The sequence below is a fragment of the Streptomyces sp. VTCC 41912 genome (genome assembly GCF_045799175.1).
GTDB classification, from domain to species: domain Bacteria; phylum Actinomycetota; class Actinomycetes; order Streptomycetales; family Streptomycetaceae; genus Streptomyces; species Streptomyces albulus_C.
This window is the reverse complement of record NZ_JBJMAB010000010.1, coordinates 57,672-171,839: the sequence shown is the minus strand read 5'-3', so window position 1 is coordinate 171,839 and position 114,168 is coordinate 57,672. Positions and strand designations below refer to the sequence as shown.

Genomic DNA, 114,168 nt, shown 5'->3' with positions numbered 1-114,168 from the left:
CGCGGCCGCCCAGCCTGGGGAGAGCGTCGCCTCCCTCATGGCGGCCCTGGACACCGGCGACCTTGCGGTGTGGGCCCCGGCGGAGGCGGCCGGTCTGGTCTCGCTGGTCGAGGACCGCCTCGTCTTCCGGCATCCGCTGGCACGGTCGGCCGCGTTCTCACGGCATCCGGCGGGTGAGCGGCAGCAGGCCCACCTGGACCTCGCCGCGGCCGTTGCGCGGCCGGAGGGCAGAGCACACCACCTGGCCGCGGCGGCGTTGTGCACCAGCGAGTCGGTGGCCGCCGCGCTTGAGGACTCCGCATGGCGGCACGGGGACACGGCGAGCACCGCGCGCGCCTTGGAGCAGGCGGCCCGGCTCAGCCCACAGCGGCGGGAACGCGCACGGCGTCTGGCCGAAGCCCTGGTGGCGGCGCAGGCGGTGGGGGATCCCGGCTGGGTGAAGGACCTGCACGGCCGGTTCGTCCAGAGCTCGAAAGACCCGGAACTGGTCTGCGTCGCCGCCGGTGCCCTGGCATCGGTCCTGTCGCTGGAGTCTTCCCAACGGGAAGCCTTCGCTCTGCTGGTCGACGCCTCGGAGCACTTTGCGCTGGTCGGCCGCCCCGTCGCGCTCGCGTTGACGGCGGTGGCGGCGGGCATCGCCGTCCAGTCCGGTCTGCCGGAACACCGAACCGGCCTGTCCATGCTGCTCGACCGTGTCCGGCAGCCCGACCAGGTCCGGGAGACCACCCCGGTCCGGGAGCCCCACCGTGCCGACGGGCCTCGGCCTCCGGCGACCGAGCCGTGTGGCCGCCTGGACGGGCCGGCCGTGCGACAGGCACTGGACGCGCTGGTCGCCGCGGTGGTCCGGCCACACGCCGCGACACGCTCGCCGGTGGGCCTGGCTCCGAAAGGCACGCCGCCGGACGGCCTGAGCGCCCTTGCCTGCCGGGCGGCCCTCCACTCGGCCGCCTACCTCGGGGACGAGGCGGACGTGGGTCTGGGCCAGTTCCGCGAGACCGATGCCCGACTCGGGGCGGTTCGGGCCTTCGGCGTGCGCGGCTGGACGGTCTCCGCCCTCGTGGACACCCTCGTGGGCATCGGGTGGTTCGCCGAGGCCGAGGCCCTGATCCGGGAGGCGACGGCCGAGGCCACCGTGCTGCGCCTGCCGCGCCTCCAGGCGGATCTCCAGGCACAGGACCTGGCCCTGCGGGCACTGCGCGGAACCGTGCCGCCGGAGCCCTGGTTCACCTCCTCGATCTGGCGCGCCGTCTGCCTGGACGAGAACCGAGCCACCCACGCCCGGCTGCTGCGCGCTCGGGGACTGGCCTCCATCACGCTGGGGCACTGGGACACCGGCTGGCGGCACCTGCGCGAGCTGTTCACCGACGACGGATCGCCGCTGCACCCCGTCCTGTCGCCCCGGAGCATCGCCGAACTCGCGGTCACGGCCCAACGCACCGGCCGGACCGACGAGATCGTTCCGGCTCTGACCCGGCTCCGCACGGAGCAGGGAGACCGCACGAGCACCAGGATGACGCTGCTCCTGCACCATGCCACCGCCCTGGTCGAACCGGACGAGAACGCCGAACGGCACTTCCACCTCGCCCTGGTCAACCACGAGGCGGAGCGGTGGCCGTGGGAACGCGCCCACGTCCGCCTCAACTACGGCATCTGGCTGCGGCGCTCCAGGCGGACACGCGAGGCGCGTCAGCAGCTGACCACCGTGCTGGAAACCGCCGAGCGCCTGGGCGCGGGCGCCCTCGCCACAGCCGCAGCCCGCGAACTGCGCGCCAGCGGAGCGGCTCCCACCCCCGACGCTTCAGGCATGCTGGAGCAACTGACCGGACAGCAGAGGCAGATCGTCCAGCTGGCCGCGCGCGGCCTGTCGAATCGGGAGATCGGTGAACAGCTCTTCCTCTCGCCGCGCACCGTGGGCTCCCACCTGTACAACGTCTACCCGAAGCTCGGTGTCAGCCGCCGCCAGCAACTGCGAGACCTCCTTGAGGACAGATGAGGTGGGGGCCGGGCGGTTCCGTACCGACCTGCCGACGAGCGGCGCGGCCCAGCCTGAGGAGAGCCGGTGATGCCGGGAGCGTCCGGTGACCCACCGGGCGGTGACTCCCACACCCCGGTCCTCCTCGACCCCCTGGTGCAGCGGCTCCTCACCGCGTCCGCCGCTCCCCCGTCCCTCGACGACCTCGGCCCGGAGGTCGCGCGGCAGGCGCTCAGGGAGAGCCAGGTGGACCGGTTCGAGGACCTCGACGTGGATGCCGTCTACCGCGTGGCATCCGTCGGCCCTTCCGGGCTGATCGGCTTCTGGACCGTCCGCCCGACCCGAGCGTCCGGCCCGCTCCCCACCCTGCTGTACCTGCACGGCGGCCGGTGGGCGCTCGGGGACGCGCAGACCCACGCCCGCGTCATCGGCGAGCTCGTCGACGGCACGGGCGCGTGCGCCGTCGTGCCCGAGTACAGCCGCACCCCGGAGGCCCGCTACCCCGTGGCACTGGAGGAGTGCTACGGACTGCTGGCCTGGGTGGTCAACCGGGCCGACGAACTCGGCCTGGACCCGGACCGGTTGGCGGTGGCGGGCGACTGCGCGGGGGCCACGCTGGCCGCCGCCGTGACCATGCTGGCGAAGTCCCGGGGCGGTCCGCGGCTCAGCGCGCAACTGCTCTACTACCCGCTCACCGACTCCCGCTGCGACAGCCCCTCACAACGGCAGTTCGCCACCGGATACCTGCTCACCCGCCGGGCGTTGCGCGCGTACTGGGCCCGCTACGTCACGGACCCCGACCTGCGGCAGGAGCCCACCGCGTCACCGCTGCGGGCGCTGACCGAGGACCTCGTGGGGCTGCCGCCGGCACTGGTCGTCACCGCCGAGGCCGACGTGGCCCGGGACGAGGGCGAGCAGTACGCGCGCAATCTGCGTACGGCCGGCGTCGAGGCGTCGGCCGTACGGTTCCTCGGCACGATCCACGACTTCGTGGCACTGCACGCCCTGCACGGCAGCGCACCCGCCCGGGCAGCCCTGGTGACCGGCCACGCCTTCCTGCGCGCCCGATTGCGCTGACGGGCGCGGAACGGGTCCGGTGACCAGTCGACCGACTGATGCGCCGATCGGCACCTTCACAGCATGCTCACAGCATGTCAACCGTGATCGGCCCCTACGAGGAGAGACGCCGGGCTCCGGCCGCCGACGCGAGCCGGGCCCGGGTGCTGAGCACGCGCTCGGTTCCGCCGCACCAGAGCCTGGACTTCTGGCACGACGCCGTGCTCGCGACGTTGGTGGGAATGGACATCGCCACCGACGGCCCCACCTACGACGCGACCCTGCGCACCGACCACGTGGGGGACCTGCGGATCACCACGGTGGAATGCGATCCGGGACGCGTCCACCGTTCGCCGCGCCTCATCGCCCGCGGCGACGGGCGGGACGTCTTCGTGGCGCTGCAGAGCACCGGTCGGGCCCAGGTCGAACAGGACGGTCGCACAACCGAGTTGAGGGCCGGCGACATCGGGTTCTTCGAGACCGTCCGGCCCTTCCGCACCGCCTTCCCCGAACGGTTCCAGTTGAGGATCTTCGCGGTCCCGCGGATCCTGCTCGGGCGGTCGGAGGCCGACGTCCGGCAGCTCACCGCGCGGGCCGTGCGCCCGAACGGCGGTCTGCCCGCCCTGCTCGCCCCGCTGCTGGATCGGTTGGCGGACACCTCCGAGGCGTACCGGACGCCGGTGGCCGAGCGACTGGCCGGGGGCGTCCTCGACCTGATGGCGGCCACGGCGGCGGACCTGCTGGGCGAGGACCCCGCCGTCCTGCCCGGTGCCGACCGGGTCCTGCTGTTGCGGATCAAGACCTTCATCCGCTGGCGGCTGTCGGACTCCGGCCTGACTCCCCGGGCCGTGGCCGAGGCACACGGCATCTCCGTGCGCTATCTGCACCGGCTGTTCGAGGCCGAGGACACCACCGTGTGCCAGTGGATTCGGCAGCTGCGGCTGCACGAGTGCCGCCGGGAACTCGTCGTGCAGGCACCGGGATCGGTCAGCCTGGGCCAGATCGCGAGACGCTGGGGTTTCAGCAGCCCAGCCCGGTTCAGCAGGGCGTTCCGCAGCGCCTTCGGCCTGTCTCCCACGGACTGGCTCGACCGGGAGCGCGCAAGCCGGGGGACGGGAGCAGCGGCGTGCTGACCGGATCGCTGACCACCCCCGGCCAAGGGGTGTCCTTCTCCACCCGTGGCCTGGCTCCAGGGGACCGCGCAGCCGCCTGGGAACGCGCGCTGTCACAGGTCTTCGCGGGAGTCGAGGTCGCTGTGGAGAGAGGCCGCCCATGGGCGGGCGAGCTGACCGCCGAGCGCCTGGGCGCGCTCCAGATCGCCACCGAGGAGTTCGGCCCGGGAACGATCCTGCGCAGCGCCCGCTCGGTGGCCGCCGACCCCAGCGCCCACATCCTGGTACGCCTGCAACTGGACGGCACCGCACTGCTGATGCAGGACGGCCGCACCGCCGAACTCCGGCCCGGCCGGCTGACGTTCCACGACGCACGGCGCCCGTACCGGATCGTGCTGCCCGCGCGGCAGCGGGCCCGGGTCCTCATGATGCCCCGCGCCCTGCTCCGGCTGGAGGAAAGGCAACTGTCCGCCCTGACGGCAACCGTGCCGGACGAGTCCGGGGCGGGGGCGGCAGCCTTGCTGCTGCCGCTGCTGCGCGGGCTCGTCGACGAGGTCATGCGAACCCCTGCGACCAGACGCGACCACCTCGCCCGCATCGCGGCGGAGATCCTGGCCACGCTGGCCCTGGAGCAGGCCAGCAGTCGAACGGCGCCGGCGCTGTGGGAGCGGATCACGGCGTCCGCCCAGGCCCGGTTGCAGGACCCCGGACTCACCCCGCAGGACCTCGCCGACCAGCACGGCATTTCCCTGCGCTACCTGCACCGCCTCTTCCAGCTCCAGGGCACCACCGTCAATGCCTGGGTCCGGACGCGACGGTTGGAGTCGGCGTGCGAGGAACTCGCCCGGACCGGCGCACCCCACAGGTCGATCGCGGTGGTGGCCGCCCGCTGGGGTTTCACCAACCCCTCCCACTTCAGCCGGACGTTCCGCGCCATGTACGGGATGTCGCCGGTGCAGTGGCGCGCTGCGCACCTGGGGACCCGACACCCGGCCGGACCCGTTCCCGGAAGGGCAAGACCCCGTGCACGGTCGGCCTGACCGCTCCCGCGCTCGGCGCCTAGCTTGCGCCGTAAGCGGTTCCGACGGAAAGGAACGGAAATGCAGCGCAAGGCGATGGCGCGGATGCTGCTCGCCCTCACGGTGGCACTGAGCGTGGTGGGATCCGGGCGCCGTCCTCGGCTCGGGACGCGGCAGCCGCCGCACCGGACTCGACCACGGCGGTGGGACCCCAGTACGACACCACGCACGTCTACGTCACCCCCGGAACGGTGGACGCGTTCGCCGCCAGCTGGACCGCGACCTTCGGCGGCACGCACATGGACAAGGTCCTGACGACCGTCACACCGACGCCCGGCAAGACCGAGTAGGAACTGGTGCCGTCGTACCAGCCCCTGAAGTCCGTGCCGGACAACCGCGTCTACCTGACGGCCGACTCGGTGAACCAGTTCCTCGGCTCCTATCTGCGGTTCACCGGGGGGCGGGTCGTCTCCGATCACCGGGCGGCCAACGGCGGTGACATCGGCCTGCCCGAGGAGACGTATCGCCGGATCGCCATCCGCTCCCCGTTGGCAACACGGTCGTGAGCGTCACCGACGGGCATCTCCCCTACCCGTTCGGGCGGGAGACCACCGGCTACGGGGTGACGGACCTCCCTGTGACGCTGCGGAAGGCCGAGGCGGCGGGGGCGAAGGTGCTGTGGGGCCCGTACACCGGCCACGGCCGCTCCAACGCCGTGGTGAGGTTCCCCGGCGGTTACGTGGCCGAACTGCATCAGAACGGCGATCACGGGTGACCGACGGCATGAGGTGATCTGCCGCAGACCGGACTCGCTCAGCCCGGTAACTCCCTTGGCGTCACGCGGACTTCGTGCACAGGGGCTCGGGTGCGCCAGTACGTTCTCCGCCGGTGGGTGGGCACCACGTGGGGCCCGGGTTCGCCCCCACGAGATCGGGGCGATGGGAAGGCTCGCCGGGCTTGCGCGTGCGCATGGCCCGGCGAGCCGGCCGCCACGTGGGCGGCCGGTTTCAGCCCCTGGCCGCCCAGGTGCGCCGCGCCCAGTCGGCGAAGCCGGTCCAGTGGATCTCCGGGTGGGCATCATGGAGTGCGGGGATGTCGACGCGATATCCAGGACCGTTCAGGAACGTCCACATCGCGTGCATGTCCGCATTGCCGATGGCCGCCAGCGGGACGTACTCGTGGCGGACCTCCCGCCCCAGTGCCTCGCCGAGCGCGGCCGCCATCTGTGCGGGGGTCGGTGCGTCGCTGGCCAATTCGATGCGCCGTCCGACGTACGGAGCCGGGGTGAGCAGCACTTCCGCCGCGAACGCGCCGAGGTCGGGGCGGGCGAGCTGCTGCAACGGCCGATCGGGCGGCAGCGGCAAGTCGAGGACGCCGTCGTGGATGCGTTCCGCTCCACCGAGTGCGTTGTCGAAGAAGTACGTCGGCCCCAGGATGGTGTACGGCACGTCGCCCGCGGCCAGTTCCGCCTCGATGCGCGCCTTGCTCTCGAAATGCGGTACCCCGCTGTCCTGGTCGGCCCCGGCGACCGAGCTGAACACGAGGTGCGGCACGCGCTCCCGCGCCGCGGCGGCGAGGATCGCCCGCCCCTGTTCCACCTCCGCCTCGACACCGGACTCGAAGGGCGTGGTGAACGCGAAGACGCCGGCCACCCCCTTCATGGCCGCGGCGAGCGACTCGGGATCGCTCAGGGAACCCGCGACCACCTCGACGCCCCGGTCTGCCAACTGCCGTGCGGCACCGCGGTTCGGGTCGCGGACCAGCGCCCTGATCCGGACCCCCGGACGAGCAGCGCGTCGGTCACGGCACCCCCCTGTCCGCCCGTCGCGGCAAGCACCAGGATCGGCTCCTGCACCATGTATGAACTCCCTTCCGTGCGGGGCATCGGATCTGCCGGTGGCCCCGACCGTAACCATCCGTCATGTATGACAGCTCAGGATGCAGACTCGCCCGGGACGGGCACTGGAGGCCATGACCCCGTGCGCGCACAGTCATGACGCTCGTGCGGCGGCTGCCCGAACTGCGCCTCGACCGCGGTCGACCCCCACAGGTCCGGCCGGGCCCGTGGCAGCCCGGTCCTCTCCTCCGAGGCGGACGACCGAGACGGGCGGCCGGTCGAGCAGAGCGAGGTCCTGGTCCTGTAGGGCGATCACCACCGAGGTCTCCGGCAACGCCCGGAACAGCGCGGTCAGCAGGGCCTCGGCGGTGGGTCGGTCCAGCCCGGCGGTGGGTTCGTCCAGCAGGAGCACCGGTGGGCGCCGCAGCACCGCGCGCGCGATCGCGAGGCGCCGCCGCTGCCCGTGGGACAGCAGACGCCCGCCGGGGCCCACGGGGGTGCCGAGTGACAGCGCGGCGAGACCCACCACCTCCAGTGCGGCCCGCAGCGTGGCGGCGTCGGCCGAGGGTGCGGGCTGCCGGAGGTTGGCCGCCACCGTGTCGTCGGCCAGCCAGTCGTCGGCCTCGACCAGGGTGACGGTCTCGGCGACCACCCGGGCCGGCAGCTCGTGCACGGGCGTGCCGTCGAGGACGACCGTGCCGCGCGGGGCCGGTATCCGCCCGGCGAGCTGTCCGAGCAGCGTCGACTTCCCGCTGCCGTTGGGGCCGGTGACCAGCAGCGGTCCGGACCCGGACAGAGTCGAGGTGAGGGCCGCCGACGAGCCGGGAAGCGGCAGTCCGACCGCTGCCAGGACGGGTGCGGTCGGCCGCCGCGGACTTGCGAGCGGCTCTTCGGCGGCCAGCGGCGCGAGGCGTCCGGCCGCGTCACCGGCCTCGCTCAGCAGGTTCACCAGCCGGGGCAGCCGCTCCAGCAGCTCCCACCCAGCGGCCATCAACAGCACCTCCCCCACCACCACGGCGACCGGTTGCCTCGGCGCCGCGCACAGAGCGGTCACCAGCACCGCTGCCTGGCCCACGGCGGCCAGCAGGCGCAGTCCCAGCCGGCCCAGGCGTTCGGCACGGGCGGCGGCCCACTCGGCGGATTCGACGGCCGCCATCGCGGTCGCCGCCGACTCTCGTGCCTGCGGTACGGCGTCCAGGCACCTCAGTTCGTCGAAGGCCGCCCGGCTGCCGAGCAGTACGGTACGGAGCGCGGACCTGGCGTCGGCGGCGGTGCGCAGGTGGGCTCGTGTCCGGCGGTGGGCCTGCCGGACGCAGGTCAGCCCGGCCGCCCAGACGACCAGCTCGGCCGTCCCCAGGAGCGGCGTCGCCCACAGCAGCAGGATCTCGACCAGGCACGCGGTGGTGACCGCCGCGGTGAGCGGTGCGCAGACGTTCGCGGGCAGACCCGCGACGGTTTCCACGTCCGAGGTGAGCCGGGTGAGCAGTGTCCCGTCGCGTTGCCCGCGCAGTTCACGGGGGGTGAGTCGGGCGGCGCCGCGGGCCAGCCGGGTGCGCAGCGCCACGGTGGTGGTGAGCAACGTCCGGTGGCTGACCAGGCGTTCGAGGTAGCGCAGTCCGGTGCGGGCCAGGGCCAGCGTCCGCACGGCCCCCGAGGGGTACATCCAGGACCAGGTGGTGTTGGTCTGGAGGGTGACCACGGCGCAGGTGGCCAGGAACCAGCCGGACACGCCGAGGAGTGCGGCACCGCCGAGTTCGGCCGCGACGGCCAGCAGCGTGCCGGTCAGCAGGGCCCGGCGCGGAGCTGCCGTGCGGAGCAGACGCCAGGCGCCGGTCCCGTTCATCGGACCCTCCCGTGGTGCAGGGTGATGACCTCGTCCGCCAGTGGCAGCAGCGCGGGGCTGTGAGTGGCGAGCAGGACCGTGCGGTCGCGGGCCAGTGTCCGCAGCGCGGACAGGACCCGCTGCTCCGCCGCCGGGTCGAGGTGTGCGGTGGGTTCGTCCAGGCACAACAGGGGCGCATCCCGCAACAGGGCCCGAACGAGAGCCAGTTGCTGGGACTGGCCGGAGGACAGTCCGGTGCCGCGTTCGCCGAGCGGGGTGTCCAGTCCCTGCGGGAGCGCTGTCATGAGGTCCTCGAAGCCGAGGGAGGCGGCGGCGTCCAGCAAGTCGTCGTCGCTCGCAGCGGGCCGGGCCAGGAGAAGGTTCTCGCGCAGGGTGCCGGGCAGCAGATGGGCCGGCTGGCCCACCCAGGAGACCCGGCCGGGATCGGCGGGGACGGCCCGGCCGTCGAGCACGTGCAGGGCGTGCCCCTCGGACGGGGCGGACAGGCCCGCCGCCACGGCCAGCAGGGTGGACTTGCCCGCCCCGCTCGGTCCGGTGACGGCGAGGCATCGGGCCGGTGGGAGCCGCACACTGATCCGGTCCAGGGCAGGCGCCACACGGCCCGGGTGACGCACCGTCACGGCGTCCAGGCACACCTCCGGAGGCGCCGAGCCACGGGCCGGCCGGAGCGGCGCGACGGACGGCAGGTCCCGCTCCGCGCGGGCGTCGAGGACGGTACCCAGCAGCTCGCAGGCGGCAGCGGCCTGGGCTCGAGCGTGGTAGCCGGCGGCGAGGTCCCGGGCCGGGGCGAAGTAGGCGGGTACCAGGACGAGGACGAACAGCGCGGCGGACAGGTCCATGCGGTCCGGGACGCCGGGCACATGGAGGTAGTCGAGCAGGACCAGGCCGCAGTAGGTCGCCACCACGGCGAGGGTGCCGGTGATGAGCAGCTCGACCCACGCGGTCGACAGAAAGGCGATCCGCAGCACCTTCTCGGTCCGCCGGGCGACCTCCCGGTCGTCCCGCTCCAGCACGCGGGCCGCCTCGTCGTGTGCGCCGAGCCCGACCAGGGTGGGCAGCCCGCGCAGGTGGTCCAGCAGCCGGGCCTGATGGGTGCGGATCCCGGTCAGCTGGGCGTGCACGGCGCTCTGCGCGCCCAGGCCGATGACCTTCAGGTTGACCGGCAGCAGCGGGGTGGCGGCGAGGACGAGCAGGGCGACGAACCAGCTGCGGCAGGCGAGGGCGGCCAGGACGAGGCCGCTGCCGAGCAGCATGGTCGTCCGTGCGGGCACGTACCCGGTGAGCCAGTCGGTCAGCTGGTCCACCTCGCCGTCGACGGCCCGGGCCGGTGCCGCCTCGCCCAGGTCGGGCGGGGCCGGGCCGCTGACGGGCAGCGCCGTCTCGATGATCCGGCGGCGCAGGGTCTCACGTACCTCCCGGGCGCCACGAGCGGCTGCCGTGTCGCCCGCGGCCAGCAGGACGGAGCGCAGGGCGACTCCGGCCGCGGTCAGCAGGACGGGCAGCGCCAAGGCCGCCACGGGCAACTCGCCGTGCAGGGCCGACAGGCCGCGTTGCGCGCCCCAGGCGAGCCCGCCCGCCCACAGCACCGTGCCCGCCTGGGCCGCGCCGCGCAGGATCCCCGCGCGGCGCAGCTCGGGCCGGCCGATCTCCGCCCAGCCCTTCAGCCTGGCGGCCGCCGGATCGTCGGCCCGGTCCGCGGCCAGTTCTTCCAGGAGCACGCTGGTGCCGCTCACGAGGCGGTCTCCGCTCCGGTGACCGCGTCGAAGTGTCCGGCGCGACCGTCACGGCGGTCGCCGACGATCCAGGCGGCCAGTGCGGTGCAGCCCAGCACCGTTACGCCGATCGGCCCGATCAGGTCGCAGACGCCGCCGAACACGTCCTGGGAGAGGGCGGTGGCCAGGATGCCGAGCACGCAGAGCAGGACGCGTCGCACGCTCGTCCGCAGCAGACCGGTGGACGTCGGCGCGGCCGGGAGCGAGCGGCTCCGGGTGGGCAACGGCGGTATCGGGGTTTCGGCCGGCTCGCGGTACTTGCCGCGGAAACTCCGCCACGCGTAGATGTTGTAGGCCAGGACGAACGGCATGCACAGGCCGACGCCGAGGACCAGGAAGAGCTGGGAGGAGTGCGGGCTCGACGCCTGATGGACCGTCAGGCCAGGCGGTACCACCACCGGCAGGGAGAGGACGGCGAGTCCCAGCAGCCCGCTTGCGGTCATGGTGGCCACGGCCGCGAACGGCCGCCAGTCAGGACGGCGACCGAAGCCGTGCCAGGCGACGGCACCGGCCACGGCGGCGACCCCCACGGCGAGCCAGAACAGGCCGGTCCGCACCGGCTGGCCCAGAGAGAACCGCTGCGGGTCGGCGCCCGGCAGCGACAGGCCGAGCACGAGTGCCATGACCACGGTGGCCAGCAGCAGGGACCGTCCGGTGCGTCGGACCCCCGGCCGTGACCACCCTTCGGTCTTGTCCTGCAACCAGGCGGCCCCGGCCAACAGGTAGACGACGACCAGGCCGAGAGCGCACAGAACTCCGTAGGGGCTGAACCAGTCGAAGGCCCCGCCGCGGAAGGCACCGCCGCGCTGGTGCGGGCCGGTGAGCACGGCGCCGAGGACGAGGCCCTGGCACACGGTGGTCGCGAGCGAGGCCCCGCCGAACAGCAGTGCCCAGCCCCGCCGGTAGCGGTCGGCCGCGCTCTGCATCTCCAGTCCCAGTCCGCGCAGGATGATCGAGACCAACATGACGGTCAGCGGCAGATAGGCGCCGGGCAGCACCACGGCGTAGGCACCGGGCAGACCGGCCCAAAGGACCACGCCGACCAGGATGAGCCAGCTCTCGTTGGCGTCCCAGGCAGTGGCGACGACCTCGCCGTACTGCCGTCGGCGCTCGGGGCCGGCCACCAGGCCGAGCATCCCCACACCGAGGTCGTAGCCGTCGAGGACCACGTACATGCCGAGCGAGAAGAGCACCAGGGCGTAGCTGGCGTACTCAAGCAACGAGGGCCTCCGGGGCATCGGGCGAGGCGGGTCCGGTGGGCAGTGCCTCGGGGCCGGCCTTGACGGTACGGACGATGTAGCGGGCCCAGACGGCCAGCAGGGTGACGTAGAGCAGGAGGAAGCCGGCGAGTGTGGCGGCGACTTCGGGTGTACTGAGGTGGGAGACCGCGTCCGCGGTGCGCAACTGGCCGTAGACGACCCAGGGTTGGCGGCCCGTCTCGGCGACGATCCAGCCGCCGGTGATGGCGATGATCCCGGCCGGGGTCATCCACACCATCCACCTCAGGAAGCGCGGCGAGTCGTACAGGCGTCGGCGCATCCGCAGGACGACGCCCGCGAAGGCCGTGCCGAACATGAGCAGCGCGGTGCCGTACATGGCGCGGAAGCCGTAGAAGGTGGTCCACATGTTGGGGCGTTCGTCGGGCGGGGTCCGCAGCAGTCCGGGCGTCGTCGTCCTGCCGCTGAGGTCCTGGGCGATGACGGAGCCGAGGTGGGGTATCCCGATGCGCAGTCGGTTCTCGCCCTTGTCGGTGTCGGGGACGACGAGCAGGTTGTAGCCGTTGTTGTCGCTCTTCCAGTTGCCCTCGAACGCCTCCAGCTTGGGCAGTTGGCGCTGTCCCATGAAGACGGCGGTGCCGTCGCCCACGTACAGCTGCACGGGCATCAGCACCCCCAGCACACCGAGGGCGATGGACAGGCAACGGCGCGCCATCGGCTGGGCGGCGGATCGTTTCTTCACCAGGTACCACGCGGAGATCCCGCCGACGAACCAGGCGGAGCTGATCAGCACGGCAAGCAGCATGTGCGGGAAGCGGTGGGCGAAGGCGGGGTTGAACAGGATGTCGATCCAGTCCTTCGCCTGGAACTGGCCGTTGACCTTCTCGTAGCCGACCGGGTCCTGCATCCAGCTGTTGGCCGACAGGATCCAGGTGGTGGACAACAGGGTTCCGAAGGCGACCATCCAGCTGGCCAGGGCCATGGTGCGCGGGCGGATCCGCCCGTCCCCGTAGAGCATCAGCCCGATGAAGCCCGCCTCCAGGAAGAAGGCCGTGATCACCTCCATGCCGATGGTGACCCCGATCACCGGGCCGACCGCATGGGCGTACGTCCCCCAGTTCAGGCCGAACTCGAAGGTCATCACCGTGCCCGCGGCCACGCCCAGCCCGAAGCCGACGACGAAGATCTTCTTCCAGAACCGGAAGATCTGGAGGTACAGCGGGTGTCCGGTGCGGACGTAGACCGTGTACACGACGGCCAGCAACACGGAGAGGCCCACGGTGAGCGCGGGAAAGGTCATGTGGAAGATCGCGGTGATCGCGAACTGCCAGCGGGACAGTTCGACGACGTCGGGTGAAGCCATGGACACTCCAGGGAGCAGCGGTTCGACGGGCGTCGGGCGCGAACCGGGAGTCCGGTCCGCGCCCGAGGCGGGGACGTGCCGCATGAACGGAAGGGGGCGCGGCACCCGGAGCGCGAAGCGGTCCAGACGGTGCGGGGGAAGCGCCCGGCGCCGCGCGCCTGCCCCGCCGCGCGGACGGTCAGGCGCGCACCAGAGGCGTGTCCACCAGGTGCTCAGCCAGGAACCAGGCTTGGAGCTCGCCGGTGCGGACGATCTGCGAGACCAGCAGGTCGTTGGTGCCGTCGTCGCCCAACTCGGCGGTGCGGGCGGCCGCGTCATGGGCATCCGTGAGGATGCTCTCGTGGGCCTGGAGCAGCCGCGAGAGCATGGCCGGCACCTCCTCCACGCCGTCCGGCGGGCGCGGAATCGAGGTGATCTCGGCGACGTGCCGGAGATCGCCCACGGCGACGCCACCCAGCGTCTGGACGCGCTCGGCGAGGGCGTCGACGAGTGCCAGCTGTTCTCCTGCGTGCTTGTCCAGGAGCAGGTGCAGCGGGTAGAAGGTCGCGCCCCGCATGCTCCAGTGGTGCTTCTTGTAGAGGCCGTAGAGGACCCGGGTGTTCGCCAGCACCTTGTTCAGGCGCTGCGAAGAGTACATCCGCGCCTCGTAGGACAGGGCGATGGGGAACTGCTTGACGGTCCCGAACTCCTGGATGACCGAGCCCTTCTGATGCAGCCACGGCTGGCTGCCCGTGGGCTTGGAGCTGGTGGTCATGACGTGCCTCCTGCGGTGTGGTGCTGACAACGTGCGCGGTTGACGCTAGGTGCCGGACCGGCGGCCGCGTTGCCTGCGAGTGCACGCGCAGGCGCTCGTCAGCGCACCGGATCCGGGCGGCGTCGGAGAAGGACGGCGAGCGCGCCATGGGGCAGCACCGCTGCGGGACCCTGGACTACGGCCAGAGCACCGGACTGACCACCTCCCCCCGACGAGGGGGAACGGTGAGGGTTTCCGCCCCCTCCGAGCTCGACGACGCTTTCGCCGACCAGGGCCTGACCTCCCGGCTGTTGCCGGAGGCGCTCACCAGGAGTCGGAGCCCGGGGCGCCGGTGTCCGCCTGATGCGGTACCGCAGGTCCGGACGTGGCGTCGAAGGCGTGGACCACCTCCGGGAGGGTCCCGGGCATGAGCAGTTCGCGTGCCTGCTCCTCGTGGCGGCGGTCCGTGGCCGTCAGCCGGACGTGGTGCTGGGCGAGGTGCTCGGCCCAGGAGGCGACCAGATAGCTCTCGACGAAGCGTTCCGGGGCGTTCCCGTCCTGGTAGAGGCCCCAGCTGAGGGCCCCGGTGCGGCGCCTGGACCGGCCCACACGGTGCATGCGGGCCGTGAACTCGGCCCGGTTCCCCGCGGGGATCCGGTAGACGACGGAGACCAGTACCGGACCGTCGGCCTCGCCCGGCTCGAACACCAGGGGAGGTACGGGCCAGTGGTCGGAGGGCGAGGGGTTGATCCCCTCTGCGTCGAGCAGCGGCCACCGCCGTACGGTGGCGGCGCCGAGCAGCAGCACGGCACCGGCGATCAGGAGACAGCAGCTGATCCCCAGCCAGTCGGCCAGCACTCCCCACAGGGGTGCCACCAGTGCCTGGCCGCCCTGGAAGACCAGCAGGTAGACGGCGAGCCCGCGGGCCCTGACCCAGCCCGGGAGCCGGGTTAGAACGGCCGCGTTGAGCGTGGACAGCACGGCGATCCAGGCCAGGCCCGCGGGCAGGAGTGCGGCCGTGACCACCCACGGTGCACGGACGGTGGCCAGTACCGCGAGCACCCCGGCGAACGCCACGGCACCCGCCGCGAGTGTGCCGTTGCCCCCCAGCACGCGACGCACATGGGGCAACGCGAAGGCTCCCGCCACCGCGCCAGTGCCCACCGCCGCCAGCAGCAGCCCGTATCCGCCCGAGCCGAGGCCCAACGAGCGGCTCGCGGTCAGGGGCAGCAGTGCCCACAGAGCCGCGCCACCGGGGACGAACAGGAGGGTCCGCAGCAGGACACGGCGTACCCCGGGCGCGTTCCACACGTAGCGGCGCCCGGCATGCAGGGCGGCCAGTAGCCGTTCGTTCCCCGCCGTCGCGGCTGCCATCGGCGGTCGCCGCCATACCAGGAGGACGGCCATGATGCCCAGGTAGGAGGCCGCGTTGAAGGCGAAGACCCAGCCCGCGCCCGCCGCCGCGACCACCGCCCCGCCGAGTGCCGGACCCACGGCACGGGCCACGTTCATGTTGACCGCGCCCAATGCCGCTGCCTGGCCGAGCCGTCGGCGCTCCACCAACTCCGGCTGGATCGCCTGCCAGGCCGGGCCCATCAGCGCGGCGCCGCACCCCAGGAAGAAGGTCAGGACGAGCAGCACCGTCGGCGACAGCGCGTCCGTGAACGCCAGCACGGCCAGCGCGCCGGACGCCACGAGCATCGCGAACTGCGCGGCCAGCAGCACCGAGCGCCGGTCGAACCGGTCGGCGATCACACCGGCGGGCAGGGCCAGCAGCACGACGGGAAGGCTGGCGGCGGTCTGCACGAGCGTCACCAGCGCGGCCCCGTCCCCGACCAGCAGCCACTGGGCACCCACCGTCTGCATCCAGCTGCCGATGTTGGAGACCAACTGGGCGATCCACAGCGCGCGGAAGACGCGGGCCGCGAGCGGCGCCCACGGGGAGTCTGCCTCTGCGGGCGCGGGTGGCGACGGTGCGCTCTTCATGTGCGTCCAGACCGGGTGTGTGGTGGCGTGGGCGGGTGCGAGCAATAGGGCCCGCCTCCGGTAGGTGCTTGACAGCGAGGGCGAAGGACGTGGCCCCGGAGCGCATCACTCCGCCCGACGCCCCTTGGGCCCGGCCCGACGGTTCTCAGGACGGTGGCCGGACCCAGGCGGCGTCGGCGCCGGAGAGCCGGTGCGTCACCGCGGAGGTGAGCGCCAGGAGCAGCAGCGCGAGGCCCAGGGCGAGCACGAGATGCCCGTGCAGGAGGAGTTCGGCGCCGACGAACGCGCCGAGCAACATGGCCAGCACGGACAGGATCCGCCGTCCCGGCCTCGGCGCCGCACCGCCGGCCGGGGTGGAGTCCGCGGCCAGTCCGGTGAGGGTCAGCGTCAGTACGGTCGTGGTGAGGTCGGGTACGCCGAGACGCCGGGCGACCGCGTTCTGCAACCCCATGCCCAGCCCCAGACACACGATCAGCGTGTACTGGACGCCGGTGGTGACCCGGCCGTCGTCGACCGCCGTGACGAGGACGGTGACGGCGACCAGGACCGTCTGCACGGCGGTTGCCGTCCGGAGCAGGTGCCCGCGGTGCGCGGCGAACCGGGTGCCGAGCCTGCCACCGCCCAACGCGCCGAGGAGGAACACCACCAGCGCGACGACGGAGGCGAACGCGGAGAGGTTCGGGGCGCCCGCCAGCGCGAACCCGAGGAACACCACGTTGCCCGTCATGTTGGCGACGAAGACGTGCCCGAGGGCCAGGTAACTCACCGCGTCGACCAGGCCGGTGACCACGGTCAGCGTCAGCAGCAGGGGAGGCAACGGGCCATGGCGATCGCCCCTGGGCGGCACCAGCGTGCGGGCCGCGTCAGTCAGCAGCTTACGCATGGTCTTTCCTTTCTGAGCTCTCCGATGCGACGGGCCCACGGTGCAGCACCAGGCGGGTCAGCAACCCGCTGGCGGGGCCGATCACGAGCGCGGCGAGGTCGACCCACATCGGCCACGGGGTGATGCCCAGCACGTGGTCGAGGGACCACCGGCCGGGCCCGGTGAGGGCCAGCGCCGCGGAGACCGCTACGAGGACCATCGGGTACTCGTAGCCGTCGTTCTGCACCCAGAGGCCCTTGGGCCACTTGACGGTTCCCGCGACCGTCATCACTCCCGCGGCCGCCACCACGGCCAGGGGCGTGAGCAGGCCCGCGGCCAGGAGCAGGCCGGCCCCGATCTGACTGGCGCCCGCGACGACGGCCGTCAGCCGGCCGCCGCGGAACCCGTCGGCACGGAACTCCTCGGTTCCGCCCGCCAAGCCGTGGCCCCCCAACCGGTGGCTCACCTTCTGCACTCCGTGGGCGGCGAGGAGGAGTCCCGCGACCAGCCGGAGGACCAGCAGTCCAGCATTCATCTCTTCCTACCTGCTCCTGACCTCGTTCTTCTCGCCGACGCGGTGGGGTCAGCCGACGGCGTCGGCGCCGATCACGGCCTGTGCGTAGACCAGACCGAGGCCGTAGGCACCGCCGTGCTGCTTGACGACCTCGGTCACCGGCACGTACGTCTCGGTGCGGGCCCAGTCACGCTGCAACTCCAGCAGGACCTGCAACCAGGTGACCGGGACGGCCCCGGCCTGGATCATGCGCTGCACGGCGTGTTCGTGCGCCTGCGGGCTGACACCGCCGGACGCGTCGGTGACCACGTAGACCTCGTAGCCCTGGGTGAGGGCGGAGAGCGCGGGCAGCACGACGCAGACCTCGGTCCACAGACCGGCTATGACGATCTTCTTCCGACCGGTCGCCTTGACGGCCTCGACGAACGCGGCATCCTCCCAGGCGTTCATCGAGGTGCGGTCGACGATCTCCTGGTCGGGGAAGACGTCCGCCAGCTGCGGCAGGATCGGACCGGAGAAGGACTCGGCGGCCACGGTGCTCAGGACGACCGGCACATCGAACGTCTTCGCGGCCTTGGCCAGGCCCACGGTGGAGTTGATGATCGCGGTGCGGTCACCGCTGCCGGTGCCGAAGAACATCTGCGGCTGGTGGTCCACGAACAGGACCGCACAGTTGTCAGGCGTCAGCAGGTCGGGACTGGGGGCCGCGGTGACCTTGGCGATGTCGGTCATGTGAGGGTGCCTTTCCATCAGTAGCGGCGCGGACGGATGCCCGCGCCGGGCGAGGAACCGTCCGGTGGACGGTTCGTCGAGTGGTGCCCCGGAACGGGTGGCTCGTGGCGCGGCCTTCCGGGAGCACTGACTAGAGGTCGAAGCAGGGATCGAAGGGCGTGCCGGCGACGTCCGGGAACAGGCCGCGCCGTACGCGCCACTCCCGATGCTGCTCCGACTCGGCCACGGCCTCGCCGAGCGACTCCGCCTGGCGCACGCCCGCGGGGTGGGGCTCGGACGCCTGGTAGCCGCCGAAGTGCGCCACCGGGCTCCATCCGGGGCTCACGGGCGGCAGTTCCTCGTCGAGGCCCTCGTACTCGCCCGCGGCGTACACGATCCGGCCGCCGGTGACCGTGAGCAGCGACTCGATGTGCGCGATCTCCGGCTCGGGAACGGTGAAGTAGTCGGCGGACAGCACCGCGAGGTCCGCGTAACACCCCGGACGCAGAACGCCCTTGACGCCCGCCTCGCCGGTCAGCTCGGCGCCCGCCCGGGTGAACATCCGGAGCGCCGTGTGCCGTTCGACCCGATTGCTCCGGGGGCGCAGCAGGAGGTCTCCGACGCTGCGACCGCTCACGAGCCAGTGCAGGGCCACCCAGGGGTTGTAGGTGGACACCCGGGTGGCGTCCGTGCCGGCGGCCACGGTCAGTCCGCGCTCCAACATCGCCCGGATCGGCGGGGCGTCGGCGGCCCGGCCCGGGCCGTAGCGGCGCAGGAACGCCTCGCCCTGGAACGACAGCCGGTTCTGGACGGACACGGCACCGCCGAGCGCGGCGACGCGGTCGAGGCTCTCCGGGGAGACGGTCTCGGCGTGGTCGAACAGCCACCGGTTCCCGGCCGGGAAAAGCCCCTCGGCTGCCAGCTTCTCGAAGACCGCGAGATCCCGGCGGATGGTCTCGTCGTAGGTGGCGTGCAGTCGGAACCCCCAGCCGTTCTCCATGAGGAGACGAACCGCCTTCTCGAATTCCGTCTCGTATGCGCCGAGTTCGGGACGCGGCTGGTTGAAGTTCTCGAAGTCCGCCGCGGCCCAGGTGAGGTTCTCGCCCGCGCCGTTGAGCCGCAGCCAGGCGTCCCCGTCCTCGGGACGGGCCATGTCGATCCAGCGGGCGAGATCGGCCACCTCCTGACCCGCGGTCTGCGGGAAGAGGTGATAGGCGATGCGAAGTGACAACTGGCCGGCTCTCGCCAGTTCGATGACGGTGCTGTAGTTGTCCGGGAAGTTCTGAAAGCCGCCGGCCGCGTCGATCGCCGAGGTCAGACCGAACCTGTTCAGTTCGCGCAGGAAGTGACGGGTGGAGACTTTCTGGTCCTGGCCCTCCAGCACCGGTGCCTTGGCCAGGGTCGAGTAGAGGACGAGGGCGCTGGGCGCCGCGAGCAGCAGGCCCGTGGGCTCCCCGTCCCGGCCGCGGACGATCTGTCCGCCTGGCGGATCGGGCGTTTCCTTGCCGAATCCGGCCGCCTTCACCGCAGCCCGGTTGAGGACGGCGGACTGGTACAGGTGCAGGACGAACACCGGGGTGTCGGGAGCGGCGGCGTTCAGCTCCGCGACGGTCGGCAGTCGTCGCTCGGCGAACTGCTCGGCCGACCAGCCTCCCACCACGCGCACCCACTGGCCCTTGGGGGTGCGTGCGGCCTGTTCCCGCAGCATGGCCAGGCCCCGGCGCAGCGTGCGAACACCGTCCCAGCGCAGTTCCAGCACGTAGTTGAGCCCGCCCCGAATGACGTGCAGATGGGCGTCGTTGAGCCCCGGGATCATCCGTCGGCCGAGTGCGTCCACCACCTTCGTGGCGGCTCCGATGTGCGGGGCGACGTCCTTGTCGTCACCGACGACCGTGATGACACCGTGCTTGACGGCGAGCGCCTCGGCCTGCGGGCGGTCCGGGTCCCCCGTGTGGATTCTCGCGTTGCGGACGACGAGTTCTGCGGCTTCGTCGGTGGCCTGGGGAACCAGTCCGCCGACCGGCATTGGAGACACGTGTGCAGGACCCCTTCCGGGACGGGCGACTTCGAGGTCCGCCGCGTGTGGACGCGGCGGACGGTAACGAGGTGACGGTTTGACCGTTCGCGGTCGAACGAGTGGGCGGGCCACGACCGCCGCGCCGTCACGCTAGGCGCCGTGCACGCCGTCGGGTGTCCTGTCAGCGCACTGGAACCCTGCTGACAGTGCACGGGACGCGCGGCGGGAGGTGCGGTCCGGGACCGCTGCGTCGACCGTTCGGGCAGCCGGGACCGTGTCATGCGCGTGCGTCATCTCGGCGGAGGTCGCTCTGTGAGGGTCGGTCGCTGACGGTGGACGAGGGTCCTGCAACCGGGAGCCGTCTCACGTGCGTCGCTGCGTCGCCCGGTGCACGCTGGTGGTGGAGAGGACTTCTGGCGTGGCCAACCTGCGTGCGCGACGGCAGAGCCTCCCCTCGCAGGGGCGTCCCTCGCTGATCGGCAGGCGGCAGCGGGAAGGAAGCGCGATGGAGATCGCAGGATCGACTGCCCTGGTCACGGGGGCCAATCGTGGCATCGGCTACGCGTTCGCCCGCGCGCTCATCGCGCGCGGATCGGTGAAGGTCTATGCCGGTGTCCGCGATCCGGCGAGCGTGGGCGACAGGGATCTGAGTCCGCTGCGTTTGGACGTCACCGTGAGGGAAGAGGTCGCCGCGGCGGCCGCGGCCGCCGATGACGTCACCATCGTGATCAACAACGCGGGCGTCGGAGGTTTCGACACCCAGTTGTGGACTGGCTCCTTCGACGGCGCGCGCGAGGCGATGGAGGTCAACTACTTCGGTACCTGGGCCGTGTCCCGTGCCTTCGCGCCCGTCCTGGCCCGTAATGGCGGCGGCGCACTGATCAACATGCTGTCGGCCGCCTCCTGGGCGTCCCGGGCGGACTATCCCGGGTATGCGGCCTCCAAGGCAGCCCAGTGGTCCTTGACGGGCGCACTGCGGGAAGGGCTGCGCGAGCAGGGAACTCTCGTGATCGGTGTCCACGCCGGGTTCGTGGAAACGGATCTCAGTTCCTTCACGGGCGCGCCGAAGATCGGTGCGGATGATGTTGCGGAGCAGACCATGGAGGCACTGGCGAACGACCGGGTCGAAGTCCTTGCCGACGAGCGGACTCGGCAGGTCAGACATGCTCTGTCGCAACCCCTCGAACAGTGAGGAGATGCCGCCTCTGCCCCACGGGGCTGCCTGCGGCGGATCACCGCCTGGCGCCCGCGGCAGCCTGGCGAGGTGCTGGATCGGCCCTCAGGACAACCTCGGCACGACCGCACCGCAGGAGGATTCGTGACTGTTGAACCGCCTGCGGGGTACGGCTCCCCCGGCCGGGCCCTGCACGGGCAGACCCTCGTCGCCATCGGCGGGAGCGCAGGTATCGGGCTGGCGACCGCACGGCTCGCCCGTAACCAGGGCGCCTCAGTCGTCCTGACCGGACGGGACCCGGCACGGCTGCGCGCCGCGGCCCAAGAGGCCGATGCGCTCAGCACCGCGGCCTTCGATGCCCATGACGCGGCGCAGCTGGAGCGGTTCTTCCAGCAACTGCCGGGGCCGATCGATCACGTGCTGGTCACCGCGGGTGGCCCGTCCTACGGGCGCCTGCTGGACATCGACGCCGAACAGGCACGCCGGGCGATCAGCGACCACATGGTGTTCGCGCTCGAGGTGGCGCGCCACTGCGCCGGCACGGTACGGCCGGGCGGCACGCTGCTGCTGATGGGCGGCACCGGGGCCCGCCGGATCCGGGCGGCTCTCGGTGTCGCCCCCGCGGTCACCGCCGCGTTGCCCGCGTTCACGGCCAGTCTGGCACTTGAGCTCGCGCCGGTCCGGGTGAACCTGATCGCCGCCGGCTTCGTGGACACACCGTTGTCGGCCCGGCTGCTCGGTGACGCACTCGACGCCCGCCGCGAGGAACTGCGCGCCACACTGCCGATCGGCCGCGTGGTCGTACCCGAGGACGTGGCGGCGCTCGCCGTGCACATCATGACCAACACCGCACTCACGGGAGCGACCTATGACGTCGACGGAGGCCAGCAGCTCGTCGGCTGAGCGCCGGTGGCGGTCAGCCGCCGGGCATCGCGGCGGCCCGCGATGGTGTGCTCCGGGCTTGGTCGCGGTACGGGGCGAGGGACGTGGTCAGCGCCGCCAGTGCTTCCTGGGGACCGTTGACGAACACGGGCGTCGGCCGCACGTCCGTCGTTTCCGCAGCGAGAGCAAGGACTACGCGGAGAGAGCACGAACTACGCGGAGAGAACGGAGATCGACCGCCTCCGACGGTACGCCGGTGAACACCCCTTCAGATAGCCGCCTTCATGCGCGAAAGAGAGGTCGTGCCATGGACGGAATCGCCGACATGGGGGGCACCCAGGGTTGGGGCCCCGTACATCCACCTCAGCGTGATGAACCCGTCTTCGCGGAGGACTGGCAGCGCAAGGCGTTCGCGCTGGCGATCCTCTCCAGCCGCGCCGCAAGCGGCGGCATCAACACGGACGCCTTTCGGCACGCACTGGAGCGCCTGGACCGAGCGCATTACCTCGACGACGGCTATTTCGGGCGCTGGCTCAACGCCGGCGAGCTGATGCTCACCGAGCGCGCCATCCTGGCGCCGGGCGCGGTCGAGGCACGGGCCCGCAACCTGAGCGGCGTACACGTCCCGGAGCCGCCCGTCACCGAGCCTGTGCTGCCGCACTACGCGCCCACGGCCGAGGGCTCGCTGCGTTCGCTGGACGCCGCCCCCGCTTTCGGTGTCGGCCAGCGCGTCCGCGCCAGGAACAGGTCCGTGCCCGGACACACCCGGCTGCCCGGCTATGTCCGGGGGCACGCCGGAGTGGTGGAGATCATCCAGCCCGCCCACGTCCTACCGGACACCAACGCTCACTTCATGGGCGAAAACCCGCAATACGTGTACTCGGTGCTGTTCGACTCGCACGAGCTGTGGGGCCCGGACGCCGAACCCTTCACCGTCACCGTGGACGTCTACGAGAGCTATCTGGAGACCACCGCATGACCACCACCGGCGGCTCCGACGAGAGCCCTTCCGTGGCGCTGCGCACCGAGGCGCTCGAACAACTCCTCACCGAGCGCGGCCTGATCGACCCGAAGGCCATGGACGCGATCATCACCCGCTATGAGACGAGCGTGGGCCCACTGAACGGTGCCAAGGTCGTCGCCAGGGCGTGGACGGATCCCGACTACCGGCGGCGTCTGCTCGAAGACGGCACCGCCGCCATCAAGGAACTGGGCTTCTCGGGACAACAGGGCGAGCACATCGTGGTGGTCGAGAACACTCCGACCGCCCACAACGTCGTCGTGTGCACGCTGTGCTCGTGCTACCCCTGGCCGGTCCTCGGCCTGCCGCCAAGCTGGTACAAGGACCCCGCCTACCGCGCGCGCGTGGTCAGGGAACCGCGCACGGTGCTGGCCGAAATGGGACTCGCACTCGACGACGACGTGCAGATCACCGTCCGGGACTCCACCAGCGAGGTGCGCTGGCTCGTACTGCCCGAACGTCCACCCGGCACCGAGCACCTCACGGAAGACGAACTCGTGCCACTCGTCACCAGGGATGCGATGGTCGGCGTGGCCAAGGTGGCGGCACCGTGAGCACGCCGCTGGACAGCGAGGGCCCGGCAGCACCTCCCCGCTCCAACGGTGAACTGGTGTTCGCCGAGCCGTGGGAAAGCCGCGCCTTCGGCATGGCCGTCACCCTGTACGAGGCGGGCGTCTTCGGCTGGCCGGAATTCCAGACCGCGCTGATCGCCCGGATCACCGCCTGGACAGCCGCGCGGGAGCACGACGAGCCGTACCCCTACTACCGACTATGGCTGGGCGCCCTGGAGGACGTACTCGCCGACCTCAGCGCCGTGTCCGAGGACGAAGTCATCGCACGCGCCCAGGCCATGGCTCAACGCTCCCCGGGGCACGACCACCGCGACCACGCGCGTTGACTCCGAGACGCCCCCAGGCCGATTCGGTGCCCCGCAACCGCTCTTCGCGGTAAGCCAAGGGGCGAGGTCGAGTGGCACGGGCGGCGACGGCGGGCCACGATTGACGCCAACGGGAAGTCGGCGTCGGGCGTCACCCGGAGGCCAGGTGCAGAGCAGGATGAGGTACCGGCACAGTGATCGACACGGACGAACCAGCCACGCGAAGAGCCGAGTTCGCCGACGGCGGATCATTCGCCGACCTCAAGCTCATGCCCAGCGGCAATCTGACGGTCATCGGATGCGTCGCCCCTCGTGCCGACCCGTCCGACGTGCTCAGGCTCAAGCTCGGCGAGGCATCGGTGATCCGCAACGTCGGAGGGCGGGTCACACCCGCGGCACTCCGGACGCTGGGGATGCTCTCGAAGGTCGTACAGGCCCGCACCGGCGGCCCCGGCCCGGCCGCCAACCACTGTCGTCGTCCCGCCCTCGCGAGTGGACGCATGACACCGCGCGGCGGCTGCGGCCGGCGCGACCACCGTGGCCTGCTGCTTGTACCGGGATCCACCGGTCGGATCGACGGGGAGGCGCTTGCCGGCATGTGCGACGCTCACGGGCGCTCGACCGCCGAGGCGGCGTGGTCGGCGCCTCGCGTCGCTCGGCTTCGGCGGAGCGGCCCAGGCACTGCTCGCGCAGCCTCGGCCGTGCGGGAGCCGCTAGGAGGCCGCCGGTACCGCCCGCTGGTTCGGCCCTTCGTAGGTTGCGAGCGGTCTGATCAGGGAGTTGTGGGCGAGTTGCTCCGTGATGTGTGCGGTCCAGCCGGTGATGCGGCTCATCACGAAGATCGGGGTGAAGGCGGGGATGTCGAAGCCCATCAGGTGGTAGGCCAGGCCCGCCGGGTAGTCGAGGTTGGGGTGGATGCCTTTGCGGGTGAGCATGGCGTGCCGCAGGGCGGCGTGCAGTGTGGCCTGGCGGGTGACCTCCGGGTCGGCGGCGCGGGCGACCAGGCGGTCCAGGGCGTTCTGCATGATCGGTACTCGGGAGTCGCCGTGCTTGTACACCCGGTGGCCGAAGCCCATGATCTTCCGGTTGGCGGCGAGTGCCCCGTCCAGCCATTCCTCGGCCCGCTGGGGGTCGCCGATCTCCTCCAGCATGTGCATCACGGCCTCGTTGGCCCCGCCGTGCAGCGGTCCTTTGAGCGCGCCGATCGCGGCGGTGACCGCGCTGTAGAGGTCGGAGAGCGTGGAGGTCACGACCCTGGCGGTGAACGTCGAGGCGTTGAAGCTGTGTTCGGCGTACAGCACGAGGGAGATCTCGAAGCAGCGGACCACCTCCGGGTCGGGCACGCGGCCGAAGCACATGTGGAAGAAGTTCTGCGCGTACCCGAGGTCGGCGTCCGGAGCGATCGGGGCGAGGCCGCGGCGACGGCGCTGGTCGGCGGCGACCACGGTGGGCAGTTTCGCGAACAGGGTCAGTGACTTGGCGCGGTTCGCGGCGGGGCTGCCGTCGTCCTCGGTGGGGTCCTCGGCGCCGAAGAAGCTGACGGCGGTGCGCAGGACGTCCATCGGGTGGCAGGTCTCGGGCAGCCGGGCGAGGAGTTCCAGGGTGGTGCGGTCCAGGGGGCGCAGGGCGCGTTCGCGGGCCTGGAAGTCCCGGAGCTGGGCCGTGTCCGGGAGTTCGCCGTACCAGAGCAGGTAGGCGACTTCTTCGAAGGAGCGGTGGGCGGCGAGGTCCTGGACGGGATAGCCGCGGTAGGTGAGGGAGTTGGTCTCCTGGATGACGGTGGAGATCTCGGTGGTGTCGACGACGACACCGGCGAGACCGCGGTGGATCTCGGGGGCGGTGGCGGGCATGGGTGCCTCCGGTGTGTCAGGTCCCGGGCGGGAGGGTGAAGTCGAAGACGGCCGAGTCGAAGGCCGTGTAGTCGGCGTAGCCGAGGAGTTCGTACAGGCGGGAGCGGGTCTGCATGCGGGGCAACAGGGATGCCTGGGTGCCTTCGGCGGCGAGGGTGCGCAGGCCGTCCTCCGCGGCGCCCATGGCCAGGCGCAGCAGCGTGACCGGGTACAGGGCGATGTTGTAGCCGAGGTTCTCCAGCGTGCGGGTGTCCAGCAGAGGGGTCTTGCCGAACTCGGTCAGGTTGGCCAGCAGGGGGACGTCGATGGCCGTGCGGAACGCCTCGTACTCGGACTCGTCGGCCAGGGCCTCGGGGAAGATCGCGTCGGCGCCGGCGTCGACGTACGCCTTGGCCCGATCGATCGCCGCGTCGAGCCCCTCGACCGACCGGGCGTCCGTACGGGCCATGAGCACGAAGTCCGGGTCGCGGCGGGCGTCGACGGCGGCCCGGATCCGGCGGGCCATCTCCTCGCGCGCCACGACGGTCTTGCCGTCGAGATGGCCGCAGCGCTTGGGGTTGACCTGGTCCTCCAGGTGCAGGCCGGCCAGGCCGGCGTCCTCCATCAGCTGCACGGTGCGGGCGGCGTTGAGCGGTTCGCCGAAGCCGGTGTCCGCGTCGATCAGGACGGGCAGGTCGGTGACGCGGGTGGTCTGCTGGGCGCGGGCGGCGATCTCGGTGGCGGTGGTCAGGCCGATGTCCGGCAGGCCGAGGTCGGCGGCGAGGACGGCACCGGAGAGGTAGGCGGCCTCGAAGCCGTGTTCCTGGATCAGCCGGGCGGAGAGCGGGTTGAGCGCGCCGGGCATGCGCAGCAGGCGACCGGAGGCGAGCTGCCGGCGGAAGGCGCGGCGGCGTTCGGCGGGCGTGGTCCGGGTGCGGAGCAGCATCAGAACAGGCCCTTCGGCAGGGTCGCGTCGTGGTCGCTCACGGTCTGCGTGTCGACAGTCGGGAACAACCCGTCGAGGTCGGCCGCGGTGAGTTCGGCGAGGTGTGCGGCCGCGGCGAGGAAGCGGTCCTGGTCGCCCGGGGCCACGGCGCCCTCGGTGAGGGTGCGGAACTTGGCCGCGTAGGCGGGGCGGTCGAAGGGCCGGGCACCGGCCGGGTGCGCGTCGGCGACCGCGAGCTCGTCCTCGATCACCGAACCGTCGTCGAGGGTGATGACCGCGCGGCCGCCGAAGGCGCGGCGGTCCGGGTCGGGGTCGTGGTAGCGGCGGGTCCACTCCGGGTCCTCGACCGTGGTGGTCTTCCGCCACAGCGCGACGGTCTCCGGCCGGGCGGCCCGCTCGGGGGCGTAGGAGCGCTCGTGGTGCCAGGCACCGTCCTCCAGCGCGACGGCGAGGATGTAGGGCACCGAGTGGTCGAGGGTCTCGCGACTGGCGGTGGGGTCGTACTTCTGCGGATCGTTCGCACCGGAACCGATGACGTGGTGGGTGTGGTGGCTGGTGTGCAGGACGACGGAGCGGACGTGCTCCAACGGGCCGGTCCGCGCCCGCAGTCGGCGCGCCAGGTCGATGACCGCCTGGGCCTGGTACTCGGCGGAGTGTTCCTTGGTGTAGGTGTCGAGGATCGCGCGGCGCGGCTCGCCGGGTCCGGGGAGCGTGACGGTGTAGTCGGCGTCGGGGCCGTCCAGCATCCAGGCGAGGAAGCCGTCCTCGCCCTCGTAGATCGGCGACGGGGACGTCTCGCCGCGCATCGCCCGGTCGACGGCCTCGACGGCGGCCTTGCCGGCGAAGGCCGGCGCGTACGCCTTCCAGCTGGAGATCTCGCCCTTGCGGGACTGCCGGGTGGCGGTCGTGGTGTGCACCGCCTGCTGGATGGCCTGGTACACCGTCTCGGTCGGCAGCCGCAGCAGCGCGCCCAGGCCGCCGGCGGTGGCCGCGCTCAGGTGGGCCACGTGGTCGATGCGGTGCGCGTGCAGGCAGATGCCCTTGACCAGGGCGACGTGGATCTCGTAGGCGGCGACGACGGCGCGCAGCAGGTCGGCGCCGGTGCGGCCGGTGTGCTGGGCGACGGCGAGCAGGGGCGGGATGTTGTCGCCGGGGTGGGAGTAGTCGGCGGCCAGGTAGGTGTCGTGGAAGTCGAGCTCGCGGACGGCGGTGCCGTTCGCCCAGGCGGCCCACTCCGGGGAGACCCTGGCGTGGGTGCCGAAGACGGAGGCGCCCGGGGCGGTCGCGCGGTGCGCGGTGGCCTGGGCGCGGGCGACGGCGACCGGGCGGCGCAGCAGGGACGCGACGGCCACCGAGGCGTTGTCGATCACCCGGTTGACGGCCATCGCGGCGCTGTCGGTGTCCAGCTCGTCGGTGGCGGTGGCGACGGCCGCGAGCTTCCAGGCGAGCTGGTCCTCGCGCGGGAGCCGGTCGGCACTGGGGTGGACACGGACGTGGTACTCGATCACGGGACTCCTCGCGGATACCGGGCGGGCAGGGCTGACACGATCGAGCCTGCCCGGCGGCCACGCGCGGGACCACCGCTCCAATCTGTGGAATCCGTACAGTGCGGAGCTGCGAATCCGCGAAAGGTGCGAATTCTGCGGATGCTAGGTTCGCACGTATCGCTGCTCCGGCACCGACGCCCGGCGGCTCGCGAACAGGAGGTGCGCCATGAGCCGACGATCGGCCGAGCGGAAGGTCTACGCGCACGCGAAGCTGCGCCGGCTGCGGCGCGAGCACGGGATGAACCAGGTCGAGATGGCCCGTGCGCTCGGCATCTCCACCAGCTACGCCAACCAGATCGAACAGAGCCAGCGCCCCCTCACGGCACCCGTGCTGCTGCGGATCGCGGAGGTCTTCGGTGTCGACGCGGAGTTCTTCTCCGACGCCGACGAGGACCGACTCACGGCGGACCTGCGCACCGCGCTCGCCGACGAGGCGTGCGGGGTGGAGCTGCCCCTCCCCGAGGAGATCGCCGAGGCCGCCCGCGACCACCCCGAGGTGGCCCGCGCCCTGGTCGCCCTGCACCACCGCTACCGCGACACGGCCGAACAGGCAGCCGCCCTCGCCTCGCCGGGCCCGGGTGGCAGTGCGCTGTTGCCGACCGGCGAACCGCACGACGAGGTACGGGACTTCTTCTACACCCACCACAACCACTTCGATCCGCTGGACACCGAGGCCGAACGGGTAGCGGGATTCCTTGAGTTGAGGCCGGGACGGGCCGCCGACGCACTCGACGCACGGCTGGCCGAGCGGCACGGCGTGAAGGTGGTCCAGGCGGCGCCGGGCCGCTCCGGAGACGCCCGGCGCTTCGATGCGACCGCCGGACTGCTGTTCCTGTCCCCCTGGCTCAGCGACGGCCAACGCGCCTTCCAACTCGCCACCCAGCTGGCCCTACTGGAGCACGCGCCGCTGCTGGACGAACTCGCCGAGGGCGCCAAGGAATTGACCACGCCGGAGTCCGTTGCCCTGGCCCGCATCGGCCTGGCGAACTACTTCGCGGGCGCCCTGCTCATGCCGTACACCGTCTTCCAGGCCACGGCCGACGAGGTGCGTTACGACGTCGAGCTGTTGTCCGCGCGCTTCGGCGTCGGATTCGAGACCGTCTGCCACCGGCTGAGCACCCTGCAACGCACCGGCCGCCGGGGCGTGCCGTTCTCCTTCCTCCGCGTCGACCGGGCCGGCAACATCTCCAAGCGCCAGTCCGCGACCGACTTCCACTTCTCCCGCCTCGGCGGCACCTGCCCGCTGTGGACGGTGTACGCAGCGTTCTCGGCACCGGGACGGATACTGACCCAGGTCGCCGAAATGCCGGACGGCAAAAGGTACTTCTGGATCGCCCGGACCGTCACCCGCGGCGGCCTCGGCCACCACGCCCCGCGCGCCGAGTACGCGGTCGCCCTCGGCTGCGAACTGCGCCACGCGCACCGGCTCGTCTACGCCGAGGGCATCGCCCTCGCCGATCCACGGGCCGCCACCCCGATCGGCCTGGGCTGCCGGATCTGCGAACGCCGGGACTGCGCCCAGCGGGCCCGCCCGCCGGCCGGCGGGCGCCTCGCCATCGACCCCGACCGGCGCACCTACGTGCCCTATCCGGTCGAAACCCGCACACCCTGACAGCGGCCGACAGGGCTCACAGGTGCAGGGGGAGATCCGGCGCCTCCACCGGCAGGCTGCCGCAGGCGTCAGGACCACTACCGCGGTCACCCGGCGGTCTCGTCGCTCTCGACCGGGTAGGGCACGAAGGTGCTGGCGTTCTGGTCGATGAGCAGCGGACGCCCCAGTGGCGGCACAGCTCGTTGGGAGCAGTCGAGGCGTTCGCAGGCGCGGCAGCCCATGCCGATGGGGGTGGCCGCGGAGGTGTTGTCGAGGTCGAGGCCCTCGGAGTAGACGAGCCGATGGGCGTGGCGGAGCTCGCAGCCGAGGCCGATGGCGTAGGTCTTGCCGGGCTCGCCCCAGCCGCCGCGGTGCCGGGTGACGGCCCGCGCGGTCCACAAGTAGCGCTGCCCGTCGGGCATTTCGGCGATCTGGACGTGGATGCGGCCGGGGGTGGCAAACGCCTCGTACACGTTCCACAGCGGACAGGTGCCACCGGCCCGGGAGAAGTGGAAGCCGGTCGCCGACTGGCGTTTGGACAGGTTGCCGGCCCGGTCGACACGGACGAAGGAGAACGGTACGCCGCGCAGTCGGGGGCGTTGGAGGGTGCTCAGTCGATGGCAGACGGTCTCGTAGCCGAGACCGAAGCGGTCGGTGAGACGCTCGATGTCGTAGCGCACTTCCTCGGCCGCAGCATGAAACGCGGAATAGGGCAGGACGAGGGCGGCGGCGTAGTAGTTGGCGATCCCGATACGAGCCAGTGCCCGGGTGGCCGATCCGGGTGGGAAGTCCTCGGTGGCCAGTCGGTCGAGATCCTCGCCGTGCTCCAGCAGTGCGAGCTGGGTCGCCATGCGGAACGCGCGCTGACCGGGCCGCAGTCGAGAGGACAGGTGAAGCGTGCGGCTCCTCTCGTCGTAGCGGTGCAGCCGCGCGCCGGGCTCGGCGGCCAGCTGCACACCGTGTGCCTCGGTGAGTCTTGCGGTGAGGGCACCGATCACCTCCCCCGGCCGGATGCCGATCTCACCGGCCAGGCGCTCGGCCGCGACGTCGATGTCGTGGAGGTAGTTCTGACGTCGGTAGAAGAAGTCGCGGATTTCCTCGTGGGGTGAGGAGGCGGTCCCCCGATCACGGTCCCGGCCGTCCGCCGCCCCGGCCAGGCGCTCGGACAACTGCTGGTTGCGGCGGCCGAGGTCGAGCAGGACCTTGGCGACGCCAGGCAGCCGGGTGGCCAGGTCACGGAGGTCCGCGGCGGAGATCCGGGCCTCGGTGATCTCCCCGGCGAGCGCTTCACGGAGGTCGGCCATCAAGCGTGTCGTGTCCCGCTCCGAGAAGAACCCCGGGTCGACGCCGAACGCCTCGGTCAGCCTGAGGAGAACGGGCACGGTGAGCGGCCGGGAATCGTGCTCCATCTGGTTCAGGTAGCTCGGGGAGATACCCAGCACACGCGCGAGATCCGCCTGGCTCATGCGGCGCTCCTCGCGCAGTCGCCGTAGTCGCGCGCCCGCGTACGTCTTGCTCACCGCGTGTCCTTTGCTGTCCGGGTCCTGGTCAGCGTACGGGACCGGCTCGACCCTGTGGCCTTTGCAAGGTTGGCAAAACGGCGAGCGAAGATTCGCAGAAGTTGGCAACCGTCCCTACTTGTTGGCACTCAGTGCCACTGCCAGAGTCTTCCTGCGGCCCGTTGGACCTGGACGGCCACCGCCTGTAACTGGGGCCCGATTCACGGCCCTGACGTCGGAGATCCCGGCCACGGCGGTGTCCAACACCGGCAACATTGCTCAGCTCCGCCATCCGGAAGGACAGCGGGCCGCACCCCAGCCCCAGGAATTACGACACGGCGTGCCACAACTGTGCCGCCCCGGCAGCAGTGTTGGCATCCCCCACGGACCGAGGAGACGGTGACAGTCATGGCAGAAGCGAGGACGCAGGCCATCGAGGAACTGGCCCGGCGCTGGGCCACCGACCCCCGGTGGCAGGGCATCGAGCGCACCTACGGCGCCGAGGACGTCGTCCGACTGGCCGGCAGCGTCCGCGAGGAGCACACGCTGGCCCGGCGCGGCGCCGAGCGGCTGTGGCGCCAACTCCACGAGCAGGACTACGTTCACGCCCTCGGCGCGCTCACCGGTGGTCAGGCGGTCCAGCAGGTCAAGGCCGGACTCCAGGCCATCTACCTCTCCGGCTGGCAGGTCGCCGCCGACGCCAACCAGGCCGGCCACACCTACCCCGACCAGAGTCTGTACCCGGCCAACTCCGTTCCGCAGGTGGTCCGTCGGATCAACAACGCGCTGCTGCGCGCCGACCAGATCGCCGCCGCCGAGAACGCCGGTGACACCACCGACTGGCTCGCCCCGATCGTCGCCGATGCGGAGGCCGGATTCGGCGGTCCGCTCAACGCCTTCGAGCTGACCAAGGCGATGATCGCGGCGGGCGCCGCCGGCATCCACTACGAGGACCAGCTCGCCTCGGAAAAGAAGTGCGGCCACCTCGGCGGGAAGGTGCTGGTGCCGACCTCCCAGCACATCCGCACCCTCAACGCGGCCCGGCTCGCGGCCGACATCGCCGACACCCCCACCCTCATCGTCGCGCGCACCGACGCCCTCGCGGCGAACCTGCTGACCAGCGACGTCGACGAGCGCGACGCTCGGTTCGTGACCGGCGAGCGCACGGCCGAGGGCTTCTACCGCGTGCAGAACGGCATGGCACCGGTCATCGCCCGCGGCCTGGCCTACGCCCCGTACGCCGACCTGATCTGGGTGGAGACCGGCACCCCGGACCTGGCACAGGCGCGGGAGTTCGCCGAGGCCATCCACGCCGAGCACCCCGACCAGATGCTCGCCTACAACTGCTCACCGTCCTTCAACTGGAAGGCCGCCCTGGACGACGACCAGATCGCCAAGTTCCAGCGCGAGTTGGGTGCGATGGGCTACAAGTTCCAGTTCATCACCCTGGCCGGCTTCCACTCCCTCAACCACGGCATGTTCGACCTCGCCCGCGGCTACGCCGAGCACGGGATGACCGCCTACGTCGACCTCCAGGAGAAGGAGTTCGCGGCTCAGGCGCAGGGCTTCACCGCGGTGAAGCACCAGCGTGAGGTCGGCACCGGCTACTTCGACCTGGTGTCCACCGCCGTCAACCCGACCTCCTCCACCACCGCCCTGGCCGGCTCCACGGAGGAAGAGCAGTTCCACTAGGCCGCCGGGCCGGACGCCCTCCCGCGTCCGGCCGGCCCTCGGCCGCGCGGAGGGCGGGCGACCGTCTCCGCCCCCTGCGCTCCTTTCCCCCAGGAGATCCCGATGTCCATCACCGCACTCACCCAGCAGGTTCGTGTCCTCGCTGCACTCGGCGAGCGGCACGACGAGATCCTCACCCCCGCCGCCCTGGCCTTCGTCGGCCGGCTGGCCGAGGTGTTCGAGCCGCGTCGGCGGGATCTGATGAAGGAACGCCGTCGGCAGGCGCTGCGGCTGGCATCGGGCTCTCCGCTCGACTTCCCCCTGGTCACCGCCGCCGTCCGCAACGATCCCTCCTGGCGGGTCGCGCCGCCCGCGCCCGGCCTGACCGACCGCCGTGTGGAGATCACCGGCCCACCGGACCTCCGGATGACCGTCAACGCCCTCAACTCCGGCGCGAAGGTGTGGATGGCGGACTTCGAGGACGCGACCGCACCCTCGTGGGACAACGTCATCGGCGGGCAGCTCAACCTGCTCGATGCCATCGAGCGCCGGATCGACTTCACCACCCCCGAGGGCAAGGAGTACCGGCTCGGCGAACGGCTCGCCACCCTCATGGTGCGCCCACGCGGCTGGCACCTGGACGAGGAGCACCTGGAATGCGCGGGCCGCCCGGTTCCCGCCGCGCTCGTCGACTTCGGCCTGTACTTCTTCCACTGCGCCCAGCGACAGCTCGACGCCGGTCACGGCCCGTACTTCTACCTTCCGAAACTGGAGAACCGCTACGAGGCCCGCCTCTGGAACGACGTCTTCGTCCTCGCCCAGGAGCTGCTCGGCATTCCCCGCGGCACCATCCGCGCCACCGTCCTCATCGAGACGATCACCGCCGCGTTCGAGATGGAGGAGATCCTCTACGAGCTGCGCGAGCACAGCGCCGGACTCAACGCCGGCCGCTGGGACTACCTTTTCAGCATGATCAAGACGTTCGGGCACCGCACGGACTTCCTCCTGCCCGACCGCGCCAAGGTCACGATGACCGCCCCGTTCCTGCGGGCCTACACCGAACTGCTCGTGCGCACCTGCCACCGGCGCGGGGCGCACGCCATCGGCGGCATGGCCGCGCAGGTGCCGAGCAAGGACCCGGCCGTGAACGAGGCCGCGCTCGCCAAGGTCCGCCTGGACAAGGAGCGGGAGACCGAGGACGGCTTCGACGGGTCCTGGGTGGCCCATCCCGCCCTCGTCCCCGTGTGCCGCGCGGTCTTCGACGGCGTCCTGGGCGACCGCCCCCACCAACTCGACCGCACCCGCGACGACGTCGACGTGACCTCGGCCGACCTGCTGTCGGTGCGGCGGATCAGCGGACCGCCGACCGCGGACGGGGTGCGCACCAACATCTCCGTCTCCTTGCGGTACTACGCGGCCTGGCTGCGCGGGCAGGGCGCGGTCGCGCTCGACGGGCTGATGGAGGACGCGGCCACCGCGGAGATCGCCCGCGTGCAGATCTGGCAGTGGCTCCGACACCGGGTCATCGACCGTCGGACCGTGGAAAGGGTCCTCGACGAGGAGACCGCCGCGCTCGGGGCCGAGTACCCGTGGGCGCCCGTCGACGACATTCGCGCGCTCTTCGAGCGGAACACGCTGACCGGCGAGCTACCGATGTTCTTCACCCCGGATGCCTACACCCGCCACCTCGTGCGGCGGACGGAGGTCCGGGCGTGAGCGCGGCCGTCGAACGCGTCGGCGTCGTCGGCGGCGGGCAGATGGGTGCCGGGATCGCCGAGGTGTGTGCGCGCGCCGGGCTGGACACCGTGGTCTGCGAGGCGAACGCGACCGCTGCGCGCACCGCCCGGGACCGGATCAGTGCCTCACTCGACCGGGCAGTGCGGCGCGGAAAGCTGCAACAGGCGGCGGCACGGGACGCGCTCGCCCGGATGGTGTTCACCAGCAGTCTGGACGATCTGGCCGACCGGCAGCTCGTCATCGAGGCGGTGGTCGAGAACCCGGACGCCAAAACCGAGGTGTTCGCCGCCCTCGACAAGATCGTCGAGGATCCGGCAGCCGTCCTGGCCACCAACACCTCCTCCCTCCCGATCATGCGGCTCGGCATGTCGACCCTCCGCGCGGACCGGGTTGTCGGCCTGCACTTCTTCAATCCGGTCCCCGTGATGCCGCTGGTCGAGGTGGTGTCCTCGCTGCACACCTCGGCCGAGACCACCGCCGCGGTCGAGGACTTCGCCACCCGCACGCTCGGCAGGACGGTCATCCGTTCCCAGGACCGCGCCGGCTTCGTCGTCAACGCCCTGCTGATCCCCTACCTCCTCTCCGCCATCCGCATGGCGGAATCCGGCTTCGCCACCGCCGCCGACATCGACACCGGCATGGAACTGGGCTGCGCCCACCCGATGGGACCGCTCGAACTCGCCGACCTGATCGGCCTGGACACCGTCGCCTCGATCGCGGAGTCCCTGTACGCCGAGTTCCGCGAACCCCTCTACGCCCCGCCGCCGCTGCTCCGGCGCATGGTGGAGGCAGGGCTTCTCGGCCGTAAGACAGGCCGGGGGTTCCACCCTTACGAGCAGGACTGATGACCTGATGGGACACGGGCTGAGGGGCCCGCACCGCCACCGGGGATGAGGGTCTTCGGTGAGCGGATCAGGGGAGGGGCGGGAAGCGCGCGTACCGGCGCTTCCCGCCCCTTCGGTGTTCCGCCCCCAGGTGTCCTGATTCACTTTGCGATTCCTGGACGGCCCTCGTCACGGCGTGGCGACAGCCCGTAGGGTGGCGGGAGCAGCTGGTTCACCCCGTCCGCCAGGCGGGGTGTCGCAAGAGGGAACCCGGTGGGAATCCGGGACTGCCCCGCAGCGGTGAGTGGGAACGACCGCCGTCATACGCACTGGGTCCGAGGTACCGGACCCGGGAAGCGACGGCCAGTAGGTGTCCTCCGAGAAGGAGGGCGTGCCCACGAGTCCGAAGACCTGCCAACTGCCCGCGCGCGGACCACTCCGTGCGCGGACACCCCGGTGACCTCGAGGGCGGGTCGGCGTACACACCAGACGGAACGACCGTGCCTTCGCCGCGCGGGGTCGCTGCCGTCCGGTTCGTCATTCCCTTCGCGCTCTCGTCCCGTCACCGGGACCCCAGGGATTCATCTCGCGAAGGAGATCTCCGTGACCAGCAAGTCCGCAGCCGCGGCAGCACGGGCCACCGTGTACGGCTACCCCCGCCAGGGTCAGCACCGGGAACTCAAGAAGGCCATCGAGGGCTACTGGAAGGGCCGCGTCACCGCCGACGCCCTCCGAGGCACCGCCGCCGAACTCCGCCGGAGCAACTGGCAGCAGCTCGCCGACGCCGGCATCCACGAGGTGCCGACCGGCGACTTCTCGTACTACGACCACGTCCTGGACACCACCGTCATGGTCGGCGCGATCCCCGAGCGGCACCGCGACGCCGTTGCGGCACACGCCCTGAACGGCTACTTCGCCATGGCCCGCGGCACCCAGGAGGTCGCGCCGCTGGAGATGACCAAGTGGTTCGACACGAACTACCACTACCTGGTCCCCGAACTGGGTCCCGACACCCACTTCACCGCGAACTCCGCGAAGCAGGTTGCCGAGCTCAAGGAAGCCCTCGCCCTCGGCCTGGCCGCCCGCCCGGTCCTGGTCGGCCCGGTCACCTACCTCCTGCTCGCCAAGCCCGCCCCGGGCGTAGCGGCGGACTTCGAGCCGCTGACCCTGCTGGACCGGCTCCTGCCCGTGTACGCCGAGGTCCTGGCCGACCTGCGCGCGGCCGGCGCCGAGTGGGTGCAGCTCGACGAGCCCGCACTGGTCCAGGACCGCACCCCGGCCGAGCTCGACGCCGCCGAGCGTGCCTATCGTGACCTCGGTGCCCTCACCGACCGGCCCAAGCTGCTCGTCGCCTCCTACTTCGACCGCCTCGGCGACGCCCTTCCGGTGCTCGCCAAGGCACCGGTCGAGGGGCTCGCCCTCGACTTCACCGAGGCGGCGGCCGCCAACCTGGAGGCCCTGGCCGCCGTTGGCGGGCTGCCCGGCAAGCGCCTGGTCGCCGGGGTCGTCAACGGCCGCAACATCTGGATCAACGACCTGCCCCAGTCCCTGTCCACCCTGGGCACCCTCCTCGGGCTCGCCGACCGGGTCGACGTGGCCGCCTCGTGCTCCCTGCTCCACGTCCCCCTCGACGCGTCCGTCGAGCGGGACATCGAGCCGCAGATCCTGCGCTGGCTGGCCTTCGCCAAGCAGAAGTCCGCCGAGATCGTCGCCCTCGCCAAGGGCCTCGCCCAGGGCACCGACGCCATCACCGGCGAACTCGCGGCCAACCGCGCCGCCCTCGCCTCCCGCGCGGGCTCGCCGATCACCCACGACCCGGCCGTACGGGCCCGGATCGCCGCCGTCACCGACGCCGACGCCCGCCGCTCCCAGCCGTACACCGAACGGGCCGCCGCCCAACGCGCCCACCTCGGGCTGCCGCTGCTGCCCACGACGACCATCGGTTCCTTCCCGCAGACCGACGAACTGCGCGCCGCCCGCGCCGACCTGCGTGCCGGCCGCATCGACACCGCCGGCTACGAGGAGCGCATCAAGGCCGAGATCCAGGAGGTCATCTCCTTCCAGGAGACGACCGGGATCGACGTGCTGGTGCACGGCGAGCCCGAACGCAACGACATGGTCCAGTACTTCGCCGAGCAGCTCACCGGCTACCTCGCCACCCAGCGCGGCTGGGTCCAGTCCTACGGCACCCGCTACGTCCGCCCGCCGATCCTGGCCGGCGACATCTCCCGCCCCGAGCCGATGACCGTCCGCTGGACCACGTACGCCCAGTCGCTGACCCGACGTCCCGTCAAGGGCATGCTCACCGGGCCCGTCACCATGCTCGCCTGGTCCTTCGTCCGCGACGACCAACCCCTCGGCGACACCGCCCGGCAGGTCGCACTCGCCCTGCGCGACGAGGTCGACGATCTCGAAGCGGCCGGGAGCTCGGTCATCCAGGTCGACGAGCCCGCGCTGCGCGAGACCCTGCCGCTGCGGGCCACCGACCGGGAGGCGTACCTCGCCTGGGCCACCGAGGCGTTCCGCCTGTCGACGGCGGGCGTGCGGCCGGACACCCAGATCCACACCCACATGTGCTACGCCGAGTTCGGCGACATCGTCCAGGCCATCGACGACCTCGACGCCGACGTCATCAGCCTGGAAGCCGCCCGCTCGCACATGCAGGTGGCCCGCGAACTCGCCGCCCACGGCTATCCGCGCGAGGCGGGGCCGGGGGTCTACGACATCCACTCCCCGCGCGTGCCGAGCGCCGAGGAGGCCGCCGAACTGCTGCGCACCGGACTGAAGGCGATCCCCGCCGAGCGACTGTGGGTCAACCCCGACTGCGGCCTGAAGACCCGCGGCTGGGCCGAGACCCGCGCCTCGCTGGAGAACCTGGTCGCCGCGGCGCGCACCGTGCGGGGTGAGCTGCCCGCCTCCTGATCCCGACCCCGGTGGGCCGGGACGCTGGTGGCGTCCCGGCCCACCGAACAGCACCGCCATGACCGAGGCACACGAGGGGGTCCCATCCTGCTTCCACCGGCATGCGCCGCCACCACGTGGGCCCGATGCCGTGACGATCAGTCCCGCCGGTCCCGTCAGTCCAGCTCGAAGTGACTGGGACGGCCGTCGCACTCGATCAGGCGGCCCAACTCGGCGGCCTTCGCCCGGGTCATGAGGGTCCAGGTGCCGTCGGTGCGGCGAAGGGCTGTCGAGTGCCAGGGGGTGGTCCAGGCATCGGGCGCGTCCAGCAGGCGGATGCCGAACTTGCGGGCGCCGACGGGCTGGGGGTGGATGGACAGGCGTACGGAGCGGGGGTGGTGGTCGGCGATCAGGTCGCCCCAGGCGCGGCTGCGCTGGATGACGCCGTACGCGCGCTGCCGGCACTCGCGCTGGAGGGCGGAGCGGGTGCCCGCGTGGTCGGCGGTGTCCTCGACGAGGAAGCGGGTGATGCCACGGTAGAGGGCGAGGGTGTTGTCGTCGGTGCGGACCTCGGCGCGCAGGGCGTCCAGTGTGGGGGCGTAGCTCTTGTGGAGGTGGGCGCGCTTGGTGTCGTGCGGGAGGTCGCCGAACACGTCGCGCAGGTCGAACACGGAGAGTCCGGTCAGGCCCGCGTGGCCTATGAGGGCGCGGAGTTCGTCGGCGTAGGCGTCGATGTGCTCGTCGGGGACGCGGACGAGGTCGCCGAAGGCGTGTCCGTCGGAGCAGACGACCATGCGGGCGCCGGGCGGGTGGATCCGCTCGATCTCGGTGCAGAGGGTGTTGAGGAAGCCGAGGGAGAGTCGTTCTCCCTGGTCGGGGAGGTGGCCGAGGACTTTGGCGGGGTTGGGGGACTTGCAGGGGAAGCCGGGCAGGGTGAACGTGACGGGGGCGTCGTCGCGTACGAAGTCGGCGATCTGGCGCAGTTGGTGCGGAAACCTCTCGGCGGGGGCGGGGCCCTGGTCGGTTGTCCGGTGGTGCGGTAGGAGCAGGTTCAGGATCGCGATGCTGCGTCTCGTGGAATGGGCGTCCGGCGCGGTTGTCGGCGGCATGTCGTTCCTCCGTGAGGCGTGCGGGCATGACGGCATGGCGCCGTGGCGAGGGGCGGCCAGGCGCGGTCAGGCGGATGGGGTGGCGGATCAGCCGGGTCCGGGGCGAGCGGTGTGGCCGGCCCCGGTCAGCCGAAAGCCGGCGTCACCGGCGTGTCGGAGGCGGTTCAACGGCGTCGGTCGTAGCCCACGGGCAGGTGGTTGGTGCCACGGCCGAGGACGGCGGGGATCCACTCGATGTCCTCGTCCCTGATGGCGAGGTGGAGGCCGGGGAGTCGGGTGAGCAGGGCGTCCAGGGCGACCTGGAGTTCGGTGCGGGCGAGGGCGGCGCCGGGACAGAAGTGGATGCCGTGGCCGAAGGCGAGGTGCGGGTTGGGGGTGCGGTCGAGGTCGAGGGTGTCGGGGTCGGGGAAGCGGCGCGGGTCGCGGTTGGCGGCGCACAGCGAGACGATCACGGAGTCGCCGGCCGGGATGTCGGTGCCGTGCAGGTTGTCGTCCTGGTCGAGGAAGCGCCAGGTGGTCAGTTCGAAGGCGCTGTCGTAGCGGAGGAGTTCCTCGACGGCGCGGGGCAGCAGGTCGGGTTCGTCGCGCAGGCGGGCGAGTTGGTCGGGGTGGCGGAAGAGGGCGATCAGTGCGGTGGTGATCTGGTTGGTGACCGGTTCCTGCCCGGCGACGAGGAGCTGGAAGATCATGGAGTCCAGTTCCTCCTGCGACAGTTCGCGACGGTCCCGGGCGACGACGAGGCGGCTGAGGAGGTCGTCGTCCCAGTGTTCGCGCTTGTGGGCGACGACCTCGGCGATGTAGTTCTGCAGGCCGTGCAGCCGGGCCTCGTAGAGCGGCCGTCCGGGGTCGGTGGGGCCGACGGGCTGGACGACCTTGCCCCAGTCGCGGTCGAAGCGGGCGGCCAGATGGTGCGGGAGGCCGATGACTTCGGCGAGGACCTGGAACGGGAAGTGTGCGGCGAAGCCTGCGACGAGGTCGGCGGGGCCGGATTCGGGGAGTGCGTCGACGAGGGCGTCGGCCAGTTCCTGGAAGCGGGGGCGCAGGCTCTCGATGCGGCGGGGTGTGAAGGCGTCGGTGACGAAGCGCCGCATGCGGGTGTGCCGGGGCGGGTCCTGGTGGAGGAGGTGGACCTGGAGCTGGGAGTGCTGGGGTTCGGGCATGATCGAGGCGCGGGCGCGCCAGCGGTCGTTGCCGCGGTCGTGGTTCTTGCCGAGGCGGTCGTCGTTGAGGGCGGCGTGGGCCGCGTCGTAGCCGGTGACGAGCCAGGCTTGTACACCGCTGGGGAAGAGCACGCGGTGGACGGGGCCGGCCTCGCGCATCCGCTCGTAGAGCGGGTAGGGGTTGCTCTTGTAGGGGCAGCCCGTCAGCGGGACCGGGTCGGGCAGCGGTTCGGGTCGGGGCTTCGGCTCAGCGGCCGGCAGGGGTGGCTCTTGGATGGTCATACGGGGGCTCCTCAGAGGGCGAGTTCGGGTCGGTGGTGGTCCAGCCACAGGGCCAGGTCGACGACCCGTTCGAGGCGGAGGCGGTGGCCCCACACCAGTTGGTCGGGCGGGGTGTCGAGGGCGGGCTTGAGGCGGGACTGGTCGGCCAGGGCACGGACCTGCTCGCTGGACAGGGCGTCGCGGGCCAGCTCCTGGAGGCCGCGGTTGTAGTCGGGGTGGTGGGTGGCCGGGTAGTGGTTCTTGGGCCGGTGCAGTACGGAGTCGGGCGCGAGTCCGGTGCCGGCGGCGCGCAGCAGGCTCTTCTCCCGGCCGTCGAAGCTCTGGTGCGCCCAGGGCGTGGCGAAGGCGTACTCGACGAGGCGGTGGTCGCAGTAGGGGACGCGGACCTCCAGGCCCTGGGCCATGCTCAACCGGTCCTTGCGGTGCAGGAGTTGGCGCAGCCAGCGGGTCAGGGACAGGTGCTGCATCTGGCGTTGGCGGTGCTCGACGGGGGTTTCGCCGTCCCGATGCGGTACGGCGGCCAGCGCGCTGCGATACGTGTCCTTGCGGAACTCCCCTATTCGCAGGTCGAGTTCGGCGTTGAGCGGCATCGCGGCGTCGTCGCCGTTGACGAGCAGCCACGGGAAGGTGTCCGCGGCCAGCGCCTTCGGATGGTGGAACCAGGGATAGCCGCCGAACACCTCGTCCGCCGCCTCACCGGAGAGGGCCACGGTGGAGTGCTTGCGGATCTCGCCGAACAGCAGGTACAGCGAGGTGTCCATGTCGCCCACGCCGATCGGCGAGTCCCTGGCCACCACGACCGCCTTCCGGTGCTCGGGGTCGAGCAGGGCGTGCGGGTCGAGGACGACGGTGCTGTGGTCGGTGCCGATGAACGCCCCGGCCTCGGTGGCGTACGGGGTGTCGTGGCCGGTGCGCAGCACGTCGCCGGTGAACTGCTCGGCCTGGTCGCTGTAGTCGACGGCGTGGGAGCGGATGCGGGCTTCCGGACCTTCCCGCAGCCGGAGTTCGTCGGCGAGCAGCGCGGTCAGGACGGTGGAGTCGATCCCGCCGGACAGCAGGCTGCACACCGGGACGTCGGCCTCCAGCTGGCTGCGGGCGGCCGAGCCGAGCAGTTCACGGACCCGCTCGACGGTGGTGTCCCGGTCGTCGTCGTGGACGTCGGCCTCCAGCTGCCAGTAGCGGCGTTCGCGGATGCCGTCCCGGTCCAGGACGAGCAGACCGCCGGGCTCCACCTCCCGTACGCCCGACCACACCGTGGGCCCGGTGTTGAACAGCAGGCTGTACGCCTCCCGCAACCCGTCGGCGTCCACCCGGGGCCGGATCTCCGGATGGGCGAACAGTGCCTTGGGCTCCGAGGCGAAGGCCAGGCCGCCGTCGACGGCCGCCCAGAACAGGGGTTTGACGCCGAGGCGGTCGCGTACCAGCAGCAGCCGCTGCGCCCGCTCGTCCCACACGGCGAAGGCGAACATGCCGTCCAGGTGGTCGGCGGTGGCCTCGCCCCACTCGGCGTAGGCGCGCAGTACCACCTCGGTGTCGCTGCGGGTGCGGAAGTGGTGGCCCCGGCGCCGGAGTTCGGCCCGCAGTGCGTGGTGGTTGTAGACCTCGCCGCTGTAGCTGAGGACGAGGGCCGGCCGCTCGGGACGGTCGGTCATCGGCTGTACGCCGCCGGCCAGGTCGATGACGGCCAGGCGGCGGTGGCCGAGCGCGGCGCGCTCGCCGAGCCAGACGCCGCGCGCGTCCGGTCCGCGCGGGGTGAGGGTGTCGGTCATGGCCTCGATGACCGGGGCCTGGGTGCGGGCGTCGCGGTGGAAGGACGCCCAGCCGGTGATTCCGCACATGCGGGTGACTCCCTGTCAGTGGTGGGCGGCGGGCGCCGCGTCGGTCGAAGTCTCGGGGCCGGGTGCGGGTCTTCTGCCGGGCCGGGCGATCAGGGGCACGGCCGAACAGGCGGCGGTGGCGGCCAGCGCGAGCCCGGCCCGTACGCCCTGGTCGGGTCCGGCCAGTCCCCAGACGGCGGTGGCCAGGGCCGGCCCGAGGGTGAAGCCGAGCGTGCGGGCGAGCTGCATCGTGGACCCGACGGTCGCGGTCCGGTCCCGTGGTGCGGTGCCCATGACCAGGGCCTGGGTGGGGCCGCCGTTGAGGCCCATGCCGACGCCGGCCAGCGCCAACCGCCAGGCCACCTCCAGGGGTGACCAGCCGTCGCCCAGCGGGATCAGCGAAAGCAGGCCGGTGGCGGTGACCGCGGCGCCGGCGACCGCGACCGGCCGGGCGCCGTACCGGTCGGCGAGGCGCCCGCCGATCTGCCCGGCCAGGCCCATCCCCAGGGGGAAGGCGAGAACGATCAGCCCGGTGGTGGTGGCGCTGACACCGTCGTCACGTTGCAGATGCAGAGCGACGACGTAGTGCATGGCGGCGAATCCGGCCGCGAGGGACAGCACCGCGCCGTGGGCCCGGAACAGCCCCGTGGCCCGCAGCACACCGGCCACCGGCCGGCCACCCGGACCGCGCGACCACCACCAGAGCGTCGGGACCGCCGCGAGCGCGAGGACCAGCCACGCCGGGCGGTCCGACGCCAGGGTCAAGGCCAGCAGCAGGACCGCCACGCCCGAGGCCACCAGCAGCGCGTCCGCCACCGAGCGCCGGTCGGGCCGGCGCAACCCGCCGTCCCGCGGCATGACCTTCCAGGCCACGGCCAGGGCGAGCGCACAGAACGGGATCTTCACCAGGAAGACCGCGGGCCAGCCCAAGTGGTCCAACAGCAGCCCGCCCACGGCCGGTCCGGTCACGGCGCCCAGCGGTCCCAGGGTGGCGGGCACGCTCATCGCCCGGCCGCGCTTCTCCGGTCGTACGGAACGGACCGCGAGGACCGGCATCAGCACGAAGAGCACCGCCGCGAAGGCACCCTGCGCGAGCCGGGCGGCGATCAGCCAGGCCGCCCAGGGCGCGGCGGCGGCCAGGGCGCTGCACAGGCCGAATCCGCAGGTCGCGGTCAGCACGGCGGAACGCGGCCCCACCCCGTCGAGCCACCGACCGACCGGCAACAGCAAGGCCACTACCGGTAGTTGGTAACCCAGCACCGCCCACTGGGCGGTCGCGGTGGACACGTGCAGACCGTCGGCGATGTCCGCCAGGGCCACGTTGACGATGTTCATGTCGAGCATCGCCATGAACGCCAGCACGCCCGAGACGGCGACCAGCGGCCAGCGGTCCTCGCCGGCGGGTACCCGATCGGGCGGTCCCGCACCGGGATCGTGGTGTGCCACCGTTCCCCCTCATCCTCAAGAACGGACTGCCCGACGGCAGTCCCGTCTGAGGAGTCGTGAGGAATCGAAGGTGAGTTCCCGGCTCCTCCCAGGAATGTGACCGGCAGGCTGGTTTTCCGGGCTGACCAGCACGGCGGGTCGGGTTCCGTTAGCGGCGCCGGGAACGGCGAGCGGAACGGGCGCACTCCCCCGCCGATCCGCGGAACTCCATGCTCCAACCGGCCGACTCCGAGGACTTGTCCGGCCGATCATCTGACTGCTCCGCAGTTCTGCCGTTGATGTGGACATGGGGCGGGGTGATCTGACGGACGCCGAGTGGGAACGGCTGCGGCCGTTCCTGCCGTTCGGCAAGAGGCGTTGTGGCAGGTGGCGGGATCACCGGCAGGTGATCGACGGGATTCTGCACCGGGTGCGGACCGGCGTTCAGTGGCGTGACCTGCCCGAACGGTTCGGCCCGTGGAAGACGGTCTATGAACGCCACCGCATGTGGTCGGCCGACGGAACCTGGGAATGCCTGCTCCAGCAGGTGCAGGCCGAGGCCGACGCGGCCGAGGAGATCGACTGGGACATCTCGGTCGACTCCACCATCGTGCGGGCACATCAGCACGCCGCCGGCGCCCGGACCGAACCACCGCCGGCGCCCGCCTCAAAGGGGGACGCGGCGGCAGAACACCAGGGCGAAACGCTGTGGCAGAGCCTCGTCGCCCGCCTGCGCAGAGGTTCACGCGGCGGACGGCACCGCGACCGCCGCAACCCTCGCCATCTGGCTCCGCACATGATCGGCCGGACAAGTCTTAGGCGAACACCGCCTTGACCAGTGTCTGCTTCACCTTCTCGAACGTCCCGGCAATGGTGGGCAGGTCCATTTCGGCGTCCCCGGAGGTCAGCGAGCCGGTCAGGGTCTTGGTGCCGTCGGGCGTGCTGTACATGATTGCGCCCCAGCCCCAGAACCCTCCGTTGTGGTGGAGGACAGTGCCGCCGCCGTCCAGCTCCTCCACGAACACCCCCAGGCCGTAACCCATCGTGGGGTCCGCGACGCGCATCTCGGCCAGAAGCTCGGTCGAGATGAGCTTGCCGCTGTTCAGCGCGGAGAAGAACGTGTGGAGGTCCCGGCTGGTCGAGATCATGTCGCCGGCGGCGGATACCCAGGAGGGGTTGAAGCGGGTGGTGTCGACCACCTTCCACTGTCCGGCGTCGTCGTAGCCGAAGTAGCCGTGGGCGTGCGGCTCGGGGATGTCCTCCCGGGTCTCCGGCAGTAGGGTGCCCGTCAGTCCGAGCGGGCCCAGGATCAGCCGGCGCGTCTCCTCGGGCAGCGAGCAGCCGGTGACCTGCTCGATCAGCAGCCTGGCCAGGACATAGTTGGTGTTGGAGTAGCTCCAGGCCGTCCCCGGCTCGAACCGCGCCGGCTTCGCCAACGCCCCCCGCACCAGCTCCTCCGGCCGGTAGGTCGCGTGCTGCAAGTCCACCCACTCCTTGCCCCATCCGGCGACCACACCGGGTTCGACCGATCCGTCCTTGGAGAACTCGCCGGTGAAGTTGAACAGCCCGCTGGTGTGCTGCAGGAGCATCCGTACCGTGATCCGCCGGTCGAGCCCGAACTCGGGCAAGTGGTCGGCCACCAGGTCCTCGAGGCCGAGCCGGCCCTCGGCCACCAGCTGCAGGACGACGGTCGCAACGAAGGTCTTGGTGACGCTGCCGACCCGAAAGTGCCCGTCGGTCGGCGGCTTCGCGGTCCGGCCCAGCTCGCTCACCCCGGCGCTGCCGACCCACTCGCCGAGTTCGTCGTTCACGCGCAGCTGCACGCCGGAGAAACCGGCGTCGACGATCTCCTGCATGGCCTTCCGCAGCTCGGGGCGGTCCTGCGCGGTGGTGTTCTGCTCACTCATGGTGATTCCTCATCTCGCGTCGGCGGGTGTGAGTTGAGCGTGGACCCTGACCCAAGGTCAAGGTCAAGGCGATAGATGAGCGCTAGGCTCGCCCCATGGCAGACGGGCTCACGATCGGTCAGGCGGCGGCTTTCGTCGACATCACCGTCAAGACGGTGCGGCACTACCACCGGCTCGGCCTGGTCGCCGAACCGGAACGGGACCATTCCGGCTACCGGCGCTACGGTTCGGCCGACCTGCTGAGACTTGTCCAGGTCCGGGCCCTGGCCGGGGCGGGCGTGCCGCTGGCCGAGATCGGCGAGCTGCTCGACGCCGAGCCCGAGCGGTTCGCCACTGCCCTGGACGACGTCCGCCGCCGGCTCACCGAACAGATCGAGGAGCTGACCGCCCGCCGCGACACCCTGCACCGGCTCACCCACGGTGACCGCGCCCTGCTGCCCGACCGTGCCTGCGCGGTCCTGGAGCGACTCGCCGAGCTCGACTTCAGCCCCGACTACGTCACCACCCAGCGGGAGGCCCTGGTGCTGTCGCGGGCGCTTACTCCCGAGGTCTTCGACCTCTTCCTGGTCAACCTCGAACACCGGCTCGACGACCCCGAGTTCGTCGAGTTGACCAAGCGCGGCTGGGAGGCGAGGTCCTGGGATCCCGACGACCCGCGGATCGAGGAGCTGGCCTCAGCGGTGGCCGCCAACCTGCTGGGCGTCCGCGCGCTGCTGACGCTGCCGGCCAAGCGACCGCACGGGCCCGACGCGGCCTCCCGGTACGGCGTGGTCAACCACCACCGGGAGGACGAGGCACCGTCCATCGCGCGGCTGAACGGGCTGGTCGAGGGGCACCTGCGCGCGGCGGGCATTGATATCCCGCATCAGTGACGGACTGCTGCGAACTTGCTCGCCCGGAAAGGGCCTAGGTGAGGGCGCCGCCCTCACCCTCCGCATCCGCGGATCGGTCCGCAAACGGAGGCCCCCACGCCCCCAGGAGTTCCCCATGGCCCAGAAGCAGTACACCGTCACCGGCATGAGCTGTGAGCACTGCGCGGCGAGCATCAGGGAAGAGGTGTCCGAGGTATCGGGCGTGCGCGAGGTCGAGGTGGACGTCGCCGGGAAGGCCGTCACGGTGCACGGCACCGGCCCCGACGACGAGCGGCTGCGCGCGGCCATCGCCGAGGCCGGTTACGGCGTCGTCGACCCGGTCGCCGCCTGATCAACCGGAACCGCGGGCCGGGCAGGACGCCATCGGCACGGCGCGATCGCCGTCCTGCCTGGCCGCGTTCATCCGCCGGAGCGTACGGTGCCCACCTCCACCGCCGCGTCCGGCTCCGTGCCGGCCGGCGCCTGGTGGTCGAAGGCGATCAGGGGGTCACCGGTCAGGGGGTGGTCGACCACGGCAGCCCGCACGCCGAACACCTCGGCCAGCAGGGCGGGCGTGAGGACATCGCGCGGTGGCCCGGAGGCGACCACGGCTCCGCCGCTCAGGACGTGCAGACGGTCGCACACCGCCGCGGCCGCGTTGAGGTCGTGCAGCGACACCAGGGTCGTCCGGCGCTGGGCTCTCAACAGGGCGAGCAGTTCGACCTGGTGGCGGATGTCGAGGTGGTTGGTCGGCTCGTCCAGGACCAGGACGTCCGGGTTCTGGGCGAACGCGCGGGCCAGCAGGACGCGTTGGCGCTCGCCCCCGGAGAGGGCCGTGAACCGGCGCCCGGTCGCCGTCGCCATCCCGACGTCGGCGAGAGCACGGCCGACGGCCTCCCGGTCGACGTCGTCATCACCCGCGAAGGCCCGTTTGTACGGCGTGCGCCCCATCGCGACCACCTCGCGCACGGTCAGCTCGAAGTCGCTGCCCCGTTCCTGTGGCAGCGCGGCGACATGCCGCGCAGACTGGACCGGGGTCAGCTCGCGCAGGTCGGTGCCCGCCAGCAGCACCCGGCCCGCGGTGGGTTTCAGATGCCGGTAGACGGCGCGCAGCAGCGTGGACTTGCCGCTGCCGTTCGGCCCGACCAGACCGGTGATCTCGCCCTCGGCCGCCACCAGATGGGCCCCCGCCACGACCGTGCGGCCGGCATAGGCGAGGTGCAGGCCCTCGATCTCGATCCTCAACTTCCGCTCCAAAGGCGCCGGTCCAGCAGGTACAGCAGCGCCGGAGCGCCGATCAACGAGGTGACCACGCCGACCGGCAGCTCCTGCGAGTCCATCGCCGTACGGCAGACGATGTCGACCACCACCAGCAGCAGCGCACCGAACAGCGCCGAGAGCGGCAACAGGCGGCGGTGGTCGCCGCCGACTACCAGACGGCAGGCGTGCGGCACCATCAGACCGACGAAGGCGATCGCACCGGACACCGCCACCAGGACGCCGGTCACCACGCTGGTCACCGCGAACAGCTCCCGGCGCAGCCGGGTGACGTTGACGCCGAGCCCCGCCGCCGTCTCGTCACCCATCAGCAGGGCGTTCAGCGCCCGGGCGCGTGCCTGAAGCCACAGCAGGCCGGCCGGCACCACGACCGCGGGCACCACCAGCAGCTGCCAACTCGCGCCGCCGAGGCTGCCCATGAGCCAGAACAGCACACTGCGCGTCTGCTGCTCGTCCCCGGCCTGCAACACCAGATAGCTGGTGAAGCCGGACAGGAACTGGCCGATCGCCACCCCGGCCAACACCAGCCGCAGCGGCGCGAATCCCCCGCCCCGCCGGGCGATGAGCCACACCAGGGCGAACGTGGCCAGGGCGCCGACGAAGGCCGCGCCGGACAGCCCCAGGCCCAGCGCCCCGCCCGCGCCCAGACCGAGGACGATGGCGGCGACCGCGCCGAGCGACGCCCCGTTGCAGATGCCCAGCATGTACGGGTCGGCCAGCGGGTTGCGCACCAGCGCCTGCACCGCCGTCCCGACGAGGCCGAGCCCGGCCCCCACGAGCGCGGCCAACAACGCCCGTGGGACACGCAGTTGCCACACGATCAGGTCGTCCGTACCGGGCCGCGGGGCCTCACCGGCCAGTCGCCGCGCCACCACGCTCCACACCTCGCCGGGTGCGATGGACGTCGAACCCCAGGCCACCGCGGCCGTCAGTGCAACGAGGAGTGCCACGCCGAGGACCAGTGCCAGCGGCCCGGCGGGCAGACTCCGGGCGCCCCGGCTCCCGTCGTTCCGGGTCGCGTCCGTGGCCTTGCGGCGGGACGCGGACAGCGTGGAGAGCACGGCTAGCCGACCTTGCCCGGGTAGAGGGTCTTGGCGATCGCCTCGACCGTGTCGGCGTTCTCGACCCCGGCGATGGTGGTCTGCTCGGAGCCGATCCGCAGGAAGTGGCCCTCCTTGACCGCCGTCAGGCCCTTGGTCGCCGGATTGGTCTCCAGCCACTGCTGCGCCTCGTCGAACGCCTTCTTGTTCGCCGCCTCGCTGCCCCGGTTGCGCACCCCGAGCTGGATCCAGTCCGGGTTCTTGGCGATCACGTCCTCCCAACCGACCTGCTTGCGGTCGCTGTTGCAGTCGGCGAAGACGTTGCGGGCTCCGGCCAGGGTGATCACCGCGTTGGCGACCTGGCGGTTGCAGATGACGGTGGGCTGCTTGGTGCCGGCCTCGTAGTCGAAGAAGAAGTACGTCGGCCGCTTGCCCTCCGGCGTGTCGCCGACCGCCTTCCGGACCGCGTCCACCTTCTCCTTCATCCCGGCGACGAGTTCCTTCGCCTTGGCACGCGTGCCGGTGACCGCGCCGAGCGAGGTGATGTCGGCCTCGACCGCCGACAGGTCCGTCACCGGGCTCTTGCTCCGCGCCGCGCAGGCGGTGGACTTCAGGTAGATGTGCTTGATCCCGGCCGCCTTGTACTCTGCCTCGGTCGGCACATCGCCCATCCCTCCCCCGCCCATCCCGCCCATGGCGGCGAACGTGTCGACGTACAGGTCGGCACCGGAGCCGAGGATCTTCTCCTTCGGGATCACGCCCTTGCCGAGCACGCTGACCTTCTGCGCCTGCGCGTCCAGCGCGCCGGGCAGGGCGCCCTTGCCCGGCGGGAAGCCCGTACCGATCACCTTGTCGCCGGCTCCGAGGCGGAGCAGCAGTTCCAGGCTGGAGGCGTTGCTGGTGACGATCTTCTTCGGGGCCTCGGAGAAGGTGGTCTTGTCACCCATGCAATCGGTGACGGACACCGGGTAGTCACCGGAGCCGGCCCTCCCGGCCGTCTCACCGCCCCCGCCCGACGCGCCCTTCCCCCCGCTCCCGCAGCCCGCCACCAGCAGGCCGCCGAGTACGACGACTGCCGTACCGCCCCACACACGAGAACGCATCGAAACCCTCCACGATCCACTCAGCGGTGGCGGACGAACCTCCGCCACCCGCACCAGTAGTCGGAGCGAACGCCTGTCGAGTTCCCGCCCAATCTCAACTTTCGCGAACAGAGCCTGGCCGGCCTACGCGGTTGTGGCGATGCCGCCGTCGACGGGGATCACGGCGCCTGTCAGGTATGCGCCTGCCCGGCTGGCGAGGAACACGGCGACACCCGCCATGTCGTCGTCGCGGCCGATCCGGCGTAGTGGGGCCGACGCCGCGATCGCCTCGCCGAACTCATCGAGGGTCGCAGCCATCATCGTCGACGGGAACGGTCCCGGCGCCACGGCGTTCACGGTGACGTGCTGCGGTCCCAGTTCCTTGGCGAGCACTCTGGTGAGTTGATGCAGTGCGGCCTTGCTGCTGGAGTACGAGTAGTTGGGCCGCTGGGGGATGTGGATGGCGGCGATGCTGCCGATGTTGATGATCCGCGCGGGATCGTCGGCGGTGCCCGCCCTGCGAAGTGCGGGCAGCAGCGCCTGGACCAGCCAGAACGGCGACTTCAGGTTGAGGTCGACGACCGTGTCCCAGGCCGCGTCTGGGAACGTCGCCAGCGGCTCGTCCCACATGGCGCCCGCGTTGTTGACGAGGATGTCGAGACGCTCCGAGTCGGCGGTGACAAGGTCGGACAGTCTCCGACACTCGTCGTGGCGGGACAGGTCGGCGGGAATGGCCCGCACCTCACCAAATGTGGACAGCTGCTCCTGCGCCTGAGCGCACGCTTCTGCGTTGCGTGAGCTGATGACCACGCGGGCGCCCGCCTGGAGAAGGCCACGCGCGATCATCATTCCGATGCCTCGGGTGCCACCGGTGACGAGTGCGCGCTTTCCACCCAGATCGAACAGTTCCGCATGCGTTGTGAATGGGTTGTCCACCACTTGCCGCCCTTCCAGTTGGTCGTGCGGGATGACGCGTCGACGCGTTGGGTGTTCGGTTCAGCTGTCTCGACGCTATGGCCTTGGAGTGCACTCCAAGCAAGCGGATCAGGGATCTCCTTCTGTTCGGCCGGCTATTCGGGGAACGGGCCGCGGACGGAGACCCCTCCGTCCAAGACGATCTGCTGGCCGGTGACGTAACGTGCCTCGTCCGAGGCCAGGTAGACGGTCGCAGCGGCCATCTCCTCAGGCGTGCCGTAGCGGCCCGCTGGAACCTCCGGGACCCAGTCGCAGGCAGGGTTGGCGTTGTTGACTCCGGTGCTGATCGCTCCGCCTGCGACGACGTTCATCCGGATGCCGTCGGCCGCGTACTCGGCCGCAACGGTGCGCGCCAGGCTGTAGAGGCCGGCCTTCGCCGCACCGTATCCAGCCTGCTTCGGCGCGGCCATGAATCCGGTGACCGAACCGATGCTGACGATGTTCCCGCCCGTTCCTTGCTCCAGGAACAGGCGGAGTACGCGCCGCACGGCACGAGCCACGTAGCGCAGGTTCAGGTCGTAGACGGTATCCCAGTCCTCGTCGCTCATCTCGTGGAGCCTGACCGCCGGCACGAACGCCACTTGCCCACCGACCACCGTGACCAGGGTGTCCAGACCGCCGAGTCGTTCCGCCGCGCCGTCGATCAGGTCGTCGAGCTGTTCACGTGAGCGGACGTCGCCGCTCACCGCATGGGCGGCGTATCCGGCCGTCCGCAACTCGTCCGCCGCCTCGGTTGCCCGTGCGGCATCCACGTCAGCCACCACCACTGCCGCCCCGGCGGCGGCGTACGCACGGACGACGGCGCGACCGATCCCCGTCCCGCCACCACCAATCACCAGAGCTCTCTTGCCGTCGAGCCTGCTCACCCCGGTCATGAACCCTCCCTCGTCGTCGAGTTGCCCAAGGCTAGGCGTGGCAACGACCTGAGCAGGAATGGGCCTCGCTCTCCGATTCCGCCTCCGCGGGACGCGGCGGCTTTCGACAGCCGCCCAGGACTTCTCCCGGACCGTGTGGTGATGGGTTCCCCATCACTTCCGTCACATCGGCCGCCTCCGGAGGCTCATCAGAGTGAGACTTGACGATGGAATGGGGAGTGACTGGTGAACGAGGACGCATGGCTGGCCGAACGCTTCGAGCGCGAGCGCCCGCGGCTGCGTGCGGTGGCGTACCGGATGCTGGGTTCGGTGGCGGAGGCCGACGACGCGGTGCAGGATGCCTGGCTTCGGCTGAGCCGGTCCGAGGCGGAACACATCGACAACCTCAGCGGATGGCTGACCACCGTCGTCACGCGGGAGTGCCTGCACCAGCTACGGTCCCGACGGCGCCGCCGGGAAGACCCGCTGGTCGAGCACCTGCCCGACCCGATCGTCCGGGCGGAGGACCCCGACCCCGAGCAGGAGGCGCTGCTGGCCGACGCGGTGAGCCTGGCGCTGCTGGTCGTACTCGAACGCCTCACCCCGGCCGAGCGGTTGGCGTTCGTGCTGCACGACATGTTCGACCTGCCCTTCGACGAGATCGCCCAGATCGTCGACCGAACCCCCGCGGCCGCCCGGAAGCTCGCCAGCCGAGCGCGGCGCCGGGTCGACGGCGCGGAGATCCCCCGGCCCGATCCGGATCTCGCCCGCCAGCGGAAGGTGGTCGCCGCGTTCTACGCAGCGGCGCGGTCCGCCGATCTCGACGCCCTCGTCCAGGTCCTCGACCCCGATGTCGTCGAGCGCACCGAGTTCGGTGCCGCCCGATCGCCACGCGTCGTCCGCGGTGCAGCGGCGGTAGCCAGGCGGGTCCGTGCGCCCCGCGGTGGCGAACTGCGCCCCGTCCTGGTCAACGGCGCGGTCGGCGCGCTGGTCACCCGGAACGGACAGGCTTACTCCGTCATGGTCTTCACCGTCACCGGCGACAAGATCGTCAGGATCGACGTCATCCGCAACGCCGACCGCGTCCGCACTCTCGCGTCAAGCGTCCTCGGGCAGCCCGGGTGAGCGGCCTGGCCCGGTGCACCGAGTGCGCCTGGTGTACCGGGCCAGGCCGATCACACCGGGCACACCGGGCACACCGGGCCAGGAACTCACCAGTACCTAACGGACGGTCGTACTTCGACCGCGCCACCGAGTCGGGCCTGCGGTACGCGGGATGCGATCGCGATCGCGGCGTCCTGATCCTCGGCCTCAACCACCAAGAACCCGCCCACCGACGTGTTGTCGAACGGACCCTCGGTGGTGACGGCCGAACCGTCCTGCACGCGGACGGTCGTCGCGTCCTTGGGCAGACCCATCGGCGGCGCACCGGTCACGTTCTCCATCGTGCCGATCGCCGCCCAGTCGGCGTAGGCCGCCTTCCTGTCCTCCTCCGACACCAACTCCGCCTGCGGAGTGCCCGGCAGCGGATACGTGCCCTGGTGGATCACCAACACGAACTGCATCATGTCCTCCTCATCGAGTGCGTCCGTCGCACACACCCATGAGCCCGCGCACCACACCGATGTGACCACTCAGGTCGACGTCGCCATGCCTGGACCGTGATCAGCCGATGCGCGCCGGACACCGGCGCGTGCAGGGGAGGAAAGAGGTGGTTCTCATCCACGTCGACGTGCACGCACGCCTCAATGTGCGGCTGGCCCACCATAGGCGGCACCGCGTGAGCCGCGGTGCGCGGGCCGCACGTCAACTGGCCCAGAAGTCCCACCAGCGGACCAGGATCAGGATGGCGGTGATCCCGATGTGCAGCACCGGCGGGGCCCAAGCGAACTCCGAGAAGAAGACCTTGACCCAGCCCGGTACAGGAAACACCCCGTGACGAAAATTGAATGATGTCACGTACCAGAACAGGATGGTTGTGGCGATCCATGCCAGGCAGCACCAGAGGCAGACCGCGTTGATCCGGTAGAGCGACTCGAATTGGAGCCAGGTGCAGAATCCGATACCGAAGAGGGTGCCTGCGTGGAGGGTGAGCCAGTACCAACGGCGGAAGCGCCCACCGGCCAACAGGCTCACGCCGACGCAGACGACGATGCCGTAGGCGACAAGTCCGAGCATCGAGTTCGGGAAGCCGAAGACGGAAGCCTGACCGCTCGCCATGATGTCGCTGCAGGAGACGACCGAGTTGATGCTGCAACCAGGGGTGTAGTTCGGGTCGTACAGCAGCTTGATCTTGTCGAGGGTGATGCCCCATGAAGCGATGAGGCCGGCCCCGCCGCCGAGAACGAGAAGCCAGGCGAATGCGCGGCCAGCTGCGACTCTCCCCTCCGCGGACCTGGGCGCCGCACGAGCAGCAGCGTCATTGGTGATTTCCATGTGCACTCTTCCGGAGTTCGGTCGGGCCGCACCTCGTCGCACCGACGAGCGCAGGCTTGAACGACGCCACTTTCGCGTGGCCACCGAACGTCTCGGTAGTACCGAGGGATCCATGGGTGCATAAACCGCATTTATGGCCCAATGGAGGGGTGGTTGGTTCGGCCCAGTGCGTAGACGATGCAGGAGCGGAGAACCACCCTCTCAGTCAGCCTCGGTCCAGTCCCGGGTAGTAGCCGCGTTGGTACGGCGACAGGCTGGAGGCGTTCAACTGACCCGCCCCCCGGCAGATGGGGCAGACCTTCGTTGTGCCGCATTCCCTGCATCGGCTTCTCCGGTGGGGCTGGCCGAGCACCCACCCGCGGCCACCGCATCCGGGACACCAGCCGAGGCCGTCGCACTCGTAGCAGAGGACGTAACCAGGTGTGATGGCCTCCGGCGTTCGCACCGGCTCCGGCTGCTGGACCGGCTTCGGCGGGCACAGTGCCAGCGCCGGCGTCTGCCCGCGGAACGACACGGCGGGTGTGTTGTCGCTCGTGAGGATGCGGATGGCGTTGCCATCCTGGTGAGCGTCGACCACTCTCCAGAGCACCCCGTCGTCATCCTCCTCTGACTCCGTGACATCCCAACCTGCCGAGCGGAGGAGGAAGGTCGCACGGGAGGCCGTCTCGGCAGCGGTGGCGGCCGCCGGACGATTGCCCTGGTACACCGTCGCATAGTGGTAGCGCGGCGGCTCGCGCCGGTCGGCGACCTTCGGCTCGTCGAGGGACAGCCGACGGAGGTGGACCCGGACGGTCAAATCGTTGATGAGCGCGACGAGTTGCCTGCGCAGGGACCGGCCCAGCCGGTCCAGTTCGTCGCGCGCTCTCGAAGTCTCTTCCATGTCGGCCCCCTGGTCCTGGAACGTATCAGAGGGCCGACTCTCGTGGCCGTGGTCGTCTCCACCGGCCGGCAGTCACCCAACCCACCGGCGCTTGAGCGGCGGCCAAGGCCCGATTCGGCCTCGTAGGCGCCCCGCCCGTGAGTCACCCGCGCAAGGCCCTGTACACCCTGATCCACGCACCGGTGCGGTTCTCCATCGCCGCGGCGCTCGCCGCGGTCGACGAGGCCGCCCTCCGCGACATCGCCGAGTGGGAGCCGGGGCAGGGAGACGGCCCCGTGCCCACGGAGTCGTGAGGGCGGCGCCGAGGACGGCGGCAGCCGGCCCGCGCGTCAACCCCTCGGAACAGGCGGCGCGGGGCCGCGCGGCGACGCCTTCCGTTCCGGCGTGATGAGTGGGTTCAGTACTGCGTGGTCTTGGCGAAGTCGGTGTCGTCGCCCGCGTTGAAGGCGTCGACTGCCGTGGTCGGGTCGAATCCGGGCGGGCTGTCCCTGAGAGACAGGCCCAGGCCGGCCAGCTTCGCCTTGACCTCGTCGATCGACTTCGCACCGAAGTTGCGGACGTCGAGCAGATCCGCCTCGGAACGCGCCACCAGCTCACCCACGGAGTGGATGCCCTCGCGCTTGAGGCAGTTGTACGAGCGGACCGTGAGCTCCAACTCCTCGACCGGCAGCGCCAAGTCAGCCGCCAACGCGGAGTCCGTCGGGGACGGACCCATGTCGACGCCCTCGGCGTCGATGTTCAGCTCGCGGGCGAGACCGAACAGCTCCACCAGGGTCTTGCCGGCCGAGGCCATGGCGTCACGCGGACGCATCGCCTGCTTGGTCTCGACGTCGACGATCAGCCTGTCGAAGTCGGTGCGCTGCTCGACACGGGTCGCCTCGACCTTGTACGTGACCTTGAGGACCGGCGAGTAGATCGAGTCGACCGGGACCCGGCCGATCTCCTGGCCGACCTGCTTGTTCTGCACGGCGGAGACGTAGCCGCGACCGCGCTCGACCGTCAGCTCCATCTCCAGCTTGCCCTTGCCGTTCAGCGCGGCCAGGACCAGGTCGGGGTTGTGCACCTCGACACCGGCCGGGGGCGCGATGTCGGCGGCGGTGACCAGACCCGGGCCCTGCTTGCGCAGGTACATCACGACCGGCTCGTCGTGCTCCGAGGAGACCACCAACTGCTTGATGTTGAGGATCAGGTCGGTGACGTCCTCCTTCACGCCCGGCACGGTGGTGAACTCGTGCAGCACACCGTCGATACGGATCGACGTGACCGCCGCACCCGGAATCGAGGAGAGCAGGGTCCGACGCAGGGAGTTGCCGAGCGTGTAACCGAAGCCCGGCTCCAACGGCTCGATCACAAATCGGGACCGACAGTCCTCCACGATCTCTTCGGTCAACGAGGGACGCTGAGCAATCAGCATGAGCTTGCCTCCAGTCTTCGGCACCCACGATGCGATGCCGGCCACCGGACGGCAGCCCGACGGCGGTAGGACCAAGAGTAGGGGGCATGCAGGCCACCGTCCGTATCCCCCGCACAGGTGTGGACGCGAAAGAACCGACGGCTTTCTCCCGACCGCATCCGCCGGCGGGAAGAACCTCACGGAGCGATCGGCCCGGAGAGCACGGGTGCGCCACTGATCCGGGCCCGGCGCGTGGTCGACGACTTCGCGGCGGACGCCCCTGGCCGGCTGGCCCGAGAACCGGCGGCTGACCAGGATCTCGAAGGCATCGAGATGGTCGGCGCGCTCGCGCCGCCGGCCGGCGCTTCCGCCGCGCGGGCCGGATCCACGAAGCCCCGGCCGGTGTGGACGCGACGGATCGCGTCGACCAGTTGTTCGGGCGGGGAGTCCCTCACGACGTGGCCGGCCGTGCCCGCGGACGTCGCCCGCCAGCGGTAGCCGGGTCGACTGAAGGGCGTACAGAGCTACGCGGCGGCAGGCCCACCCCGACCGTCAGGCTGGCCTGTTCGGCCACCCGTGCGGGCCCGGCACCGTGGCACCGGCCCGTATGGAGGGTGGCGGTCAGGCGTCGCCGTCGAGCAGGGCGGCGGTCAGGACGCTGCCGGCGACGCCCCAGCCGCCGTCGGCGACCTCGTCGATCAGCACGACGGTGGTGGCGCGGGCCCGCTCACCGTAGATCTCCGCGTACAGGTCGGTGGTGCGCTCGACGAGCTTCTTCTTGTCCTCGGCAGTGACGGTGCCCGCGGGCACCTTGAAGTTGGCGAACGGCATGGGCGTTTCTCCTTGAGTGGGTTGCTTCCGCGACGGGTTCGCGGCCATGTCCTCAACGGTGCGCCGAACCGGCCGGCGGAACCAGGGGATGTCATCCCCTGTGTCGGTGGCCCGGCCGGACGCAGAATGCCAGGCATGGGTTCTGTGAAATTCACCGAGCTGGGGGCTTTCCTGCGCTCGCGACGTGACCGCATCCGCCCGGCCGACGTGGGGCTTCCGCACGGGCCCCGCCGCCGGGTGCCCGGGCTGCGCCGCGATGAGGTCGCCCAGCTCGCCGGTGCGTCGGTGGACTACTACAACGAACTGGAGCGCGGCGCCGGGTCCCAGCCCTCGGAGCAGATGATCGCCGCGCTGGCGAGGGCCCTGCGGCTGACCGCTGACGAGCGCGACCACCTCTACCACTTGGCGGACCGTCCGGTGCCGGCGCACGGCGGGCCGGCCTCGCACGTGCACCCCGGCATGCTCGACCTGCTCAGCCGACTGACCGCGACGCCCGCTCAGGTCATCACCGACCTGCACGTCACCCTCGTACAGAATCCGCTGGCGGTGGCGCTGCTCGGGGACCACTCCGGCCTCCGGGGTGCTCGGGCCAGCTTCGTCCACCGGTGGTTCACCGACCCCGCCGCCCGGCGGCTGTATCCCGAGGCCGACCACGAGGAGCAGTCCCGGGCCTTCGTCGCCGACCTGCGGGCAGCCGCCGCCCGGCGCGATGCCAAGGACACCGAGGCCAGCTCGATGATCAGCGCGCTGCGCGACAGCTCTGCCGAATTCGCCGCGCTGTGGGCCGACCACGACGTGGCGTTCCGGCGCGATGACCGCAAACGCCTCCGCCACCCCGCGCTCGGCCTGGTCGAGGTCAACTGCCTCAACCTGTTCAGCGAGGACGGTCGGCAGCGGCTGCTCTGGTTCACCCCCGCGGTCGGTACCGACAGCGCCGACCTCCTCGACCTGCTCGCTGTGCTCGGCACGCAGGACGTCGCCGGACCGACATCCTGACGGCCCTTCCGCTTCGTTGATCTCAGCGCGCAGTGTCCGGCACGGCCACCGTCCGCAGGAGGGAGACGGTGAACGGGTGTCGCGGCGCGGACAGGATCCGCTCGGCGGGGCCCTGTTCGGCGAGTTCGCCGGCGTCCAGTACGGCGATGTGGTGGGCCAGCCGGGCGGTGTCCAGGTCGTGGGTGATGAGTACCAGGGACATCTCGCCGCGGTCGCGAACCAGTCCGGAGAGGAGGTCGAGGAGGCTGCGGCGGGAGACCGTGTCCAGGCCGGAGGTGACCTCGTCGCAGACCAGGATGCGGGGGCGGGCGAGCAGGGCGCGGGCGAGGGCCGCGCGGTGGAGTTCGCCGCCGGAGAGTCGGGCGGGCAGTCGGTGCGCCGAGTCGGGTGACAGGCCGAGTCGGGTGAGGGTGGTCAGGGCCTCCGCGCGGGCCGTCGTGGGGTCGGTGCCGCGCAGGCGGACCGCGGTGCGGGCGATCTGGTCGAGGACGGGACGGTGGTCGTCGAAGGCGGCCCGGGCGTCTTGGAAGACGTACTGCACGGCCGCCAGTTGGGCTCGGCTGCGGTGGCGTACGCTGCGCGGCAGCGGGGTGCCGTCGAGCAGGATCTCCCCGGTGTGGTCGCGGTGCAGGCCGGCCAGGCAGCGGGCGAGGGTGGTCTTGCCGCTTCCGGAGCGGCCGATGAGGGCCAGTGCGGTGCCGGGGTGCAGGGCCAGTTCGGGGATGTGCAGCACGGGGGTGCGGCGGGTGCCGTCGCGGTGGTGGGCGGTGAGGCCGCGCACGCGCAGGACCGGCTGACCGGTGCGGTGGGGGGCGGCGGGCGGCGGGGGCGGTGCCTGGGCGTCGAGCAGGTTGCGGGTCCACTCGTGGCGCGGGGCGCTCCACAGTCGTTCGGGTGGGCCCGATTCGACGACCCGGCCCGCGCGCAGGACGAGGACCTCGTCGGCGAGGGCGCGGACGACGTCGAGGTCGTGGCTGAGCAGGACGACCGCGATGCCGCGGGCCGCGACGGCCGCCAGTTGGTCGACGATGCGGCGCTTGGTCAGCGCGTCCTGGCCTGTGGTGGGTTCGTCCGCGACGATGACGCGGGCGCCGAGCAGCAGTGCCTGGGCGAGTACGACGCGTTGTTGTTGGCCGCCCGAGAGCTGGTGCGGGTGGCGGCGCAACAGGCTCTCCCCGTCGGGGAGTTGGGCGTCGGCGAGGGCGCGCAGGATCCGGGCCCGGGCCGCCGCCCGACGGTCGGCCCGGGGTAGTGCGCGGACGTGGGGGCGCGCGAGGTCGTTGAGGAGCGCGGAGATGCGGCGGGCGGGGTTGAGGACGGCTGCCGGGTGTTGCGGTACGTAGCCGGCCGGGCCGCCTGCGGTCACGTGGGCCTCGCCGGTGACGCGGGCGCCCGGCGGGTACGCGCCGAGGAGGGCGAGGCCGGTGGTGGTCTTGCCGCTGCCCGAGGCTCCGACCAGCGCGGTCACCGTGCCCGGCAGGGCCCGCAGGTTGACCCCGTCGACGAGGGCCCGGCCGCCGATTTCGACGCGCAGGTCGCGGATCTCCGCCACGGGGAGGGCTGCGGGGGCGCCGGCCGGTGCGGTCGTATCGGGTCCGGGTGAGCCGGGAAGGCCGGGCGGGCCGGGTGTGGCGATCTGGTCGTTCACGGCCGTTCTTCCCTCTTTCCCCGGCCTCCGCCGGGCTTGTGCAGTGCGGCGTCGAAGAGCAGGTTGCTGCCCATGGTCAGGGCGACGATCAGCAGGGCCGGCAGCACCACGGCCCAGGGCTGTACGAACAGCCCGGTGCGGTTGCGGTCGACCATGACCGCCCAGTCCGCGGCGTCCGGTGCGACCCCGACGCCGAGGAACGCGGCGGTGGCCACCAGATACAGCACGCCGGTGAGCCGGGTGCCGGCGTCGGCGGCCAGCGTGCGGACCATCGAGCGGCCGACGTGGCCGACGGCCGTGCGCCACCAGCTCTCGCCCTGGAGGCGCAGCGCCTCGACCGCGGGGCGCGCGGCGGCCTGCCCGGCGGCGGCGCGCACGATCCGGGCCGCGTCCGGGACGTTGACCAGCGCGACGAGCAGGGCGAGCCCGACGGGACCGGGTGTGAACGCGGACGCCACCAGCAGGATCAGCAGGAGCGACGGCACGGCCAGCAGCACGTCCAGCGGCCGCATCAGCGTCTCCTCCAGCCAACGGCGGTGGGTGAGGGCGCCCGCGAGTCCGACGGGCAGCGCCACGAGGTAGGCGAGGGCGGTCGCGGCGAGGGCGGTCACGACCACGGGGCGGCCGCCGTGCAGGGCCTGCTGCCACACGTCGCGGCCCACGAAGTCGGTGCCGGCCCAGTGGCCGTCGCCGAGGGTGAAGGACGCGGTCCGCGGGCTCGGGCCGCCGGCGATCAGTGGTCCCAGGACGGCGAGGAGGAGGGGCACGGCGACGACGGTGAGCCCGAGCGCGTAGCGGCCGACGTCCCGTCGCCGTACGGCTGCGGCAGAGGGGGGCGGGGTCACGCGGCCACCTCCGCCCGGGGCGTGAGGCGGTGGGCGAGCAGGTCGGCGCCGAGGTTGAGGACGACGGTCAGGACGCCGAACACCACGGCGAGGCCCTGCACCACGGGCATGTCGCGTTCGGCGACGGCGTTGAGCAGGACCGTGCCGAGTCCGGGGATCACGAACAGGGCCTCCACGACGATGACGCCGCACAACAGCCAGTCGACGGTCCGGGCGAGTTGTTGGACGGCCGGGGCGAGGGCGTTGGGCAGGGCGTGCAGATAGCGGACGCGGGCGCCGGGCACGCCGTAGCGGCGGGCGTGGGCCGCGTACGGCGAGGCGAGCGCGTCGATCATGCTGGCGCGCACCAGGCGGGTCAGGGAGCAGACGGGTCGGGACAGCAGGACGACGACGGGCAGGACCAGTGCGGCCGGTTGGGCGAGCAGGTCGGTGCCGTAGCCGACGGCGGTGGGCGGCAGCCAGGCCAGCTTCAGCGCGAAGACGGTGACCAGCAGCACTCCGAGGGCGAACTCCGGGACGGCGTACACCGCGAGCGTCACGGAGCTGATCAGCCGGTCGGCGAGCCGGCCTTCGTGGCGGGCGGCCAGCACGCCGAGGCCGAGGCCGGTCGGCACCAGCAGGGCGAGGGTGAGCACGGCCAGCAGCAGGGTCGGCCCGAAGCCGTCGGCGAGGTACTGGCCGACCGGCCGACCGGACGTCAGGGAGGTGCCGAAGTCACCGTGCAGCAGACCCGCCGCCCAGTCGGCCAGTCGCTCGGGGGCGGGCCGGTCGAGGTGCAGGGTCTCGCGGATCGCCGTGATGCGGGCCGGGTCGGGCTGGTCGCCGGCGAGGGCGACGGCGGCGTCGCCCGGCAGTGCGTCGGTGAGCGCGAAGACCAGCAGCACCACGGCCGCCGTCTGCCCGGCGCCGAGCAGCAGCCGCCGGGTGACGAAGGAACGCAGACCGCTCACGCCAGCCACACCTTGTCGAAGCGGGCCCAGTCCAACGTGTTGGCGGGCGCGTGGCGTTCGACTCCCTTCACCCGGCGCGCCGTTCCGATGATCCAGTCCGCGAAGCCCCAGACCAGGAAGCCGCCTTCGGCGTACAGGCGGCGCTGCATGCGCGCGAAGAGAGCGGCGCGGTCCTGCTTGGCGTGGGTGGACTGGGCTTGTTGGTAGAGGGCGTCGAAGTCCCTGTGCTGCCATTTGGTGGCGTTGGTGGTGGAGTCGCTGAGGAGGCGTTGGGAGAGGTGGGCCTCGATGGGCATGGCGCCGGACCGGTAGCAGCACAGGGTGCCGTTGTTGAGGATGTCGCTCCAGTAGGAGTCCTTGCTGCCCATCTTGACGTCGAGGGTGACGCCCGCCTTCGCGGCCTGGTCGCGGAAGATGCTCGCGGCCTCGGTGAAGCCGGCGGCGACGGCCGAGGTGTCGAGGGTGACCCTGAGCCGCTCGGCGCCGGCCTGTTTCAGCAGGTAGCGGGCCCGGTCCAGGTCCGGCGCGCGCTGCGGCAGGTCGGTGGCGTAGTACTCGTACCCCTTGCCGAACAGGTCGTTGCCGATGACGCCGGCTCCGGACAGGGCGCCGGCGACGAGTTCCGTGCGGTCGGCGATCAGGAAGAACGCCTCGCGCACCCGCTTGTCGTCGAAGGGCGGCCGGTCGGTCTTCATGCAGAACGCCTGCATGGCGCTGTTGCGGAGTCGGACGATCTCGATCTGTCCCTTGCCCTCGTGGGCGCGGGCGGTGGTGGGGTCGAGTTCGTGGGCGTACTCGACCTGCCCGCCGAGCAGGGCGTTGACGCGCGCCGACTCCTCGCTCGCCACCAGGAACTCGATCTCGTCGAGGTGCGGGGCACCGTCCCAGTATCCGTCGTGGCGGCGGAAGACCGCCGAGCGGCCGGGGGCGAAGGAGACGAAGCGGAAGGGGCCGGAGCCCACCGGGTGGTGGTCGAAGGCGGTGGCGTGCCGGGGAACGACGTAGGCCCCGAACGCGGCCAGGATGTTCGGGAATTCGGCGGTCGGCCGCTTGAGGACGAACTCGATGTCCCGCTCGCCGGTGGCGCGGCTCGCGGCGAGGTCGAGGGGCTCCAACGACGCCCTGGCGCGGAACGCCTGCCGGGGGTCGGCGATCCGGCGGTAGCTGTACAGCACGTCGTCGGCGGTGACGGGCGTGCCGTCGTGGAAGGTGGCCTTGCGCAGGGTGACCCGCCAGCGGTCCAGGGTGGGGTTGGCCTCCCATCGCGCGGCGAGGCGGGGCTGCGCGGACAGGTCGGCACCGTAGTCGGCCAGCTTGTCGAAGAGTGCCTTGGCGCGGGCGACGTCCGCGAAGAGGTTGGCCTTGTGCGGGTCGAGGGTCTCGCTGGCACCACCGCCGGCGAACGCGGCGCGCAGTCGCCCGCCGCGCTTGGGGGTGCCGCCGGGGTCGTCCGCTCCCCCCGCGTCGCCGGGGCCGCCGCAGCCGGTGAGGGCGAGCGCACCGAGCGAGGCGGCGCCGGTCGCGGCGAGGAAACCGCGGCGGCGCAGTCCTGGCAGGGGGCGGATATCGGAGTGGGGCAGGCGGTGGGTGAGGTCGTCGGGCATGTGGTTCTTCCTCGCCGAGTCGTCGTCAGGAGTGTCGCGCTGACGGGGGTGTGCGGGGGTGTCGGGGAGATCAGGGATGTCTGGGCCGTCCGGGAGGTCAGGGGTGGGCGGGTGGCCCGGTCAGGCGGGCGACCACGTGGAGTCGGTCGGCGTCGGCCGTGCCGCCGGGCTCTTGGCCCTCGTGCCAGGGGGGTTCGGTGCGCGGGCCGGGCCCGTCGTGGAGTTCCAGGACGGTGAAGCCGTGCGCGGCGAGGAGGTGGCGCAGCTCCTGCGGGAGCAACAGCCGCCACGCACTGTGTTGTTCGACGTCCGGTGCTGCGTCGTCGGTGGTCCAGAGCCGGGTGCGGCGCAGGAGTTGGGCGGTGCGGTCCACGGAGAGGGTGGTGGTGGAGCGGTGGACGGTGCCCTGCCAGGTGAACTCGTTGACGGTGGGGTGGTCGAGCAGATCGGTGCGGCCCAGGAAGTAGGCGCCGTTGCGCATCTCCGCCACCAGGAGGCCGCCGGGGACGAGCGTGCGGCGGCAGGCGGCCAGCAGGGCGTCGAGTTGGGCGTTGGTGTGGCAGTACAGCAGGGCGCTGTCCAGGCACACGACCGCGTCGAAGGCGCCTCGGCCCAGGTCGAAGCCGCGCAGGTCGGCGCGTACGTAGGTCGGCCCCGGGTGGTGGGTGCGGGCGTACGTGAGCATCGGCTCGGCCAGGTCCGCGCCGGTCACGGTGCGTCCGGCGGCGTGCAGGTGGGCGGCGTCCCGGCCGGTGCCGCAGCCCAGGTCCAGGACGCGCGGGCCGGCGCCGTGCCGTGTCAGGCAGTCCTCCGCCCACCGTCCGGCGAGCCGTTCGGGGTCGGGGAAGCGGGCCTCGTAGAGCGCGGGGTTGTCGGTGAGGAGGTTGCCGGGCGTCATGTGGTGCCGCTCCTCTGGCCGTTGGCTTCGTTCGCGGTGGGTGCGGTCGGCTCCGCGGCGGGGCCCGCGGGCAGCGCCCCGCGCCGGTGCAGCCCGATGACCGCGCCCGCCGAGGCCAGGCCGAAGAGCGTGCAGCACGCCCAGGGCAGCCAGCCGGCGCCGGTCCGCGCACCGGTGTCCATGGCCCAGCCGACGACGGTGTTGCCGACGGCGGCGGCGATGCCCGAGACGACGTAGAAGATGCCGAAGTAGGTGCCGGTCAGCTCCGGTCGGCCGAAGCCGGGGATCAGCTCCATCACGAACGGTTGGGCGACCATGACGCCGAGGTAGAGGAGCAGGGCGCCGATCAGCACGGGCACGGCGGCGAGCAGTTGGTGGGATGTCGGGCCGGCGACGGTGGCCGGCGGCAGGAACGCCAGTCCCATCAGGGCGAGCCCGGCCGCGATCCACAGTGCCCGGTGGCCGCGGGACTTGAGGGCGGTGGTGAGCGGGAGTTGGAGGGTGAGGTTGGCGAGGGTGCCGACGAGGAACACCACGCCTGCCGCGCCGTCCCAGCCGGTGGCGTGCCGTGCGCCGTCGGGCAGCAGCAGGTAGAGCTGGTTCTGCAGGGTGAACATGCCGACCATGGCGAAGGCGAACGCCAGGAAGGACCGGTTTCCGAGGACCTCGCGCCAGTCCGCGAGGACGCCGCGCGCGCTCGGCGCCACCTCCCGCGCGGGCAGTACCAGTGCCTGTGCCACGGTCAGCACCGCGAAGATCCCGGCGGCGGTGAGTGCGGAGGTGCGGAAGTCGACCAGCAGCAGCGCGCTGCCCAGCAGCGGGCCGATCAGCGCGCCGGTGGTGGCGAACACGTTGAACAGGGCGAACGCCTCGGCCCTGCGCTCCCCCGCCTCCTGCGCGACGTAGGCGCGCACGGCCGGGTTGAACAGGGCGCCGGCGAGCCCGCTGAGCACGGAGGCGGCGAGCAGCACGGGCAGTTCGTCGCCGAGGGCGAACAGCGCGAACCCGACCGTGCGCAGGGCGCAGCCGGCGATGATGACGCCTCGTGCGCCGAGCCGGTCGGCGGCGGAACCGCCGATGATGAACAGGCCCTGCTGACTGAGGTTGCGGACGCCGAGGACGATCCCGACGACCGCGGCCGACATGCCCAGGTGGTCGCCGAGGTGGGTGGCGAGGTAGGGGATGAGGAGGTAGAAGCCGGTGTTGACGCCGAGTTGGTTGACCAGGAGGAGCCGGACGGCCAGGGGGAAGCGGCGCATCTCATGCAAGGTCCGCATGCGGCACCTCCTCGACGCCCAGTCCGGGCAGGTCGCGGGCGCGGACGAAGCCGTCGGTGCCGCCGATGCCGGTCCACGGGTCGCGGGCGAGCAGGAGGTGCCCGTCGAGGTCGACCCAGCGGGCCCGGTCGGCCAGGTGGACGGCGGGGGCGAGGCCGAGGCTGCTGGCGGTCAGGCAGCCGAGCATCAGCGCGGTGCCGCTGCCGGCGAGCGACTCGGCGATGCGCAGTGCCGCGTGCACGCCGCCGCACTTGGCCAGCTTGACGTTGACGCCGTGTACGCGTCCGGCGAGGCGGCGGGCGTCCTCCAGGCTGACGGCGTCCTCGTCGGCGATGACGGGCAGCGGGGAGTGGTCGGCGAGGCGGCCCAGGGCTTCCGGGTCACCGGGGGCGAGGGGTTGTTCGACGGCCTCCACACCGAGGTCCGCGAACCGGGGCAGCAGGGCCGTGGCCTGCGCCGGGCTCCAGGCGCCGTTCGGGTCCAGGAGCAGCCTGGCCCGGGGGGCGGCACGGCGGATGGCGCGGATCCGCGCCACGTCGTCCTCGGGGTCGTCGGCGCCCGCCTTCACCTTGATCAGCTCGAAGCCGTTCGTGGCGAGGCGGCGGGCCTCGGCAGCGGCGTGCGCCGGCGCGGTGATGCCGATGGTGCGTGCGGTGGCGGCCACGGGTGCCCGGGGTGCGCCGAGCAGGCGGTGCACGGGGGCGTCCGCGCGTCGTCCCACGAGGTCCAGGAGCGCGGACTCGACGGCGGCCCGCACCGCCGGTGGGGTGCCTGGTCCGGCCAGCTCGCCTTCTCTAAGGGCCTGTAGGGCGCTCTCCGGGTCGGCGAAGCGTCGCAGGTCGACGGTTTCGAGGAGGCGTTGCAGGGTCTGGGTGTCCAGGCCGTAGTACACGCTGGTGACGGCCTCGCCGTGACCGTGCAGACCCTCGTGTTCGACGGTCAGCCACACGGCGTCGCGGGCGGTCATGGTGGAGCGGGAGATGCGTAGCGGCACGGCGAGTTCGAGGCGTCGGGCGCGCAGACTGGCCTTCATGGGTTCTCTTCCGGTGCGTATGCGGGGAGGGGGACGGCCCTCAGCGGGTCGGTGACGCGGGTGCACCGGACCCAGCCGACGGCCTCGGTGGCGCAGGGGTGCGCTATCTCGACGGGCCGGGTGGCCGCAGTGGCCGGGTCCAGGCCGTTGGCGGCGGTGAAGTCGTCGTCGAAGACCGTGCCGAGGTAGCGGTGCGGGCCGTCGGGGAAGACGGTGGCGACGACCGCTCCGGGATGGACGCGGGCCGCCCAGGCGGCGACGCGGGCGGCCGCTCCGGTGCTCCAGCCGCCGCTGACGAAGGATTCCCTGGCCAGTTGGCGGCAGCTTGCGACGGCCTCCGCGGGGCCGATCCAGTGGACCTCGTCGAAGGCGTCGTAGGCGACGTTGCGTGGGTGGATGCTGCTGCCCAGTCCGCGCATCACGCGGGGCCGTGCGGGCTGACCGAAGATCGTTGAGCCGGTGGCGTCGACGCCGATCAGTCGCAGCGCGGGCCAGCGTCGCCGTAGCGGGCCGATGATGCCGGCGCTGTGGCCGCCGGTGCCGACGCTGCACACGAGGACGTCGAGGTGCTCGATCTGGCCGGCGAGTTCGGCGGCGAGCGAGGCGTATCCGGCCGTGTTGTCGGGGTTGTTGTACTGGTCCGGCCAGTAGGCGTCGGGGAGTTCGGCGAGCAGTTCGTGCAGTCGGGCGAGGCGGGCGGCCTGCCAGCCGCCCTGGGCCGCGGGACGGTCGACGATGTCCAGGCGGACGCCGTGAGTGCGCAGCAGCTGCCGCATGGAGGGCTCCAGTTCGCGATCGCCGACCAGGACGACGGGATGGCCGAGTGCCTGGCCGGCGAAGGCCAGTCCGATACCGAGGGTGCCTGAGGTCGACTCCACCACCGGTGCGCCGGGGAGGAGTTCGCCGCGTTCGCGGGCGCCGAGCAGCATCGACACGGCGGCCCGCGCCTTCATGCCGCCCGCGGCGAGCCCTTCCAACTTGGCCCAGAAACCGGGGTGCGGGCCGGGCAGGTCCGCGGTGATCCGCACCAGTGGGGTGCGCCCCACGAGGGCCAGCAGCTCCCGCCGGGCACGGGTGGTGGGGCGTACGGCGGTCGTGGCCATCAGGCGCCTCCCGGACAACGCCCGCCGTAGCGGTGAACGACTCCGGGCCCGCCGTCGAGCCAGAAGAACGGGTACGGCTCGGCGCACACCGCACTCACGCCGTGGCCGAGGAAGCGCGGAAGGACGGCGCTGCCGGTCTGGGCGAACATCACCAACTGTTTGCCGTGGCGCCGCGCATGGCGCCGCAGCGGTTCGAAGGTCCCGTTCCCCAACGTCATGCCGGACACCAACAGCGCGTCAGCCTCGTCCACCGCGGCGAGCGCGTCGGTGACGGCCGGCTCGCCCCACTCGGTCCGCCCGCCCTTGAGGTCACACGCCACATAGCGCAGACCACGCCAACGCAGCGCTTCCAGAAGGGAGTTGACGACTCCCACCACCAGGACGACCGCCCCGGCAGGCAGGTCGAGCAGTTCGACGACGGCCCTCGCCCGGGCGCGGGACTTCTCCACCGAGGTCCCGGCGGGCAGCGGGAAGGGGCGCGCCCCGTACTGCGGGACGTGGGGGGCGACGTGCATCAGGTAGGCGTCGAGGGCGGCCACCCGCACCGGCCGCAGCCGGTGGCCCAACAGCGTGGCGACGTCCGCCCCGACGCAGTCGTCGAGTGCGTCGTCGGGCAGCGCGCCGGGCTCCACGGCGCAGGATCCGACGGCCTCGGCCAGGCGCAGGCTGAGCACTTCGTTGCGGTAGCCGGTGCCACGGCCGTCGTGCCGGACCGCCTGCTGGGTGCGGAAGGCGACGGCGATGCGCTGGGTGCTCGGATCGGGCCCCAGCGCACCGGCCCGCACGCGCTCCACCAGGCCGTCGCACGTCAGGTCCGTCGTGGCGCCCACGGTCAGGTCCGCTGCCGCGCCGGTGGTCAGGTCCCCTGCGGCGCCCGCGGTCATATGATCACCAGGCCCGCGCGCAGATCGGCCAGCAGGGCCGCCACACGGTCGCGGGAGCCGAGCCCCTCGGCGTCGCCCACCATGACGTGCCCCAGGTACGCGTTGTTGCTGTCGGCCGCGTCGACCACCCTGCCCGGCTCGGCGAGCTGCACTTCCAACACGTCTGACTCGTCCGGCAGTTGGCCTGCCTCCAGCGCATCGAGCGTGCCCGTCGTATGGGGCACGAGGAAGCCGACGGCGGCGCTGCGCAGTCCGGTCCGGGTGCGCCGCAGGTCGGGTGCGCGGCCCAGTGCGACGTCGACGAGGGCGGCGGCGAGGTCGATCCCCGTCACGTGGCGGACCAGTTCGGTGATGCGGTTGCCCGCGGGCCGGGGGTTGACCTCGACGACGCGCGGCCCGGCGGACGTCAGCTTGATCTCGGTGTGCGCCACGACGCCGTCGGTCAGGCCGAGTGCCTTGAGGGCGCTCAGTGCGGTCCGCTCCGCGGCTTCGGCGTCGGCGGGAGACAGGGCGGCGGGGAACATGTGGCCGGTCTCGACGAAGGCGGGCGCTCCGCCGATGCTCTTGTCGGTCACGCCGACGACCTGCACCGCCCCTGCGGACGAGACGGTCTCCACGCTCACCTCGGGACCGTCCAGCAGCTCTTCGAGCAGCACGGTCGGCACCCGCCGCTGCCCGCGCGCATTGACCGGAAAGTCATTCAACTCCCGTACCGCTGCGGCGAGTTCACTCTCTTCTTCGACGCGCCGCACATACATGCCCGCGCACAGGTCGACCGGTTTGACCACCAGCGGATAGCCGATCTCCCGGGCGGCCCGTGCGAGGTCGGCCCACTCCTCGTGGGCGGCGAAACGCGGTCCCGACAGCCCGGCGTCGGCGAGGACGCGACGGGAGAGGTCCTTGCGGCAGGCGTTCTCGACCGCCTCCGGTCCGGGGCCGGACAGTCCGAGCCGTTCGGCGATCCGCGCCACCGTCGGCAGGTAGTAGTCACAGGACGAGAGCACCCCGTCGAACCCCCACACCGCGTGCAGTCGCTCGACGTGCGCCAGCAGCGCCTCGGCGTCGTTGGTGTCGGCGGTGATCACGTTGCGGGCACCGAGCAGCGGATGGGCCGCCCCCTCCGGCGCGGAGCGCAGGTAGTGGTGCAGGTCGCGGGTGAGGAACGTGAACTCGTGCCCACCCTCCCGGATGGCCCGTGGCAGCAGCCTTCCCATCGACCCGACCCAGCTCTCGACCACCAGCAGATGAGCCACAACTCCCCTTTTCTTTCAGGGCACTTCAGATTCCAAGGCAGCACGGCGCACCCCTGACGGGAGGGCGCCGGCTTTACTCCGCACACGTTATCGATAATCATTTTCATTGTCATCTCTTTGCTGAACCAGGGAGAACCCCATGCCCACTCCCCCGCGCCGCGCCGCCCTGCTCTGCGCCCTCGCCACCGCGGCCACCCTGCTGCCCGCCGCCCCCACCCAGGCAATCCCCCGGACGACCACCCCACCCACGGCCCTGCGGTTCGGCGACTGCCCCGACTCCGTACCGACCCCGCCGGCGCCGGAGCACGTCGAATGCGGCCGGCTCAGCGTGCCGCTGGACTGGCACCGCCCGCAGTCACCGCACATCGAGATCGCGGTCTCCCGGATACGCGCCTCGGGCACGCCCGCCGAACGACGCGGCATCCTGCTGGTCAACCCGGGCGGACCGGGCGGCTCCGGCCTCCCCTACGCGGTCACCAAACGCGCCAAACTCCCCGCCGGCGTGCGGCGTTCCTACGACGTCATCGGCTTCGACCCACGCGGCGTCGGCCGGAGCGCACCCGCCGACTGCGGCCCGATGGGCGGCCTCTTCGACGCACCGGGCAGCGACCCGGTACCGGTCGGCGCGACAGCGGAGAAGAAGTACCTCGCCGCACTGCACGCCATGGCGGACGACTGCGCCGGGCCGGCGACCGCCGCACTGCCGCACCTCTCCACCGAGCAGACGGCGCACGACATGGACGCGATCCGCGCCGCGCTCGGCCAGCCGAAGACCAACTTCCTCGGCGTCTCCTACGGCAGTTACCTGGGCGCCGCCTACGCGGCCCGCTTCCCGCACCGCACGGGCCGCATGGTGCTCGACAGCGTGGTCGGGCCCTGGAACTGGTACGACTTCGACGCCCGACAGAGCCAGGCACTACTGCGCCAACGCGACACGTTCTTCGCCTGGGTCGCCGCCCACCCCGAGCGCTTCGCACTGGGCGGCAGCGCGTCCGCCACCCGCGCGTCCTACCTGAGCGCACGCCGCGGACTCACCGAGCATCCCGTGAACGGCTTCGGACCGGCGGAGTTCGACCGCGCCGTGTACCGCGCCCTGGGCCGCACCGAACGCTGGGCACCCCTCGCCGACGGCCTGCGCGGCTACCTGCGCACCGGCAACCCCGACGCCCTCCGTCCCGCCGCCGCGTTCGACGCCCCCGACTCCCGCAACTACGAGGCGGCCAACCGCATCGTCAAGTGCGCCGACGGCCCGGCCCCCACGCCCCACCGCATCCTGACCGACCTCCACCGCATGCGGCACCTCGACCCCCAACCGATCCTGACCGGCATGGAGGCGGCCACCTGCGCCTACTGGCACCAGCGCCCGCAGCACCGCACGCCGCTCGGCAGCCCCGACGCGCCGCCCGCGCTGCTCGTCGCCTCCGAACACGACCCCGTGACCCCCATCGAGGGCGCGTACCGACTCCGCCCGCTCCTGCCCGGCTCACGCCTGATCACACTCCACGACGACTACTCGCACGGCGTGTTCGCCAGCCGGGGCAACGCCTGCGTGGACGCCACCACGGCCGCCTACCTGACCGAGGGAACGCTGCCGGCCGAGGACGTGCACTGCACCGGCCCGGGCCTCCCGGAGGTACCGCAACAAACACATTGAGGAAAACGATCCGGAGTGCGCCGCGTCATGCTCGACGCCCTCTCCAAGGCGTTCGACTACGGATAGGTACCCCCACTCAGGCGCACCATGGAACACGGCACGTGTGGGGCGCCGTTCCTTCCGGACACAACGCCTTGAGCACTGCCTTGCGGATCGCTCGCCAGGCACGCAGTGAACACACCAGGTGGACGCGCAGCTCGACCGCCTCCCGTTCGCCACTGTTCTGACCAGGATGTTCAACGGCCCACTGTTCCGCCAGGTAGTCGTAGGTCTCGGCGGTCGTCAGGTCGCTACCGGGATAGGTGCGGGCAACATCCGCCATGACGATCCGGGCACCCCGGGAACCCACGGTCCGGTCGACGAGCTCCCTGACCCAGGCCAGCCCCTGCTCGTCCGCATACAAGCCGAACCTCAGAATTCGCGTCCTCATGATGGCGCGAACCTACTGATCGTCAGCCTCCAGCGGCAACGCTTTAACCTTCAATGGCGCCGGGGATGCGGCAGGCGCTCCGGGGGTTCCCGTACCCGAGCGCACCACGGTGAATCGACCTTCGCCCGGCGAGGAAGGGTTCAGCGGGCTGCGGTGGGCGGGGGCAGACGCAGGCCCGCCAGGTCCGGGGGGACGCAGGAGTCGGGGCGGAAGAACGGGGCGGACTCTCCGTCGGTCGCGGTGGCGGGCGCGTCGGTGAGCCGGAAGCGGTCCCGCAGACGTCCGTAGAAGTCGGTGGGCTGGAGGCGGACGAGCCGCACGCGTTGCCGGGCGCGGTAGACGCCGATCCAGTCGCCCGGGTCGAGGACGCCGCGGAGTTGGCCGTCGATGCTGACCGCGGCGCGGCCGGAGTGCGACAGGAGGCGCAGCGCGACCGGCTCGTCGGGGGCTGCGACGACGGTGCGGTTGAAGGTCATGTGGGCGGCGATCGGGGTGAAGACGACGGCGTCCATGTGCGGGGAGAGCACGGGGCCGCCGGCGGCGAAGCTGTAGGCGGTCGAGCCGGTGGGCGTGGCGACCACGAGGCCGTCGGCCGAGTAGGCGGCCAGCAGCCTGCCGGAGATGTAGACGCCGACGCCGACCTGGTGGTCCCGGGCGAGCTTCTCCACCACCACGTCGTTCAGGGCGTTGACGTCCAGCGGCAGACCCCAGCCGTCGCCCGCGGTGCTCTCCGGTCGCGCCTGCGGTGGCGGCAGAACCGGGCCGCGCCCGTAGCAGAGGGGAGCTTCCAGCTCGGCGGGCACCTCCGGGAGGCGGGAGGCGCGCACGGTCAGCGTCATGCGTTCCTCGACCGGGGCGTGGCCGGCGTGGACGGCGTCGAGGGCGGTGGTGATGTCGCAGGCCGGCACTTCGGTGAGGAAGCCGACCCTGCCCAGGTCGACGCCGAGCACGGTGGCGCCGGTCTTCACGGCGATCCGGGCACCGCGCAGGAAGGTCCCGTCCCCGCCCAGGGTGACGACCAGGTCGGGGTCGCCGGCCGCCCGGGCCTCCTCGCGCGCGGAGCGGCGCTGTTCATCCGCCGACCAGACGTCGATCTCGGTGCAGGGGACCTCGTGCGCCTCGCACCAGGCATGCACGACGCCGGCTGCTTCCCGAGCGGCGTCCCGGCCCTGGTGGACGACGAGTCCGACGCGGTGTACGGGCATGGCGGACCTCGTCTGGTTGCCTCGTTCCACGGTTCTGCCCGCCCGGGTGCGGGGGCTGCCTGGTCTCACCCGGCCAATCCTGGGGCCTCGGCGGGCGATCGGCCCACCGACATGCCGCGCGCCCGGCCGAGCCCGTGGGCGGTCACCGAAACCCGACGAGCGACTCCACCGTCAGAATCCGTCGACGTCTACGACAGCCTCTGCGAAGGCCCGCGGAGCTTCCTGTGGAACATTGTGTCCCACGGCCAGGGCCCGGTGCGCGTATTTCCCCGTAAATTTCTTTCGATAAGCCGAGCCGTTTCCCGGCGGGGTGAACGGGTCGTGAGATCCGTCAATGGCGCTCGTCGGTACCCCGATGGCCGGAGCGGCGGCGAGACGCCTTTCCAGGGCGTCGTATCTGCGCTCGCCTTTGGCGAGACCGAGTCGCCAGCGGTAATTGTCGATCACGATGCTGACGCAATCCGGGTTCCGGAAGGCCGCTGCCGCGCGATCGAAGGTGGCGTCGCTGAAATTCCAGGTCGGAGAGTTGAACGGCCACACCAGTTTCGCCAGGTCGTGTCGGTACTCGTCGAGGCCGAGCACACCTCTTTCCGTGGAGAAATGGTATGGATACCACCATGCCCATTCGCTCAGCGCGATGACGTCAACGGCGAACGCCGACTGCTGAGCATTCCTGGGTGTTTTACCGGAAAGAAATCGCGTCGTGCCGTGGCCTCGCAGGTGCGACCGCGACGTAACTGTGAATGTCGTAGGGCCAGCCATGCAGCAGGACGACCGGCCGCCCGTTGTACCGGCCCGGCCTCGACATACCCCATGTTCAGATCTCCGGCATTGATCTGCTTCACGGGACCAAAGGATGTCCGCGGCGCAGGATCAGCTGCGGGATGCGCCACCGGTCCTTCCGACGTGGACTGCGCACTACCGACCATTCCGAACGGGGCCGTCGCCGCGGCAGCAGCGACCGCGGCACCGAGGAAGTGACGACGGCTGTGCGCGAGCCCGGGTATTCTCATCGACGCCTCTCCTCGTTGAGGCGGCACCGGCGGGCCGCAAACGTCATGACATCGATCGAATGAGGTATTCGGACATCACATTCGTCCGATATCTGCGCCCGGGGTCTTCGTGAATACACCCTTGTACCGGCGCTTTCTCCCGGCCATGCAACACGCGTCAGCGTGGTGGCGCATCAGGCATTGCTCTGCCTGAGCATTTCCAGCACCCGGCATGTTTTCTCGCAGAGGTGGCCGTGCCGACGGTCGTGGCCTGTCCGCTCGCCGCCTGTCCGGTCACGAGGCCGAGTCGCGTGAACCGGCGCCCGTCTCGCTCTGTGTGGCAGGAGTCGTCGATGCCGTTGGAGCAGCAGACGTGTCCCTCGGTCCTCAGGACTCCGCGCGAGAGTCACGGCGGCCTCGTTGCCGAGGCTCCGGTTTCGCTCAGCCGGGCTCCACGACGGTGGTGATCTTCCCGCTCGCGAGGTCGTAGGCGTAGCCGCCGACCTTGATGTCGCTGATGGACGGCGCGAGCTCGGGTGCCGAGCGCAGCTTGGCGACGTCCTGCTGGACCGTTTGGGACGGCTCCAGGACGGCCATCTCCAAGGAGGTCCGATCGTCCCAGCCGCCGCGGGCGGCGTAGCCGGCGCGCAGTTCGTCGTCCGCGAGGAATCCTGTGCCGCAGTCGGTGTGGTGGATGACAGCGACCTCGAACCAGTCCGCATCGGGCGTCTTGTTCTCATGCAGGTGCACGATCCATGCGAGGTCCTTGATGATCGCCGGCGTCACGCGGCCACCGATGTTGCGTGCGACGATCGCTTCTCCGAGCCGGGCGCCCAGCACGGCCGCGGGCTCCACGCGTGGATCGATGCAGGTGATCAGGTACAGCTGCTGGAAGGGAACGAACGGGATCGGGGGGACGTCGGCCTGGTCACCGGAGGCCGCGAAGGCCCGGTTGCGTTCCAGGTACGGGGTGAAGTGCGACATGGCTGGTCCTTTGAGGAGGCGGTGACGGCCTGGGGCCGTGAGACCGGCACCGCAGGCACGGCGCCCATGTCCGCGCTCGCGAGCCGGCCTGACGGCCCTGAGCAACAGGCGGGCGGCAGCAAGCCGTCCTAGCCACCACCATCGGCCACCAGGGGACCGCCGGCCAGGCGAGCTCGCCCGGCAAGCACGAGGCGAGCGTCGCCAGGCAGTCCGTCACCAGCCGGGTCCACGCCGTCTCACCCATCCAGTCCACGCAGGTCAGCGCCGTGCGGACGACCAGCTCGGACGGCAGGACCACCGTCCGCGCGGCTCGGCCGCTGCGGGCGGTGGTCGTCCGCGCACCGGCCGCGATCCGAAGGCTCCGGGATAGGGTGCGCCCGTGGAACGGATCTTGGTGGTGGGTGTCACCGGCGCAGGCAAATCCACGCTCGCCCGAGCCTTGAGCGGTCGCCTGGGCCTGCCCTACCACGAGATGGACGCGCTGTACTTCAACGGCCCCGACTGGGCCGTCAATGACAACGTGACCGAAGACGTGTCAAGGATCGCCAACGGGCCTTGCTGGGTCATCGACTCTCTCGGCTATCCGGAAGTGCGCGATCTGCTGTGGGACCGGGCCGACACCGTGATGTGGCTGGACTATCCCAGACGCGTCATCATGCCTCGCGTCCTGCGCCGGTCCGTTCGGCGCACCGTCACACGTGAAGTCCTCTTCGGCGGCAACAGGGAGACCTGGACGGGCTGGCTGAGCCGGGAACACCCGGCCTGGTGGGCCTGGTCCCAACACGGGACCCGCCGCCGCGAGGTCGCGCTCCGCATCCGCGATCCCCGCTTCGCCCCTCTCGCCACTCTCCGCTTCGGCCACCCCAAAGACACCGCCGCCTGGCTGGCATCCGTCTGACCGGCGGACTGGCGGACGAGGCGGGGACGCCCACAGCGCTCGGTCGCGCGCGGCGGCACGCTCCGGCCGAGGTGCTCGTCGCGTTACGACAACGGTCAGGGCGCGCCGGTGTGTACCGGGGCCGGCGGTGCGGATGCTGAGGCCGTGTCAGCGCGCGGTGTTCAGAGCCGCCCGGGCGCCAGCGGTGTCTGCCGCCGTCGCGATCGGCCCCCCGAGCCGCCGCGCCGGTCCGCACGGTTGAGCCCTTGTGCATGGCTGCGGCCCGGATGGCTCATCACGGCATGACGACGCGCCAGGACGTGTCTGACCATGACGGCATGACGGCACGCCAGGAAGTCAGCAGGTCGGTGGCGGACACCGACGGCCCCGTCATGGCCTCCGCCTCTGCCTGGACAGCCGTGTGCTCGATCTGGCGGCCGGCTTCCTCCTCCGGCGCCGGCCCGTACTCGGCCGGACGCCGGGGCGGCCGGACGTGCGGACGGTGGCCCATACGTCCGCCGCCGGGCCAGAAACTCCTCCTTCGACCGTCGGTGCTGCGCGTGGCGGAACGCGCTCCGCCGCTGAGGGCCCGGGCAGTCCCTGTAGCGCCCCTCGCCGACCACGCATCACACCGACACGATCGCCACGAGGTGCTTTTCCCATGTCCACACACTCCAGACGCGCCCTGCTCGGCGCGGGTATCGCCGCCGCCGGCAGCGGTCTGCTGGCCACCGGGGCCACCGCCCTGGACGCCAAGACCGGCAGGCATCGCTCCCGCGGCACGCCGCATCCCCCTGACGCGCACGACGGCCCCGGCGCCCCGGGACCCCACGGCCACGACACCGCGTCCCACTACGTCTCTCCGCACGGTCCCGAGGTCGTCAAAGCGGAGAAGTACCGGGGGTCGGGACCCGTTCGCCGCTTCAAGTTGACCGCCAGCGCGGCCAAGTTCGACATCGGCGGCCTGATCGTCAACACCTGGGCGTACGGCGACCGGCTGCCCGGCAGGGAGATCCGGGTCAACGCGGGCGTCAAGGTCGCCGTGAGCTTCCACAACCGTCTCCCGCACTCCACCACCGTGCACTGGCACGGGGTGCAGATCCGCAACGACATGGACGGTTCGCCCGACATCACCCAGCGCAGCGTGAAGGCCGGCCGCTCCTTCGACTACACCTTCGCGGTCGACAGGCCCGGCACGCACTGGTTCCATCCGCACGTCGGCGTGCAGCTCGACCGCGGGCTGTACGCGCCGTTGATCGTCGAGGACCCCCGCGAGCCCCTCGCGTACGACCACGAGTGGGTCGTCCTGATCGATGACTGGCTCGACGGGGTCGACGGAATGACCCCGGACGCGATGCTGGCCGAGCTGAACAAGAACAAGCCCGGTGGAGCCAGCGGCCACGGCGGCATGCAAGGACACGGCGGCCGGTCGGCGGCGGCCGCGGCGTCCCGGTGGCGCAGGCGTGCCAGGCACCTGCTGTCCGACGACCCCTCAGACAGCATCGAGCATCCGTTCCACCTGATCAACGGCCGGGCGGCCAGGGACCGGGAGACCTTCCGCGCCAAGCCGGGAGACCGCATCCGGATCCGCCTCATCAACGCGGCCGCCGCCACCGCCTACCGCGTCGCGCTCGGCGGTCACAACATGACCGTGACGCACACCGACGGCTACCCGGTGAAGCACAAGACGACCGACAGCCTGCTCATCGCGATGGGCGAGCGCTTCGACGTACTGGTCACGGCGAAGGACGGCGTCTTCCCGCTCACCGCGCTCTCCGCGGGCAGCAAGAACCAGACCGCGCAGGCCCTCCTGCGGACCGGTGACGGCGAGGCGCCCAACGAGAAGATCCGCCCGACGGAGCTGCGGAGCGGGGGGCTGAGCGCGGACAAGTTCAAGGCCGCGGCGTCGGTACGGCTCTCGGACAGCAAGCCGGACCGCACCATCAAGATGGACCTCACCGGCTCCATGAAGGACTGGGACTGGGCGATCAACGGAAGGCCGTTCACGGAAACCCAGCGGTACGCCGTGCACCAAGGGGAGCGGGTGCGGATCATCTTCCACAACAAGACCACCATGTGGCACCCGATGCACCTGCACGGACACACCTTCGCGCTGCCCAACGGCGGTCCCCGCAAGGACACCACCATCGTCCTGCCGGACAAGAAGGTCGCGGTGGACTTCGACGCCGACAACCCCGGCCTGTGGATGCTGCACTGCCACAACATCTACCACTCGGAGTCGGGGATGATGACCGTCCTCGGCTACAAGACGAGGCGATGACTCCGCCGCTCCCGGCTGACCGGCTCCCGCGCTCCCAGCCCCCGCCACGACCGGGATCCTCATAGCCATCCGCCGCACCACGCACCACGACCGCTGGCCGGGCCTCCCCGAGGAGCCCGGCCAGCGGCCTTTCATCTCGACTGCGGGTCGAGCGGACTCCCGCGGCCCGGCCCCGACGGGGCCCGTTGCGTCCCGGCCCGCACCGTGGTGCGGAGGCCGGGCTCCCGTGTCACTCCCCGTCGCCCCCGCCTACCGCGCGCACCGGGCCTTCCCCACCTTCCCGGCCTTCCGCGCCACCCTTGGCTTCCTTGCCTCCGTTGCCTTCCCTGCCCTCCGAGCCCCGGCCCTTGTCCTCGTCGTCTCCTCTGCCTTCTCTGCCCTCAGAGCCCCGGCCCCGGTCCTCGTCCTCTCGCGGCAGGACGACGGTGTTGTCGCAGCCCATGGACGAGCCCATCCGCGTGCTCTGGGCCCCCGGGGAGCCCTCGCCGCCGAGCGCGTTGCCCAGTACGCCGTTGAGGATGCCGACCTCGCCGAGGACGTCGACGTTCGTGTCGTGCGACCGGCACTGGGAGCCCTGCCGGACGTCGAACCCTTCGCCCCTGCCCCCGTCTGCGGAGGCGGTGCCGGCGCAGAGGAAGCCAAATCCGCCGAGGGCGACGGACACGACGACGGTCTTCTGAAGCTTGTTCATTTCATCTCCGGTGGCCGAACGGATACGATCCGTGATATGGCGACTTCGTACAGTTACGAGAGGCTAATACGAAAGACGCCGCAAGCGTTCGGCGACGCGCCGGATCCCTCGCCGTCGCGATCGACCGGCCGCACCGGCCACGACCGGCGCAGACCCGCCGTCCCAACGGCCTAGCCGGCGCCGACGAAAGTCCTCAGCTGCGGCTACGCGGCGGCGGACGAGCCGGCCCGGGGCCACCTGTCTGGTTGCTCGTCCGCCTGCGGCGTAGCATTTTCTGGAGACCTTGATTGTTTGCCTGAGGTGGTATCGAGCATGCGCCGCGCCGCCGGAGCAGGTCCCCGAGGTCATGAGGGAACGCGCCCGTTCGGCAGCGGAAAGCAGAGCTTGACGTTCGATCAGTGACGGGTTTGCGCATGGGCTGGCTCACCCTCGGCTATTTCCTCGCGTACATTCCGTACGCGATGCTGGTCAAGGCGCTGGCCAGTGGTGCGACTCCGCTGTCGCACGGGCCGATCAGCGGCTTCGAGCTGCTCCCCGCAAGCGCCTTCGGCCAGCTTGTCGCGATGCCGCTCCTCCTGGGAGTGACAGGTTGGTGGCGGCAGATGCGGCGCGGTTCCGTCGGCGGACTCCGCATTCCGACCGTCGGTCGAGAAACGCTGGTGTCCGGCTTCTTCACCTCGCTCATCATCGGCACCACCACGATGAACTACACGTTTTCCGGCGTCTCGATCCTTTTCATGCTGTTGTTGATGCGCGGCGGAGTCCTGAGTTTCTCCCCGTTGGTCGACAAGGCCCGCAAGCGACGGGTGACGCCGTATTCGTGGGCGGCGCTGTGCCTCAGTCTGGTCGCGGTTTCGGTGGCCCTCGGCGACGTGAACAGTTACTACCTCACCTCGGCCGCGGTGCTGAGCGTGCTGACCTACCTCGTCGGTTACCTGGGCCGCTTCGACATCATGAGCCGCGTCGCCAAGACCGGGGTGGCCGCAACGGACCGCCGGTTCTTCGTCGAGGAGCACGTCGCCGCACCGGTTTGGCTGGCTCTGCTGCTGGCGGCGGGGGCGCTGGCCGGGCAACCGGAGTTGCGCGCGGGTTTCACCACGTTTCTCGGCACCCCGCTGGCGTGGGCGGCGGCCGCGATAGGCGTGACGTACGAGGTGCTGTTCGTCTTCGCCTCGCTCATGTACCTCGACCGACGCGAGTACACCTGGGGTGTTCCGGCGTGGGCGTTCGCCAGTCTGATGTCCGGCCTGGTGGCCTCCTTCTCGCTTGCCTGGCTGGCCGGACTCCCCGCTCCGGGGGCCGGTCAGCTCGTCGCGCTCGCCTTCGGCGTCGGCGCGGCGGGGGTGCTGGCCTACCCGTCGGTCAGCTCCCGGTGGCGGGCACGCGCCACCGGACCGGTGCGCCGCGTGCTGTTCGTCTGCGGCGGGAACACCTCTCGTTCGCCCACGGCCGAGGTCATCGCATGGGCTCAGGCCGCGGAGGCGGGGGTCGCGCACGCCTTCCGGTTCTCCAGCGCGGGCGTCGCGACGAAGCGTCCGGGGGATCCGATGGCTCCCGAAGCCCGCGCCGCGCTCGTCGAGCTCGGGCTGCCCCAGGTACGAGGCCGCAAAGACGCCCGCCGCCATCGGGCGCGCCCAGTCACTCCGGAACTGTGCCGCGTCAGCTTCATCATCTACTGCATGACCCGGGCCCACCGCGACAAGGTCGTCGCGATGGCGCCCGAGGCGGAGGACCGCACCCTGTGCCTGGACCCGCGCGGTGACATCCCCGACCCCGAGGGACAGCCTCCGGAGGTCTACGTCCGGTGCGCCCGGCACATCCAGCGGTCCGTCCGGTTCCGCCTGCGCGAGCTGCTCGCGGCCGGCTCCCTCGCGACCCCCTTCGAGGGAGGTTGAGTCGCGGATGGCCCCCTCGCTCCCCTACGCCCGGTGCCGGGACGCCCCCTGGCACTGCGGGACGGCCCTGCCGGACCGGGTGGTGCGGCGGGACGCCCTGGCGAGCGCGGCGGCGGGCGGTGCTCCGGAGATGCGCGCCGTCCCGCGAAAGGTGATGCTCGCACTGGTGGCCGGTTGCCCGAGTGGCTGCCCGGACGTCGATGCCGCCGGCATCGGGCCCGCGGACGCGGTGGCCACGGTCGATCCGTTCGTCCGGCAACGGTCCCGTCTGGAGGAGTGCGTCCAGTGGAGCTGTTGACGAGCGCCTACGGCACGTCCGTCGCACGGCGGGCCCAGCTGGTCGCCGTGCTCGCCGAACCGGAGGACCTCTCTCCCTCTCGTCTGCGCGGCCTCGCAGGAGTGGCCGACGCGTTGGAGGTCCGTGCCGACCTGGTCGGCGACCCCGATCCGCACCGGTTGCGCCGGCTCTTCCGAGGGCCCCTGACCTACAGCCTGCGCTCCCTGCGCCAGGGCGGCCGCTCGGCGCTCGGCCCCGTCGAACGGCGCGCCAGGCTGCTGCGCGCGGCGCAGCAGTACGATCTCGTCGATCTGGAGGCGATGGACGACCTGGTGCCGGAACTGCTGGTGGGCATCCCGACCCGGCAGCGGCGGGTCTCCTGGCACCAGCCCGAGGCCACCCGCCCGGAGAGAGGCGCCGACCGCTGGTTCGGGGCGGCCATGCGGGAGGCGTCGGAGGCACTGCGGCACCGATTCGCCGCGATGCGGACCGTACCGGCGGCGGCGTACCTCCTCGTCCCACAGCCCGGCGCCCAGTACGGGGCGGCCGCACCGCTGCTGCTCACCGGGCTCGGACGCACCGACGTGACGGCGTTCGCCTCCGGTCCCGCCGGGACCTGGACCCGGGTGCTGGCACCGTGGCTGGGCGCACCTGTGGTCTTCGGTCGGGCCGGTGCCCCGGGGGCGGACGGGATGCCCAGCGTGGCGCAGTTGCGGAGCGACTACGGCCTGCCCGCGCTTCCCCCGCTCGACGCCCTGTTCGGCATCGCCGGCCGGGCCACCGGAGGCTCGCTGGCGCCCAGGTTGCACAACGCGGCGTTGCGGCACCTGCGGCTGCCCGCGCTCTACCTGCCCTTCCCCGTGGACGTCTTCCCCCGCTTCTGGCACTGGGCCCTCGTCTTCGGCGCGCTGGCCCGGCTGCCGCTGCGCGGGCTCACGGTCATCGCACCCCACAAGCGCGGTGCGGTCGAAGTGGCCGACATCGCCGACCCGCACGCACTGCGCTGCGGCGCGGCCAACGTGCTGTGGCTCGACGCCGGGCGCTGGCGGGCGACCACCACCGACACCGCCGCCGCCCTGCACACCCTGGCTCGGGCCGGGGTCGAGCCGGGCGGCCGGAGCGCCGCCGTCATCGGTTGCGGCGGCGCCGGGCAGGCCGTGGCACTGGCCCTGGACCAGGCCGGAGCCCGGGTCACCCTGGTCAACCGGGGGGATGCGCGCGGCCGGGACGCCTCCGCACGCCTCGGGTTCCCCTACGTGCCCCTGTCCCGGTTCTCCCCGGCCGGACACACCGTGCTCGTCCACGCCACGCCCGTGGTGGAACGGCCGCCGTTTCCGATCACCGCCGCCGATCGGGACGCGGTGGTGTTGGAGCTGGTCTACCGGGATCCCCCGACAGCGCTGATGCGCGCTGCCCACGCCGGCGGACTGGTCGGCATCGACGGCTGGGACGTCCTGTTCGTCGAGGTGAGCGAGCAGTTCCGGCTGCTGACGGGCCATCCGCTGCCCGAGGCGCTGACCCTGCGGTCCCTCTGCTTCGGTTCCGCCGAGCCAGCCGAGGCCCACGACCTCGCCAAGCCGGCGGGACAGCCCCCGGCGCGCTCCGCGATGCGCTCGGCGAGCGGGGAGGCGACATGACGACCCGTCCGACGTCCCACGACGGACCGGCCGCACCGCGACCGCCGGCCGCCCCCGACGTCTCGGTGCTGCTGGGCGACTGGGTCAACACCGAACAGGGCAGCCCGCAGGGCCCCCTGCGGTTGAGCGTGACACGGCACGACCAGGGCCTGGCGGTGCGGGCCTTCGGCACCGGCGGCCCGCAACCACGCGACTGGGGACAGGTGCCGGCGGTGGCGTACACCGCGCCGGGTACGCCCTCGGCCGCCTGGTCGTTCTCGGCGACCTACGACTTCGGACCGCTGCGCACCGTCGTGTGCGCCTACCACAAAACGGGCATCCTGGTGGCCACCACGTCCAGCGTCTTCAACGGCGGCGGGCACGCCGACCACTGGGCCCGTTCCTTCTACCATCGGGCGGAGGGACGGGCATGACGCCGCGGACGGTCGATCCGGCGCCGCTGACCGGCAGTTGGATCAACTTCGACACCACGGCCACCGGCATCCGCCTGGTCGATGCCGAGGTCGACGGCGGCCGGCTCATGCTGAGGATCACCGAGCGCGGCGCCCCGGAGACCGCACAGGAGGCACTGACCGACGGGCCCGTCACCGGCGCCGCCCTGCCCGCCGTCCCGCTGGCCGACAGCGTCGACGCCACCACGGCCGTGGCCTTCCTCGCCGAGGGCCCGCTCGGCTCCCGCCGCGCCATCCTCTGCGGCTACCTCAACCGCGGCCTGCTGACCCTCGACGTCCACACCGTCCACACCGGTGACGCGCGGATGCCGAACCTCATGTACCGCGCCCATTTCCACCGCCCCGAAGGGGCCGACCCGAGATGACCGGCGACCGGGACCGCCTGACCGGTCCGGCCTCCCTTCCGGTGTCCGAGGACGACCGGGCGGTCCTCGACGCCGTCGCGAAGCTGGCCGAGGACACCTTCGCCCCCCGCGCCGAGGAGTACGACCGAAGGGCCCGATTTCCCACCGAGGACTTCGGCGACCTGTTCTCCGGGGGCTTCCTGGGTGCCACCGTGCCCCGCGCGTACGGCGGCCTGGGCTACGGCCCGCAGCAGCGCAACACCCTGCCGCTGTGGGAGATGACCACCACACTGGCCAAGGCCGATCTGTCCCTGGCCCGTTGCTGGGAAGGGCACGCCAACTCCCTCGTCCTCGTCGACGCGCTGGCGCCCCCGGAGCAGAAACGCCGCTGGTTCGCCGGCGTGGTCGAAGAGGGGGAGGTCTGGGGTGCCTGGAGCGGCGAACCGCAGGCACCGAAGCCGGGCGAGAGCCACCGCTTCGGCACCACGTTGACCCCGGTGGCCGGTGGCTGGACCCTGCGCGGCAGCAAGGCGTTCGCCACCGGCGCCACCGGCGCCCGGTGGGCGATCCTGCTCGTCGATCCGGCCGGCCCCGGCGGCGCCAGGCACGCCCGAGGGGCCGACCGGAAGCTCCTGCTGCTCGCCTGCGACCTGTCCGACCCGACCGTGACGGTGGACAGTTCGTGGTGGGACCCGATCGGCATGCGGGCGACGGTCAGCCACGTGGTGCGGTTCGAGGACACCTTCGTCCCGCGTGAACACCTCATCGGCCGTCCCGGCGGCTACCTCGACGGGCAGTGGCAGACCGCGTTCATCCCGCACTACGCGGCGAGCTTCCTCGGCGGCGCGCTGGCCGCGTACGAATACGGACTGGCGTATCTCAAACGGCAGGGCAAGGGCGGCGACCCGCACGTCCAGCAGCGGGTGGGCACCATGGCCGTCAACATCGACACCGCCCGCCTCTGGCTGCGTCACGTCGCCGGCCTGTGGGACGAGGGCAGGCTCGACGAGGCGCGGATCGCCGGCAACCGCGCCTGGCACGTGATCGAGCACCTCGCCGAAGAGACGGTGCACCACGTCATCCGCGCGTGCGGTGCCCGCAGCCTCATCCGCCCGAGCCCGGTGGAACGCATCCTGCGCGATCTGACCTTCTACGAGCTCCACGACAACGACGACCACGTCCTGGCCACCATCGGCCGAGCCGTCCTGGGCGAGCAGCACGACCTGTCGTTCCACCAAACCTGAACCGGGGCGCGGCGTGGCACGTGGTCGCCGGGTTCGGGGAGCACTCGCTAATGCTTGGTCGCACTCGCCGCGGCGCTACCGGGGGTCGGGGACGCGGAGCTGTTCCCCCGGACCTGGAGATGGGTTTCCATGCCGAGTTCCTTGTGCTTGGCGATCGGACACCACAGTTCGTAGCTGCCGGGCCGGAGGGCGACGGTGAGCCGCGCTCGGCCGCCGGGAGGGATGGTCGAGGTGTGCGCGTTGGATACCCCGGGCCCCGCGATGGCCAGCGCGTGGGCCACCGTGCCGGCGTTGTCGACGACGAACGCGACGGTTCCCGAGGTCGCTTGGGCCGGTGAGAGGGCCAGTGAGTACTCCTTCTCCGTGACGGTGATCGTCGTGCCCGCCCGCGCGCTCGCGCTCGGAGTCGGCGTCGGAGTCGGGGCCGAACCGTTGGAACACGCAGTGCCAGCGGTCAGCGCGGCGAGTGCCAGAAACCTCAGACCCTCGCGGGCGCCACGCGGGGACGGGAACCAGTGCACGACCATGCCTCGGTGTCTCCCTTCGTCTCGTGACGAGGCTGGCCCACGTTGCCGGTCGGGCCCACGCCGACACTCGTCCCCGCGCGGCACCGTCACCCGGTCAGGCGCGGACGCTCACTGGGGTGCGGACGTGTCCTTGCTCCGGACCGTGGCGGCCGGGTCCTCGGACAGGTCCCGGCCGCGGGTTTCGGCGGTGCGCCAGATGGCGAGGGCCGTGATCAGTCCGCAGATCATGGCCAGGATGGCGAGGGGGGTGCTGGAGATGCCTCCCGAAGCCGAGAGGCGGCTGCTCGCGAAGAGCGGGGTGAAGCCGCCGCCGATCAGTGCGGCCAGTTGGTAGCCCATGGATGCTCCGGTGTAGCGGACCTGGGTGCCGAACATCTCGGAGAGCAGCGGTCCCAGCGGTGCGTACATCGCGTTCTGCACCACCTGTCCGAGCACCATGCCGAGGATCAGCAGGGGGACGGAGCCCGTGTTGATCAGGGCGTAGATCGGGAAGGCCAGCAGCACGATGCCCGCGGCGCCCCCGAGCGACACCGCCCGGCGTCCCAGGCGGTCCGACAGCGCGGAGAAGCACGGTATGGCCACCAACCCGGTGAGTGCGGTGGCCGTGAGGCCGGACATCACGTCGGACGTTTCGTACCCGACGGACTTGGCGTAGGTGAGCATGAAGGTGCCGATCAGCGCCGTCAGGGCGAAGGGGCCGATGCCGACCGCGCAGGCGAGGAGCAGGACCCGCGGGGCGCGCAGCACCTGTGCCAGGGGAATGCGGCGTGGCGCCGCCGCGGCCTGCTGTTCGCGGGCCGGTGCCTGCTGTTGGAACAGCGGGCTCTCCGTGACGCTCATGCGCACGTACAGGCCGACGGCGAGCAGCACCGCGCTGAACAGGAACGGGATGCGCCAGCCCCACGCCAGGAACCGGTCCTGGGGAAGGAGTGCGGTCACGCTGACCGCGAGGCTGGACAGGAGGAATCCGATCGGTGACCCCATCTGCATCACGCCGTTCCACAAGCCGCGGCGCCGTGCGTCGGCGTGCTCGACGACCATCAGCGTGGCGCCGCCCCATTCACCGCCGATGGCGATGCCCTGGACGATGCGGAACAGGATGAGCAGCGCGGGCGCCGCGACGCCGAGGGTCGCGTACGTGGGCAGCAGTCCGATCAGACAGCTCGCCACGCCCATGAGGAGCATCGTCACGACGAGCATGGTCTTGCGTCCGAGTCGGTCGCCGAAGTGCCCGAAGACCACGCCGCCGACGGGCCGGGCGACGTAGCCGGCGGCCAGTGTCCCGAACGCGGCGATGGTGCCGACCGTGGGGTTCGACTCGGGGAAGAACAACGGGCCGAAGACCAGGGCGGCCATCGTGCCGTAGAGCAGGAAGTCGTAGTACTCGATGACGGTGCCGAGCAGGCTCGACAGGGCGACCTTGCGCAGCAGGGCGGGGTCCGGTGCCGTGGGTGGTGTCCCGGAGCCGCCGGCTCTCTCCGGGCTCTGCGGGGACGACGGGGAGGGTGCAGCGGGCATGCCTGACTCCCTTGCGCGTGCGGGATGTTGCGGGTGGGTGGGCGAGGAGCGGTTGCCGTGGTGGGCAGGGCTCGTTCTCCCCGGTGGTCGCGGGAGAACGTCCGTCACCTGGGCGGAACCGGACGCGGGCTTCCGGGGACCGGCACCTGCGTGACGGGCTCAGCCCTTGCTGTCGAGGCCGAACGCCTGTCGTGCGATGAGTCCGCGCATCACTTCCGAGGTGCCGCCGCCGACGGTTTCCAGGATCGCCTGCCGCCACATGAACTCGACGTCGCTGTCTTTGATCAGCGCCTCGTCCGATCCGAACTCCATGGCCGACCGCGCGATCTCCTGGGCGAGCAGGGTGCCGGCGAGCTTGTGGTAGGCCGCCGGGACCGCCGAGGGCTGACCGCTGATGATCTCGTCGAGCAGCGCCAGCGCCAGCGCCTCGACCTCCGCCACCTGCACGGCGAGGCCGGTCAGCCGCCGCCGGACGACGGGATCGCGGCTCAGGCCCGACTTCTCCACCCAGGTGACGAGGTCCTGGAGGTCCCTGCGCAGCCGCTTCGGCGGGAACTGGACGTGCCGTTCGACGGCGAGCGCGGAGGCGACGACCTGCCATCCGTCGTTCTCGGCGCCGACGCGGTTCTCGACCGGTACCCGGACGCCGTCGAACCGGACCTCGTTCAGACGGCCGCCGTCATGGGTCGGGATCGGGGAGATCGAGACGCCGGGGTGGTCCAGGGGAACGATCAGGACGCTGAGTCCGCGCGATCTGCTGTCCTGGGCTCCGGTCCGGCAGAGCAGCCAGATGGCGTCGGCCCAGTGGGCGTTGGACGTCCAGCACTTGGCACCGTTGACCTCGTAGGTGTCATGGACCAGGGTCGCCCGGGTGCGCACGGCCGCCAGGTCGGAACCGGCCTCCGGTTCCGAGTAGCCGAGCGCGAAGTTGACCTCTCCGAGCCGGAGTCCGGGGAGGAGGCGTTCGCACTGCTCGGCCGTGCCGTGGGTCATGAGCGCCTTGGCGACGAGGCCCGGACCCATCGGTGGCCGGGCGACCCGCGCGTAGGCCATCTCGTCCCACAGGATGAACTCGTAGGCGGGGGACAGCCCGCTGCCACCGAACTCCTTGGGCCAGGACAGCGACAGCCAACCGCGTTCCCCGAGCGCCCGGTAGACCCTCCGCACGCCCTCCCCCGTGCTCTCGCCGCGGTGGAAGTAGCCGTTCATTCCCTGGTAGTCGGCCAGGAACGCGAGCACTTCGCCGCGGAACGCCTCCTCCTCGGGGGTGAATCCGAAGTCCATGTCAGTCGTCCTTGCCGGCCGCGGTGGTCCACTTCGGCTCGCGCCCCTCGCTGAAGGCCCGGGGGCCTTCCTTCGCGTCGGGGTGTGCCCAGTGCATCCGCAGGAGCGCCCATCCGTACTCGCACGCCTGGGCGTAGCCCATCTCCAGCGACCCCCAGATCGCCTGCTGCGAGAGCGACACCGCGGCCGGCGAGTTCTTGGCGATGCACCGGGCCATGTCGTCGGCCGTTTCCATGAGGCTTTCGGGGGCGACCAGTTCGTCCACCAGTCCCAGCTGGTACGCGCGCGCCGCGGGCATCCGGTAGCCCTTGCCCATCAGGGTCATCCGCAGCGCGGAGCCCAGCGGCAGGCGCTTGGCGAGACCGATGTTCTCCATCGCCCCGACCAGGCCGACGTTGACGTGGGTGTCCATGAAACTCGCCCGCTCCGAGGCGACCACGATGTCGGCGTCGACCACGAAGTGCAGTCCGGCGCCGGCCGCCAGGCCGTTGACCGCGCAGATGACCGGCTTCCAGACCCGGTTCTGCCGCGGCGACCAGAAGACCTCGTCGGTCAGGGGCCCGGTGCCGGTGCTCATGCCGCCCCGGTCGGCGACGACGTTCACGTCCGCGCCGGTGCACAGGTGCCGTTCGCCGGCGCCGGTGATGATGGCCGCACGGATCCACGGATCGTCGCGGACCTCGCTCCACACGGCCTTCATCTGCGGCATCATCGTTCCGGTCAGGGAGTTTCCCTTGTGCGGTCGATTGAGCGTGATGTAGGCGACGTGTTCGCGCTTCTCGAAGAGCACCTCCGGCCCTTGGACGTCCGCCGTCGTCTGCTGGTCCTGCGTCATTCCCGACCACCCTCCGCATACATCGCCAGTACCTGTTCGCCTGTGTGGTGCGCATGCGACGGCACCATCGAGAGTTGCCTGATGCGCTGCGCGACGTGGCCGATCGGCCCCTCCACGGAGTAGCCCATGGCGCCGTGCGTCTGGTGGGAGACGAAGGCCGCGTCCATGGCGGCTCTCGACGCGGACAGCCGCGCGGCGGACGCGAGGGCGGAGCCCTGGTGGTGACCGTGGTCGATGGCCCGCGCGGCGACCTTGACGAGCTTCTCCGCGGCCTGTAGGCCGAGGCCGGCGTTCACGAGCGGATGCGCGACGGCTTGGAAGGTGCCGAGGGCCCGGCCGAACTGGACCCGGGTGCGCGCATGCTCGACCGCGGCGTCCAGTACCCGCCTGCCCGCGCCCCACAGGTACCCCGCCAGCATCATGTCGGCGAGGTCCGTTGCCTCCCGGACGCCGTCCAGCGGGAGGACCCGCTCCAGCGCGACGCGGCCCCACGGCTCGTTGCCCAGGGTCTCCTCCGGGGTCACCGCACCGGCCGGCCGCGCGAGCCAGGCCCGCTCGCCGTCCGTCTCGACGAACACCCCAGCCAGCGGCGACCAGGGCAGCAGCGGTGGGCGTCCCCACGACACCAGGCGCTCGCCGGCGGCGACGGGGGGCGTGCACGCGGACGGCAGCGTGCGCGCCGCGAAGACGGTCCCGGTCAACGGCCCGGGGGCGAAGGCGCGCCCCAGCTCCATGGCGACGGCGGCGACCTCACCCGCTCCGCCTCCCTCACCCGGCACTGCCAACGACAGCACCCCGAGTTCGGCCAGCCCGCGCCAGAAGGGCCAGGGGAACGACCCCGGTCCCGAACGTTGTACTTCTTCGGTGCACTTGGCCGCGCAGTAGCGGCGGACGGACCCGGCGAGCGCTTCCTGATCCGGGGTGAACGCGACGGGTTCGCTCATGCCGCTGCGACTCCCCAACGCGAGGTCACCACGGCACGCCGATGGGCGCGCAGGCCACCGAGTTCGGCGCGGAGCGCCTGGAGGCGCAGCGTCCAGAGGTGGAGGTCGTGTTCCCGGGTCAGTCCGACCGCACCCGTGATCTGATGCGTTTCCCGCGTCAGCCGGTGCAGTGCGGCCATCGTGTGCGCGGCGGCGACCGCCGACGACTCCGCGGTGGCGCCCCGGAACGCCGCCTCGTAGGTGAGCCAGCGCGCCCCTTCGAGGAGCACGCTCAACTCGGCGAGGCGATGCTGCAACGCCTGAAGCGAACCGAGGGCACGGCCGAACACCGTGCGGTCCTTCGTGTACGCGACGGTGAGGTCGAAGGCCCGCTGCATCATCCCGAGCGCCTCGGCCGACACCCCGACGCGCCACCACCGCACCATGGTCCCCGCCGTCCCGGGGGCGAGCTCCTCCGCACGGCGCGGCACCACGCGGGCCAGTGGATGGCCGTATGCCGACGGAACCGGCTCCGCTTCGTCCGGACTCAGCTCGGCGGCGGCGCACCGGTCGGTGCCGGCGGTCAGGATCCGCCTGGCTTCGCCGCCGTACCGTACGGGGCCCGACCGTTCGTGGTCGGCCAGGACGACCGGCCCCTCGGGCACCGGCAGTCCGAGCGCGGGCAGCACGAGCAGATGCGGTACCGGCGTGATCGCGCCGAGCTCGGCGCCGATCCGTTCGACGGCCAGGGTGGCTTCGAGCGGGCCCGCGCCACTGTCACCGAACAGGTCGAGGAATCCCGCCGCGCGCAGCTCGGATTCGAGCTCGTGGTCGTACGCCCCGCGCACGGCGAGCTGTCGGCTGCGCCGGGGGCCGGCGTGCCGGCTCAGCAGGGTGCCCAGTGCGTCCAGGAGCGCGCGTTGGGTGTCCGATGGTTCGAAATCCACGTCTATTCCTTCGGCAGCTTCAGGATCAGGCGGCTGATCAGGTTGAGCTGGACTTCGTAGCTCCCGGCGGCGATGCCGGCGCCGAGCGAGTTGCGGAACTGGGCGTCGCCGGGCGACTGCTCGACCAGGGCTTCGCTTCCCATGACGTCGAGCGCGAGGTCGCCGACCGCGCGCTCGGCCTGCACCATCGCCGCGCGGGCCTGATAGGCCATCGGCGAGGGTTCCTTCGCCTTGGCCCGCTCGTCGATGACGCGGTGCACCAGGACACGGGCGGCTTCGCAGAGGGCCCGCGCGTGGCCGAACTGCTCCTGTACGCCCGGGTCCGTGAGCAGGCCGGCCGCTCGGCACCAGTCGGCCAGCCCGTCGAGGACCCGGGCGGCGCGGGCGTACCGCGGGGCGCCGACCCGCTCGTAGGCGAGCGTCCGGCGGACGATGTCCCAGCCCTTGTTCTCCTCACCGAGCAGGCAGTTCCCGGGAACTCTGACGTCCGTGAGGAACAGCTCGTTGAAGGAGTGCGCGCCGACGAACCCGTCGATCCGCCGGACTTCGACGCCCGGCGTGCTCAGCGGCAGCAGGAAGACGGAGATGCCGTTCCGCCCGTCCGACACGGAGCCGGTGCGCGCGAGGAGGAAGCAGTAGTCGGCTTCGTTCGCGTACGACGTCCAGATCTTCTGGCCGTTGAGGACGTAGCCCTCGCCCTCGCGCACCGCGCGGGTTCGCAGGGCCGCGAGGTCGGTGCCGGCCTCCGGTTCGGAGAAGCCCTGGCACCAGAAGACCTCGCCGCGGGCGATGGGCGGCAGCAGCGCCTCCTTCTGCTCTTCGGTGCCGTACTTGATGAGGGAGGGGCCGACCCAGTTCACGTTCATGTACTGCGGGCCCCGGGGCTCCCCCCGTTTCCACATCTCCTCGCCGAGCACGAAGTGCTGCCAGGCCCCTTGGCCGCCGCCGCCGTACTCCTTCGGCCAGTGCGGGGTGAGCCACCCCTTGGCTGCCAGGGTGCGCACGAAGTCCCTTGAGAAGTCGGTGTACACCGCGCTGCCGAGACCGTGTTCGGAGCGGTTCCACCCCTCGGCCAGTTCGCGGTCAAGAAAGCCGACGAGGTCGCTGCGAAACGCCGCGTCCGCCTCGCTCAGAGCGAACTCCATCAGTCCCTCCCCATGGGGGTCGTGCGCCTCCCGCGCCGCACCTTCAGGAGCGAGCGCATCCCGTGGTGCCACGTCGGTCGCCCCCATCGGAGGAGCGAGGCACCCTCAAAAAAGAGTACACTTTATTCGGTCGGCGACAAGACCCCTCAACTCAAACGGAGGGCGCCAGCAGCATCTACCCTCCCGCCTCAGCAGTCGGTAACGTCGCCGCAGCAAGCAGGTGTTACGAGGAGAAGTCGGCGAAACCGGCCCGAGCCCGGAGGCGATCCCAACGCACGCCAGAGCCGGAGCCCAGCGCCAACTGGCCACTTGAGGACAAGAAGATGCCACTCAATTGCCGTTTTGGCCGATGGCTTGAAGGGAACTCCTCGCGCTGACTGCGCCGGTTGACGACCAAGGGAGCAACTTCGTGGCTGACGTACTGACACTGCCGAACTGGCTGCGCTCGATCGGCACCGGTCCGCACGGGGCGCATCGTCGAGCGCTGCGTGACGACTCCGGGGAACTGACCTTCGCCGAGTTGGTCGACGCGATGGATGCCGTCGCCGTCGGACTGCGGCGCGCGGGCCTGCACACCGGAGACCGCGTCGTGACGGCCATGGAGCCGTCGATACCGCACACCGTGGTCATCCTCGGCGCCCTGGCCGCCGGCCTGGTGGCCGCACCGCTCAATGACCGCCTGACCGGGCCGGAAGCACGCGCCTACCTCGCCACGCTCCGCCCGAGCGCCGTGATCGCGGACCCCGCCCATGCGTCCCTCGCGCAGGAGACGGGCTGCCGGGTCATCGAACTGCCGGCCGCCGCCGACCGCATGCCCATCGCGGACCGGACGAGCCCGGTGGGGAGCCGCGGCGGGCCGCTCGCGCCCCCGGCGGAGGACGCCCCGGCCCTCATCTTCGCCACCGGCGGCACGACCGGAATGCCGAAGGGCGTGTGCCACACCCATCTCAGCCTGTGGCTCTGGCTGAACACCTGCGCCCACGGGAATCCGCGCACGATCACCGACGTCGAGCTGTTCTTCTCCCCGTTCTTCCACATCACGCTGGGAACGAACCTGTTGGCCCCCCTGTTCGCGGGCGGGGAAGTCTGGATCCAGCGGCGGTTCGACGCCGGCTCCGCGCTCGCCGCCATCGACCGCGGTGCCAGCCGCCTGATGGGTGCGCCGACGATGTTCACCGCGCTCCGCCGCCATCCCGCCTTCGCCACGACCCGCCGCGAGAACGTCAAGGCGATCCGCTTCGGGTCCGCGCCGTCCACCGACGGCTTCGTGCGCGGCCTGCTGCGCGACTTCCCCAACGCGCGGATCCGGGCGGGGTTCGGCGCCACCGAATTCGGCTCGGTCATGGGATTCGACCACGAAGACCTCCTCGCCGACCGGTTCACCGGTGTGGGCCGGCCGCTGCCCGGCGCGATCGTCCGCATCCTCGACGAGGAAGGCCGCGACGTGCCCGCGGGCGTCGTCGGCGACCTCGTGGTCGCCTGTCCGTGGCAGGCCCGCGGGTACTACGGGTTGCCCAAGGAGACCGAGGAGACGTTCCGGGCCGACGGCGTGCACATCGGTGACCGTGCCTCGCGGACGGAGGACGGCTGGGTGTTCATCGTCGGCCGTACGAAGGACGTCATCATCACCGGTGGTGAGAACGTCTACCCGCGGGAGGTGGAGGAGGTGATCCTCCGACACCCGGGGATCGCCGACGCCGTGGTGTACGGGCTGCCCGACGAGCACTGGGGGGAGCGCGTCGAAGCCGCCATCGTGACCGTCCAGGACACGACGGTCGACCTGGCAGAGCTGCGGGCCTTCTGCCGGGCGGACCTGGCCGGCTACAAGATCCCCAAGAACCTGCGGCTGCTCGACGCGATCCCGCTCACCCCGAACAACAAGCCCGACCGGCGGAGGGTGCGCGCGGCGGCCCTGGCCGAGACCGCGGACAGCGGCGCCGAGGCGTAACGCGTCGCACCCGGCCCGCGGTGCACCGCCCCCGGCGCGGTCGGCGACGTGTGCACCGTCACCGGCCGCGCGGGCAGGGGCGAGGACTACTCAGGCGCCTTTGCCGCCGGGCTGCGGTAGCCCCGGCGCGAGGGCGCGGAACGCGTAGAGGTAACCGCCGTTGTCACCGCCGACGGTGACGTACGCCTCGGTCGTGCCCGGCTTGATCACCAGGTTGCTCACGAGGGGTTCCGGCTTGGGCTGCTGCGGTATGAGGATCGTGGCGATCAGGTCTCCGGTCTGGTTCCACACGAGGATCTTCCCGGAGCCGAGGACCACCTGGTACACGTTGCCGGCGGAGTCGACGGAGTTGGAGTCGAAGCCGCCGCGACCGACGTTGGCGGACATGCCCACGCTGCCCGTGGTGAAGCTCTTGCCGTCGGGCGCCAGCGTGAAGAAGTTCTCCCGGCCGAGGTTGTACTCGCCCACCCACAGGCCGGAGAAGTCCGGAGTGAACGAGATGCCGTTGGGACTGGACAATCCGTCCTGCAGGACGATCGGTTCGGTGCCGCGGGCGTCGAGACGCACCACCCGGCCGTCCGGGTTCTTGAGCGAGCCCTGGTAGTCGGTGAGGTACATGTCGCCCGCCTTGTTGAAGGCGATGTCGTCGGGCACCATCGCCCGGCCGTCCACCGGCCCCGAGAAGACGGTCGTGAAGCCCGAGCCGTCGGGGTTGAGCCGATCGATCTTCCCGTTGTCGTAGTCGGTGACGTACATCTTCCCGTCGGCCGGACTGAACTGTAGCGACGAGAAACGGCTCGTGGCGTCGGTGTAGAGCGGCGTGACGGCCTTCGTCCGGGGGTCGAACCGGAGGATCTTGGGCTTTCCGGCCGGAGCCGTGAAGTCGACGAAGTACAGCTGGCCGTCGGGCCCGAAGGCGGGCCCCTCCAGCACGGTCGCGTGCCCGAACGCCGACGGCGGATCCAGCGGCGCCACCTTGGCGACCGGAGTCGCCCGGATGACGCCCGGCGACGCGTCCTGCCCCGCGTCCGAAGCGGCGACCCGGCTGTCCGTCGCCCGCGCGGCGGTCGGGGCCACCGGGCCGCCGACCACCAGGGCCACCACCGCGGCGGCCGCGAGCGCGAGCCCTCTCCTGCTCTTGGTCATGTCTTCTCCCGATCCACTGTTCTTGATCATGGTTGTTCCGGCCCGCGACCCGGCTCCGAGATCTCGGACGACGCCACGGTCCGGGCGGAAAGGGGGCTCGCCGACCGGGCCGGATCCGGTCGACCGGGGCGAGCCCGGCGGCGCCGCTGGCGGGTCCGGCGCGGCGTCGCCCCTACGAGGCGTCCGGCACGTCACCGGCAGGGGGCCGATCGAGCGCGACGTGCGGGGACCGCTGCCGCAACAGGCCCTTCTGGATCTTGCCCGTCGACGTCTTGGGCAGTTCGCAGAAGACCACTCGACGGGGCGCCTTGAACCCCGCGAGCCTGGCCCGCACGAAGGTGACCAGCTCCGCTTCGGTGACCGACGCGTCGGCCCGGAGCGTGACGTAGGCGATCGGCACCTCACCCCATCTCGGGTGCGGTGTACCGACGACCGCGGCCTCCAGCACCGCCGGGTGCGCCGCGAGCGCGCTCTCCACCTCGACGCTGGTGACGTTCTCCCCGCCGGAGATGATGACGTCCTTGGCCCTGTCGCGAAGCTCGACGTAGCCGTCCGGATGCATGACGCCCAGGTCGCCGGAACGGAACCAGCCGTCGGTGGTCGCCGCGGCCGCGGTCGCCTCCTCGTCGCGGTAGTAGCCGAGCATCACGTCGTTGCCGCGCAGCACGATCTCGCCCAGCGTGCTGCCGTCGGCCGGCACGTCGGCGCCGTGGGGATCCACCACCCGCAGCGGTTCGGCGATAACGTTCGCGATGCCCTGCCGCGCCATCAGCGGGGCGCGCCGTGCGGCCGGCAGGTCCCGCCACTCGGGCTGCTCGTCGCAGACGACGGCCGGGCCGAACGTCTCGGTGAGTCCGTAGAGATGACGGATCTCGATGCCGAGCGCGCTCATCCTGGTGAGCAGCGCCGGCCAAGGCGGCGCGCCCCCGACGAACGCCCGTACCGGGTGGGGGGCCGGTGCCGCCGCGGCGGGGTCGTCGGCCAGCATGGCCAGCACGGTGGGTGCGGCACAGAAGTGGGTGACTGCGCTCTCGCGGATGGCCCGCCAGACGTCCGGCGGGTGCACCTTGCGCAGGCAGTGGTGCACCGCCCCGGCCGCGGTCACCGCCCACGGGAAGCACCAGCCGTTCGTGTGGAACATCGGCAGCGTCCACAGGAAGCGCGCCGACGTGTCCAGCCCGGCGTGGTAGGCCATCGCCAACGCCTGGAGATAGGCGCCACGGTGGTGGTACATCACTCCCTTCGGCCGTCCGGTCGTCCCACTGGTGTAGTTGATCGACAGCAGCGACCTCTCGTCGGTGACCGCCACCGCCCGCGGGGTGGCGTCCGCCAGCAGGGACTCGTACGCGTCGTGCGGCCGCCCCGAGTCGATCACCGCGGGTCGGACCTCGCTGAGCGCGAGCGCCTCGGTCAGCACGGCGCGGCAGGCGGCGTCCACGATCACCACTCCGGGAGCGCTGTGGTCGAGGATGTAGGCGATCTCGGCGGGCGCCAGCCGGGTGTTGAGAGCCACGAGGACCGCACCGGCCAGCGGCACTCCGTAGTGCGCCTCCAGCAACACGTGGGTGTTGGGGGCCAGCACCGCGACCCGGTCCCCCGGCCGCACTCCGTGCCCGGCCAGCACGCCGGCCAGCGCCTGCGCCCGTTGCCACAGCTCGGCGTAGGAGTACCGCAGTTCGCCGTCGACGACCGCGAGGCGGTCGGCGAACACCTTGGCGGCGCGCGCGGCGAACGCCACCGGAGTCAGTTCGGAGAAGACCATCCCGGGCATCTCGGTGCGCCTCCTCGTCCGGTCACGCCACGGCGATCGGTCGGAGCGGCGAGCCGGTGCCGCCCCGGATGGTCAGCGGCAGGCCCACGAAGAGGAAGGTGGACACCCCGTCGGCCGCCAGGCCCTCGCAGTTGACCCACTCCATGATGTGGATCCCCTGCTCATGGAGCAGGTACAGGTGCACCGGGAGTTGGTTGCCGGGCACCGTCGACGGCCTGGCCTCGAAGGACATGGTGTCCGCGCCCACGTAGCGGGCGCCCTGCGACACCAGCCACTGCGCCCCGTCCAGTGCCACGCCGCTGCCGCCACTGCGCTCGCGGATCAGGTCGACATCGGGCCAGAACTTCATCTGGCCCGTCCGCACCAGCACGACATCCCCCTTCTCGACCCTCACCTCGGCGGCTTCCGCGGCCTGCCGCAGGTGCCGCTCACCGATCGCGAAGTGGGGCGGCAGGACCTCCAGGCCGAGCGCGCCGGCGACGTCCAGCAGAACGCCCCGTCCGAAGAGGGGAGCCAACTCCGAGGCGTCCCCGCTTTCGGCACCGTAGTCGCCCAGTGCCTCGTTCGCCGATACGCCGCCGTGCCATTCGTCGTTCGCCCCGCACGTCACGTGGCACAGTGCGTCGATGTGGGTCCCGGTGTGCAGGCTTCCCGACATGAGCTCGGAGACGTAGCCGAGTTGGACCTCGTTCCCCTCGGGATCGTCGAACGGGAATCGCCGTGCGGCGCGCTGGCCCTGCGGCGAGTTGTAGGTGAGGACCTCGAAACGCGGATAGCCGTCGAACGTCGGCATGTGGCGCCACCAACCCGAGGACAGGTCGTACACCGCGCCCTTGGTGGGGATGCCCAGGGTGCGGAGCACGTCGTCTGCGCGGTGGTGCGGCCCGGTCTGCGAGTTCATGAGGACGTCCCTTTCGCGAGTTGCCGGAGAGGTGGCGTCTGCGCCAGCGACCCCGACGTCACTGCGCTCCGCGCATCCCGTTCCGCTCAGCCTGAGTTCAGTTCAGCACGAGTTCAGTGTACTCATTGCTCGATCACGAGGTCCAGCCCGGAGCGGAGGGAACGCAACTCGGCACGTGGAACGTCAGATCACCGGCAGGTCAGGCATCTACACCCTCCCCCTCCAAGCAAAGAGTGCACTTTTTACGCGCCCCTTCCCTCCTCCTTTCCCTACCCCTCCCCCTCCCCCTCCCTCTTCTCGCTTCACGCCGCGTGCCCGCAGGACTGCGCCTACGACTCGTTCTTCAAGAGCTCCGCCACGGCTTGCAGATGCCGCCGCATGCGGTGTTGGGCGAGCGGAGCGTCGCCGGCCACGATCGCCGCGACCATCGCCTGGTGCGCCTGGTGGGACTCGACCGCGGCCTCGCGATTGCCCTCGTCGGGCCGGCCGTCGGACTCCCACTCGTCCTGCACCATGTCCTGGTCGAGCTGGGCCAGCACCTCGACGAAGAGGGTGATGGCCGGATTGCCGGCCAATTCGGCGATCACGCGGTGGAGATGCCGCGCGTGCCCGAGGGTCACCCCCCGCTCGATCAGCTCCCGCTCGGTCTCCAGCGCCTCCGTCAGGCGCGCGATGCCCGACTCCGTGAGCTTCTCGATCGCGGTGGTGACGCCTGCGAGTTCGAGGGCCATCCGGGCCTCGAACAGCTGGCGCCGGTTGACCGCTGCGTGCCGGAGGTAGACCCGCGCGGCATCGCGGACGATGCCGGGATCCGGTTCGGTGACGACGAGGCCGCCGCCGGGCCCGCGCCGCATCCGCGCCATCTGGTGATGCTCGATGAGCCGGACGGCTTCGCGGAACACGGCGCGGCTCACGCCGTAGCGTTCGATCAGCTCCCGCTCGGACCCGAGGACCGACCCGGTGCGCCAGCCCTCCTTCACGATGTCCCTCTCGATCAGTTCCGCCACCGTCTCGGCGAGTCGCTGACTCCCCCGTCCGGCAGGTGCCGCATCGCTCTTGCCGTCACCCGTCATGGCCCATGCCTGCCCTGTCTGAGAATCATTGCCCCGACACATCCGAGCGCATAGAGAGCACTCTTTCTGCACTCCATCATAAATGAGCTGGGGTAAAGTCCGCGCCACTCTCCAGATGGGGCCGAATAAGTAGCCTCATCTGTCGGTGAGCATCGGCTCGACGCACGGCAGCGCCCCACCGCGGCGCTCGACGAAAGGCGCCCGGTATCGGAGTCACCCTGCGCCAGGTGCGCACGGGTCAGCCGAACAGACCGGAACCGAGCGGGTGTTGCCCGTCGAAGCCGGGGAGGATCAGGAACGTCGCGCTGGCGGTCGTGGTGGTGAACCGCAGCAGCGCGTCGGAGGTTTCCATGTGGGTGAGGGTGGCGGTGAAGGTCCGCAGGTCGTTCTGGAAGCTGATGAAGAGCAGGCCGGGGGCGGGCGCGTCGGTGGTGTAGGAGCGGCGGAGCATCAGGCCGACGCCGACCACGGTGGGGTTCGCCCTGCGCACGTGCGCGTCCGCGGGGACGAGATAGCGTCCGTCCGGTGTCTTGGCTCCGAGTTGCGGGCCCGCGGCGACGGTGCCGCCGGAGAGGGGGACGCCGCTGGCCCGGCGCCGCCCGAAGACCGCCTCCTGCTCGGCCGTGGACAGGGCGGCGAACCGCGGCAGGTCGAGTTCCATGCGCCGCAGTACGGCCAGGGTGCCGCCGGCGACGGCGGGGGGACCGGCCAGCCACAGGTCGCGTTGCTGTTCGGTGGTCGTGTGCGGGCCCACGATGCCGTCGATGAAACCGAGCGGATTGCGCGGCGCGGTGCGGCCGTTGCCGACGGGCACGTTCGCACCGCGGCGCGCGGACTGCCGCCAGCGTTCGTGGACGCGGTCGCCGGCCTGGTCCAGGAGCGCGGAGGCGACGACCGGCAGGAGCAGCGCGTCGCTGGCGCAGATCTGCACCATCAAGTCACCGCCGCGTGCCTGGGGGTCGATCCGCTCGCGGGAGAATCCCGGGAGGTCGGCCGCGCCGGGCAGCGAGGCACCGGCCGTGCGCACCAGCCGGGGGCCCACGCCGACGGTCACGGTGAGGTCGCCCGGCGGCAGGCCCAGCAGTCTCCGGTCGGTCCCCGCGACGAGTGTGCGGATGGCCTGGCCCAGTTCGGCCAGCAACGGGCCGACGGCCACGGCGTCGCCGACGTCGGCCACCACGGCGAGCAGGTTGGGCTGCGCCGGCTGAGGGAGCGTGATGCCTGCCTGATGGCGGCCCGTCAGCGGAACCGGCGGGGGCGCGGCAGCGGCGGTGGGGGGCTGCCGGTCCGGCCGGGCCGAGTCCGCCGTGCACCCTGCGGCCAGTCCGGCGGCCACCACGGTGCCGGTGGTGTGGAGGAACGTGCGGCGCGACGGCTGGCGATCGGCTTGGTGCATGGAGTGCAGAGTGCCACACCGGAATCGCGGATGCGGCTCAACTTCGCTTTTCTGGCGAGGGATTGGGCATCGTGCCAAACTGGGATCATGTCTCGATGGGCTCTTCGTGCGGTGGCGACGGTACTGGGCACGCTGACGCTTGTGGTCGGCTGCGGCGGCGGTGAGGGAGGGTCGGGCAAGGGCAGGCGACCGAGCGGCGCCCAGGTGACGATCCGCGTCCCCGGCGATGCCCCGACGATCTCCGATGCGGTGTCCCTCGCTCGCTCCGGTGACCTGGTGCTGGTCGCTCCGGGCGTCTACCACGAGTCGGTGCAGGTCTCCACGCCCGGTGTCACTCTTCGCGGGGAGTCCCGGGACAAGGTCGTCATCGACGGGCGGTTGCGGCGGCCCAACGGCATCGTCGTCACGGCGCCCGGGGTGGCCGTGCAGAACCTCACCGTGCAGAACAACACGCAGAACGGGGTCCTCGTCACCGGCTCGGCGAAGGCGGCCGCCGGCCTGCCGGGGGCAACTGGCGGCTACGACACCGGCGACGAGCCCGTCACCTTCCTGAAGTCGTTCCTGGTCTCCTACGTGACGGCGACCCGCAACGGCCTGTACGGCATCTACGCGTTCTCCGCGCAGAACGGCGTCATCGAGCACTCGTACGCGTCGGGCGGGGCCGACTCGGGGATCTACGTCGGACAGTGCAAGCCCTGTCGCGTCGTGGTGCGGGACAACGTCGCCGAACTCAACGCGGTCGGTTACGAGGGCACCAACGCCAGCGGAGACATGTACGTGATCGGCAACCGCCTGGTCGGCAACCGGGTCGGGCTCACCACCAACTCCGACCACCAGGAGAAGCTGCTGCCGCAGCAGGGCGCCGTCCTCGCCGGCAACCTGATCGCCGCCAACCAGCAGCAGGCCACCCCGGCGCAGGCGGACGGCGCGTGGGGCATCGGCATCGGCGTCGACGGCGGCAGCGACAACCAGTTCGTCCGCAACCGCATCGCCGACAACGGCAATGCCGGACTGGTGATCACGGCGAACGCCGACATTCCTCCGGTCGGCAACCAGGTCGTGGCGAACGCGTTCACCGGCAATGGCGTGGACGTCGGCTGGACGTTCCCCACCGCCACGCGGGGGCGGGGCAACTGCCTGCGCGGCAACGACCTGCGCAGCACGGTGCCCGCCGCGCTCGCGACGACCGCGCCCTGCCCGCTTCCGGTCAAGTCTCCGTCGCCGAGCGGGAGTTGGTCGAAGCCGACGGCGCCCGTCGGCATCCCGTTCACCGAGGTCGCCGCGCCCGGTCCCCAGCCGCAGTTCCCCCACGCCACCACTGCGGGCGCCACCACCGTCCCGGCCGTTCCGACCCTACCGGCAACGGCAGACGTCCCGCTGCCGCCCGCGTCCCTGCTCGCCGCGCACGCACGAGTGCGGACGTCCTGAACGGCGGCTAGGACCTCGGGGTGACTCCCGGTGCGGGCTCGACCGGCACGTACTTCCGGGGACCGAAGTCGATGACCACCGGTTGCGTCTCGGAACCCACGCTGATCCGGACCCGGTACATGGTGCCGTCCTCGCCGACCCAGTAGCGCACGGTGCCCGCCGTTCCGGCGCGGCCACGGGAGTACGGCCCGGTCATGACGTCCACCCGGTGCCCGTCCACCTCGTCCCGTCCCCACCAGGCGGCGCCGTTCTGCGGCAGCAGTTGGGCGTTGTCCGGTCGGTCGCTGGCGAGGTTGAGCGCGATGGTCAACGAACTGTCCAGTGCGCTGCCGGACGACTGCAAGGGACGGCTGTACCAGCCCGAGCGGGGCGGCGCGGCGGGTGCCTGCGCCGGGGCATGCGCCATCGGGTGGACGAAGACCGAGGCGGCCGTCCACTGGATCAGCCCGTCGCTGGAGGTGTCGCGACCGGTGCCGTGCACCACGCCGTAACCGAGCCTGCCTTGGAAGTCGATGGATCCGGTGACCACGAGCCCGCCGGCGGTGCCCGGCACGGTGATCGTCACCGTGCGGCCGTGCGCCTGGTAGTTGCGGAACCGCGTGATCGCCAGTCTGTTCGCCTCGTCCGACGTCAGTGCGCGCTGACCGCTGTCACCGGAGTTGCTGTCGACGATGACGAACGCGGCCACCGCGGCCAGCACCATGCCGATGCCGGCGGCCGCCCAGCGTGGCCGCAGCCATCGGCGCCGGCCGGCCGCACGGCCCGGTGGGGCCTTCTGGGTTCGGACGCTTCGCACACGGCTCGACGCTGACACTCTGCTGCTTCACCCTCTCCGTCACCGCGCTGCTCGGCCGCCGTGCGGTCACGGCGGCGCTCGGCAGGTGGTGTCAGACGACGCCGAGGCCGGCCCTCGTGGGCCGGCCAAGACGTGAGCTGCCCGACCGCGCCCGCCGGGACGCGGTCGGGCAGCTCACCGTTGTTCCGTTCGTTCAGTGTTGCCGGGCCCGACGCTTGCGGCTCACGAAGGCGAGGGCCAGGCCCCCACCCACCAGCAGGCCGACGGCGGCGAGCATCTCCGGCAGCCGGGACATACCGGTGTTCGCCATCGAACCCGAACTCCCGCCGCCGGGCGCCGGGTTGGCGGGCGGCGCGGGCGAGGGCGGCGTGGAGGCCGGAGGCGCGGTCGGAGTGGGCGTCGGCGTCGGGGTCGGCGTCGGCGTCGCCTTCGGAACGTACACCCCGGCGTCGATGGTGTGGTCGACGCCGCCCGGCTTGGCCGGCGCCGTGACGGGCGCGTAGCCGTTGCACAGCTTCCCGGTGGTCGGCGGGGTCACGTTCGAGTCGTGCGCACGGTTGTCACCGGCTCGCGGGAGCGTGAAGCGCAGTTCGCTCGTGGGGGGTTGGCCGGGCACCTTGCTGGTGTCCGCGGTGCACACGTCGAACTGCACCGTGTACTTCGCGCCCGGTGTGAGCTGGTACGCGGCGCCGACACCACCGAAATAGTATTCACCGGCGGCATCCGTCCTGGTCGTGGCGACCTGTTTGCCGTGCGCGTCCAGCAGGTTGATCGTCGCCCCCGGCAGCAGGGGCTCCCCCGGGTCCTGGATTCCGTTGTGGTCGCCGTCGAACCACACGAGGTTGCCGATCTGGATCGGTGCGTTCGCCGCCGTGTAGGCGATGTCACCGAGCCCGCCGGCCTTGCCGAACCCGTTCTGTTCCTGACCGATGAACTGGTACGCGTTGGCGGCCGGATTGTTGCCGGGGCCCTGACCGGTCGCGATGTCGTAGTAACCGGTACCGGCGGTCTCGACGTTGACGGTCGGGTCGAACTCCGTGCTGACGACCCACTGTTGCTGCGGGATGTAGGCGACCGAACCCAGCGCGGTCTCCTGGTGGCCGCCGCCGAAGAAGTCGCCCGGGAAGTATTCGACGACTCCGCCTTCCTCACCGCCGTCGTTGGCGGGGGTGGCGTGGTTGGGGCACTTCCCCGTGCCTTCCCACGCGTATCCGCCGCCGGGATCGGCGCAGGCCATGGTGATGTCCCCACCGGACATGCCGAGTTCCGGCGTGTTGTTGTCCGGGCGGGGGTCCAGGCCCTTCGCACTGAGCACGTCCATGAACCGGTCGCGGAAGCCGAGGACCATCGAACCGTCGCGGGCGAAGGCGAGGGAGGCGAGCTCCGGCTGCGGATCGATGAAGGCGCCGCCCAGCTTCCGTTGGTCCCACGTCTCCAGGCTGGTGTTCCACGGATTCCAGTGGGTGGCCTGGGCGACGTTGCCCGCACCGGTGAAGACGGTGCCGCGCTGGTCGGTGAGCGCGTGGGTCAGCACCGTGGTGAACCGCTTGCCGTCGTAGGCGTAGACGACGGCCTTCAGGTCCGTGCGCTGCTGGGTGCTCTCCGCGTCGCACACGCCGCCGACGTAGAGCGTGTTGTCGTGGACGGAGAGACCGAACGGCCGCCAGTCGCCGGCGCTCGCGCACCCCGGGTCCGGGATCCGCACCGTGGCCTTGGGCCCCGAGGCGGTGGCCCCGGTGGCGTCGAAGCTCACCAGGCTGCGGGTCCGCAGGTTCACCGCGTACAGCGTGGAGCCGTCCTCCGACAGGGCCAGGCCGCCGATGCTCTCCTTGCCCGGTGCGTCGGTGAAGCCGGGGTCCTTGATCATGTTTGCGGTGTCGTGCTGCGTCGACGTGGCGCCCGGCACCTGCGCGAACAGCTCAGGGGCGCCGGAACCGTCGGTCGGCACCCTGTAGATCGCGCCGCCGCCCTTCGGCCCGTACGGGGCGTACCGGCGGGCGAACGCGCCCTGGAACAGCCGGTTGCGGTACTTGTCGTACGCCAGCCCGAACGTCGTGCCCACCTGGGCCTGTGTGGCCAGCGTGGTGGGGCACGACACATCGCCGGGACACGTGCCGCGGACCTTCGTCCCGAACGCCACCAAGGCCCGGGTGTCGGTTCCGTTGGCGCCGTTCTGGACGGGTACGAAATACCGCGAGTCCGGCAGGGTGTAGTCGGCCGGATTCCAGACGCCGGTCACCACCGAGGCGTTCTTGCCGCCCGACACGTCCACGAACGACGTGAAGCTGTTGAAGTGGTTCTCCGCCGTCGACGCAGGCGCCGCCTGTAGGTGGTTGTCGTACGGTGCCGGAATGCTGACGTCGACGCGGTACCGGCCGCCGCTCAGCGTCGTCGACCGCGACACCACGACCTTTCCGGTGGTGTCCGTGAGGCCGGTGACGACGTGCCCGGCGCGGTCGGACACCTGCACCTTCATGCCCCGCTGCGGCACGTCCATCGTCGTGTTGATCACGCCGGTGCCGAAGAAGTCGCGCAGCACCTGAACCGTCAGCGTGCCGTCGGTGGTCGAGGCGGCGGCCGGTCCGGCCGTCGCCCCCATGGCGCCGCCCGCCAGCAGAAGAACAGCTAACCCTGTGCGCGCCAGCGGCGCCGCGAGCCTTCGGGCCGGCCGGCCCGAATCTCTGCCCACTTGGTTCATGGCATCACGCTCCACACTTCTTTCTCGACAGGAAGACGAAGTACCTACTTCTCGCTGCGCGTCCACTTCTCGGCACCCGGACGCGGGCACCGGGAAACGGGAAAGCGCCCACTGCTGGTGAGGGGAAGGCTTTGTGGATTGAGACTGTGACAGATGATGCTCAAGTGGCGCGGGCGTGGAAAAGCGAACGCCCGTTCAAAACCTCGGGGAGAACCGCCCTGCATTGCGTGTTCTTGCAGCTCAATCACGGCACTCCGCCCCCACCGCCCACCTCACCGGCCGCCATCGCGAGCAGCGCGCGACATTCTATGGGCTGACGTCTCGGCGTCACCAGCAGAATCCTGTTATCCATCGGGATCAGCAATATCCGCCGAGCGCCCGGGGATTGGCGGCCGGAAGAATACGCGAAGGCGATGTCACGGTTGATGAAGAGCCGCGCCGCACGCCAGGACCCCGCCGGTCTCCGACGCGGGGCGCAGGGGGAGTCGCGGGCGGCACCCAGCGGTCCGGTGCCGCTCGGCCGGAGCACGGCGTTGACGGGATCGATCTTCGAACTGGTGGGTGGATCCGGCGTCTTGATCGACGCCCGCGACTCCTGGGGCGTCGCCGCGCACGCGGTGCGACAGGCCCTCGAAGCAGCAGCCGCAGTCGACGCGGCCGGCACCACCACGTCACTCACGTCACTGCCGCCCGTGCTTTTCTCGCCAACCGCAGGCCGACGTCGAACATCCCGAACGTGGAACTGATTACACGTCAAGTCACCTTCTCCTGAAGGGCCTTCCGTGGTGCCGGACCAGCACCTGAGCCCCCTGCGGCCGGCCCCTCTGCCCATGCATGGCCCGGTGGTACACGGCCAAGCACGGCCGGGCGCGTCCCCGTTGGCGGTGCAGGGTCGCCCCGGGTGGCCGGTGCCGGCAGGCCCGGCAACTGCCGTCGTCACAAGTCGCAAGCTGCGGCTTCGTGGCCAGGCACCGCAGGTGGTGACCTTTCCGTGGAACTGCCTCCAAAGTTTGGCCACAACTTGCACACATTCCCCTCTCCAGGTGCGCCCCGATGGTCTACATTGACGCTGCTTCACATGACACGAGGCGACAAATCGTGATCTTTGGGGCCCGGCGCTGCGGACGACCGACAGTCCCGCCCTCAGCGCCAGACCTGGGGGGATCGATTCTTTGAGCCCGAGAGAGGGGTCTCGGGTGAGGGGAGCCTGAGGCTTCGACGGGTTCCGCGCACCTCGGGGGGTCCGGCACGGCATGCGCGTCCCCTGCTGCCTGGGCGGGACGTTCACGCAGCGCTGCACCGGCGGGGACGTCACGCGGGAGGGCGGGGCCTCCTGGGGGAGGAACGGCACGGCGGGGGGCGGGCCTCCCGAGGGGAGAAAGCGTGTGGAGCGAATACGTCGAGCCCACTGGAGACCTGGGGGGATCTGTGCAGCAGGGGGAACTGGGCAGCCCGTTGCTCTTGGCGCGCGGGGGTCCGGAGAACGGGGTGACCGACCGGCCCGCGACCGGCTGGGAGCAGCGGTACCGCCGTACCGTGATCACCAGCGACACCGTGGCCACCGCCTTCGTGGTGGCGGCGATCGGCAACTTCTTCGGGGCCCGGGACGCGGCCAACTGGCACGAGAAATGGGGGATCCTCGCATTCGGCACCGAGCTGCTGGTGCTGGGGTCGCTCGCGGTGAGCCGGTCGTGGGCGCCGGCCGTACTCGGCCAGGGCGCCGAGGAGTTCCGCCGGCTCGGACGCTCGCTGTTCACGGCGACCGTCGTGCTGGCGCTCGGCGGGATAGCGCTCGCCTCGCGCAACATCAAGCTCTGGATATTCGTCGCGATCCCCATGATCGCGCTGATCACCATGACCGCGCGGTACCTGCTGCGTCTGTGGTTGCACAGGCAGCGGAAGGAAGGACGGTGCCTGCGACCGGTGCTCGCCGCCGGAAGCCTGGCCACCGTGCGCGACCTGATCGCCCGGACCCGCAAGTTCCCGCACCTCGGCTGGCGGGTGGATGCGGTGTGCACGACGGACGGTCGCGGGGCCGACGGCGACCAACTGGACGGAGTGCCGGTCGTCGGCCGGCTGACGGACGTCGCGGGGCACGTCCACCGCGACGGGTACCGCGTCGTCGCCGTCACGCCGGACCCGCACTGGTCACCGGACCGGCTTCAGCGGCTGGCCTGGAACCTCGAAGGCAGCGACGCCGAGATGGTCGTGGCCCCCGTGCTGATGGAGGTGGCCGGCCCGCGGCTGCACGTCGACGCGGTGCTCGGCATCCCGCTGCTGCGGGTGAGCATGCCGACCTTCACCGGCGGGCACCGGGCGGTCAAAGAGGTCGTCGACCGGATGGGCGCGGCGCTCCTGTTGATCCTCTTCGCGCCGCTGATGGTGCTCGTCGCCCTGCTCGTGCTGGTGGACAGTCGGGGCGGGGCGTTCTACCGCCAACGCAGGGTCGGCAAGGACGGCCGCGAGTTCACCATCGTCAAGTTCCGCACCATGGTCGCCGGGGCCGACGGGGCGCGTGCCGCGCTGGCCGACCGCAACGAGGGCGCCGGTCTGCTGTTCAAGCTCCGCCGGGATCCACGGGTGACCCGGGTGGGAACGGTGCTGCGCCGCTACTCGATCGACGAACTCCCCCAGCTGTTCAACGTGCTCACCGGATCGATGTCACTCGTCGGTCCGCGGCCTCCGTTGCCGGAGGAGTGCGCCGCGTACGGCCCGGACATCCGGCGGCGGCTGCTGGTCAAGCCCGGGCTCACCGGCCTGTGGCAGATCAGTGGACGCAGCGACCTGCCGTGGGAGGAGGCCGTCCGACTGGACCTGCGGTACGTGGAGGACTGGTCGCTCGCCCTCGACACGGTGATCTTGTGGAAGACGCTGCGCGCGGTGCTGCAAGGGCAGGGGGCCTACTGATGCGCGGGGGGCTGCGACGTCGTACGGCCGGCGCACGGACCGCAGGCCGAAGGGGCCTGCCTGGGGGGAGGAACGCGTCATGAGAATAAGCGTCTTGGGGCTCGGCTACGTGGGCTGTGTGTCGGCCGCGTGCCTGGCCAGCATGGGTCACGAGGTCATCGGGGTGGACGTCAACCAGGTGAAGGTCGACCTGGTCAACGACGGCAAGGCACCGGTGGTCGAGGAGCGGATCGGCGAGCTCGTCGCCGAGGTCGTGCGGACCGGAGCGCTGCGCGCCACCGGCGACGTCCGCGAGGCCGTCGCGGGCAGCGAGGTGTCGCTGGTCTGCGTGGGCACGCCGTCGGAGCCCAACGGCAGCCTGTGCACCACGTACCTGGAGCGGGTCACCGAACAGATCGGCGCCGCGCTGGCGGACCGCGGCGGGCGGCACACCGTCGTGTTCCGCAGCACCATGCTCCCGGGCACCTGCCTGAACCTGCTGGTGCCGATCCTGGAGAAGTCCGTCGGCGGCACGGCCGGGGTGGACGTCGGGGTCGCGGTCAACCCGGAGTTCCTGCGCGAGGGCACGAGCGTGCGGGACTTCTTCGACCCGCCCAAGACCGTCGTCGGCGAGCTCGACCGGGCCAGCGGCGATGTGGTGGCGGCGCTGTACGAGGGGTTGCCCGGCGCGGTGTTCCGGGTGCCGATCCCGACGGCCGAGGCGATCAAGTACGCGGACAACGCGTTCCACGGCCTCAAGATCGGCTTCGCGAACGAGCTGGGCGCGGTGTGCCAGGCACTCGGGGTGGACTCGCACCAGGTGATGGACGTGTTCCTGGCCGACCGCAAGCTGAACATCTCCCCCGCCTACCTGCGGCCCGGCTTCGCCTTCGGCGGCTCCTGCCTGCCCAAGGACCTGCGCAGCCTGGTCCACGCGGCACGCCGGGCCGACGTCTCGGTGCCGATCCTCGCCCACGTGCTGCCCTCCAACGCCGACCACCTGCAACGCGCGGTGGACCTCGTCGAGCGCACCGGCAAGCGCCGGGTGGGCCTGTTCGGGCTGTCCTTCAAACCCGGCACCGACGACCTCCGCGAGAGCCCGCTCGTCGAGCTGGCGGAGGTGCTCTTCGGCAAGGGGTACGACCTGCGCATCCACGACGCCAACGTGAGCCTCTCCCGGCTGCTCGGCGCGAACCGCGAGTACATCGAGACCCGGCTGCCGCACCTCGCGCAGCTGCTCGCGGACTCCGTCGACGAGGTCCTCGACCACGCCGAGGTGTGCCTGGTCGGGACCAAGGACCCGGCCGTGCTGTCGGCGCTGCCCCATGGCGGCGGCCCGGTGATCGTCGATCTCATCCGCCTTCCCGACGCCGAGGCGCGCCGGGCCGAACCGGGGTACGTGGGCCTTGCTTGGTGACGCATCGTTCGGTGAGACGGACAGCGGCGACGGGACGGCACGGCGCGCGCTGGTCCTGGTGGAGAACCTGTCGGTGCCGTTCGACCGGCGGGTGTGGCAGGAGTGCACGACGCTGCGCGACGCGGGCTGGGAGGTCCACGTCATCTGTCCCCGGGGGGAGAAGCGGGACACCGAGCCGGAGGCGGTGATCGACGGGGTCCGGATCCACCGCTACCCGCTGCGCGCGGCCACCGGAGGCCCGGCCGGCTACCTGCGGGAGTACGGATCGGCGCTGTGGCACACGGCCCGGCTGGCCCGCAGGGTCGGCCCGGTCGACGTGGTCCACGCCTGCAACCCGCCCGACCTGCTGTTCCTGCCGGCACTCTGGCTGAAGCGGCGCGGCGCACGGTTCGTCTTCGACCAGCACGACCTGGTGCCCGAGTTGTACCTCTCCCGGTTCAACCGGGGCGAAGACCTGCTCTACCGCGCCGTGTGCGCACTGGAACGGCGGACCTACCGGGCGGCGGACGTCGTGCTCGCCACGAACGAGAGCTACCGGGACGTCGCGGTGCGCCGCGGCGGCAAGCGGCCGGCGGACGTCTTCGTGGTGCGCAGCGCGCCCGCCGTCGACCGGTTCCAACCGGTGCCGCCCGAACCGGAGTTGAAGCGCGGAAAGCCCCATCTGCTGTGCTACCTGGGCGTCATGGGCCCGCAGGACGGCGTCGACTACGCCTTGCGGGCCCTCGCGAAGCTGCGCGACGAGCTCGGCCGGACCGACTGGCACGCGGTGTTCGTCGGCGGCGGCGACGCCTTCGACGCGATGGTGGCACTGTCCCGGCGGCTCGGGCTCTCGGAGCAGGTGGAGTTCACCGGGCGCGTTCCGGACGCCGACCTGGTGCGCCACCTGTCCACCGCGGACGTGTGCCTCTCCCCCGACCCGCGCAATCCGCTCAACGACGTGTCGACCATGAACAAGGTCCTGGAGTACATGGCGATGGGCCGGCCCGTCGTCTCGTTCGACCTCCGGGAGGCGCGGGTCTCCGCCGGTGACGCCGCCGTGTACGCGCCCGCCAACGACGAGGCCGCGTTCGCCCGCCTCATCGCGCAGCTGCTGGACGACCCGGAGGCGCGGGCCCGGATGGGCAAGATCGGCCAGGAGCGGATCAGCGGCCGGCTCTCCTGGCGGAACTCGCAGGCGGCGCTGCTCGCCGCCTACTCCGCCGCCTGCCGGGACACTCCGGCGTCGGCGGGCCAGGCGAACCGGACGGGGAAGAGGCCCCGCCGTTGAGCGACGACACGATACGCCTGGCCACGATCGGGCGGATCATCCGTGGGCGCTGGCGGCTCCTCGCCGTCCTCGCCGTGGTGGGCGCGCTCGTCGGCTACGGCGCCTCGCTGCTCTTTCCGCCGAGTTTCACGGCGTCGGCATCGGTCCTGCTGCCGGGGCAGTGGGAGGAGCGCGAGCTGCTGACGCAGGTGGACGTCGCGACCAGTTCGACGGTGGTCGACCGTGCGGCGGCCGCCCTCGGCTGGGCCGGGGTGAGCGGCAGCGAGCTGCGGGACCGGGTGGGCGCCAAGGCAGCCGACGGGAACATCATCACCGTGTCGGGCACGGCCGACACTCCGGAACGCGCCCAGCGGCTCACCGACCAGATGGTCCATCAGTTCGTCACGTTCGCCGCACGGATGGCGGGCGAGAGCGCCGACCCCGAAGCGGCGGCGCGACCCGAGGCGCTGCGGCAGACGGTGGTGCAGACCAGCCGCCGCATCACCGAGCTGGCCGAGGCCGCCGACCCGGGACGGACCGTGGAGGGCGTGCAGACCCGCACCGAGCTGGCGAAGCTGCGCACCGCACTACAGGAGGCCCTCAACAAGCTGGACCAGGCCGCCCCGGCCGCCAGCAAGGCCAACATGGTCGTCATGGGGCCGGCGACCCGGCCGGCCGGCGAGGCGCCACCGACGCGCACGCAGCTCATCGCCGCCGGGGCACTGCTGTTCTTCCTGCTCGCGGTCATCGGCCATCTCACCGCCGCACGGCGGGGTCACCGACTGCGCGCCGCACCGGAGATCGCCGCGGCGCTGGGCTCGACGCTGCTGGGCACCGTCGACGTACCCGAGGAACGACCCGCGCGCCGGCCGGCAGGCCGTGGCCGGTGGGCCCGCATCCGCGCGCTGCTGGACCTCGACGTCCGGTGGGACGCACCCGCCCCGCAGACGTCCGGCGACGAGGCCACCAGGCAGCTCCGCTACCGGCGGCTGTGCGCCCGCCTCCGGGACGAACTGCCGGCCCCCCGGCGGCTGCTGGTCGTCGTTCCGGACGGTGACGAGATCGCCGGCCGGGCCGCCGGGCAGCTCGCCGTCGAGGCCGGGGGCGCTCCCTCCCCGAGCTCTTCGTACAGGGGATGCCCCGTGCTGCGGACGGTGCGGGTTTCGGTGGACCGGCCGATGGTGCCGGACCGCGACGACGAGTCCGGTGTCCTGGTCGTGCTCAGCGCGGGCAGTTGGACCGCGTCAGAGCTCACCGGCATCGCCGAGGCGTGTGCGGACGCCCGGCACGAGGTCGTCGGGATCGTCCTCGCCGGTCCGGTCCGGGCCCGTGCGACGCGGTCCGCGGACCGTCCTCGGGCCGCCGCGGCGCCGGTGCTCGCGCTGGCCGACGACGCGGCGGGAGGTGCCGGGTGACGACGCGTACGACGTCGGAGTCGTCGGCCGCCGCTCCGCTGTTGGACCTCCAGGCACTGGTGGTGGCGGTGCGCAGGCGGCGCCGCCTGTGGTGCGCCATGGCGCTGCTGGGGCTGCTCGTCGGCGCGGCGGTGGCGGTGCTGCTGCCGACGCCGCCGACCGCGGTGACCAAAGTGCTGGTCGCGCACAAGGAGGACCAGCCGAACGACCCCGGAACGCTGATCCGCACCGACGTCGCGCTGCTGGGGACCACCCGGATCGCCGACGAGGCCCTGAAGTCCCTCAAGTCCCCGGAAAAGCCGGCGGACTTCCTGCGGGACTACCAGGGCACCGGCCTGACCAACAACCTGTTGCAGATCGACGTGACGGGCCGCAGCGACGCGGAGGCGGTGGCCCGGGCCAAGGCGCTGGCCGAGGCGTTCGTCGCGGACCACGTGCGGCGGATGTGGGATGCCGCGAAGACCGAGGCCAAGGCCCTGGACGACCAGCGCGACCGCTTGCGGGACGAGCTCGCCCAGGTCAACAAGGCGATCGGGGACCGGGCGCCGGGCGGCGACCCGAAGGACTCCGCGAGCCTTGAGTCGCGCTTCGCCCGCCGGGCCGAACTCACCTCGCGGATCGCCGACTTCGACCAGCGTGCCGAGGAGGCGCGCACCGGCACGCCCCAGGTCATCGCCGGCACGCAGATCGTGGACGCCCCGCGCGCGCTGCCTCGCTCCCTGGCCAAGGCCGCGCTCACCCACGCCGCGGTCGGGCTCGTCCTCGGCCTCGTCCTGGGGCTCGCGCTGGCCGCGGTCGGCGTGGTGGTGGCGGACCGCCCGGTGTTGCGCCGGGACATCGCCGCGAATTTGGGCGCGTCGGTCATCGCCGAGCTGCCCCGCCGGTCGGGCCGGCCGTGGCAGCGCCGGCGGGTCCGGACGGCGCGCGAACGGCTCGTCGTGTCCCTGGCCCGCACCGTGCGCGGCTCCGCGGAACCGGTGTCGCTGCTGGAACTGGGCTGTGCGCGCAGCACGAGCGCGCTCGCCCTGGACCTCGCCGGGTCCCTCGCACCGGACGGACCGGTGGTCGTCGTCGACGGTCTGCCCGGCCCGCAGCTCGCGGGTCGCCGCCGGAAGCCGGGAGGCCCGAGCGTGGTCGGCGGCGAGCCCGCGGCGGCCGGGTCGCCCGACGAACGCCGGTTCGGCGTGGGCTCGGTGGCGCCCGGTACCGCGTGGACCGACCTCCAGTACCTCGGCACCCGGACCGTGCTCGTCGTGCGGGCCGGGCACGGCAACGCCGCCTGGCTGCACACCGTGGCGCGGCAACTCGCGGACCAGCACATCGCGGTGCTCGGTGTGGTGCTGATCGACCCCGATCCGCGGGACCGGACCGACGGCACGCTGTGGGACGGGCTACAGACCGCGCTGCGCGGCCGCAGCGAGCGGCCGGCCCGGCAGAACGGTGGGGGTACCTCCCACGCCGTTCAGGCAGTGGGGGAGGGCCGGCCGCGGGGGCAGTTGCAGCCGATGCGCGCGGCGCGGGTCCCGGACAACGACCAGGAGGCTCGGTAGGACATGTGTGGCATCGCAGGGACGTACCGAT

The 114,168-nt window shown here is 71.6% G+C and carries 96 protein-coding genes, 3 pseudogenes and 1 riboswitch (2 of these 100 running past the window's edge); of the genes and pseudogenes, 40 read left to right on the top strand and 59 right to left on the bottom strand.

The window, feature by feature from the left end; genetic code table 11:
* From ACJ6WD_RS17525 to ACJ6WD_RS17495, 7 genes are all read left to right on the top strand, one after another.
* Positions 1 to 1,993: the 3' portion of an AAA family ATPase gene (locus ACJ6WD_RS17525; protein WP_407616120.1), read on the top strand. It extends 881 nt beyond the left edge of the window; only the last 1,993 of its 2,874 coding nucleotides appear in the window; the start codon falls outside the window, past its left edge; the stop codon is at positions 1,991 to 1,993.
* 69 nt (positions 1,994 to 2,062) lie between these two features.
* Complete coding sequence (locus tag ACJ6WD_RS17520; protein ID WP_233660042.1) at positions 2,063 to 3,049, top strand: alpha/beta hydrolase; 987 nt, start codon at positions 2,063 to 2,065, stop codon at positions 3,047 to 3,049.
* A 74-nt stretch (positions 3,050 to 3,123) separates the two neighbouring features.
* Positions 3,124 to 4,161 (top strand): helix-turn-helix domain-containing protein, encoded by a 1,038-nt coding sequence (locus tag ACJ6WD_RS17515; protein ID WP_376439516.1) that lies wholly within the window; start codon positions 3,124 to 3,126, stop codon positions 4,159 to 4,161.
* Positions 4,155 to 5,180, top strand: a complete 1,026-nt coding sequence (locus ACJ6WD_RS17510; protein ID WP_331247008.1) for a helix-turn-helix domain-containing protein — start codon at positions 4,155 to 4,157, stop codon at positions 5,178 to 5,180. Before ACJ6WD_RS17515 ends, ACJ6WD_RS17510 begins: the two co-directional genes overlap by 7 nt.
* A 182-nt stretch (positions 5,181 to 5,362) precedes the next feature.
* Positions 5,363 to 5,509 (top strand): hypothetical protein, encoded by a 147-nt coding sequence (locus ACJ6WD_RS17505; protein WP_331247007.1) that lies wholly within the window; start codon positions 5,363 to 5,365, stop codon positions 5,507 to 5,509.
* A 6-nt stretch (positions 5,510 to 5,515) separates the two neighbouring features.
* Positions 5,516 to 5,725 (top strand): hypothetical protein, encoded by a 210-nt coding sequence (locus ACJ6WD_RS17500; protein WP_331247006.1) that lies wholly within the window; start codon positions 5,516 to 5,518, stop codon positions 5,723 to 5,725.
* On the top strand, positions 5,722 to 5,934 hold the full coding sequence (locus ACJ6WD_RS17495) for a hypothetical protein (protein WP_331247005.1): 213 nt from the start codon (positions 5,722 to 5,724) through the stop codon (positions 5,932 to 5,934). The genes ACJ6WD_RS17500 and ACJ6WD_RS17495 overlap by 4 nt, the downstream gene beginning before the upstream one ends.
* Before the next feature lie 232 nt (positions 5,935 to 6,166).
* On the opposite strand, the pseudogene ACJ6WD_RS17490 reads toward ACJ6WD_RS17495, so the two are convergent.
* From ACJ6WD_RS17490 to ACJ6WD_RS17440, 11 genes and pseudogenes are all read right to left on the bottom strand, one after another.
* Positions 6,167 to 7,017, bottom strand: a pseudogene (locus ACJ6WD_RS17490) (NmrA/HSCARG family protein).
* Between the two features lie 133 nt (positions 7,018 to 7,150).
* Positions 7,151 to 8,839 carry an amino acid ABC transporter ATP-binding/permease protein gene (locus tag ACJ6WD_RS17485; RefSeq protein WP_407616119.1) on the bottom strand — a complete coding sequence of 563 codons (1,689 nt, stop codon included), beginning with the start codon at positions 8,837 to 8,839 and terminating at the stop codon, positions 7,151 to 7,153.
* Positions 8,836 to 10,572: an ABC transporter ATP-binding protein/permease gene (locus tag ACJ6WD_RS17480; protein ID WP_407616118.1), complete on the bottom strand. Its 1,737-nt coding sequence runs from the start codon at positions 10,570 to 10,572 to the stop codon at positions 8,836 to 8,838. Before ACJ6WD_RS17480 ends, ACJ6WD_RS17485 begins: the two co-directional genes overlap by 4 nt.
* Entirely contained in the window at positions 10,569 to 11,831 is a 1,263-nt protein-coding gene (locus ACJ6WD_RS17475; protein WP_407616117.1) for a cytochrome d ubiquinol oxidase subunit II, read from the bottom strand. The genes ACJ6WD_RS17480 and ACJ6WD_RS17475 overlap by 4 nt, the downstream gene beginning before the upstream one ends.
* Positions 11,824 to 13,191 (bottom strand): cytochrome ubiquinol oxidase subunit I, encoded by a 1,368-nt coding sequence (locus ACJ6WD_RS17470; RefSeq protein ID WP_407616116.1) that lies wholly within the window; start codon positions 13,189 to 13,191, stop codon positions 11,824 to 11,826. The genes ACJ6WD_RS17475 and ACJ6WD_RS17470 overlap by 8 nt, the downstream gene beginning before the upstream one ends.
* Positions 13,192 to 13,369: 178 nt before the next feature.
* Complete coding sequence (locus ACJ6WD_RS17465) at positions 13,370 to 13,945, bottom strand: Dps family protein (protein ID WP_233660034.1); 576 nt, start codon at positions 13,943 to 13,945, stop codon at positions 13,370 to 13,372.
* 303 nt (positions 13,946 to 14,248) lie between these two features.
* Positions 14,249 to 15,955, bottom strand: a complete 1,707-nt coding sequence (locus ACJ6WD_RS17460; RefSeq protein ID WP_407616115.1) for an MFS transporter — start codon at positions 15,953 to 15,955, stop codon at positions 14,249 to 14,251.
* 100 nt (positions 15,956 to 16,055) lie between these two features.
* Positions 16,056 to 16,793 (bottom strand): YoaK family protein, encoded by a 738-nt coding sequence (locus tag ACJ6WD_RS17455; protein WP_233660032.1) that lies wholly within the window; start codon positions 16,791 to 16,793, stop codon positions 16,056 to 16,058.
* Positions 16,786 to 17,307 (bottom strand): DoxX family protein, encoded by a 522-nt coding sequence (locus tag ACJ6WD_RS17450; protein ID WP_407616114.1) that lies wholly within the window; start codon positions 17,305 to 17,307, stop codon positions 16,786 to 16,788. Before ACJ6WD_RS17450 ends, ACJ6WD_RS17455 begins: the two co-directional genes overlap by 8 nt.
* A 48-nt stretch (positions 17,308 to 17,355) precedes the next feature.
* Entirely contained in the window at positions 17,356 to 18,018 is a 663-nt protein-coding gene (locus ACJ6WD_RS17445) for a hydrolase (protein ID WP_233660030.1), read from the bottom strand.
* Positions 18,019 to 18,148: 130 nt separating this feature from the next.
* Positions 18,149 to 20,023, bottom strand: coding sequence for an amidohydrolase (locus ACJ6WD_RS17440; RefSeq protein ID WP_407616159.1), 1,875 nt, complete (start codon positions 20,021 to 20,023; stop codon positions 18,149 to 18,151).
* A gap of 496 nt (positions 20,024 to 20,519) precedes the next feature.
* On the opposite strand from ACJ6WD_RS17440, the gene ACJ6WD_RS17435 reads away from it, so the two are divergent.
* The 5 genes from ACJ6WD_RS17435 (at position 20,520) to ACJ6WD_RS17415 (ending at position 23,989) form a co-directional block, all read left to right on the top strand.
* Positions 20,520 to 21,206, top strand: a complete 687-nt coding sequence (locus ACJ6WD_RS17435) for an SDR family oxidoreductase (RefSeq protein WP_407616113.1) — start codon at positions 20,520 to 20,522, stop codon at positions 21,204 to 21,206.
* Between the two features lie 126 nt (positions 21,207 to 21,332).
* Positions 21,333 to 22,091, top strand: coding sequence for an SDR family oxidoreductase (locus tag ACJ6WD_RS17430; RefSeq protein WP_233660028.1), 759 nt, complete (start codon positions 21,333 to 21,335; stop codon positions 22,089 to 22,091).
* A 286-nt stretch (positions 22,092 to 22,377) separates the two neighbouring features.
* Entirely contained in the window at positions 22,378 to 23,049 is a 672-nt protein-coding gene (gene nthB, locus ACJ6WD_RS17425) for a nitrile hydratase subunit beta (protein ID WP_407616112.1), read from the top strand.
* The gene (gene nthA, locus ACJ6WD_RS17420) at positions 23,046 to 23,645 is read left to right on the top strand and encodes a nitrile hydratase subunit alpha (RefSeq protein WP_331246995.1); all 600 of its coding nucleotides are present in this window, start codon (positions 23,046 to 23,048) and stop codon (positions 23,643 to 23,645) included. The genes nthB and nthA overlap by 4 nt, the downstream gene beginning before the upstream one ends.
* Entirely contained in the window at positions 23,642 to 23,989 is a 348-nt protein-coding gene (locus tag ACJ6WD_RS17415) for a nitrile hydratase accessory protein (RefSeq protein WP_331246994.1), read from the top strand. The genes nthA and ACJ6WD_RS17415 overlap by 4 nt, the downstream gene beginning before the upstream one ends.
* A 692-nt stretch (positions 23,990 to 24,681) precedes the next feature.
* Here ACJ6WD_RS17415 and ACJ6WD_RS17410 read toward each other — a convergent pair.
* The 3 genes from ACJ6WD_RS17410 to ACJ6WD_RS17400 are packed head-to-tail and all read right to left on the bottom strand — an operon-like array spanning position 24,682 to position 28,251.
* Positions 24,682 to 25,818, bottom strand: a complete 1,137-nt coding sequence (locus tag ACJ6WD_RS17410; protein ID WP_407616111.1) for a bifunctional 2-methylcitrate synthase/citrate synthase — start codon at positions 25,816 to 25,818, stop codon at positions 24,682 to 24,684.
* Positions 25,819 to 25,834: 16 nt separating this feature from the next.
* The gene (gene prpB / locus ACJ6WD_RS17405) at positions 25,835 to 26,740 is read right to left on the bottom strand and encodes a methylisocitrate lyase (protein WP_407616158.1); all 906 of its coding nucleotides are present in this window, start codon (positions 26,738 to 26,740) and stop codon (positions 25,835 to 25,837) included.
* A gap of 2 nt (positions 26,741 to 26,742) precedes the next feature.
* Entirely contained in the window at positions 26,743 to 28,251 is a 1,509-nt protein-coding gene (locus tag ACJ6WD_RS17400) for an MmgE/PrpD family protein (RefSeq protein ID WP_407616110.1), read from the bottom strand.
* 205 nt (positions 28,252 to 28,456) lie between these two features.
* Here ACJ6WD_RS17400 and ACJ6WD_RS17395 point away from each other — a divergent pair, with 205 nt between their 5' ends.
* The gene (locus tag ACJ6WD_RS17395) at positions 28,457 to 29,902 is read left to right on the top strand and encodes a short-chain fatty acyl-CoA regulator family protein (RefSeq protein ID WP_407616109.1); all 1,446 of its coding nucleotides are present in this window, start codon (positions 28,457 to 28,459) and stop codon (positions 29,900 to 29,902) included.
* Between the two features lie 86 nt (positions 29,903 to 29,988).
* Here the strand turns inward: ACJ6WD_RS17395 and ACJ6WD_RS17390 are convergent, their stop codons facing one another.
* Positions 29,989 to 31,401 carry a short-chain fatty acyl-CoA regulator family protein gene (locus ACJ6WD_RS17390; RefSeq protein WP_407616108.1) on the bottom strand — a complete coding sequence of 471 codons (1,413 nt, stop codon included), beginning with the start codon at positions 31,399 to 31,401 and terminating at the stop codon, positions 29,989 to 29,991.
* A 387-nt stretch (positions 31,402 to 31,788) separates the two neighbouring features.
* Between ACJ6WD_RS17390 and aceA the strand changes: the two genes are divergently transcribed.
* The 4 genes from aceA (at position 31,789) to metE (ending at position 38,534) form a co-directional block, all read left to right on the top strand.
* Complete coding sequence (aceA, locus tag ACJ6WD_RS17385) at positions 31,789 to 33,072, top strand: isocitrate lyase (protein ID WP_233659911.1); 1,284 nt, start codon at positions 31,789 to 31,791, stop codon at positions 33,070 to 33,072.
* Positions 33,073 to 33,174: 102 nt separating this feature from the next.
* Complete coding sequence (aceB, locus tag ACJ6WD_RS17380; RefSeq protein ID WP_376441141.1) at positions 33,175 to 34,767, top strand: malate synthase A; 1,593 nt, start codon at positions 33,175 to 33,177, stop codon at positions 34,765 to 34,767.
* Positions 34,764 to 35,633 (top strand): 3-hydroxybutyryl-CoA dehydrogenase, encoded by an 870-nt coding sequence (locus tag ACJ6WD_RS17375; protein ID WP_233659913.1) that lies wholly within the window; start codon positions 34,764 to 34,766, stop codon positions 35,631 to 35,633. Before aceB ends, ACJ6WD_RS17375 begins: the two co-directional genes overlap by 4 nt.
* Before the next feature lie 205 nt (positions 35,634 to 35,838).
* Positions 35,839 to 36,032: riboswitch (cobalamin riboswitch) on the top strand.
* A gap of 183 nt (positions 36,033 to 36,215) precedes the next feature.
* Positions 36,216 to 38,534 carry a 5-methyltetrahydropteroyltriglutamate--homocysteine S-methyltransferase gene (gene metE / locus ACJ6WD_RS17370; RefSeq protein ID WP_376552880.1) on the top strand — a complete coding sequence of 773 codons (2,319 nt, stop codon included), beginning with the start codon at positions 36,216 to 36,218 and terminating at the stop codon, positions 38,532 to 38,534.
* Between the two features lie 155 nt (positions 38,535 to 38,689).
* On the opposite strand, the gene ACJ6WD_RS17365 is transcribed toward metE, so the two are convergent.
* From ACJ6WD_RS17365 to ACJ6WD_RS17350, 4 genes are all read right to left on the bottom strand, one after another.
* Positions 38,690 to 39,622, bottom strand: a complete 933-nt coding sequence (locus ACJ6WD_RS17365; RefSeq protein WP_407616107.1) for an L-tyrosine/L-tryptophan isonitrile synthase family protein — start codon at positions 39,620 to 39,622, stop codon at positions 38,690 to 38,692.
* A 164-nt stretch (positions 39,623 to 39,786) separates the two neighbouring features.
* Positions 39,787 to 41,064 (bottom strand): cytochrome P450, encoded by a 1,278-nt coding sequence (locus tag ACJ6WD_RS17360; RefSeq protein WP_407616106.1) that lies wholly within the window; start codon positions 41,062 to 41,064, stop codon positions 39,787 to 39,789.
* An 11-nt stretch (positions 41,065 to 41,075) separates the two neighbouring features.
* A complete protein-coding gene (asnB, locus tag ACJ6WD_RS17355; protein WP_407616105.1) occupies positions 41,076 to 42,902 on the bottom strand; it encodes an asparagine synthase (glutamine-hydrolyzing) in 1,827 nt (608 codons plus the stop codon).
* Between the two features lie 15 nt (positions 42,903 to 42,917).
* Positions 42,918 to 44,327, bottom strand: coding sequence for an MFS transporter (locus tag ACJ6WD_RS17350; protein ID WP_407616104.1), 1,410 nt, complete (start codon positions 44,325 to 44,327; stop codon positions 42,918 to 42,920).
* Positions 44,328 to 44,613: 286 nt separating this feature from the next.
* Here ACJ6WD_RS17350 and ACJ6WD_RS17345 point away from each other — a divergent pair.
* A pseudogene (locus tag ACJ6WD_RS17345) lies at positions 44,614 to 45,006 on the top strand (IS5 family transposase); the annotation flags it as partial.
* 115 nt (positions 45,007 to 45,121) lie between these two features.
* On the opposite strand, the gene ACJ6WD_RS17340 reads toward ACJ6WD_RS17345, so the two are convergent.
* Positions 45,122 to 46,213 carry a serine hydrolase domain-containing protein gene (locus ACJ6WD_RS17340; protein ID WP_407616103.1) on the bottom strand — a complete coding sequence of 364 codons (1,092 nt, stop codon included), beginning with the start codon at positions 46,211 to 46,213 and terminating at the stop codon, positions 45,122 to 45,124.
* Positions 46,214 to 46,308: 95 nt separating this feature from the next.
* Here ACJ6WD_RS17340 and ACJ6WD_RS17335 point away from each other — a divergent pair, with 95 nt between their 5' ends.
* Together ACJ6WD_RS17335 and ACJ6WD_RS17330 are read left to right on the top strand one after the other, a co-directional pair.
* Entirely contained in the window at positions 46,309 to 47,085 is a 777-nt protein-coding gene (locus ACJ6WD_RS17335; protein WP_407616102.1) for a MerR family transcriptional regulator, read from the top strand.
* Positions 47,086 to 47,200: 115 nt separating this feature from the next.
* Positions 47,201 to 47,416, top strand: coding sequence for a heavy-metal-associated domain-containing protein (locus ACJ6WD_RS17330; RefSeq protein ID WP_407616101.1), 216 nt, complete (start codon positions 47,201 to 47,203; stop codon positions 47,414 to 47,416).
* Between the two features lie 68 nt (positions 47,417 to 47,484).
* Here ACJ6WD_RS17330 and ACJ6WD_RS17325 read toward each other — a convergent pair whose 3' ends face one another.
* The 5 genes from ACJ6WD_RS17325 to ACJ6WD_RS17305 all read right to left on the bottom strand — a co-directional run bounded on the left by ACJ6WD_RS17325 (position 47,485) and on the right by ACJ6WD_RS17305 (position 52,314).
* On the bottom strand, positions 47,485 to 48,309 hold the full coding sequence (locus ACJ6WD_RS17325; RefSeq protein ID WP_376552867.1) for an ABC transporter ATP-binding protein: 825 nt from the start codon (positions 48,307 to 48,309) through the stop codon (positions 47,485 to 47,487).
* Entirely contained in the window at positions 48,306 to 49,403 is a 1,098-nt protein-coding gene (locus ACJ6WD_RS17320) for a FecCD family ABC transporter permease (protein ID WP_374206851.1), read from the bottom strand. The genes ACJ6WD_RS17325 and ACJ6WD_RS17320 overlap by 4 nt, the downstream gene beginning before the upstream one ends.
* A 2-nt stretch (positions 49,404 to 49,405) precedes the next feature.
* Positions 49,406 to 50,485, bottom strand: coding sequence for an ABC transporter substrate-binding protein (locus tag ACJ6WD_RS17315; RefSeq protein ID WP_331246988.1), 1,080 nt, complete (start codon positions 50,483 to 50,485; stop codon positions 49,406 to 49,408).
* A gap of 123 nt (positions 50,486 to 50,608) precedes the next feature.
* Complete coding sequence (locus tag ACJ6WD_RS17310; RefSeq protein WP_233659921.1) at positions 50,609 to 51,403, bottom strand: SDR family oxidoreductase; 795 nt, start codon at positions 51,401 to 51,403, stop codon at positions 50,609 to 50,611.
* Between the two features lie 131 nt (positions 51,404 to 51,534).
* Complete coding sequence (locus ACJ6WD_RS17305; protein ID WP_407616100.1) at positions 51,535 to 52,314, bottom strand: SDR family NAD(P)-dependent oxidoreductase; 780 nt, start codon at positions 52,312 to 52,314, stop codon at positions 51,535 to 51,537.
* Between the two features lie 225 nt (positions 52,315 to 52,539).
* Here ACJ6WD_RS17305 and ACJ6WD_RS17300 point away from each other — a divergent pair, with 225 nt between their 5' ends.
* Positions 52,540 to 53,418 (top strand): sigma-70 family RNA polymerase sigma factor, encoded by an 879-nt coding sequence (locus ACJ6WD_RS17300; RefSeq protein ID WP_407616099.1) that lies wholly within the window; start codon positions 52,540 to 52,542, stop codon positions 53,416 to 53,418.
* Positions 53,419 to 53,504: 86 nt separating this feature from the next.
* Here ACJ6WD_RS17300 and ACJ6WD_RS17295 read toward each other — a convergent pair whose 3' ends face one another.
* From ACJ6WD_RS17295 to ACJ6WD_RS17285, 3 genes are all read right to left on the bottom strand, one after another.
* A complete protein-coding gene (locus tag ACJ6WD_RS17295) occupies positions 53,505 to 53,861 on the bottom strand; it encodes a YciI family protein (RefSeq protein WP_016578206.1) in 357 nt (118 codons plus the stop codon).
* Between the two features lie 238 nt (positions 53,862 to 54,099).
* Positions 54,100 to 54,729: a vitamin K epoxide reductase family protein gene (locus ACJ6WD_RS17290; protein WP_233659925.1), complete on the bottom strand. Its 630-nt coding sequence runs from the start codon at positions 54,727 to 54,729 to the stop codon at positions 54,100 to 54,102.
* Between the two features lie 205 nt (positions 54,730 to 54,934).
* Positions 54,935 to 55,609: a hypothetical protein gene (locus ACJ6WD_RS17285; RefSeq protein ID WP_376441176.1), complete on the bottom strand. Its 675-nt coding sequence runs from the start codon at positions 55,607 to 55,609 to the stop codon at positions 54,935 to 54,937.
* Positions 55,610 to 55,746: 137 nt separating this feature from the next.
* On the opposite strand from ACJ6WD_RS17285, the gene ACJ6WD_RS17280 reads away from it, so the two are divergent.
* Complete coding sequence (locus ACJ6WD_RS17280) at positions 55,747 to 55,902, top strand: hypothetical protein (protein ID WP_407616098.1); 156 nt, start codon at positions 55,747 to 55,749, stop codon at positions 55,900 to 55,902.
* Between the two features lie 104 nt (positions 55,903 to 56,006).
* On the opposite strand, the gene ACJ6WD_RS17275 is transcribed toward ACJ6WD_RS17280, so the two are convergent.
* Both ACJ6WD_RS17275 and ACJ6WD_RS17270 read right to left on the bottom strand, forming a co-directional pair.
* The gene (locus ACJ6WD_RS17275; RefSeq protein ID WP_407616097.1) at positions 56,007 to 57,023 is read right to left on the bottom strand and encodes a DNA-directed RNA polymerase subunit alpha; all 1,017 of its coding nucleotides are present in this window, start codon (positions 57,021 to 57,023) and stop codon (positions 56,007 to 56,009) included.
* Between the two features lie 600 nt (positions 57,024 to 57,623).
* Entirely contained in the window at positions 57,624 to 57,833 is a 210-nt protein-coding gene (locus ACJ6WD_RS17270) for a 4-oxalocrotonate tautomerase family protein (RefSeq protein ID WP_233659929.1), read from the bottom strand.
* A 126-nt stretch (positions 57,834 to 57,959) separates the two neighbouring features.
* On the opposite strand from ACJ6WD_RS17270, the gene ACJ6WD_RS17265 reads away from it, so the two are divergent.
* On the top strand, positions 57,960 to 58,829 hold the full coding sequence (locus ACJ6WD_RS17265) for a helix-turn-helix transcriptional regulator (protein ID WP_308401786.1): 870 nt from the start codon (positions 57,960 to 57,962) through the stop codon (positions 58,827 to 58,829).
* Between the two features lie 22 nt (positions 58,830 to 58,851).
* On the opposite strand, the gene ACJ6WD_RS17260 is transcribed toward ACJ6WD_RS17265, so the two are convergent.
* The 10 genes from ACJ6WD_RS17260 to ACJ6WD_RS17215 form a co-directional block, all read right to left on the bottom strand.
* Complete coding sequence (locus ACJ6WD_RS17260) at positions 58,852 to 60,381, bottom strand: ABC transporter ATP-binding protein (protein ID WP_407616157.1); 1,530 nt, start codon at positions 60,379 to 60,381, stop codon at positions 58,852 to 58,854.
* A 92-nt stretch (positions 60,382 to 60,473) separates the two neighbouring features.
* A complete protein-coding gene (locus ACJ6WD_RS17255; protein WP_407616096.1) occupies positions 60,474 to 61,322 on the bottom strand; it encodes an ABC transporter permease in 849 nt (282 codons plus the stop codon).
* Positions 61,319 to 62,272, bottom strand: coding sequence for an ABC transporter permease (locus ACJ6WD_RS17250; protein WP_376441186.1), 954 nt, complete (start codon positions 62,270 to 62,272; stop codon positions 61,319 to 61,321). Before ACJ6WD_RS17250 ends, ACJ6WD_RS17255 begins: the two co-directional genes overlap by 4 nt.
* A complete protein-coding gene (locus ACJ6WD_RS17245) occupies positions 62,269 to 63,876 on the bottom strand; it encodes an ABC transporter substrate-binding protein (RefSeq protein WP_407616095.1) in 1,608 nt (535 codons plus the stop codon). Before ACJ6WD_RS17245 ends, ACJ6WD_RS17250 begins: the two co-directional genes overlap by 4 nt.
* Before the next feature lie 97 nt (positions 63,877 to 63,973).
* On the bottom strand, positions 63,974 to 64,774 hold the full coding sequence (locus ACJ6WD_RS17240; RefSeq protein ID WP_407616094.1) for a class I SAM-dependent methyltransferase: 801 nt from the start codon (positions 64,772 to 64,774) through the stop codon (positions 63,974 to 63,976).
* Positions 64,771 to 66,051, bottom strand: coding sequence for an MFS transporter (locus ACJ6WD_RS17235; protein ID WP_407616093.1), 1,281 nt, complete (start codon positions 66,049 to 66,051; stop codon positions 64,771 to 64,773). Before ACJ6WD_RS17235 ends, ACJ6WD_RS17240 begins: the two co-directional genes overlap by 4 nt.
* Positions 66,035 to 67,084, bottom strand: a complete 1,050-nt coding sequence (locus ACJ6WD_RS17230) for an enolase C-terminal domain-like protein (RefSeq protein WP_407616092.1) — start codon at positions 67,082 to 67,084, stop codon at positions 66,035 to 66,037. The genes ACJ6WD_RS17235 and ACJ6WD_RS17230 overlap by 17 nt, the downstream gene beginning before the upstream one ends.
* Positions 67,081 to 68,187 (bottom strand): PLP-dependent cysteine synthase family protein, encoded by a 1,107-nt coding sequence (locus tag ACJ6WD_RS17225; RefSeq protein WP_331246975.1) that lies wholly within the window; start codon positions 68,185 to 68,187, stop codon positions 67,081 to 67,083. The genes ACJ6WD_RS17230 and ACJ6WD_RS17225 overlap by 4 nt, the downstream gene beginning before the upstream one ends.
* A complete protein-coding gene (locus ACJ6WD_RS17220; protein ID WP_407616091.1) occupies positions 68,187 to 69,071 on the bottom strand; it encodes a Rossmann-like domain-containing protein in 885 nt (294 codons plus the stop codon). Before ACJ6WD_RS17220 ends, ACJ6WD_RS17225 begins: the two co-directional genes overlap by 1 nt.
* Complete coding sequence (locus ACJ6WD_RS17215) at positions 69,068 to 70,324, bottom strand: ATP-grasp domain-containing protein (protein ID WP_407616090.1); 1,257 nt, start codon at positions 70,322 to 70,324, stop codon at positions 69,068 to 69,070. The genes ACJ6WD_RS17220 and ACJ6WD_RS17215 overlap by 4 nt, the downstream gene beginning before the upstream one ends.
* 139 nt (positions 70,325 to 70,463) lie before the next feature.
* Here ACJ6WD_RS17215 and ACJ6WD_RS17210 point away from each other — a divergent pair, with 139 nt between their 5' ends.
* Positions 70,464 to 71,978: an alpha/beta hydrolase gene (locus tag ACJ6WD_RS17210; RefSeq protein ID WP_407616089.1), complete on the top strand. Its 1,515-nt coding sequence runs from the start codon at positions 70,464 to 70,466 to the stop codon at positions 71,976 to 71,978.
* Positions 71,979 to 72,054: 76 nt separating this feature from the next.
* Here ACJ6WD_RS17210 and ACJ6WD_RS17205 read toward each other — a convergent pair whose 3' ends face one another.
* The 4 genes and pseudogenes from ACJ6WD_RS17205 to ACJ6WD_RS17190 form a co-directional block, all read right to left on the bottom strand.
* Positions 72,055 to 72,381 carry a hypothetical protein gene (locus tag ACJ6WD_RS17205; RefSeq protein WP_376441204.1) on the bottom strand — a complete coding sequence of 109 codons (327 nt, stop codon included), beginning with the start codon at positions 72,379 to 72,381 and terminating at the stop codon, positions 72,055 to 72,057.
* Between the two features lie 167 nt (positions 72,382 to 72,548).
* The gene (locus ACJ6WD_RS17200; RefSeq protein WP_331246971.1) at positions 72,549 to 73,613 is read right to left on the bottom strand and encodes an NAD(+)/NADH kinase; all 1,065 of its coding nucleotides are present in this window, start codon (positions 73,611 to 73,613) and stop codon (positions 72,549 to 72,551) included.
* A 171-nt stretch (positions 73,614 to 73,784) separates the two neighbouring features.
* Positions 73,785 to 74,626: pseudogene (locus ACJ6WD_RS17195) on the bottom strand (alpha/beta fold hydrolase).
* Between the two features lie 420 nt (positions 74,627 to 75,046).
* Positions 75,047 to 75,589, bottom strand: a complete 543-nt coding sequence (locus tag ACJ6WD_RS17190; RefSeq protein WP_233659943.1) for a carbonic anhydrase — start codon at positions 75,587 to 75,589, stop codon at positions 75,047 to 75,049.
* A 379-nt stretch (positions 75,590 to 75,968) separates the two neighbouring features.
* Here ACJ6WD_RS17190 and ACJ6WD_RS17185 point away from each other — a divergent pair, with 379 nt between their 5' ends.
* Positions 75,969 to 76,487: an adenylate kinase gene (locus ACJ6WD_RS17185; protein ID WP_407616088.1), complete on the top strand. Its 519-nt coding sequence runs from the start codon at positions 75,969 to 75,971 to the stop codon at positions 76,485 to 76,487.
* A gap of 640 nt (positions 76,488 to 77,127) precedes the next feature.
* Positions 77,128 to 78,747 (top strand): multicopper oxidase family protein, encoded by a 1,620-nt coding sequence (locus tag ACJ6WD_RS17180; protein ID WP_407616087.1) that lies wholly within the window; start codon positions 77,128 to 77,130, stop codon positions 78,745 to 78,747.
* A 229-nt stretch (positions 78,748 to 78,976) separates the two neighbouring features.
* Here the strand turns inward: ACJ6WD_RS17180 and ACJ6WD_RS17175 are convergent, their stop codons facing one another.
* A complete protein-coding gene (locus tag ACJ6WD_RS17175; protein ID WP_233659946.1) occupies positions 78,977 to 79,438 on the bottom strand; it encodes a hypothetical protein in 462 nt (153 codons plus the stop codon).
* Between the two features lie 398 nt (positions 79,439 to 79,836).
* On the opposite strand from ACJ6WD_RS17175, the gene ACJ6WD_RS17170 reads away from it, so the two are divergent.
* From ACJ6WD_RS17170 to ACJ6WD_RS17145, 6 genes are read left to right on the top strand one after another with little or no spacing between them, the layout of a single operon-like run.
* The gene (locus ACJ6WD_RS17170; protein ID WP_233659947.1) at positions 79,837 to 81,333 is read left to right on the top strand and encodes a hypothetical protein; all 1,497 of its coding nucleotides are present in this window, start codon (positions 79,837 to 79,839) and stop codon (positions 81,331 to 81,333) included.
* Between the two features lie 7 nt (positions 81,334 to 81,340).
* Positions 81,341 to 81,631 (top strand): hypothetical protein, encoded by a 291-nt coding sequence (locus ACJ6WD_RS17165; RefSeq protein WP_233659948.1) that lies wholly within the window; start codon positions 81,341 to 81,343, stop codon positions 81,629 to 81,631.
* Positions 81,619 to 83,247 (top strand): type I 3-dehydroquinate dehydratase, encoded by a 1,629-nt coding sequence (locus ACJ6WD_RS17160; RefSeq protein ID WP_407616086.1) that lies wholly within the window; start codon positions 81,619 to 81,621, stop codon positions 83,245 to 83,247. Before ACJ6WD_RS17165 ends, ACJ6WD_RS17160 begins: the two co-directional genes overlap by 13 nt.
* Entirely contained in the window at positions 83,244 to 83,660 is a 417-nt protein-coding gene (locus ACJ6WD_RS17155; RefSeq protein WP_233659950.1) for a hypothetical protein, read from the top strand. Before ACJ6WD_RS17160 ends, ACJ6WD_RS17155 begins: the two co-directional genes overlap by 4 nt.
* A complete protein-coding gene (locus tag ACJ6WD_RS17150) occupies positions 83,657 to 84,064 on the top strand; it encodes a hypothetical protein (protein WP_407616085.1) in 408 nt (135 codons plus the stop codon). The genes ACJ6WD_RS17155 and ACJ6WD_RS17150 overlap by 4 nt, the downstream gene beginning before the upstream one ends.
* Positions 84,061 to 85,287 (top strand): acyl-CoA dehydrogenase family protein, encoded by a 1,227-nt coding sequence (locus ACJ6WD_RS17145; RefSeq protein WP_233659952.1) that lies wholly within the window; start codon positions 84,061 to 84,063, stop codon positions 85,285 to 85,287. Before ACJ6WD_RS17150 ends, ACJ6WD_RS17145 begins: the two co-directional genes overlap by 4 nt.
* A 47-nt stretch (positions 85,288 to 85,334) precedes the next feature.
* On the opposite strand, the gene ACJ6WD_RS17140 is transcribed toward ACJ6WD_RS17145, so the two are convergent.
* The 7 genes from ACJ6WD_RS17140 to ACJ6WD_RS17110 all read right to left on the bottom strand — a co-directional run bounded on the left by ACJ6WD_RS17140 (position 85,335) and on the right by ACJ6WD_RS17110 (position 92,466).
* Entirely contained in the window at positions 85,335 to 85,814 is a 480-nt protein-coding gene (locus ACJ6WD_RS17140) for a copper-binding protein (protein WP_407616084.1), read from the bottom strand.
* Positions 85,815 to 85,922: 108 nt separating this feature from the next.
* Positions 85,923 to 87,332: an MFS transporter gene (locus tag ACJ6WD_RS17135; RefSeq protein WP_407616083.1), complete on the bottom strand. Its 1,410-nt coding sequence runs from the start codon at positions 87,330 to 87,332 to the stop codon at positions 85,923 to 85,925.
* Between the two features lie 159 nt (positions 87,333 to 87,491).
* Positions 87,492 to 88,616 carry an acyl-CoA dehydrogenase family protein gene (locus ACJ6WD_RS17130; RefSeq protein WP_407616082.1) on the bottom strand — a complete coding sequence of 375 codons (1,125 nt, stop codon included), beginning with the start codon at positions 88,614 to 88,616 and terminating at the stop codon, positions 87,492 to 87,494.
* A 1-nt stretch (position 88,617) separates the two neighbouring features.
* A complete protein-coding gene (locus ACJ6WD_RS17125; protein WP_233659956.1) occupies positions 88,618 to 89,451 on the bottom strand; it encodes an enoyl-CoA hydratase/isomerase family protein in 834 nt (277 codons plus the stop codon).
* Positions 89,448 to 90,395: an acyl-CoA dehydrogenase family protein gene (locus ACJ6WD_RS17120; RefSeq protein WP_233659957.1), complete on the bottom strand. Its 948-nt coding sequence runs from the start codon at positions 90,393 to 90,395 to the stop codon at positions 89,448 to 89,450. Before ACJ6WD_RS17120 ends, ACJ6WD_RS17125 begins: the two co-directional genes overlap by 4 nt.
* Positions 90,392 to 91,321, bottom strand: coding sequence for an acyl-CoA dehydrogenase family protein (locus ACJ6WD_RS17115; protein ID WP_233659958.1), 930 nt, complete (start codon positions 91,319 to 91,321; stop codon positions 90,392 to 90,394). Before ACJ6WD_RS17115 ends, ACJ6WD_RS17120 begins: the two co-directional genes overlap by 4 nt.
* 2 nt (positions 91,322 to 91,323) lie before the next feature.
* Positions 91,324 to 92,466, bottom strand: a complete 1,143-nt coding sequence (locus ACJ6WD_RS17110) for an acyl-CoA dehydrogenase family protein (RefSeq protein WP_233659959.1) — start codon at positions 92,464 to 92,466, stop codon at positions 91,324 to 91,326.
* A gap of 409 nt (positions 92,467 to 92,875) precedes the next feature.
* Here ACJ6WD_RS17110 and ACJ6WD_RS17105 point away from each other — a divergent pair, with 409 nt between their 5' ends.
* Positions 92,876 to 94,414 (top strand): class I adenylate-forming enzyme family protein, encoded by a 1,539-nt coding sequence (locus ACJ6WD_RS17105; RefSeq protein ID WP_376554480.1) that lies wholly within the window; start codon positions 92,876 to 92,878, stop codon positions 94,412 to 94,414.
* 90 nt (positions 94,415 to 94,504) lie between these two features.
* Here ACJ6WD_RS17105 and ACJ6WD_RS17100 read toward each other — a convergent pair whose 3' ends face one another.
* The 5 genes from ACJ6WD_RS17100 to ACJ6WD_RS17080 form a co-directional block, all read right to left on the bottom strand.
* On the bottom strand, positions 94,505 to 95,560 hold the full coding sequence (locus ACJ6WD_RS17100; RefSeq protein WP_233659961.1) for an SMP-30/gluconolactonase/LRE family protein: 1,056 nt from the start codon (positions 95,558 to 95,560) through the stop codon (positions 94,505 to 94,507).
* A gap of 172 nt (positions 95,561 to 95,732) precedes the next feature.
* Positions 95,733 to 97,331 carry an AMP-binding protein gene (locus tag ACJ6WD_RS17095; protein ID WP_376441241.1) on the bottom strand — a complete coding sequence of 533 codons (1,599 nt, stop codon included), beginning with the start codon at positions 97,329 to 97,331 and terminating at the stop codon, positions 95,733 to 95,735.
* 22 nt (positions 97,332 to 97,353) lie between these two features.
* On the bottom strand, positions 97,354 to 98,232 hold the full coding sequence (locus ACJ6WD_RS17090; protein WP_233659963.1) for a cyclase family protein: 879 nt from the start codon (positions 98,230 to 98,232) through the stop codon (positions 97,354 to 97,356).
* A 329-nt stretch (positions 98,233 to 98,561) separates the two neighbouring features.
* The gene (locus ACJ6WD_RS17085; RefSeq protein ID WP_233659964.1) at positions 98,562 to 99,305 is read right to left on the bottom strand and encodes a FadR/GntR family transcriptional regulator; all 744 of its coding nucleotides are present in this window, start codon (positions 99,303 to 99,305) and stop codon (positions 98,562 to 98,564) included.
* 238 nt (positions 99,306 to 99,543) lie between these two features.
* On the bottom strand, positions 99,544 to 100,701 hold the full coding sequence (locus ACJ6WD_RS17080) for a Dyp-type peroxidase (RefSeq protein ID WP_407616081.1): 1,158 nt from the start codon (positions 100,699 to 100,701) through the stop codon (positions 99,544 to 99,546).
* An 87-nt stretch (positions 100,702 to 100,788) separates the two neighbouring features.
* Here ACJ6WD_RS17080 and ACJ6WD_RS17075 point away from each other — a divergent pair, with 87 nt between their 5' ends.
* On the top strand, positions 100,789 to 102,129 hold the full coding sequence (locus ACJ6WD_RS17075) for a right-handed parallel beta-helix repeat-containing protein (RefSeq protein ID WP_407616080.1): 1,341 nt from the start codon (positions 100,789 to 100,791) through the stop codon (positions 102,127 to 102,129).
* A gap of 7 nt (positions 102,130 to 102,136) precedes the next feature.
* On the opposite strand, the gene ACJ6WD_RS17070 is transcribed toward ACJ6WD_RS17075, so the two are convergent.
* Complete coding sequence (locus ACJ6WD_RS17070) at positions 102,137 to 102,832, bottom strand: hypothetical protein (RefSeq protein WP_267953141.1); 696 nt, start codon at positions 102,830 to 102,832, stop codon at positions 102,137 to 102,139.
* Between the two features lie 286 nt (positions 102,833 to 103,118).
* A complete protein-coding gene (locus ACJ6WD_RS17065) occupies positions 103,119 to 105,524 on the bottom strand; it encodes an SdrD B-like domain-containing protein (protein ID WP_407616079.1) in 2,406 nt (801 codons plus the stop codon).
* A 1,527-nt stretch (positions 105,525 to 107,051) separates the two neighbouring features.
* Here ACJ6WD_RS17065 and ACJ6WD_RS17060 point away from each other — a divergent pair.
* The 6 genes from ACJ6WD_RS17060 to asnB (ACJ6WD_RS17035) all read left to right on the top strand — a co-directional run.
* On the top strand, positions 107,052 to 108,530 hold the full coding sequence (locus ACJ6WD_RS17060; protein ID WP_407616078.1) for a sugar transferase: 1,479 nt from the start codon (positions 107,052 to 107,054) through the stop codon (positions 108,528 to 108,530).
* A gap of 79 nt (positions 108,531 to 108,609) precedes the next feature.
* Positions 108,610 to 109,926, top strand: a complete 1,317-nt coding sequence (locus tag ACJ6WD_RS17055) for a nucleotide sugar dehydrogenase (protein WP_233659967.1) — start codon at positions 108,610 to 108,612, stop codon at positions 109,924 to 109,926.
* Positions 109,916 to 111,193: a glycosyltransferase family 4 protein gene (locus ACJ6WD_RS17050; RefSeq protein ID WP_407616077.1), complete on the top strand. Its 1,278-nt coding sequence runs from the start codon at positions 109,916 to 109,918 to the stop codon at positions 111,191 to 111,193. Before ACJ6WD_RS17055 ends, ACJ6WD_RS17050 begins: the two co-directional genes overlap by 11 nt.
* Complete coding sequence (locus ACJ6WD_RS17045; RefSeq protein WP_233659969.1) at positions 111,190 to 112,587, top strand: polysaccharide biosynthesis protein; 1,398 nt, start codon at positions 111,190 to 111,192, stop codon at positions 112,585 to 112,587. Before ACJ6WD_RS17050 ends, ACJ6WD_RS17045 begins: the two co-directional genes overlap by 4 nt.
* On the top strand, positions 112,584 to 114,137 hold the full coding sequence (locus ACJ6WD_RS17040; protein ID WP_407616076.1) for a Wzz/FepE/Etk N-terminal domain-containing protein: 1,554 nt from the start codon (positions 112,584 to 112,586) through the stop codon (positions 114,135 to 114,137). Before ACJ6WD_RS17045 ends, ACJ6WD_RS17040 begins: the two co-directional genes overlap by 4 nt.
* Before the next feature lie 3 nt (positions 114,138 to 114,140).
* On the top strand, positions 114,141 to 114,168 hold the 5' end (the start) of the coding sequence (gene asnB / locus ACJ6WD_RS17035; protein WP_407616075.1) for an asparagine synthase (glutamine-hydrolyzing). The gene runs 1,907 nt beyond the window's last position; 28 of the gene's 1,935 nt are visible here — the first part of the coding sequence; the start codon lies at positions 114,141 to 114,143; its stop codon lies off the right edge, out of view.

Bases quoted from the DNA above. Each gene is read 5' to 3' on its own strand.
- ACJ6WD_RS17225 (WP_331246975.1), bottom strand. From the start codon at position 68,187: ATGGCCACGACCGCCGTACGCCCCACCACCCGTGCCCGGCGGGAGCTG.
- ACJ6WD_RS17235 (WP_407616093.1), bottom strand. From the start codon at position 66,051: ATGCGGACCTTGCATGAGATGCGCCGCTTCCCCCTGGCCGTCCGGCTC.
- ACJ6WD_RS17090 (WP_233659963.1), bottom strand. From the start codon at position 98,232: ATGAACTCGCAGACCGGGCCGCACCACCGCGCAGACGACGTGCTCCGC.
- nthA (WP_331246995.1), top strand. From the start codon at position 23,046: ATGACCACCACCGGCGGCTCCGACGAGAGCCCTTCCGTGGCGCTGCGC.
- ACJ6WD_RS17135 (WP_407616083.1), bottom strand. From the start codon at position 87,332: ATGCCCGCTGCACCCTCCCCGTCGTCCCCGCAGAGCCCGGAGAGAGCC.
- ACJ6WD_RS17265 (WP_308401786.1), top strand. From the start codon at position 57,960: ATGCCAGGCATGGGTTCTGTGAAATTCACCGAGCTGGGGGCTTTCCTG.
- ACJ6WD_RS17295 (WP_016578206.1), bottom strand. From the start codon at position 53,861: ATGATGCAGTTCGTGTTGGTGATCCACCAGGGCACGTATCCGCTGCCG.
- ACJ6WD_RS17055 (WP_233659967.1), top strand. From the start codon at position 108,610: ATGAGAATAAGCGTCTTGGGGCTCGGCTACGTGGGCTGTGTGTCGGCC.
- ACJ6WD_RS17175 (WP_233659946.1), bottom strand. From the start codon at position 79,438: ATGAACAAGCTTCAGAAGACCGTCGTCGTGTCCGTCGCCCTCGGCGGA.
- aceA (WP_233659911.1), top strand. From the start codon at position 31,789: ATGGCAGAAGCGAGGACGCAGGCCATCGAGGAACTGGCCCGGCGCTGG.
- ACJ6WD_RS17450 (WP_407616114.1), bottom strand. From the start codon at position 17,307: ATGAATGCTGGACTGCTGGTCCTCCGGCTGGTCGCGGGACTCCTCCTC.
- ACJ6WD_RS17100 (WP_233659961.1), bottom strand. From the start codon at position 95,560: ATGACCAAGAGCAGGAGAGGGCTCGCGCTCGCGGCCGCCGCGGTGGTG.
- ACJ6WD_RS17330 (WP_407616101.1), top strand. From the start codon at position 47,201: ATGGCCCAGAAGCAGTACACCGTCACCGGCATGAGCTGTGAGCACTGC.
- ACJ6WD_RS17440 (WP_407616159.1), bottom strand. From the start codon at position 20,023: ATGCCGGTCGGCGGACTGGTTCCCCAGGCCACCGACGAAGCCGCAGAA.
- asnB (WP_407616105.1), bottom strand. From the start codon at position 42,902: ATGTGCGGAATCACCGGCTGGGCGTCCTTCCACCGCGACGCCCGCACC.
- ACJ6WD_RS17095 (WP_376441241.1), bottom strand. From the start codon at position 97,331: ATGCCCGGGATGGTCTTCTCCGAACTGACTCCGGTGGCGTTCGCCGCG.
- ACJ6WD_RS17165 (WP_233659948.1), top strand. From the start codon at position 81,341: ATGGCCCCCTCGCTCCCCTACGCCCGGTGCCGGGACGCCCCCTGGCAC.
- ACJ6WD_RS17445 (WP_233660030.1), bottom strand. From the start codon at position 18,018: ATGACCGACATCGCCAAGGTCACCGCGGCCCCCAGTCCCGACCTGCTG.
- ACJ6WD_RS17190 (WP_233659943.1), bottom strand. From the start codon at position 75,589: ATGTCGCACTTCACCCCGTACCTGGAACGCAACCGGGCCTTCGCGGCC.
- ACJ6WD_RS17470 (WP_407616116.1), bottom strand. From the start codon at position 13,191: ATGGCTTCACCCGACGTCGTCGAACTGTCCCGCTGGCAGTTCGCGATC.
- ACJ6WD_RS17150 (WP_407616085.1), top strand. From the start codon at position 83,657: ATGACGCCGCGGACGGTCGATCCGGCGCCGCTGACCGGCAGTTGGATC.
- ACJ6WD_RS17120 (WP_233659957.1), bottom strand. From the start codon at position 90,395: ATGAGCGAACCCGTCGCGTTCACCCCGGATCAGGAAGCGCTCGCCGGG.
- ACJ6WD_RS17270 (WP_233659929.1), bottom strand. From the start codon at position 57,833: ATGCCGTTCGCCAACTTCAAGGTGCCCGCGGGCACCGTCACTGCCGAG.
- ACJ6WD_RS17340 (WP_407616103.1), bottom strand. From the start codon at position 46,213: ATGAGTGAGCAGAACACCACCGCGCAGGACCGCCCCGAGCTGCGGAAG.
- ACJ6WD_RS17065 (WP_407616079.1), bottom strand. From the start codon at position 105,524: ATGGGGGCGACGGCCGGACCGGCCGCCGCCTCGACCACCGACGGCACG.
- ACJ6WD_RS17200 (WP_331246971.1), bottom strand. From the start codon at position 73,613: ATGCCCGTACACCGCGTCGGACTCGTCGTCCACCAGGGCCGGGACGCC.
- ACJ6WD_RS17070 (WP_267953141.1), bottom strand. From the start codon at position 102,832: ATGGTGCTGGCCGCGGTGGCCGCGTTCGTCATCGTCGACAGCAACTCC.
- ACJ6WD_RS17285 (WP_376441176.1), bottom strand. From the start codon at position 55,609: ATGGAAGAGACTTCGAGAGCGCGCGACGAACTGGACCGGCTGGGCCGG.
- ACJ6WD_RS17240 (WP_407616094.1), bottom strand. From the start codon at position 64,774: ATGACGCCCGGCAACCTCCTCACCGACAACCCCGCGCTCTACGAGGCC.
- ACJ6WD_RS17520 (WP_233660042.1), top strand. From the start codon at position 2,063: ATGCCGGGAGCGTCCGGTGACCCACCGGGCGGTGACTCCCACACCCCG.
- ACJ6WD_RS17365 (WP_407616107.1), bottom strand. From the start codon at position 39,622: ATGCCGCCGACAACCGCGCCGGACGCCCATTCCACGAGACGCAGCATC.
- ACJ6WD_RS17465 (WP_233660034.1), bottom strand. From the start codon at position 13,945: ATGACCACCAGCTCCAAGCCCACGGGCAGCCAGCCGTGGCTGCATCAG.
- ACJ6WD_RS17305 (WP_407616100.1), bottom strand. From the start codon at position 52,314: ATGACCGGGGTGAGCAGGCTCGACGGCAAGAGAGCTCTGGTGATTGGT.
- ACJ6WD_RS17110 (WP_233659959.1), bottom strand. From the start codon at position 92,466: ATGGAGTTCGCTCTGAGCGAGGCGGACGCGGCGTTTCGCAGCGACCTC.
- ACJ6WD_RS17315 (WP_331246988.1), bottom strand. From the start codon at position 50,485: ATGCGTTCTCGTGTGTGGGGCGGTACGGCAGTCGTCGTACTCGGCGGC.
- ACJ6WD_RS17145 (WP_233659952.1), top strand. From the start codon at position 84,061: ATGACCGGCGACCGGGACCGCCTGACCGGTCCGGCCTCCCTTCCGGTG.
- ACJ6WD_RS17075 (WP_407616080.1), top strand. From the start codon at position 100,789: ATGTCTCGATGGGCTCTTCGTGCGGTGGCGACGGTACTGGGCACGCTG.
- ACJ6WD_RS17485 (WP_407616119.1), bottom strand. From the start codon at position 8,839: ATGAACGGGACCGGCGCCTGGCGTCTGCTCCGCACGGCAGCTCCGCGC.
- ACJ6WD_RS17155 (WP_233659950.1), top strand. From the start codon at position 83,244: ATGACGACCCGTCCGACGTCCCACGACGGACCGGCCGCACCGCGACCG.
- ACJ6WD_RS17290 (WP_233659925.1), bottom strand. From the start codon at position 54,729: ATGGAAATCACCAATGACGCTGCTGCTCGTGCGGCGCCCAGGTCCGCG.
- ACJ6WD_RS17335 (WP_407616102.1), top strand. From the start codon at position 46,309: ATGGCAGACGGGCTCACGATCGGTCAGGCGGCGGCTTTCGTCGACATC.
- ACJ6WD_RS17230 (WP_407616092.1), bottom strand. From the start codon at position 67,084: ATGAAGGCCAGTCTGCGCGCCCGACGCCTCGAACTCGCCGTGCCGCTA.
- ACJ6WD_RS17410 (WP_407616111.1), bottom strand. From the start codon at position 25,818: ATGCCCGCCACCGCCCCCGAGATCCACCGCGGTCTCGCCGGTGTCGTC.
- ACJ6WD_RS17210 (WP_407616089.1), top strand. From the start codon at position 70,464: ATGCCCACTCCCCCGCGCCGCGCCGCCCTGCTCTGCGCCCTCGCCACC.
- ACJ6WD_RS17275 (WP_407616097.1), bottom strand. From the start codon at position 57,023: ATGCTGATTGCTCAGCGTCCCTCGTTGACCGAAGAGATCGTGGAGGAC.
- ACJ6WD_RS17245 (WP_407616095.1), bottom strand. From the start codon at position 63,876: ATGCCCGACGACCTCACCCACCGCCTGCCCCACTCCGATATCCGCCCC.
- ACJ6WD_RS17435 (WP_407616113.1), top strand. From the start codon at position 20,520: ATGGAGATCGCAGGATCGACTGCCCTGGTCACGGGGGCCAATCGTGGC.
- ACJ6WD_RS17515 (WP_376439516.1), top strand. From the start codon at position 3,124: ATGTCAACCGTGATCGGCCCCTACGAGGAGAGACGCCGGGCTCCGGCC.
- ACJ6WD_RS17080 (WP_407616081.1), bottom strand. From the start codon at position 100,701: ATGCACCAAGCCGATCGCCAGCCGTCGCGCCGCACGTTCCTCCACACC.
- aceB (WP_376441141.1), top strand. From the start codon at position 33,175: ATGTCCATCACCGCACTCACCCAGCAGGTTCGTGTCCTCGCTGCACTC.
- ACJ6WD_RS17130 (WP_407616082.1), bottom strand. From the start codon at position 88,616: ATGGACTTCGGATTCACCCCCGAGGAGGAGGCGTTCCGCGGCGAAGTG.
- ACJ6WD_RS17395 (WP_407616109.1), top strand. From the start codon at position 28,457: ATGAGCCGACGATCGGCCGAGCGGAAGGTCTACGCGCACGCGAAGCTG.
- ACJ6WD_RS17220 (WP_407616091.1), bottom strand. From the start codon at position 69,071: ATGACCGCGGGCGCCGCAGGGGACCTGACCACCGGCGCGGCAGCGGAC.
- ACJ6WD_RS17180 (WP_407616087.1), top strand. From the start codon at position 77,128: ATGTCCACACACTCCAGACGCGCCCTGCTCGGCGCGGGTATCGCCGCC.
- ACJ6WD_RS17455 (WP_233660032.1), bottom strand. From the start codon at position 16,793: ATGCGTAAGCTGCTGACTGACGCGGCCCGCACGCTGGTGCCGCCCAGG.
- ACJ6WD_RS17125 (WP_233659956.1), bottom strand. From the start codon at position 89,451: ATGACGCAGGACCAGCAGACGACGGCGGACGTCCAAGGGCCGGAGGTG.
- ACJ6WD_RS17085 (WP_233659964.1), bottom strand. From the start codon at position 99,305: ATGACGGGTGACGGCAAGAGCGATGCGGCACCTGCCGGACGGGGGAGT.
- nthB (WP_407616112.1), top strand. From the start codon at position 22,378: ATGGACGGAATCGCCGACATGGGGGGCACCCAGGGTTGGGGCCCCGTA.
- ACJ6WD_RS17140 (WP_407616084.1), bottom strand. From the start codon at position 85,814: ATGGTCGTGCACTGGTTCCCGTCCCCGCGTGGCGCCCGCGAGGGTCTG.
- ACJ6WD_RS17360 (WP_407616106.1), bottom strand. From the start codon at position 41,064: ATGACCATCCAAGAGCCACCCCTGCCGGCCGCTGAGCCGAAGCCCCGA.